The organism is Hymenobacter sp. H14-R3, from assembly GCF_030063445.1.
Classification (GTDB): Bacteria; Bacteroidota; Bacteroidia; order Cytophagales; family Hymenobacteraceae; genus Hymenobacter.
Window position 1 is genome coordinate 1 of sequence record NZ_JASITD010000006.1, and the last position, 89738, is coordinate 89738.

At 58.8% G+C, this 89738-nt stretch carries 69 protein-coding genes, 1 tRNA gene and 1 pseudogene; 44 read left to right on the forward strand and 27 right to left on the reverse strand.

Annotation, left to right across the window (positions count from 1 at the left end):
- Nucleotides 1–357: 357 nt before the first annotated feature.
- The 3 genes from QMK33_RS07485 to QMK33_RS07495 form a co-directional block, all read right to left on the reverse strand.
- Nucleotides 358–960: a class I SAM-dependent DNA methyltransferase gene (locus QMK33_RS07485; RefSeq protein ID WP_283563952.1), complete on the reverse strand. Its 603-nt coding sequence runs from the start codon at nucleotides 958–960 to the stop codon at nucleotides 358–360.
- Between the two features lie 10 nt (nucleotides 961–970).
- Nucleotides 971–1693, reverse strand: coding sequence for a PIG-L deacetylase family protein (locus tag QMK33_RS07490; protein ID WP_283563953.1), 723 nt, complete (start codon nucleotides 1691–1693; stop codon nucleotides 971–973).
- A 320-nt stretch (nucleotides 1694–2013) separates the two neighbouring features.
- Entirely contained in the window at nucleotides 2014–3234 is a 1221-nt protein-coding gene (locus tag QMK33_RS07495; RefSeq protein ID WP_283563954.1) for an acyl-CoA dehydrogenase family protein, read from the reverse strand.
- A 231-nt stretch (nucleotides 3235–3465) separates the two neighbouring features.
- On the opposite strand from QMK33_RS07495, the gene purH reads away from it, so the two are divergent.
- From purH to QMK33_RS07530, 7 genes are all read left to right on the forward strand, one after another.
- Complete coding sequence (purH, locus tag QMK33_RS07500) at nucleotides 3466–5010, forward strand: bifunctional phosphoribosylaminoimidazolecarboxamide formyltransferase/IMP cyclohydrolase (RefSeq protein WP_283563955.1); 1545 nt, start codon at nucleotides 3466–3468, stop codon at nucleotides 5008–5010.
- A gap of 97 nt (nucleotides 5011–5107) precedes the next feature.
- Nucleotides 5108–6700, forward strand: a complete 1593-nt coding sequence (locus QMK33_RS07505) for a Na+/H+ antiporter (RefSeq protein WP_283563956.1) — start codon at nucleotides 5108–5110, stop codon at nucleotides 6698–6700.
- A 135-nt stretch (nucleotides 6701–6835) separates the two neighbouring features.
- On the forward strand, nucleotides 6836–7861 hold the full coding sequence (locus tag QMK33_RS07510) for a rod shape-determining protein (protein ID WP_283563957.1): 1026 nt from the start codon (nucleotides 6836–6838) through the stop codon (nucleotides 7859–7861).
- A gap of 169 nt (nucleotides 7862–8030) precedes the next feature.
- Nucleotides 8031–9071, forward strand: coding sequence for a rod shape-determining protein MreC (gene mreC / locus QMK33_RS07515; protein WP_283563958.1), 1041 nt, complete (start codon nucleotides 8031–8033; stop codon nucleotides 9069–9071).
- Between the two features lie 11 nt (nucleotides 9072–9082).
- Entirely contained in the window at nucleotides 9083–9595 is a 513-nt protein-coding gene (locus QMK33_RS07520) for a hypothetical protein (RefSeq protein ID WP_283564109.1), read from the forward strand.
- 263 nt (nucleotides 9596–9858) lie between these two features.
- Nucleotides 9859–16029, forward strand: coding sequence for an alpha-2-macroglobulin family protein (locus QMK33_RS07525; RefSeq protein ID WP_283563959.1), 6171 nt, complete (start codon nucleotides 9859–9861; stop codon nucleotides 16027–16029).
- Nucleotides 16030–16168: 139 nt separating this feature from the next.
- Nucleotides 16169–16822 (forward strand): hypothetical protein, encoded by a 654-nt coding sequence (locus QMK33_RS07530; RefSeq protein WP_283563960.1) that lies wholly within the window; start codon nucleotides 16169–16171, stop codon nucleotides 16820–16822.
- Nucleotides 16823–17187: 365 nt separating this feature from the next.
- Here the strand turns inward: QMK33_RS07530 and QMK33_RS07535 are convergent, their stop codons facing one another.
- The 3 genes from QMK33_RS07535 to QMK33_RS07545 form a co-directional block, all read right to left on the reverse strand.
- Entirely contained in the window at nucleotides 17188–17901 is a 714-nt protein-coding gene (locus tag QMK33_RS07535; protein WP_283563961.1) for a glycosyl hydrolase family 28 protein, read from the reverse strand.
- Between the two features lie 422 nt (nucleotides 17902–18323).
- A complete protein-coding gene (locus QMK33_RS07540) occupies nucleotides 18324–18647 on the reverse strand; it encodes a 2Fe-2S iron-sulfur cluster-binding protein (protein ID WP_283563962.1) in 324 nt (107 codons plus the stop codon).
- A gap of 80 nt (nucleotides 18648–18727) precedes the next feature.
- Nucleotides 18728–19744, reverse strand: a complete 1017-nt coding sequence (locus QMK33_RS07545; RefSeq protein WP_283563963.1) for an NAD(P)/FAD-dependent oxidoreductase — start codon at nucleotides 19742–19744, stop codon at nucleotides 18728–18730.
- 210 nt (nucleotides 19745–19954) lie between these two features.
- On the opposite strand from QMK33_RS07545, the gene QMK33_RS07550 reads away from it, so the two are divergent.
- On the forward strand, nucleotides 19955–20818 hold the full coding sequence (locus tag QMK33_RS07550; RefSeq protein ID WP_283563964.1) for a DNA/RNA non-specific endonuclease: 864 nt from the start codon (nucleotides 19955–19957) through the stop codon (nucleotides 20816–20818).
- Between the two features lie 140 nt (nucleotides 20819–20958).
- Here the strand turns inward: QMK33_RS07550 and QMK33_RS07555 are convergent, their stop codons facing one another.
- From QMK33_RS07555 to QMK33_RS07575, 5 genes are all read right to left on the reverse strand, one after another.
- Nucleotides 20959–21501, reverse strand: a complete 543-nt coding sequence (locus QMK33_RS07555; RefSeq protein WP_283563965.1) for an RNA polymerase sigma factor — start codon at nucleotides 21499–21501, stop codon at nucleotides 20959–20961.
- A gap of 574 nt (nucleotides 21502–22075) precedes the next feature.
- A complete protein-coding gene (locus tag QMK33_RS07560) occupies nucleotides 22076–22729 on the reverse strand; it encodes a porin family protein (RefSeq protein WP_283563966.1) in 654 nt (217 codons plus the stop codon).
- 291 nt (nucleotides 22730–23020) lie between these two features.
- Nucleotides 23021–23097: transfer RNA gene (locus QMK33_RS07565), tRNA-Arg, on the reverse strand.
- A 123-nt stretch (nucleotides 23098–23220) separates the two neighbouring features.
- Complete coding sequence (locus tag QMK33_RS07570; protein ID WP_283563967.1) at nucleotides 23221–23931, reverse strand: TVP38/TMEM64 family protein; 711 nt, start codon at nucleotides 23929–23931, stop codon at nucleotides 23221–23223.
- A gap of 85 nt (nucleotides 23932–24016) precedes the next feature.
- Complete coding sequence (locus QMK33_RS07575) at nucleotides 24017–24922, reverse strand: DUF2167 domain-containing protein (RefSeq protein WP_283563968.1); 906 nt, start codon at nucleotides 24920–24922, stop codon at nucleotides 24017–24019.
- Between the two features lie 182 nt (nucleotides 24923–25104).
- Here QMK33_RS07575 and QMK33_RS07580 point away from each other — a divergent pair, with 182 nt between their 5' ends.
- The 6 genes from QMK33_RS07580 to QMK33_RS07605 all read left to right on the forward strand — a co-directional run bounded on the left by QMK33_RS07580 (nucleotide 25105) and on the right by QMK33_RS07605 (nucleotide 34835).
- Complete coding sequence (locus QMK33_RS07580) at nucleotides 25105–26244, forward strand: cystathionine gamma-synthase (protein WP_283563969.1); 1140 nt, start codon at nucleotides 25105–25107, stop codon at nucleotides 26242–26244.
- A gap of 124 nt (nucleotides 26245–26368) precedes the next feature.
- The gene (locus tag QMK33_RS07585; protein ID WP_283563970.1) at nucleotides 26369–26542 is read left to right on the forward strand and encodes a hypothetical protein; all 174 of its coding nucleotides are present in this window, start codon (nucleotides 26369–26371) and stop codon (nucleotides 26540–26542) included.
- A gap of 163 nt (nucleotides 26543–26705) precedes the next feature.
- On the forward strand, nucleotides 26706–27329 hold the full coding sequence (locus QMK33_RS07590) for an SGNH/GDSL hydrolase family protein (RefSeq protein WP_283563971.1): 624 nt from the start codon (nucleotides 26706–26708) through the stop codon (nucleotides 27327–27329).
- Between the two features lie 42 nt (nucleotides 27330–27371).
- Nucleotides 27372–28361 (forward strand): MBL fold metallo-hydrolase, encoded by a 990-nt coding sequence (locus QMK33_RS07595; RefSeq protein ID WP_283563972.1) that lies wholly within the window; start codon nucleotides 27372–27374, stop codon nucleotides 28359–28361.
- Nucleotides 28362–28741: 380 nt separating this feature from the next.
- Nucleotides 28742–31546 carry a TonB-dependent receptor gene (locus QMK33_RS07600; protein ID WP_283563973.1) on the forward strand — a complete coding sequence of 935 codons (2805 nt, stop codon included), beginning with the start codon at nucleotides 28742–28744 and terminating at the stop codon, nucleotides 31544–31546.
- A 385-nt stretch (nucleotides 31547–31931) separates the two neighbouring features.
- Nucleotides 31932–34835 (forward strand): TonB-dependent receptor, encoded by a 2904-nt coding sequence (locus tag QMK33_RS07605; protein WP_283563974.1) that lies wholly within the window; start codon nucleotides 31932–31934, stop codon nucleotides 34833–34835.
- Between the two features lie 126 nt (nucleotides 34836–34961).
- Here QMK33_RS07605 and QMK33_RS07610 read toward each other — a convergent pair whose 3' ends face one another.
- Nucleotides 34962–35882 carry a hypothetical protein gene (locus tag QMK33_RS07610; RefSeq protein WP_283563975.1) on the reverse strand — a complete coding sequence of 307 codons (921 nt, stop codon included), beginning with the start codon at nucleotides 35880–35882 and terminating at the stop codon, nucleotides 34962–34964.
- A 601-nt stretch (nucleotides 35883–36483) separates the two neighbouring features.
- Nucleotides 36484–37482 carry an OmpA family protein gene (locus QMK33_RS07615; RefSeq protein ID WP_283563976.1) on the reverse strand — a complete coding sequence of 333 codons (999 nt, stop codon included), beginning with the start codon at nucleotides 37480–37482 and terminating at the stop codon, nucleotides 36484–36486.
- Nucleotides 37483–37729: 247 nt separating this feature from the next.
- Here QMK33_RS07615 and accD point away from each other — a divergent pair, with 247 nt between their 5' ends.
- The 7 genes from accD (at nucleotide 37730) to QMK33_RS07650 (ending at nucleotide 43463) form a co-directional block, all read left to right on the forward strand.
- Nucleotides 37730–38575, forward strand: coding sequence for an acetyl-CoA carboxylase, carboxyltransferase subunit beta (gene accD, locus QMK33_RS07620; RefSeq protein WP_283563977.1), 846 nt, complete (start codon nucleotides 37730–37732; stop codon nucleotides 38573–38575).
- A 209-nt stretch (nucleotides 38576–38784) separates the two neighbouring features.
- Nucleotides 38785–39531 (forward strand): YiaD family glycine zipper/OmpA-like lipoprotein, encoded by a 747-nt coding sequence (locus tag QMK33_RS07625; RefSeq protein WP_283563978.1) that lies wholly within the window; start codon nucleotides 38785–38787, stop codon nucleotides 39529–39531.
- A 159-nt stretch (nucleotides 39532–39690) separates the two neighbouring features.
- Nucleotides 39691–39966, forward strand: coding sequence for a YMGG-like glycine zipper-containing protein (locus QMK33_RS07630; RefSeq protein WP_283563979.1), 276 nt, complete (start codon nucleotides 39691–39693; stop codon nucleotides 39964–39966).
- Nucleotides 39967–40153: 187 nt separating this feature from the next.
- On the forward strand, nucleotides 40154–40870 hold the full coding sequence (locus tag QMK33_RS07635; protein ID WP_283563980.1) for a YiaD family glycine zipper/OmpA-like lipoprotein: 717 nt from the start codon (nucleotides 40154–40156) through the stop codon (nucleotides 40868–40870).
- Between the two features lie 214 nt (nucleotides 40871–41084).
- Nucleotides 41085–41849, forward strand: coding sequence for an endonuclease III domain-containing protein (locus tag QMK33_RS07640; RefSeq protein WP_283563981.1), 765 nt, complete (start codon nucleotides 41085–41087; stop codon nucleotides 41847–41849).
- A gap of 90 nt (nucleotides 41850–41939) precedes the next feature.
- The gene (locus tag QMK33_RS07645; RefSeq protein WP_283563982.1) at nucleotides 41940–42929 is read left to right on the forward strand and encodes a radical SAM protein; all 990 of its coding nucleotides are present in this window, start codon (nucleotides 41940–41942) and stop codon (nucleotides 42927–42929) included.
- 18 nt (nucleotides 42930–42947) lie between these two features.
- On the forward strand, nucleotides 42948–43463 hold the full coding sequence (locus QMK33_RS07650) for a gamma carbonic anhydrase family protein (RefSeq protein ID WP_283563983.1): 516 nt from the start codon (nucleotides 42948–42950) through the stop codon (nucleotides 43461–43463).
- A gap of 889 nt (nucleotides 43464–44352) precedes the next feature.
- Here QMK33_RS07650 and QMK33_RS07655 read toward each other — a convergent pair.
- A complete protein-coding gene (locus QMK33_RS07655) occupies nucleotides 44353–44724 on the reverse strand; it encodes an RDD family protein (protein ID WP_283563984.1) in 372 nt (123 codons plus the stop codon).
- A 103-nt stretch (nucleotides 44725–44827) separates the two neighbouring features.
- Nucleotides 44828–46153, reverse strand: a complete 1326-nt coding sequence (locus tag QMK33_RS07660; protein WP_283564110.1) for a hemolysin family protein — start codon at nucleotides 46151–46153, stop codon at nucleotides 44828–44830.
- Between the two features lie 640 nt (nucleotides 46154–46793).
- Between QMK33_RS07660 and QMK33_RS07665 the strand changes: the two genes are divergently transcribed.
- Nucleotides 46794–47288: an Lrp/AsnC family transcriptional regulator gene (locus tag QMK33_RS07665; RefSeq protein WP_283563985.1), complete on the forward strand. Its 495-nt coding sequence runs from the start codon at nucleotides 46794–46796 to the stop codon at nucleotides 47286–47288.
- 84 nt (nucleotides 47289–47372) lie between these two features.
- Here QMK33_RS07665 and QMK33_RS07670 read toward each other — a convergent pair whose 3' ends face one another.
- Nucleotides 47373–47726 (reverse strand): hypothetical protein, encoded by a 354-nt coding sequence (locus QMK33_RS07670; protein ID WP_283563986.1) that lies wholly within the window; start codon nucleotides 47724–47726, stop codon nucleotides 47373–47375.
- Nucleotides 47727–48286: 560 nt separating this feature from the next.
- Here QMK33_RS07670 and QMK33_RS07675 point away from each other — a divergent pair.
- On the forward strand, nucleotides 48287–48487 hold the full coding sequence (locus QMK33_RS07675; RefSeq protein ID WP_283563987.1) for a hypothetical protein: 201 nt from the start codon (nucleotides 48287–48289) through the stop codon (nucleotides 48485–48487).
- A 105-nt stretch (nucleotides 48488–48592) separates the two neighbouring features.
- On the opposite strand, the gene trxA is transcribed toward QMK33_RS07675, so the two are convergent.
- From trxA to dnaE, 3 genes are all read right to left on the reverse strand, one after another.
- Entirely contained in the window at nucleotides 48593–48922 is a 330-nt protein-coding gene (gene trxA / locus QMK33_RS07680; protein WP_283563988.1) for a thioredoxin, read from the reverse strand.
- 113 nt (nucleotides 48923–49035) lie between these two features.
- Nucleotides 49036–49668 carry a hypothetical protein gene (locus QMK33_RS07685; protein WP_283563989.1) on the reverse strand — a complete coding sequence of 211 codons (633 nt, stop codon included), beginning with the start codon at nucleotides 49666–49668 and terminating at the stop codon, nucleotides 49036–49038.
- A 94-nt stretch (nucleotides 49669–49762) separates the two neighbouring features.
- Entirely contained in the window at nucleotides 49763–53479 is a 3717-nt protein-coding gene (gene dnaE / locus QMK33_RS07690) for a DNA polymerase III subunit alpha (protein WP_283563990.1), read from the reverse strand.
- 360 nt (nucleotides 53480–53839) lie between these two features.
- Between dnaE and QMK33_RS07695 the strand changes: the two genes are divergently transcribed.
- On the forward strand, nucleotides 53840–54910 hold the full coding sequence (locus QMK33_RS07695; RefSeq protein ID WP_283563991.1) for a fatty acid desaturase family protein: 1071 nt from the start codon (nucleotides 53840–53842) through the stop codon (nucleotides 54908–54910).
- Nucleotides 54911–55077: 167 nt separating this feature from the next.
- On the opposite strand, the gene QMK33_RS07700 is transcribed toward QMK33_RS07695, so the two are convergent.
- Nucleotides 55078–55755, reverse strand: a complete 678-nt coding sequence (locus tag QMK33_RS07700; protein ID WP_283563992.1) for a phosphatase PAP2 family protein — start codon at nucleotides 55753–55755, stop codon at nucleotides 55078–55080.
- Nucleotides 55756–55920: 165 nt separating this feature from the next.
- On the opposite strand from QMK33_RS07700, the gene QMK33_RS07705 reads away from it, so the two are divergent.
- Nucleotides 55921–57210, forward strand: coding sequence for an aminopeptidase P N-terminal domain-containing protein (locus tag QMK33_RS07705; RefSeq protein WP_283563993.1), 1290 nt, complete (start codon nucleotides 55921–55923; stop codon nucleotides 57208–57210).
- Nucleotides 57211–57341: 131 nt separating this feature from the next.
- On the opposite strand, the gene QMK33_RS07710 is transcribed toward QMK33_RS07705, so the two are convergent.
- A complete protein-coding gene (locus QMK33_RS07710; protein WP_283563994.1) occupies nucleotides 57342–58127 on the reverse strand; it encodes a class I SAM-dependent methyltransferase in 786 nt (261 codons plus the stop codon).
- A 208-nt stretch (nucleotides 58128–58335) separates the two neighbouring features.
- On the opposite strand from QMK33_RS07710, the gene QMK33_RS07715 reads away from it, so the two are divergent.
- Nucleotides 58336–58941, forward strand: coding sequence for a hypothetical protein (locus QMK33_RS07715; RefSeq protein ID WP_283563995.1), 606 nt, complete (start codon nucleotides 58336–58338; stop codon nucleotides 58939–58941).
- 116 nt (nucleotides 58942–59057) lie between these two features.
- Here QMK33_RS07715 and priA read toward each other — a convergent pair whose 3' ends face one another.
- The 6 genes and pseudogenes from priA to rpsF all read right to left on the reverse strand — a co-directional run bounded on the left by priA (nucleotide 59058) and on the right by rpsF (nucleotide 67242).
- Nucleotides 59058–61604 (reverse strand): replication restart helicase PriA, encoded by a 2547-nt coding sequence (gene priA, locus QMK33_RS07720; protein ID WP_283563996.1) that lies wholly within the window; start codon nucleotides 61602–61604, stop codon nucleotides 59058–59060.
- A gap of 71 nt (nucleotides 61605–61675) precedes the next feature.
- Nucleotides 61676–63899 (reverse strand): annotated as a pseudogene (locus QMK33_RS07725) (thioredoxin domain-containing protein).
- The gene (locus QMK33_RS07730; protein WP_283563997.1) at nucleotides 63784–66039 is read right to left on the reverse strand and encodes a GSCFA domain-containing protein; all 2256 of its coding nucleotides are present in this window, start codon (nucleotides 66037–66039) and stop codon (nucleotides 63784–63786) included. The pseudogene QMK33_RS07725 and the gene QMK33_RS07730 overlap by 116 nt, the downstream one beginning before the upstream one ends.
- 77 nt (nucleotides 66040–66116) lie before the next feature.
- The gene (gene rplI / locus QMK33_RS07735; RefSeq protein WP_283563998.1) at nucleotides 66117–66560 is read right to left on the reverse strand and encodes a 50S ribosomal protein L9; all 444 of its coding nucleotides are present in this window, start codon (nucleotides 66558–66560) and stop codon (nucleotides 66117–66119) included.
- A 9-nt stretch (nucleotides 66561–66569) separates the two neighbouring features.
- Nucleotides 66570–66839: a 30S ribosomal protein S18 gene (rpsR, locus tag QMK33_RS07740; RefSeq protein WP_283563999.1), complete on the reverse strand. Its 270-nt coding sequence runs from the start codon at nucleotides 66837–66839 to the stop codon at nucleotides 66570–66572.
- A 19-nt stretch (nucleotides 66840–66858) separates the two neighbouring features.
- Nucleotides 66859–67242 carry a 30S ribosomal protein S6 gene (rpsF, locus tag QMK33_RS07745; RefSeq protein ID WP_283564000.1) on the reverse strand — a complete coding sequence of 128 codons (384 nt, stop codon included), beginning with the start codon at nucleotides 67240–67242 and terminating at the stop codon, nucleotides 66859–66861.
- 394 nt (nucleotides 67243–67636) lie between these two features.
- Between rpsF and QMK33_RS07750 the strand changes: the two genes are divergently transcribed.
- The 18 genes from QMK33_RS07750 (at nucleotide 67637) to QMK33_RS07835 (ending at nucleotide 89684) form a co-directional block, all read left to right on the forward strand.
- Nucleotides 67637–68977: a c-type cytochrome gene (locus tag QMK33_RS07750; protein WP_283564001.1), complete on the forward strand. Its 1341-nt coding sequence runs from the start codon at nucleotides 67637–67639 to the stop codon at nucleotides 68975–68977.
- Nucleotides 68978–69088: 111 nt separating this feature from the next.
- Nucleotides 69089–72154: a TAT-variant-translocated molybdopterin oxidoreductase gene (locus tag QMK33_RS07755; RefSeq protein ID WP_283564002.1), complete on the forward strand. Its 3066-nt coding sequence runs from the start codon at nucleotides 69089–69091 to the stop codon at nucleotides 72152–72154.
- A 49-nt stretch (nucleotides 72155–72203) separates the two neighbouring features.
- Nucleotides 72204–73682, forward strand: coding sequence for an NrfD/PsrC family molybdoenzyme membrane anchor subunit (gene nrfD / locus QMK33_RS07760; RefSeq protein ID WP_283564003.1), 1479 nt, complete (start codon nucleotides 72204–72206; stop codon nucleotides 73680–73682).
- On the forward strand, nucleotides 73675–74259 hold the full coding sequence (locus tag QMK33_RS07765; RefSeq protein ID WP_283564004.1) for a DUF3341 domain-containing protein: 585 nt from the start codon (nucleotides 73675–73677) through the stop codon (nucleotides 74257–74259). Before nrfD ends, QMK33_RS07765 begins: the two co-directional genes overlap by 8 nt.
- Nucleotides 74260–74261: 2 nt before the next feature.
- Nucleotides 74262–75014 carry a c-type cytochrome gene (locus QMK33_RS07770; RefSeq protein ID WP_283564005.1) on the forward strand — a complete coding sequence of 251 codons (753 nt, stop codon included), beginning with the start codon at nucleotides 74262–74264 and terminating at the stop codon, nucleotides 75012–75014.
- A 7-nt stretch (nucleotides 75015–75021) separates the two neighbouring features.
- On the forward strand, nucleotides 75022–76344 hold the full coding sequence (locus QMK33_RS07775) for a quinol:cytochrome C oxidoreductase (protein ID WP_283564006.1): 1323 nt from the start codon (nucleotides 75022–75024) through the stop codon (nucleotides 76342–76344).
- 90 nt (nucleotides 76345–76434) lie between these two features.
- Nucleotides 76435–77532 (forward strand): cytochrome c oxidase subunit II, encoded by a 1098-nt coding sequence (locus QMK33_RS07780; RefSeq protein WP_283564007.1) that lies wholly within the window; start codon nucleotides 76435–76437, stop codon nucleotides 77530–77532.
- A 31-nt stretch (nucleotides 77533–77563) separates the two neighbouring features.
- Nucleotides 77564–79432 carry a cytochrome c oxidase subunit I gene (locus tag QMK33_RS07785; RefSeq protein ID WP_283564008.1) on the forward strand — a complete coding sequence of 623 codons (1869 nt, stop codon included), beginning with the start codon at nucleotides 77564–77566 and terminating at the stop codon, nucleotides 79430–79432.
- A 164-nt stretch (nucleotides 79433–79596) separates the two neighbouring features.
- Nucleotides 79597–80691, forward strand: coding sequence for a COX15/CtaA family protein (locus tag QMK33_RS07790; RefSeq protein WP_283564009.1), 1095 nt, complete (start codon nucleotides 79597–79599; stop codon nucleotides 80689–80691).
- Between the two features lie 91 nt (nucleotides 80692–80782).
- Entirely contained in the window at nucleotides 80783–81634 is an 852-nt protein-coding gene (gene cyoE / locus QMK33_RS07795; protein WP_283564010.1) for a heme o synthase, read from the forward strand.
- 93 nt (nucleotides 81635–81727) lie between these two features.
- On the forward strand, nucleotides 81728–82318 hold the full coding sequence (locus tag QMK33_RS07800) for a cytochrome c oxidase subunit 3 (protein ID WP_283564011.1): 591 nt from the start codon (nucleotides 81728–81730) through the stop codon (nucleotides 82316–82318).
- Nucleotides 82319–82362: 44 nt separating this feature from the next.
- Nucleotides 82363–83139, forward strand: coding sequence for a cytochrome c oxidase subunit 3 (locus QMK33_RS07805; protein ID WP_502867053.1), 777 nt, complete (start codon nucleotides 82363–82365; stop codon nucleotides 83137–83139).
- A gap of 90 nt (nucleotides 83140–83229) precedes the next feature.
- A complete protein-coding gene (locus tag QMK33_RS07810) occupies nucleotides 83230–83583 on the forward strand; it encodes a cytochrome C oxidase subunit IV family protein (RefSeq protein WP_283564012.1) in 354 nt (117 codons plus the stop codon).
- Nucleotides 83584–83950: 367 nt separating this feature from the next.
- Nucleotides 83951–84286 (forward strand): hypothetical protein, encoded by a 336-nt coding sequence (locus QMK33_RS07815; protein WP_283564013.1) that lies wholly within the window; start codon nucleotides 83951–83953, stop codon nucleotides 84284–84286.
- Nucleotides 84270–84851: a DUF420 domain-containing protein gene (locus QMK33_RS07820; RefSeq protein WP_283564014.1), complete on the forward strand. Its 582-nt coding sequence runs from the start codon at nucleotides 84270–84272 to the stop codon at nucleotides 84849–84851. The genes QMK33_RS07815 and QMK33_RS07820 overlap by 17 nt, the downstream gene beginning before the upstream one ends.
- A gap of 35 nt (nucleotides 84852–84886) precedes the next feature.
- Entirely contained in the window at nucleotides 84887–85132 is a 246-nt protein-coding gene (locus QMK33_RS07825; RefSeq protein WP_283564015.1) for a CAMCR motif-containing small membrane protein, read from the forward strand.
- A gap of 231 nt (nucleotides 85133–85363) precedes the next feature.
- Nucleotides 85364–89071, forward strand: coding sequence for a sensor histidine kinase (locus tag QMK33_RS07830; RefSeq protein ID WP_283564016.1), 3708 nt, complete (start codon nucleotides 85364–85366; stop codon nucleotides 89069–89071).
- 157 nt (nucleotides 89072–89228) lie between these two features.
- Nucleotides 89229–89684, forward strand: a complete 456-nt coding sequence (locus tag QMK33_RS07835) for a hypothetical protein (protein WP_283564017.1) — start codon at nucleotides 89229–89231, stop codon at nucleotides 89682–89684.
- Nucleotides 89685–89738: the final 54 nt, after the last annotated feature.

An 89738-nucleotide genomic window follows, 5' to 3' on the forward strand; every position in this document is an offset into this window, starting at 1 on the left:
TCCGAACTGGTTTGCAGGGCCCGCCGGATGGCCGGCGTGGTGCGGGCGCTTGCGTGAAGTACTTGTTCCATAATTTTGCCTGACAGTCGCGGGTTAAAGGTACGCCATGACTCTCTGGGACCATACATGTAAGGAATAAGCCGGGCCCGGCCGGCTTTGTGCGGCTACTGGCAGCGCAAGCAACCCAGCGCAAACACCTAACAGTAGAGAATGACCTAGCATAGTGCAGAACTGATAGGAGTGAAGTAGAAACCGCTGGCAGACCGTAAGCTATGGCAAATTTCCAATTGGCGCGTGGGGTAATCCGAGCTTGTGCCCGCCAGCAAACGGTATCAAGCAAGAATCCTTCGCTTAGCGTCACAAAGCCGGAGCCTCGAATAAATCGAGGCGGTACTTGTCGGCGCGGTGGCCGTGCAGGTGTTTTATAACGCCTTCTTCGCGAGCTTTTTGCAGGAAAAACTCGTGCACCTCGTCGCCCGTCTGCGGGTAGTCGGGCACTACCGGCGTCCAGTGCACCAGCAGCAGCTGGGCGCCGGGGGCCATTGCTCCTAGCAGTAGGTCGGCGGCACGGGCCAGGTCGGCGGGCGACCAGTAGTAGCCCACCTCCGAAAGCAGGATGAGGTCAAATTGCCCTTCGGGGAACTCATCGGGTACCTGGAGCTTACGTAGCTCAACCTGGGGCAGGCTGGCGCAGCGCTGCCGGGCCTGGGCCAGGGCGGCCTCGCTCACATCTACGCTCAGCAGGTGACCGCAGCGGAGTGCCAACTGCGCTGTGAGCACCCCAATGGAACTGCCGATTTCGAAGGCCCGCTCGTAGTGCGGCCGGGTGAGGGCGGCCAGGGTATCGGTGTATTTCTGGCGCTCGTAGGGGCTGCTGGCGAAGGCCCAGGGGTCGGTATTGGCCCGGTACACATCGTCGAAGTAATTGGGGCCTAGGGTATTGGGTTGGTCGGTGTTCATGGGCGTTGGCTCAGGCTTCAATAAAGACCTCGGTGGGCTGGGCAAAGTGGGCCAGCATGGTTTCGGACAGCAAAAAGCCGCTGGGGTCGTCGGTGATGGTGCCGGGCGCTAGCTGCGAGCGGTGGGCCGCAATGGCGCGCTGCTTCTGGGGCAGCACCGCGGTAATGTCCAGCCGGAAGCCCGTGCCCTCGCCGGGCTGGGGCAGGTCGGCGGGGGCAGCGCGCTCCCAGGCCCACACCACGTACTCAAGGCGGCGCGGGGGCTGGAGCAGCTGGGCCAGGGCCGCGGCCGTGAGCTGGCTGCTGGCTCGGTGGTCGGGGTGAGGGTCGCGCCGCCAGGGCGTAAGCACGGTAGTGGCTTGCTGCTCAGTGATAAAGCTGGCTAGCTGCGCGGCGGCATCCTCAAAGGCCAGGCCAGCGCTGGGCACCTGGCTATCGGGCAATCCTAGGTACAGTACCTGGGTTTCATCAGCCCCCAGCACGGCCAGGGCGTGGCGCAGCTCGGCGTAGCGCAGTTCGCGGCGGGCCGGGGCCGAAAAGTCCTGCGAGTGCGGGTGCGACATAGTGCCATCGCTCACCAGCACCGCGGCTACCGGCTGGCCCGCCTGCCGCAGCAGCGCCAGCAGCCCGCCGCAGCCCAGGGCCTCATCATCGGGGTGCGGAATGACGATAACGGTGCGGCCCAGCGTGGCCGCGTAGCTGGCGGGACGCAGCGGGTAAGAATCAAAAGGCAAAGCAGTCATTATCAAGGTGTAGTGCTCGCGCAGAAGTCTGTTTTTTAGCCCCAGCGGGGTCGTGCCCGTCAGGGCCATATGTTACTAATACCCACCTGCTTAAGAGGACAACCCAGCCCCAGCGGGGTCGTACCCGGCAGGGCTACACCCTGATGCATCGGGCCCGCATGTCGCCCCGCTGGGGCTTTAGCTCTGCTTAACAGGGTTTTACTAGTAATATGTATGTTGCCCTGCTGGGTACGACCCCGCTGGGGCTAAAAAAATATTTACGTAAGTATTAATGTAAATAACTGTAAATGAACCAGTTATTCTAAAATTGCTTAATTAAAAAGCTGATAGGCAGGTAGGTCCGAATCCAGGGCAAAGCGCCCGACATCGGCCAAGGCACCGTCGGGGGCAGGCTGGCGCAGGTAGTGCGTGAGGTCGCGGTGCAGGCGCTCAAACGGCTCGGGCTGGAGCAGGCCGCGCGCGCCCACGCAGCGCTCGGCCAGGCGCAGGGTTTGCAGGCAAATGTCCTCCGTGGTGCCGCGGAAGGCGTTGACGTACGCCGTAAGGGCGGCCAGCCGGGCCGGGGGCAGCGGGTCGGCGGCGGTGGTGGGCAGGGCGGCGTGCTCGGCCGCGCCGCGCAGCCAGCGCTGGCCGGTTTCGTGCAGGGCGAGCAGCTCGCCCAGGCGCTGGCGCTGGTAGGGGTCGTCGGTGCGGCCGAGGCGGCGCAGGAAGCGGCGGGTTTCGTCGAGCACGGCGGCGGCCCCGCCCAGCTGCACGGCCGCAAAGCGCGCCGCCCCGCCCCCAAACCACGGGGCGCGGTAGTAGTCGTTGGGCTGGCCCACCAGGTTATCGGGGCCAATTTCGAGGCCCGTAAAATCGGCGCGGAAGCTGGCCGTGGCCCGCATGCCCAGGGGCCGCCAAAAGCTGCGGTCGAGCTGGGGGGGCTGCTGGTCGGCGCGCAGCAGCACCAGCTGCCAGCCTTGGTTATCGGGCAGCGCGCCCGTGAGCACGGGCCGGGTAATGTGGCCCGAGCCCGACGCAAACGTTTTGGCCCCGCGCAGGCGGTAGTGGCCCGGCACCATGGGCCGCATTTCCAGGTGCACGCCCTCGGCGGGGTTCTCGGTGTTCCACACGCCAAACACATGGCCCGCGCGGGCATCGGCGGCGGCGCGGGCCAGCTGCGCGGTGCTGCCAAAGCAACGTATTAGTAATAAGGCGTTTACGTGGCCTTCCCAGAGGCGGCCCACCGCCAGGTTGCCCCGCCCCACGTGGTAGAGGGCTTGCAGCAGGGGCAGCGCCGTACTGGGCTCACCGAGGCTCACGCCGCCCAGCGTACTGGGCAGGGCCGCCGTAAGCAGGCCGGCCTCATGCAGCCAAGTCATTTCCTGGGCGGGGAAGCCGCCGATTTTGTCGGTGCTGGCGGCCTGGGCCAGCAGGCGTGGGGCCAGGCTGGCCGCCGCCGCCACCATAGCCGCGGGCGTGTTGGGAGGGAGCGGAGTGGCCTTGGGAGGCGAGAAAGCGGTAGGTGGGCTGGCGGTAGGAATATCGAGCATTGGGGGGCGCGTGCGTGAGCAGACGGTTAGGTTATTCCTAACTCCAAACAGGGGCCGGGAGTTGCCAGCGGGCCCAGCAGCAGGTTTTCGACTTTTTCTGAAAAAGCCCGACAGCCCCCAGATGGCCGGGCCTACCTTTGCAGCGCTAAACCCTTACCGCGGTTGGCCGGGTAGGGGGGAGGCAGTTTTTGCGCTCCGCACAGCATTTTACCCCCCAAACTTTCCCTGCCAATGTCCGCCGCTCGCCCCATTCGCGCCGCCCTGCTTTCCGTGTACCACAAGGACCGGCTGGCCCCGCTCGTTGCCACCTTGCGCCGCCTCGGCGTTACGCTCTACTCCACGGGCGGCACCCAGAAATTTCTCGAAGAGCAAGGTGCTGAAGTAGTTGCCGTAGAAGACCTGACCGGCTTCCCGGAGGTATTTGGCGGCCGCGTGAAAACGCTGCACCCCAAGGTGTTCGGGGGCATCCTGCACCGCCGCCACGAAGCCGGCGACCTGGCCCAGGCCGCGCAGCACGGCATTCCGCCCATCGACCTGGTAGTGGTCGATTTGTATCCTTTCGAGGAAACCGTAGCCAGCAGCGCGCCCGAGGCCGACGTGATTGAGAAAATCGACATCGGCGGCATTGCCCTGCTGCGCGCCGCCGCCAAAAACTACCGCGACGTGTTGGTTGTCAGCTCGCGCGACCAGTACGAGGCCGTGGCCCAGCTGCTGGAAGCCACCAACGGTAGCCCCAGCCTCGACGACCGCCGCCACTACGCCGCCGCCGCCTTTGCCGCCACCAGCCACTACGATACCGAGATTTTTAAGTACGTGAGCCAGGGCACCAGCTTAGCAGCGGGCGCTGAGCAAGCAACTGATAACCAGCCGACTATCACCCCCCTGCGCTACGGCGAAAACCCGCACCAGGCCGGCGCTTTCCACGGTGACCTCGCGGCGCTGTTTGACCAGCTGCACGGCAAGCAGCTGAGCTACAACAACCTGGTGGATGTGGATGCCGCCGTGCAGCTCATGCGCGAGTTTGCGGGCGGGCCGCCCGCCGTGGCCATCCTCAAGCATACCAACGCCTGCGGCGTGGCCCAGGCCGAAAACCTGCACGCCGCCTACGTCAACGCGCTGGCCTGCGACCCGGTATCGGCCTTCGGGGGCGTTATCATTGTGAACCAGGAAGTAGACCTGGCCACCGCCCAGGAGCTTAACAAACTGTTCTTCGAGGTGCTCATCGCGCCTTCGTTTGCGGCTGAGGCGCTGCCCGTGCTGCAAAGCAAAAAGAACCGCATCCTGCTGTTGCAGAAGCCGGTAGAGTTTCCAAAGAAGCAGATTAAAACCTTGCTCAACGGCATTATCGAGCAGGATGCCGACCTGCAAATAGAGACGGCCCCCGACTTCCGCACCGTCACGACCTCCGCACCCTCGGCCGACGAGGTGGCCGCCCTGGAGTTTGCCAACAAAATTTGCAAGCACACCAAGAGCAACACCATTGTGCTGGCCCGCCCCGGCCAGCTGCTGGCCTCGGGCGTGGGCCAGACCTCGCGCGTCGATGCCCTGCGCCAGGCCATTGAGAAGGCCGCCAGCTTCGGCTTTGACCTGAAGGGTGCCGTGATGGCCTCCGACGCGTTTTTCCCTTTCCCCGACTGCGTGGAAATCGCCGCCGCCGCCGGCGTGCGCGCCGTGGTGCAGCCCGGCGGCTCCATCAAAGACCAGGACAGTATTGACGCCTGCAACCGCCTTGGTATGGCCATGGTGCTGACGGGCGTACGCCACTTCAAGCACTAAGCACGTATAAGAGCCTTCCGTCTGTCCTTGCGAGCGCAACGCAGTGGAGCGCGGCAAGGACAGACGATTTTGATAATTCCGTCCTCCCTCCTAGCTTATGCATGAAGTTGAACTCCTGGTAATCTTACTGGCCGTAACTACGGCGCTGGCCGAGGTGGCCAATCGGATGAATATTCCCTACCCGGTGGTGCTGGTGCTGGCGGGGCTGGGGCTGAGCCTGCTACCGGGCCTGCCGCCGGTATCGCTGGCCCCTAACCTGGTATTCTTTGTGTTTCTGCCGCCGCTGCTGTTTGCGTCGGCCTGGCAGCTGTCGTGGTCGGCTTTTCGGGCCGAGCTGCGGCCTATTTCCATGCTGGCTATCGGCTGCGTGCTGTTTTCGCTGGTGTTTATAGCCGCCGTAACGCACTACTTGTTGCCGGGCTTTGGCTGGGGGTCAGCTTTCGTGCTGGCGGCCATCATTTCGCCCACCGATGCCGTGTCGGCGGCCGTGGCTACCAAGGGGCTGCCCATTTCGCGGCGCATCATCTCCATTCTGGAAGGCGAAAGCCTGGTGAACGATGCCACCGGCCTCATTGCTTACCGCTACGCGGTGGCGGCGGTGGTTACGGGGCAGTTTGCGCTGGGGGCGGCGGCGGGGCAGCTGGTGCTGGTGGCAGGCGTGGGCATAGTGGTGGGGCTGGTGGTGGGCTTCGTGTTTTACGTAGTGCACCGCCTCTCGCGCACCAGCGTTACCGTCGATACCAGCCTGAGCCTGCTCACGCCCTACGCCGCCTACCTGGTAGCCGAAACGGCTCATGGCTCGGGGGTACTGGCCGTAGTGGTGTCGGCGCTGTTTGTGAGCCAGTACACGGCGCGCATTTTCAACCACGAAGGCCGGTTGCAGGTGCTGGCCGTGTGGGATTCGCTTACGTTTTTGCTTAATGGCCTGGTATTCATATTGATAGGCTTGCAGCTACCGGCTGTTCTGGATGGTGTGGCCCCCGACCTGCGCTGGCCGATGCTGGGCTACGGCCTGCTGGTGAGCGTGGCCATCATTGGGGCCCGCATGCTGTGGGCATATCCGACCACCTACCTGACGCGCCTGCTGGGGCGGTTCAGCGATTCCATTCAGCCGGGCCTGTCGGTGAAGGAGGTGACGCTCGTGAGTTGGGGCGGTATGCGCGGGGTGCTTTCGTTGGCCGCCGCGCTGGCCCTGCCGCTCACGCTGCCCTCGGGCGCAGCCTTTCCGCAGCGCAACCCTATTCTGCTGCTCACTTTTATCGTCATTCTGGTGTCGCTGCTGGTGCAGGGGCTCACGCTGCGGCCCCTCATCGGCTGGCTGGGCCTAGAGCCCGACACCCAGGCCGAGCGCGAGGAGCAGGAGGTGCGCATCAGCATGGCCCACCGCACCGTGGAGTACTTGAGCAGCCCCGAAGCTGCTGGCCAGGCCCCACCCGAAATTATGGCCCGTATGCAGCACCGCTACGCCCAGCGCCTAGAGCGCCTGCGCCTGCGCACCAACAGCCCCGAAGACGTGCAGCCCGCTACCCTCACCCCCTTTCAGCAGCTGCAAGAAGTGCTCATTCACTTCGAACGCGGCGTGCTCGACAACATGCGCAAGGAACGGCACATCAGCGAAGAAGTACTACGCAAGCTCGAAAACGAGTTAGACTTGGAAGAAGGCCGGCTGGCCCTTGATAAGGCGCAGTGAGTTGGTGAATGGGCAAATCACTCCTTCACCAACTCACTCCTTCACCACTTCACCAACCGCCCCGTTACTGCCACGGCGTTCTATTGTACCTTTGTTTATTACTACCAGCCTTCTATTACGCGCTGAGCTATCTAAATGGGTTTCTTCAATTTTCTAACCAGCGACATTGCCATTGACCTGGGCACTGCCAATACGCTAATCATTCACAATGACAAGATTGTGGTGGACGAGCCCAGCATTATTGCCAAGGACCGCACCACCAATAAAGTCATCGCGGTGGGCACCAAGGCCCAGCAGATGCACGAGAAAACGCACGATAATATCAAGACTATCCGCCCGCTCAAGGACGGCGTTATCGCCGACTTCCACGCGGCCGAGGAAATGATAAAGGGCCTCATCCGGCTCATTGATACCCGCAACCGGCTGTTTCAGCCCTCGCACCGCATGGTTATCTGCATTCCGAGCGGCATTACGGAGGTGGAGAAACGCGCCGTGCGCGACTCGGCCGAGCACGCCGGGGCCAAGGAAGTCTGGATGATTCAGGAGCCCATGGCCGCTGCCATCGGCATCGGCATTGACGTGGAGCAGCCCGTGGGCTCAATGATTATCGACATTGGGGGCGGCACCACCGAAATCGCGGTTATCGCGCTTTCGGGCATCGTGTGCGACCAGTCGATTAAAACGGCCGGCGACGTGTTTAATCAGGACATTCTGGACTACATGCGCCGGCAGCACAACCTGCTCATCGGCGAGCGCTCGGCCGAGCGCATCAAAATAGAAGTGGGTGCCGCCCTCACCGAGCTCGACGTAACGCCCCCCGACTACGAGGTGCGCGGCCGCGACCTGATGACGGGCATCCCGAAGGTGATTAAGGTCACGTCCTCCGAAATTGCCATTGCCCTCGATAAGTCGGTGGCCAAGATTGAGGAAGCCGTGCTGAAGGCGCTGGAAATCAGCCCGCCCGAGCTGTCGGCCGACATCTACGAAAATGGCATTCATCTCACCGGCGGCGGCGCGCTTCTGCGCGGCCTCGACAAGCGCCTGGCCGCCAAAACCAAGCTGCCCATCCACATTGCCGAAGACCCCCTGCGCGCCGTGGTGCGCGGCACCGGCAAGGCCATCAAAGACATTCAGGCCTACCGGGGCGTGCTGCTAACTTAATTAGCCAGGTAGTTCAACGGCCAATTCGTTTGTCATTGCGAGGAGGAGCGACGAAGCAATCTTTCCTTAACGTTTGCACTACCCAAGCGGCGCAAACAGAAGGAAAGATTGCTTCGTCGCTCCTCCTCGCAATGACAAACGAGTTTAAGACTTTCACGCTTAGTTTCTTATGCGTAACCTCGTTGCTTTTTTGCTGCGCTTCCAGGGGGTGATGCTCTTTGTGCTGCTGGAAGTGGCGAGTTTGTTTTTGTTCGTGACCAATAGCTCGTACCAGCGGGCGGCGTTTTTCAACTCGGCCAACGCCTACGCGGGCGTAGTACTGGAACGCCGCACGCAAGTGGCTGATTACTTTAGACTTGACGAGCTAAACCACCAGCTGCTGGTGGATAACTCGCGGCTGCGCCAGCAGCTGTACCCGCCCGATTTTACCCACCGCGAGGCCGACTCGCTGCCCGTGGGCCGCGATACGCTGGGCCACGTCATCTACCGCCACCTGCGGCCCGACCCCAGCCAGGCCCTGCCTACCACCGGCCTGCCCCAGCCGCTGCCTAAAACCAAGCTGCCCAAGGTGTTGGCCCGCCCCGATACGCTGCTGCTGGCCGGCGTGCGGGTAGCCACCCGCGATGCGGCCTACCCGCTCATTCCGGCCCGGGTAATCAACAATTCGCTGCGGGCCGTGGATAACTACCTGACCCTGAACGTAGGCGCGGCCGACGGCGTGCAGCCCGGCCTGGGCGTGATGAGCGCCGGCGGCGTAGTGGGGCAGGTAAAATCGGTGAGCGCGCACTACGCTACGGTATTCTCCATCCTGCATTCCAAAATGGCGATAGCGGCCAAAATAAAGCGCGACGGTACCTTTGGCAGCGTGAAATGGCCCGGTGAAGATTATAGCCACGCGCTGCTCGACTACATTCCGCGCCAGAACCGCCTGGCGGTGGGCGACTCGGTGGTGACGTCGGGCTACAATGCCGTGTTTCCGGAGGGCGTGTTTGTGGGCACCGTGGAGTCGTTTGTGAAGGAGCCGGACAAAAATTTCTGGACCGTGCGCCTGAAGCTGGGCGCCGATTTTAGCCGCCTCACCTACGTGTACGTGGTGCACAACCGGCCCCGTAGCGAGCGCGACTCGCTCGAAACCGCCGCCACAGCCCCCGAGCCCCTGCCCGCCAAGCCGGTGAAGCCGCTCGTTAAACCCACCCACGTTCCGCGATGAGTGTGCTGGCAATGCTTGTGCGGCAGTTGCTGCGGTTTGGTATCTACGCCGGGGTGCAGGTATTCATTGTGGGGCAGCTCTCGCTGTTTGGGCTGGGCTGGTGCTTTCTGTACCTGGGCTTTATCCTGTTTTTACCGTTGAGCACGCCCATTGCCTTGCAGCTGCTGCTGGGCTTTGCCATGGGTCTTTCGATGGATATTAGCTACGACACGGGCGGGCTGCACGCCGCCGCCGCCGTGCTACTGGCCTACCTGCGCCCCTGGGTGCTGCGCCTGCTCACCCCGCGCGACGGCTACGACACCCAGGACACCGTGAACGTGCACCAGATGGGCTGGCAGTGGTTTTCGGTGTACCTGCTGCTGCTGGTGAGCGTGCACCACGTGGTGTATTTTTTCCTGGAGCTGGGCTCCTTTCAGTACCCGCTGCGCACGCTGGGCCGGGTGGGCGTCAGCATCCTGTTTACCAGCGTGGCCCTGCTGATAGTGCAGTTGCTGTTTTACCCGGTGCGCCGCGGGCGGAGCTAGGTACCGGGCAGCCCCACCCCCGGCCCCTCCCCTGCGGGGGAGGGGAGCCAGACGTAATTAATAATGAGTACGGGACAGTGAGCAATCGTTCATTGATAAATGCTCATTTAATAATCGAATTTTGGCTCCCCTCCCCCGCAGGGGAGGGGCCGGGGGTGGGGCTGCAAAATGTGCAATTGGCACAGTTCCGGCATCTTTGGGGCATCAACCTTGGCCGACCGGCCTGCCCCATGCGCTACTTACTGCTTTGCTGCTGCCTGCTGATGACTGCTTTACTTGCCGACTCGGCCGCCCCTGGCCCCCACACGCCCTTTGCGGCTCAGTGGAAAAAGATTGACGCGCTGCTTCAGCAGGAGCAGACGGCCACTGCTGCCCCGCTGGTAGAGAAAATCTATCAGCAGGCCCGCCGCGAAAACAACGCCCCGGACTACGTGCGGGCGCTGCTCTACAAGATTCGCCTGCTTGATAACAAGGAGAACGATGCCGACGAAAAAGGTATTACCTTGTTGGAGAGCGACTTGAATACGGCGCAGTTTCCGGCGCGGCCCATTTTGCACTCGTTGCTAGGGGGCTTATACACCGCTTATTACAACCAGCACCGCTACCAGCTGTACCAGCGCACCAGCGGGGCCGCCCCCACCACCGACGCGGCCACGCCCGGCGCGGCCGACGGCGGCACCAGCCTCGCCACCTGGGATGCGGGCCGGCTCGGCGTGGCCATCGTGCGCCACTACTACCAGTCGGTCGAAGACGAGCCGCAGCGCCAGCTCAAAACCACCCTGGCCGACCTCGGCGACCTGGCCACCGGCGGCGATGCCGAGGGCCGCGCCCTGCGCCCCACCCTCTACGACCTGCTGGCCCAGCGCGCCATTGCCGGCCTCCAAAACCAGGAGCTCTACATTACCCGGCCCGAGCAGCAGTGGCAACCCACTGAGCCGCAGCTTTTTGGGAGTGCCCAGGAATTTGCTGCGCTGCGCCTGCTGGCCCCGGATGCCGACTCGCTCAATGGCCAGCTGCACGTGCTGCACCTGTTGCAGCGCCTCACGGCCTCACGCCAGCAGCTGGCTCCGCAAAACCTGGCGGCCCTGGCCAATGTGGATTTGCAACGCATTGACTACCTGCGCGGTATTACCCAAGATACTGACCTGGCCGACCAGTACGACTCCGCCCTGGCTCGCCTGGCCGCCACGTACCAGGCCTTGCCCATCAGCGCCGAGTTTGTGGCCCGCCGCGCCGAGGCCCGGCGCGCCGCCGACCCCGTGGCTGCCGTGGCCCTGACGCGGGAGGCCGAAGCCCGGTTTCCAAAGTCGCGCGGGGCGGCGCGGGCCCGGCAGCTGCGCGCCGAGATTGAGCGGCCCGAGCTGGCGTTTTCGGCCGCCGCCATCGTGGTGCCCGGCCAGCCCTGGCGCCTCAGCCTCACGGCCCGCAACGTAACCGCGCTGCACGCCTCGGCCTACCGCATCACGCTGAAGGAGTGGGAACAGGGCTCCGGCTACGACCCGCAAGGCCGGCCCTTTGCCAAGCGCTACGCCCGCGCCCTGCGCGCCGCGCCGGCCGCCAGCTGGCCGGTAGTGGTGCCCACCCAGCCTCTCAACTACCTGGAGCAGAAGCTAGTGGCCGCCGGCGCGGCGCTGCCCGTGGGCTACTACGTGGTGGTTATCAGCAGCCAGGCCACCGACCCCACCGCGCCCCAGGCCGGGGCCGTAACGAGCTACGCCCTGCTGGGAGCCAGCGGGCTGAGCGTGGTGCACCGCCCCAAGGCCACCACCGGGGCCACCGCCCTGCTGCTGCTGGACCGCCAAAGCGGCGCGCCGCTGGCCGGGGTGAACAACCAGGCCGCGTTCAACGTGTACAACCGCGAAAAATCGCGCGATGATAAGCGCCTGAGTGCCGTGCTGCCCACCAACACGATGGGCGAAGCCGAACTGCCGGCCCCCCTCAGCAACAGCGCGTCGTTTGGGCGCGAGCAGCTGCAAAGCGTGCGCTCGTGGCGGGGCCGCGACACGCTGCTGACCCTGCTCAACGGCTCCTACTACCCCAGCTACGAAGAGGTGGACCGGCCGCAGCAACGCACCTTCCTGTTCACCGACCGCGCCATCTACCGGCCGGGGCAAACGGTTTATTTTAAGGGAATTACGACCGAAAGCCGGGCGGCCAAAAGCCAGCTGCTCACCGGCCAGCTGGTGAGCGTGCGCCTGATTGATGTGAACGGCCAAACCGTGCAAACGCTGCCCTTCACCACCTCCGATTTCGGGAGTTTCCACGGCTCGCTGGTGCTGCCCACCGGCCTGCTCAATGGCCAGATGCGGCTGCAAACCGACCACGGCAGCCTCAGCTTCGCGGTGGAGGATTACAAGCGGCCCACCTTCCTGGTGGCGCTCGACTCGGTGCCCGGCCGGCCGCAGCTGGGCCAGCCGCTGACCCTGAGCGGCCACGCCCGCGCCTATGCCGGCCAGGCCACCGATGGGGCCAAGGTGAGCTACCGCATCACGCGCCGCGAGCTGTGGGCGCTGTTTGACTACGACCTGGGCGGCCGAAGCCGCATTTCGCGGCCCGGCCCGCGTGGGGGCAACCAGGAAATCGCCCACGGCACCACCACCACCGACGCCGAGGGCCGCTTCGCTATCACCTTCACGCCGCCGCTGGCCCCCCGGCAGCCGGGCCGCCGCGGCTGGGAGCCGGGCTACCTCTTTGAAATAACCGCCGACGTGACCGACGCGGCCGGCGAAACCCGCACTGGCACCCGCAACGTGGCCATCGGCCACAACCCGCTCAGCCTGCGCCTCACCGGCCCCGATAAGGTTGATAAGGCCGCCCTGCCTGCTTTCACGCTGCTGAGCACCAACGCGACCGGCGAGCCCTTGCCGGCTGCCGGAGTATTACGCTTATTAGCAGTTAGTTATAAAAAAGGTCCGGTTGGTATACCCGGCCCCGCGCCCGAAACCGCCGACAACGAAGCGCCCGCCGAACTGGTCAAAACCCTGGCTTTCGACACCAAAGCCGGCCCCGCGCTCGCCCTGAGCGCCGCCCTGGCCGCGCTGCCCACCGGCCGCTACCGCCTCGAAGCCCAGGCCACCGGCCGCGATTCGGCGCGGGCCAGCCTCGACTTCACGCTCTACGACGCGCGGGCGGCCACCGTGCCCTACGCCACGCCCGACTGGTTTGTGGCCCTCACCGACTCGGTGGCCCCCGGCCAGCCCGCCAGCATTTTGCTGGGCAGCAGCGAGGCCGATGCCCGCATTCTGCTCGAAGTGGAGCGCGGCGGCCAGCTGCTGCGCCACGAGTGGCTCACGCTGAAAGCCGGCGAGCAGCGCCGCCTGGCCCTGGAAAGTGGCCCCGCCGCGGCCCGCGGCCCGCTCTACGTGCACACCACGCAGGTGCGTGCTAATCAGCTGTATCGCCACGATGCCACTGTGCAGGTAGTCGAAAAGCCCCAGCCGCTCGCGCTGGCCATCAGCACCTTCCGCGATAAGCTGGCCCCCGGCCAACAGGAAACCTGGCGCGTCACTATCCGCCAGGCCAACGGCAAGCCTGCCGCGGCCGAGCTGCTGGCTACGCTCTACGACCAGAGCCTGGACGTATTCCGGCCCCACAGCTTTACGGGACTGGATTTCGGCGGTAATTACTACCCGGCCCGGTTTGGCTGGCAGGGCGAGTTTGGGGAGTTGAATTCGGAAGTGCTGGGTCAGCTTGCTGGTTCAGAGAATGAATTGAGTGTAGAATATCCCCAATTAAAAAACTGGTACACAGAATATAAAGCTCAGCGAGGCGGCGGTTTGGATGGGGTGCGAATGAGAGGCATGGCCATTGGCGGTAGCCCAAAAGTAATGATTCGCGGAGTGGCTGCTCCGGCCCCCATGGCCGCAGCAACCAAGTTTAAAATGCAGGAAAGCGTAGCCGCAGATGGGCGCGCAGACACTGCCAGCGCGCCGGCGCAGCCGGGTAGTGCCCCCGACCTCACCGCGGTGCCCACCCGCACCGACTTCCGCGAAACCGCTTTCTGGCAGCCCGCCCTGCGCACCGACGCAACCGGCGATATTGTGCTCGAATTTCAGATGCCCGAGGCCGTAACACGCTGGCAGCTGCTGGCCCTGGCCCACGACCAAAACCTGCGCACCGGCCAGCTCGCCCGCCAGCTCGTGACGCAGAAGGAAATCCAGATAACGCCCAACGCCCCGCGCTTCCTGCGGCCCGGCGACACGTTCACGTTCCCCGCCAAGTTCTCCAACCTCACCGACTACGCCGTCAGCGGCACCACGCAGCTCTTTTTGCTCGATGCCGCTACCGGCCAGGATATTACGAGCCAGCTGCTGCGCGGCCCCGCCGAGCAGCCTGTAAGCGCCGCCGCCCACCAAAGCGCCGCCCTGGGCTGGGAGCTGCGCCTACCCACCGACTTCGCGCCCGTCGCCGTTACCTACCGCGTAGTGGCCCAGAGTCAGTCATCAGGTAGCAATCATCAGGTATCGGATAAAAAATCGCGCAGAAAAAGTAATAATCCGGCCCCCCTTACCCACAGGGGAGGGGCTGGGGGTGGGGCTACCACTTTCTCCGACGGTGAGGAAAACACGCTGCCGGTGCTGCCCAATCGCATCCTTATTACCGAGAGCCTGCCGCTGCCCATCGTGGGGCCCGGCACCCGCGCGTTTGAGCTGAAAAAGCTGACCAGCACCAGCTCGCTCACCCGGCGCAACTACGCGCTGACGCTCGAAATGACGGCCAACCCCGCCTGGTACGCCGTGCAGAGCCTGCCCTACCTCATGGAGTACCCCTACGAGTGCTCCGAGCAGGTGTTTAGCCGCCTCTACGCCAACCTGTTGGCCGCCCAGATTCTCAAGGCCAACCCGCGCTTCAAAGCCGTGCTGGCCGAGTGGACGCGCCAGGCCCAGAGCGGTACCGCCGCCCAGCGCAACGCCCTCGAAAGCAAACTAGCTCAAAACCAGGAGCTTAAAAACCTACTCTTGCAGGAAACGCCGTGGGTGCGCGACGCCCAGGGCGAAAATGAGCGCCTGGCCCGCCTCAGCACCCTGTTTGACGAAACCCGCCTGCGCGGCGAAACCGCCCGCGCCCTGGCCAAGCTGCAAGCCATGCAGCAGCCCGGCGGGGCCTTCCCGTGGTTTGCGCAAATGCCCGCCGACCGCTACATCACCCAGCTCATCGTGGTGGGCTTCGGCAAGCTCAAAAAGCTCGGGGCCTTCGACGCCAGCCAGGACGACGCGGCCCGCGATATCCTCCAAAATGCCCTGCGCTACCTCGACGCCGCCCTGGCCAGAGAGTACGCCGACCTGCGCCGGCAAAAGGCCGTGAAGCTGGCCGATAGCCACCTCAGCGACAACGCCATTCAGGCGCTGTACGCCCGTAGCTTCTGGCCCCAGCCGGCCGTAGCGGCCGCCGACCAGCCGGCCGCCGCCTACTACCGCGGCCAGGCCGCCACCTACTGGCCCGGCCAAACGCGCTACCTGCAAGCGCAGCTGGCGCTGGCCCTGTTCCGGGCCGATGCCACGGCCCCGGCCGCCACGGCCATCCTGCGTGCCCTCAGCGAAAATGCCCTCCACAGCCCCGAGTTGGGCATGTATTGGAAGGAAGTGCGCGGCGGCTACTACTGGCGCGAGGCCCGCACCGAAACCCAGGCTACCCTCATCGAAGCCTTCGACGAAGTTAAAAACGACCAGCAAGCGGTGGATGAGATGAAGCTGTGGCTGCTCACCCAGAAGCAAACCCATAACTGGGAAAGCACCCGCGCCACCGCCGATGCCTGCTACGCCCTGCTGCTGCGCGGCACCGACTGGCTGGCCACGCCCGCGCCGCTGCAAGTAACCGTGGGCGGCCAGCCCGTGCAGCCCGAGGCCACCCAGGCCGGTACCGGCTACTACAAAACCAGTTGGCCCGCCGCCGCCATGCAGCCCGCCCAGGGCCGGGTAACCGTCACCAAAACCGATGCCGGCGTGGCCTGGGGCGCGCTCTACTGGCAGTATTTTGAGGATATCGACCAGGTGACGCCCGCCGCCACGCCCCTCAGCCTGGAGCGCCAGCTTTACCGCGAAACCCGCACCGCCGCCGGCCCGCAGCTCGAAAAGATTGATGCCGCCACGCCGCTGCGCGTGGGCGACGCTCTGGTGGTGCGCCTCGTGTTGCGCACCGACCGCGCCCTGGAGTACGTGCACCTCAAAGACCAGCGCGCCGCTGGCCTGGAGCCTATTAGCCCACTCAGCGGCTACCGCTACCAGAACGGGCTGGGCTACTATGAGAGCCCGCGCGACGCGGCCACCAACTTTTTTCTGAGCGCCGTGCCGCGTGGCACCCACGTGTTTGAATACCGGCTGCGGGCCAGCCAGGCCGGCAATTTTTCGGGGGGGCTCAGCCAGGCCCAATGCTTGTATGCGCCCGAGTTTGGGGCCAATTCGGCTGGTTTGCGCCTCACCATTGCCCCGCAGTAGGCGGCCCGCACGGGGCGGGGCAGGAGCTGTTCTTTGGTGTTGCGGGCTGCCCGGCGGGCACGTTTTGCGGGCTGACCGCCTTGTGTAGTCGGGCCGGGCGAGCTATTTTTGTTTTTCTAAATTATCCAGTAAGTTATTGATGAGGAAGCTAATTGTTGTACTAGCCCTGTCGCTGAGTTCGTCGGCGGCCTGGGCCCAAGCCGAGAAAGCCCCAGTCGTTACCAAGCTGCCCGGCGAAGAAAGCCTGAGTAACCGCGAGCGCGCCGAGCGCGATTTCCTGATGCCGGTGCGCCGCAAAAAGGCCGCCGAAACGCCCAAGCCCACCGCCTCGGCCGAGCAGCTATCCAGTGCCTCGCCCGAAACCGACGCCACCGCCCACTACAACGTAGCTGCCCCCGAGCCCCGCGCCGAAGAAGTAGCCGCCCACGAAGCCACCGCCGCCCGCTCGCGCGCCACCCGCCACGCCGCCTGGCTGGCCGCCCGCCGCGAAGAGCGCGCCGACGAAGCTCGCGCTGAGCGCCGCGCCGCCGCCCGCCGCGCCGCCCGCCACACCAGCAACGCCGCCAAGTCGAGCCACAGCAGCAAATCGACCAAAGCCAGCCGCGCCAAGGAAGCCCGCGAAGCCAAGCACCACACCGCCGCCAAAGCCACCACGCACCACAGCAGCAAGAAAGCCGCCACGCACACGGCCAAAAAGACTGCCACCAAAAAAGCCGTCAGCCACACCGCTGCTAAAAAGGTGAAAACCAAGGTAAAAGCGAAAGCCACTACCACCAAGCACAAGCGCCGCTAGCCCCAGGCGCGCCCAACGCAAGAGGCCCGGCAGCAATGCCGGGCCTCTTGCGTTTAGTAAGTTTCCCAAATATCCTCTGTCAGGTGCAACCTCGCTGGGGATGGGCACCAACTTACCCAACTCCTGTTTGGATAGCCCCTATCGGGGTACGTGCGCCGGTCCGCCGGTTGACGGGCGCGCCGCTTGGCCAGTCGGGCCGGCATCGTTCACGCGTCAACCGGTCGGCCAGCTAGCGCCGGCGGACCGGACGCATACTGCTAGCTTAAGAAGCTTACTTGCAGTGCTTTAATGTTTTTGGTGTTGGCCGCCGGAATAGCGGGCTGCGCCGTGGTAGTCACGTTGTCGAAATGCAGGTCGTGCACGGGTCACTCGGGTAGGCCTTGGAAATAGATGGCCGTTTCGGCGCTTTTGTAGGTGATGTTCTTCCGGTAGAACTGCTGGAAACCGGGCACCTTGGTGGCGGTTACGGGCAGGCCGCTGCCGTTCTCCTTACCAGTCGGCACGTCTTCATACGACGCGTTAAAAAGTATAGCTTCATGTAAAGTATTGGCCATTATTACGTTATCGACGTAGATGCCGCGCACCCGGCCGCCGCGGCCGGCGTTGCTTTTCACGCGCCCGCCAATGTCGGTGCCGATGAAGCGGCAGTCGGTGGCCCAGACGTTGCGCATGCTGCCGTCGGCGTTGCCGCCGCTCGATTTTATGCAGCTGCCGCTCACCATGCAGGGGTAAATCACCACGTTATGGCTGGCGCCAATGTTGATGGCGTTGCCATTATGGTCCCAGAAGTCGTTGTGCAACTGCACGTTGCGAATAATGAGGTTGGTGATGCCCTTGGGGTTGATGACGAACAGGGGCGAGTTGCGAGACGTGGGCCCGTCGAGCAGCAGGTTTTGGCTGTTGGTGATAACCACCATTTTGAGGCGCAGGTAGTCGCGGGCCGGCCGGCAGTTAGTCTCGGTGGTATTAGTATTGGCCTTCAGCTTTTTAACCAGCGTCTCGCGGCTGGGCCACCATATTTTGCCGTCGGCGCTCAGCACGCCGCCCGGCCGCCGCGCCGGCCGCAATAGCGATGGCAAAGGCCGTCGTAACCAGCATTTTGCCATCGCCTAGGGCTCTAAAATCCTTGATGGAAACGGTGCGCGCCGGAATCACCGGGTTGGGCACGCTGGGCATGGCGAAGGGCGCGTGCTGGGTATATCAGGCTACATCGTGAGCCGGCGCGGTAGGGCCGGTTCGGGCAAGCGCGGGCGTGGCGGCCAGCAGCAGCAAAAGGGATTTCATGAAAGCCGGTATAAGCAGTTCTGTCAGAAGTACTTGAATCAGTAGTAGGCGGGCCGGCCTGCTGGCGATAACTGCGAAACGCCCGGCGCGGTATTTCGGCGGCCAGCCCCGGGGAAGATGGCCGCCGAAATACCGCGCCGGGCGCGGATAGCGTGGACTCGGCGAGTCCATACGTGGGTTGTTCTACGTGCGGACTCGCCGAGTCCACGTTACCTCATTAAGCCGGGTCGGCCACGCGAATCACCAGCCCATCCAAATTGGGCTGGAGGCGAATCTGGCAGCTGAGGCGGCTGGTTTCGTGCAGCACGGGCAGCGTGTCGAGCATGGCCCACTCGTCGTCGCTGGGCTCAATGAGCGGGGGGCCGGCCAAAATCTCGACGTGGCAGGTGGCGCACAGCGCCATGCCGCCGCACGTAGCCTGAATAGGGTAGTCGTTAGCCTTGAGCAACTCCATGAGGCTCAGGCCCATATCGGTGGGGGCTTCCAGTTCGCGCCGCTGGCCGGGCGCGTCCTCCACGTAAATTCTGATATCGTTTTCCATTTGGTGATTAAGTAAATGGGTAAGTGAGTAGATGAGTAAAGGGCCCGTTTGGCCCTTTACTCATCTACTCACTTACCCATTTACAGCGAAGGTGCCCCGTTTACGGTGGTGTATTTGAGGGTGTATTTTTTGTCGGGGTAGATGTACTTGAACGCGCCCTGGCACATGAGGGCCGCCTCGTGGAAGCCACAAAGAATGAGCTTGAGCTTGCCGGGATACGTGTTGATGTCGCCGATGGCGTACACGCCGGGCAGCGACGTGCTGTAGTCCTCGGTGTTAACCAGCACAGCGTCGTTTTCGAGGCCCAGGCCCCACTCGCCAATGGGCCCCAGCTTGGGCGTGAGGCCAAACAAGGGCACGAAGGCATCGAGCGGCACGGTTTCGGCCTGCCCGTTATTACCCGTGATGGTGACCTCCTGCAAGTGGCCGTTGCCGTGCAGGTGCGTGACGTTGGAGCTGAGCACGAGCTTGATTTTGCCGGCTTCGTGCAGCTTCTGCACTTTCTCGGCCGAGTCGGCCGCACCGCGGAACGTGGTGCCGCGGTGCACGAGCGTTACTTCTGAGGCCACGTTGGCCAGAAAATTGGTCCAATCAAGGGCCGAGTCGCCGCCGCCGGCAATCACGATTTTCTTGCCGCGGAAGTGCTCGGGGTCACGCACCATGTAGTGCACGCCTTTGCCGCCTTCAAAGCGCTCTAAGTTCTCTACGGCCGGCTTGCGGGGCTCAAACGAGCCCAGGCCGCCCGCAATGGCTACTGCTTTGCACTGCACCTCGGTGCCGTCGGTGGTGGTGAGCCGAAACGAGCCATCGTCGAGCTTGGCGAAGCTTTCGACCCGTTCGCCCAGCGTGAAGGTGGGGTGGAAGGGGGCAATCTGCTTCATCAGATTGTCAATCAGGTCGCCGGCCAAAATCTCGGGGTAGCCGGGAATATCGTAAATCGGCTTTTTGGGATAAATCTCGGATAGCTGCCCGCCCGGCTGGGGCAGGGCGTCTACCACGTGGCAGCGCAGCTTCAACAAACCAGCTTCAAAAACGGCGAACAAACCAACCGGGCCAGCCCCGATAATGCAGATATCAGTGGAAATTACAGCAGACATGCAGGCGAAATTGCGTTAGTATTTAGAATGAGTACAAAGGTACGGCCGGCCCGGCGCGGTCGCCAAGGCCGGCTCCCGCAGCGGCTGCGAGCCGCTCAAGAGCCATCAGTATTTAACAAGTACCTGCCCGATAAGATTCTGAAACAAAAGAACTTTGCTGGTTCTTCGTTTACTCCCTTTGCTCCCCTTTCTTTATTGCGTCTTCCCTTGATGAAATTTTTGACTATCCGCTTGGCTGGCAGCGCGTTGCTGCTGGCTTTCATTACCGCCTGCTCTACCACCCAAGACCCCGCCCCCGCCCCCGACGGCAGCACCCGCGATGATAACCTGGCCCTCGGCAACCCCAGCGGGGCCGTGGCCGATGCCACCGGCTCGCCCACTAACTACCTGCTAACCAAGGCTCAATACGCGCTCTCGTATAACCGCGACCAGGGCAAGCCCAACTGGGTGAGCTGGCACCTCAGCAATGCCTGGCTGGGCGCGGCCCCCCGGCAAGACAATTTTGCCGCCGATGACGAGCTGCCCGGCAGCTGGTACCAAGTGAGTAGCAGCAGCTACACCAGCTCGGGCTTCGACCGGGGCCACAACTGCCCCAGCGCCGACCGCACCGGCTCGGCGGCCGACAACACGGCTACCTTCCTCATGACCAACATGATGCCCCAGGCCCCGCAAAATAACCAGCGAACCTGGGCCGGCCTCGAAAACTACTGCCGCAGCCTCGTGGGCGATGGCAATGAGCTCTACCTCATTGCGGGCAGCTACGGCCGGGGCGGCACCGGCAGCAACGGCTACGCCGGCACCCTCGACGGCGGCCGCGTAACCGTGCCCAGCCGCTGCTGGAAAGTGGTAGTGGTGCTGCCCATCGGCACCAACGACGTGGGCCGCATCACGGCCAGCACCCGCGTTATCGCCATCGACACGCCCAACAACGACTCGGTAGACCCCGACTGGGGCGGCTACCGCACCACCGTCAACGCCATCGAAACGGCCACCGGCTACGACTTGCTTTCGGCCGTGTCCACCACTATTCAGCGCAGCATAGAGGCCAGGAAAGATACCGGCCCCACTAATTGAGAGGATAAGCCAAGGGGCTGTTCGTCATGGCGAGCGAAACGCAGTGAAGCGCGCCATGACAAACGACTATTTCTGGTACGACTGCCGCGCTCCGCTGCGTTGCGCTCGCCATGACAAACGGCTTTTGCATAATTGCTGAATCACTTATTCATCAACTGGGATAGGGTGCGGATAATGCGCCGCCCGCGTGATTTTACCGTGCCCAGGGGCAGTTGCAGCTCGTCGGCTACCTCGGCCTGGGTGTAGCCGCGCATATAAAGCAGTTCCAGCAGCTGCTGGTCGCTGGGGGCTAGTAGCACCAGCCAGTCGCGCACGCCAATGTGCTCGGGCCGAAACGTGGGCGGGGCGGCCATCTGGTGCGCATTGCTGTCGCTGAGGGGCTGGGTGCGCTGGGCCGTGCGGCGCTGTTCGCGTAGGCGGTCGATGGCCAGGTTGCGGCTGATGTTGAGGGCCCACGTAAAGAGCCGGCCCTTGCTGGCATCGTAGGTAGGGAAGGCCAGCCAAAACTTCAACATGCTTTCCTGCAGCACATCTTCGGCCAGCTGCTCTTGGTGCACAATGCGCAGAATTACCTGGTACAGTGCCTTCTTGTAGTTCTTGTAAAAGAATGACATGGCCTTTTCATCTTTTGCGTGCAAGCGTTGGATGAGCTGGTCTTCAGCCTCTTGTTCAAGGATTTTCATTAGCGGAAAAGGATAGAGCGAACCCCACCTACGCCGCTACCAAATGCCTTGGATTTAGCTGCTACCGATAATAAATAGTGGAGCTTTTCGGAACTTTTCCGATGAAATCGGCCCTCTTCCGAAGGTCCTACTAAGGTTCCCCAGCTGGGTTCCAAACCACTCACCGCTAGCTAAAAGAATCTATCTAGCTAAGTAACTACCTGCATCTTAGGTCGCGAGGCTACCAAGCTCCTATCCAAATAGGGGCTGGGCGAGTGGGCGCCGCTGGGCGGGCTGCCGGGGTTGAGGCGACTATCCGCTCATTGTTGGCACCAATTGCCTCCCAGTGGCGAGCGGACAGCCGGCTCAATGCCGGCCGCCCGCCCAACGACTCTTCTGGATAGCCTCTAAGCCCCAGGCATAGCTAAGCAATGCTACCAAGAGTGATAAAAATCTGACAGATAATAGTTTATCACAGACTGTTAGCTTTGATGCGCGTCCCTGCCAAAGTTTTGGGAGTGCCTACATGCTAGCACAGCAAAAACCCTCTCAGTAATTTGCAGAGAGGGCACGGTCGCAAGGAAATGCCGCCTTATTAGCGCGTGGGCAGCTGGTAGGTGAGCGACGCTTGCAGGCTTTGGCGCTGGTGTTCGCCATCGAAGTTGCTACGCTCTTGGTTGAGGGTTACCAAGCCCCGGTAAGCACGCAGGCTCACCCCCAGGCCGGCCGCCAGCTTCACGCCCATGCCTACGCAGGCGCCAGCGTCGAAGCGCCGGTTACCCTCGGTCGCGGGCTGGTCAAACGTGCGTGTAGAAGCACTTATTCCCCACCCAGTATACGTGACGGTGCCAGTTTGGCGGCCCCCCAGCAGCAGGCTGGCCTGGGGGCCGGCCTCTACGTACACGGGGCCAAATGTGGCGCGCATCAGCACGGGCACGTTGAGGTAACGCAGGCTCAGGCGCGAATCGGCGCTTAAAGCGACATCCTGGCGGGCATAGCTGGCTTGCGATAGCCTGCTGCGCTCATCGCTGTACTGTATTTCGGGCACCACGGCCAGCCAGGTTGTAAGCGGCAGCTGATACGTGACACCAATTTGGTAGCCAAGCCGTGCGCCGGAGCTGCTGTAAAGGTTTGCGCTAGTAGCAGTATGCAGCTTGGACAGGCTGCCCCCTACGCGCAGCCCAAACTGGGCGTGCGCAGTACTGGCCACAAGCAGCCCGCTGCTAAGCAGAAAAAGAACGCGTTTCATGGAGAAAAGGAAAAGTGGAGCATAGTTGAAGGCAGGAGCCCTCAACCAGCCAAATGGTTGCAGCTGCTGGCCGCTGCGCCACCCAGCGCCAAGCTGCCTGGCACACGAATATCTTTTCAGCAGTCGCCGCCATGCCTGCGTGCAGTTGGAGCAGAGCAGCACCTTGGTAGCGGAGTAACAACTGCGCAACCTGGCCGCCACCCGCAAGCCGGGCTGCATTTGGTAAAGACTGCCACAGAAACTGCCACAGTTAAACAAAAAAAGGCCCTCACATTGCTGTGAGGGCCTTTTTGGTGGTCGTATAAGGAGTCGAACCTTAAACCTTCTGATTCGTAGTCAGATGCTCTATCCAATTGAGCTATACAACCGTTGTCCCGGGTTGGGAGTGCAAAGGTAGCAAGAAAATTTTCGGCTGTGCAAATACGACGGTAAGTTTTTTGGATAAAACGCGGTTTGCGTCGGGCAAACCGGTAATAATCAGGTACAAAATCTTAGTTGGCTGGGGTGCCGTTGCGCAATACCCGTTGCAAAGCCCGGTTGAATACCACGAACAGACCGAAGAGCGAGGCTGCCACCAAGCCAATGAGCACCAGCTTGCTGGCCAGGCCCTGCTCGGGGTCGTGGAGGAGGGCCAGTACGTCCTGGGCCTTGGTGCCAAGCCAGTAGAAAAACAGGCTGCGCGGCAGCATCCCAATGACGGAGGCCGCCAGAAAGCGCCGGCGCGGCACCCCCACAATGGCCAGCACAAACGTCATGAGCGCAAACGGCAGCACCGGCGACAGCCGCGTGAGCAGGATGAGCGACCAGCTCTGGTTTTGCAGTTCAGCCAGCACGGCATCGGCCTTGGGGAAGTGGTGGAGCACGGTGCGGAGCTTGCCGTGGTCGAGGCGGCGCGCCAGCTCGTAGCCGATGGCCGAGGCCAGCGCGTAGGCCGCCACCATGCCCGGCAGCCCCACCCAGCCAAAGTAAAACCCCGTGATAATGGCCACGAACGTGGTGGGCGTGAGGGCCGTAGCCATCAGCAGGCCCGCCACGGCGAAGTACAGAAAACTCTGCCCCAGGGTGAGGTTACGCAGCAAATCGGGCTGCTCATAGAGTAGGCCCAGCACCGCCGCCGAGCCGAGGAGGGGCACCGCCAGCAGCAGCCCCATGGTGAGCAAGGTGGAAAAATTCTTCTGGAAAAGCTCGCGCAAAAAGGCCATGGAGAGGGAAAAGCCGGGGGCCGGCCGATGAGGAGGCGAAAGTACCTACGCAAAAGCCGACCCCGCCGGCGCGCCCGGGCCGGGGCTACTCCTCCTTGGCTTCGAAGCCGAAGAAGCGCCGCAGGCCCGCCCAGGCCCCGCCCAACGCTAGCAGCCCCAGCTTCCAGAACTTGACGACGATGGCAAACAGGCCCACCTTGGCCAGCACCTTGCCGGCCACCAGGCCCCCAATGCCGTACACGGCCACCTCGTCGATACCGGAGCTGAAGTCGTTGTATTGCTGGCCCTTAACGAACGTCACATTGGCGAGCAAAGCGGGGATGCTGGCCTTGATTTCGGGCAGCTGCTGGGGCTCGGCAATGGCGTTGAACACGAGTACGCCCTTGCGGCCCAGAATGCGCACATTGTAGTTGAGGGTTTCGTCGAGGCCATCGCCAAAGCGTAAGAGCTTAGCCCAGTGTAGGGTATGCTGTTTTTTGTCGTAGTAGGGCGGCGCGCCCCAGCCGATGAGGTGCACGGCCCGGTAGCCGTCTTTGGTGCGGTCCTGGTTTTCCTCCTCCACGTCCTTTTGCATTTCCTCCAGCAGCTCGTCGTACTTGATGTCGTCGGCATCGTCATCCTGCACGTGGCCCATCGGGTCAAAATTGATAAGGTAGCCCCAGGTGTTGTCGCTCATGGGGCCGCGGTCCTCAGGAAAAAGCATACCCAGGCTTTCCTGCGGCGGGTTGCGCCAGAGCTTGTGCATAACGTAGGCCGCCTGCCCCGAGTCGAGGTACAGAAAGCCGGGCGGCACTGTGAGCTTGCCCACCCCGCCGGGCAGGTTGATGAGGCCCCCTTGGTACACAAACGTGCCGTTGATGGAATCGACCTGCGCCTGGTGCACGGCGGCCGAGTCCACGAGCACCGGCTTGGGTTTGGGCCTGGGTAGGGCAGCCTGAGTGCTGAACGACAGCGCGATGCAGCTACCAAGCACGAGTAAAAGTTTCTTCATTTGTCAGAAAAAAGGTGAAACAGAATATCGCTGCTAATATAAGCTCAGTTGCTGGGCCCGCTGCCCGCCCCCAACCGTTTCCTATTACCCAGCCCGTATTTTTACCCCGTGTTCCCACCCCGCGTAGCCAGCCCGCGCAGCGGGCGTATCTGCGAAATCCGTTTAATCCGTTTGAATCTGCGATGAAATTTGCCACCAAAGCCATCCACGCCGGCGTGCACCCGGACCCCACCACGGGGGCCATCATGACGCCCATTTACCAGACCTCGACCTACGCCCAGCGCTCGCCCGGCGACAACAAAGGCTACGAGTACTCGCGCACCCACAACCCCACCCGCACCCAGCTGCAAGACGCCCTGGCCGCCCTCGACAACGGCCAGCACGGCCTGGCATTTGCCTCGGGCATGGCGGCCATCGACTGCGTGATGCACTTGCTGAAGCCCGGCGACGAGGTGATTTCGACCGACGACCTCTACGGCGGCAGCTACCGCATCATGACCAAGGTGTACGAGCCGCTGGGCATCAAATTTCACTTTGTGCCGATGGGGGACATGGAGGCCGTGCGCGCCAAAGTGACCCCCAAAACCAAGCTCATCTGGGTCGAAACGCCCACCAACCCGCTGCTCAACATCATCGACATTGCGGCCGCCTCGGTGGTGGCCAAGGAGGCGGGCGCGCTGCTGGCGGTAGACAACACGTTTTCAACGCCTTACCTGCAAACGCCGCTCGACCTGGGCGCCGATATTTCGGTGTATTCGCTCACCAAGTACATGGCCGGCCACTCCGATACGGTGATGGGCGCGCTGGTTTTCAACGATGCCACGCTGCTGGAGCGGCTCAGCTTTTACCAGAATGCCTGCGGCGGCACGCCCGGTCCGCAAGACTGCTTTTTGGTGCTGCGCGGCCTCAAAACCCTGCACCTGCGCATGCAGCGCCACTGCGAAAACGGCCGCGCCGTGGCCGAGTACCTGCGCCAGCACCCCAAGGTGGAGAAAGTGTATTGGCCCGGCTTCGAGAGCCACCCCAACCACGCCGTGGCCGCCAAGCAAATGCGCGACTTCGGGGGCATGATTTCGTTCGTGCTCAAGGGCGATAAGCAGGAGGACGCCATTGCGGTGCTCGAAAAATTCGAGCTCTTCACCCTGGCCGAAAGCCTGGGCGGCGTGGAAAGCCTGAGCGGCCACCCCGCCACCATGACGCACGCCAGCATTCCGGCCGAGCAGCGCCGCAAGTCGGGCCTTTCGGACTCGCTCATTCGCCTGAGCGTGGGCATCGAGGATGCCGAGGATTTGATTGACGACCTGGCCCAAGCCATTGGGTAGTAAGCAGTAGGCTACAGTTGAAAGCGCTGGGTTGGCCGTTAGGCTGGCCCGGCGCTTTTGCGTAAGCACTAAATAAATTATTATTGCCTTTGCTGCTGGTAGCCAGCTCAGTAGCACTGTGGCGATGGTAGAAGTTTTGCCCGAAGGCAACTACTCGGAAGAGATGTTGCGCGACAAGAAGTTGGCCAGCACCCTGTACCAGGCCCGGGAGGTGCACGCCACGGAAATGGCCCCGCCTAGCCTGCGCAAAATAAAGGTGCAAGTGACTTACGATGTGGTGTTTGAGATAAAGCCCTGACCTGCTCGGCAAGCTGGCCTGGCGGCGGCGGGCGTAGGTGCGCACCATGCGTTTCAATCATTTTTTGCTAAGCTGCCTCGTCGTGCTGGCTACTTTTGCCAGCTGGTTCTTCGCTAGCTCCGCCGCTGGTGGCCCGCGCCCGGGCGCACCGGCCCCGTCTGTTATGATGCCTACGCCTTCCATTGCCTACCTCGCCCTGGGCGACTCCTACACCATTGGCGAGGGGGCCGGCTACGCCGACCGCTGGCCAGTACAGCTGGCCGCTCTGGCCCGTGCCTACGGCCTGCAACTGGCTGACCCCGAAGTAATTGCCAAGACCGGCTGGACCACCGCCGAGCTGCAGGAAGCTATTGCCGCCAGCGGCAACCACCGCCACGACTACGGCCTGGTTTCGCTGCTCGTGGGCGTCAACAACCAGTACCGCGGCCAAAGCCAGGCGCTGTATCGCGCCGAGTTTCGGCAGCTGCTGGCCACGGCCCAGGCCTACGCGGGCGGCCAGGCGGGCCGGGTAGTCGTGCTCAGCATCCCCGACTGGGGCCAGACGCCCTTCGCCGCCACCCAGGACCGCCCGCCCGCGCTGCTGGGCCACGAAATCGACCAGTTTAACGCCGTGGCCCAGGCCGAGTGCCAGGCCGCCGGCGTGGCCTTCGTGGACATCACCGACCTCACCCGTGCCGCCGCGGGCGATGCCCACCAGTTTACCACCGATGGCCTGCACTACACGAGCCCGCACATGCGGCAGTGGGCGGCGCGGGCGCTGCCCGTGGTGCAGGGGTTGCTGCAATAAAAAGCGTGGGGCTGCGTCTGCGGGGCTTTCCAGCTACTTGCTATGTCACTTCAGCCCCGCCGCGTCGGCAACAAATACTACAACGTGCTGCCTACCAGCATAAGCCCGCCCTCGGGCTACGGGGCGCTGCTGCGGCGCTACCTTTTTGAGAAGGCTGAGCGCGAGCCCGCGCAGCCGCTGGGCCCGTTTCGGGCCGATGCGGCCGCGCTGGCGGCTGCCGTGCCGGCCACTGCCCTGCGCGCTACCTGGCTGGGCCACAGCACGGTACTGCTGGAACTGGATGGCCGCCGCTTCCTCACCGACCCGGTGTGGGCGGCGCGGGCCTCGCCCACGCAGCTGGTAGGGCCGAAGCGGTTTTTCGCGCCCCCGCTCGCCCTGGCCGATTTGCCGCCCCTCGACGGCGTTATCCTCTCGCACGACCACTACGACCACCTCGATGCGGCCACCATTCGGGTGCTGGCCCGGCGGGGCGAGCGGTTCTTTTGCCCGCTGGGCGTGGGCGCGCACCTGCGCCGCTGGGGCGTGGCGGCCCACCAGATTACGGAAGCCACGTGGGGTGATAAAATAGCATTAGCGCCTGATTTTGAATTAATTGCTACGCCCGCTCGCCATTATACCGGCCGGGGCCTGCTGGGCCGCGACCGCACGCTGTGGGCGTCGTGGGTACTGCGGGGGCCGCAGCACCGGGTGTTTTTCAGCGGCGACTCTGGGCCGTTCGACGAAGCCTTCCGGCAGATTGGGGCGGCGCACGGGCCGTTTGACCTGGTGCTAATGGAAATTGGCGAGGCCGACCCCGAATGGGCTGACATTCACTTGGGCCCCGATAATGCGCTGGCGGCGCACCGCCTGCTGGGGGGTGGCCCGCTGCTGCCCATCCACTGGGGCACGTTTAACCTGGCGCTGCACGCCTGGCGGCAGCCAGTAGAGCGCCTGCTGGAAGCCGCCGGCCCCGAGGTGCCGCTGCTGCTGCCCGCCCCCGGCCAGCGCGTGGACGTGGCCGCTGGGGCACTCAACTCGGGGTGGTGGAGATAAATATTTTAGCTAATTTTTAAGCTGATTGATAGTGGGTTTAAGTGTTTGCCAGGTGAGGTAACCAACCCATTGTTCTGAACAAAATTCGGGCATCGCAGTTGGGGGTTCGTTGCGTTCGGCCACCAGTTTGGGGCTTGAGCCGGCCTTGTTTATGCGCCACCTTGTTGCCTGCTGTTTGTGTTGTTGCCGCCCGGCAGGCGGGGGTTGCTGTTGCGCCTAGGCTTTTAGGCCCGCCGCGGCGGGCCACTTTTCATCCTCTTTTTGCGGGTATTGCTCTAAAGCCAGTCGTGGGCTTTTCTGCCTCCTTATTGGCTTCGGCTAGTGGAAACTAACGTAATAATAGTTAAGTAGTTAAGATATACTGGGTGCGATTTTATTTTATGAAGAAGACCTTATTTACGCCCTTGTTTGTGGTAGCGGCCCTGGCGGCCCACGCGCAAACCATCACCGTAACGGGCCGCGTGCTGAGCGCCAGCGGCGAGGCGCAGCCCGGCGCCACGGTGCTGCAAAACGGCACCACCAACGGCACGGCGGCCAACGCCAACGGCGAGTTTTCGCTGGCCGTGCCCACGGGCGCCACGCTCACTATCTCGGCTATTGGCTACGCCACGCAGCAGGTGCCCCTGAATGGCCGCACGCGCCTCGACGTGCGCCTGGTGGCCTCGGCCACCGACCTCGGCGACGTGGTGGTAACCGGCTCGCGCGCCACTGAGGGCCGCTCGCGCATCCTCACCACGGCCCCCGTCGACGTGATTTCGGCCCGCGACATCAAGGCCTTTGCCCAAACCGACGTGAGCCAGGTGCTGAGCTTTCAGGCCCCCTCGTTTCAGTCGGCGCGCCAGACCATGGCCGATGGTACCGACCACATTGACCCGGCCAGCCTGCGCGGCCTGGGCCCCGACCAAGTGCTGGTGCTCGTGAACGGCAAGCGCCGCCACCAGCAGTCGCTGGTGAACATCAACGGCACGGTGGGCCGGGGCTCGGTGGGCACCGACCTGAACGTGATACCCACGGCCAGCATCAAGCGTATTGAGGTGCTGCGCGATGGCGCGGCGGCCCTCTACGGCTCCGACGCCATTGCGGGCGTCATCAACATTCAGCTCAAAGACGACTCTACTGGCGTGAGCAGCAGCGCCTTGTATGGCCAAACGGTGGAAAGCGACGGCAAAACCGAGCAGGTCGATTTCAACGTCGGCATCGGCCTCCACGAGCGCGGCTTTCTCGATTTGAGCGGGCAGCTGCTCAACCGCGGCTATACCAACCGGGGCTTCGCCGACCGCGCGCCACTCATTTACCTGGGTAACAACAGCGGCAACTTCCCCAACGGCCTCGACGAGGCCGGCCGCCGCGACCTCAAGGCCCAGGACGATGCCCTGGTAGCTAAGAATGGCTTCGACCGCAACGACTTGCGCGTGGGCCAGTCGGCGTCGCGCAACTTCGGGGGCTTCGTGAATGGGGGCTACCGGCTCGGGGCCGGCTACGAGGCCTACGTATCGGGCGGGGCCACCTACCGCACGGGCCAGGGCTCGGGCTTCAACCGCCTGCCCAACCAGGCTACGTCGAGCGACCTCACCATTTACCCCAACGGCTACCTGCCGTTCATCAACACTACCATTTACGACCAGTCGGCCATCGTGGGCCTGCGCAAAACCTACGGCGGCTTTGCCGTTGATTTGAGTAACACATTCGGCCGCAACGAGTTGCGCTACGATGTGAGCAACTCCATCAACGCCTCCATTCCGCAGCGCGTGGGTAGCCGCAACCCCACCGAGTTCTACTCCGGCCGGCTGGCGTTTGCCCAAAACACCGTGAACCTCGGGGCCACGCGCCGCTTCACGGAGGTGGGGCCGCTGGCCACGCTCAACGTGGCATTTGGCGGCGAGTTTCGCTACGATAATTTCCTCATTGGCCGGGGCGAATATTCGTCGTACGCCTACCAAGGCCGCGTTATCGGCACCACGCCGGCCAACCCGGGGGCGCAGGTGTTTCCGGGCTACCAGCCGCAGGATGAGGTGAATAAATCGCGCACCAACGTGGCGGGCTACCTCGATTTGGAAAGCGACATCACCGAAAAGCTGCTGGTGCACGCTGCCGGCCGCGCCGAGCGCTACAGCGACTTTGGCGGCAACGTGAGCGGCCAGGCCGGCGCGCGCTACAGCATTACCGAGGGCGTGGCGCTACGCGGCTCCATCGGCAACGGTTTCCGGGCGCCCTCGCTGCAACAGCGCTACTTCACCAGCACGGCCACGCAGGTGGTGAGCGGCAGCGACCCGCGTCAGGTGCTCACCGCCAACAACGATAACGCGCTGGTACGCAACGCTATCGACAACGCCACGCAGCCCGGCTTCGGGGTTGGGGCGCTGAAGCAGGAGAAATCGACCAACTACAGCCTGGGCCTCACGGCGCGCTTCCTGCGCACGTTTACCCTTACGGCCGACCTCTACCAGGTGGATATCCGCGACCGCATTGTGCTTTCATCGCAGTTCACGACCAGCAACCCCACGGTAGCCACCATCCTGCGCAACACGCCGGTGAGCGCCATCCAGTTCTTCGCCAATGCCGTGAACACCCGCACCCGGGGCATCGACATTGTGCTCAATGAGCGCCAGCGCCTGACCAACAAAAGCACCATCGGCTTCACGGCGGCCGCCAACTTCAACCAGACCACGGTGCGCAGCTTCAACAGCTCGTCGAGCACCATTAATAACGACCCGACCCCCGGCACGGCCAGCCTGCAAAACACGCTCTTCAACCGCCAGCAGCGCGTGCGCCTCGAAAGCGGCAACCCACGCAGCAAAATCGTGCTCTCGGCCAATTATACCTACGGCATCTTCGGCATTGAGGCCCGCAGCGTGCGCTTTGGCGAAATACAAACGGCCGACGCCGACCCCGCCCGCGCCGCCCTCGACCAGACCTACTCGGCCAAGTGGATTAGCGACCTCACCGTTAATGCGCAGCTAACCAAGCAGATAAACCTGGCCATCGGGGCCAGCAACATCTTCAACGTGTACCCCGACAAGGTGGCCATCAGCCCCCGCAACGACCCCAACAACTTCTCGGCCGACCCCAACCTGAGCTACGCCTCCAACCAGGACAACTCCAACCGCGGCCGCTACCTCTACAACGCCAACCAGTTTGGCTTCAACGGAGCCTACTACTTCGCCCGCTTCAACGTAAACTTTTAGCAGGCAATAAGTTGTGATAAGTAAAAAGCCCGTTCTGGATTAGCAGAGCGGGCTTTTTTGGGCTCGTAACTGTGCGCTGCCGACTTAGCTGTTACGCGGATGGCACGGGGCCGCGCCATCCGCGTAACAGCACCTTTTATAAGGCGTGGGTAAAAGTTAGTCTCATACTCCGAAGGGGGTATTTTTTTGGCCCTGCTCAGCAGTTTGCTGGCGTGTTTCCTGCCAAATGCCCTTTGCTTTCCTTGCATGATGCTGAATTAACTACCTGAAAAGTATAAAATGGGGTTGACGTGAAAAGAATTGCCTAAAAGCTTGTGGCTATGAAGTTGCGGTGTAATTTGCTCGTGTCAACAGGCAAGCAATTACTTTTTAATCAGCTTTTTACATGAAAAAATATTTACTTACGCCCCTGTTCGTAGTGGCCGCGCTGGCGGCCCACGCCCAGACCATCACCGTAACTGGCCGCGTGCTGAGCGCCAGCGGCGAGGCGCAGCCCGGGGCCACGGTGCTGCAAAGCGGCACCACCAACGGCACCACGGCCGATGCCGCCGGCCGGTTTTCGCTGGCGGTGCCTGGCACGGCCACGCTCACCTTTTCGGCCATTGGCTACACCACCCAGCAGGTACCAGTGAACGGCCGCAAAACCCTCGACGTGCGCCTGGTGGCCTCGGCCACCGACCTGGGCGATGTAGTAGTAACGGGCTCGCGCGCCACCGTGGGCCGCTCCAACGTGCTCACCACCGCGCCGGTCGATGTGATTTCGGCGCGCGAAATCAAGGCTTTCGCGCAAACCGATGTGAGCCAGGTGCTTACCTACGCCGCGCCGTCGTTTCAGTCGTCGCGCCAGTCTATCTCGGATGGTACCGACTTCCTGGACCCGGCCAGCTTGCGCGGCCTGGGCCCCGACCAGGTGCTGGTGCTCGTGAACGGCAAGCGCCGCTACAGCCAATCGCTGGTGAACATCAACGGCACCATTGGGCGCGGCTCAGTGGGCACCGACCTCAACACGATTCCGACGGCCAGTATCAAGCGCATTGAGGTGCTGCGCGATGGCGCGGCGGCCCTCTACGGCTCCGACGCCATTGCGGGCGTTATCAACATTCAGCTCAAGGACGACACCACCCACACCAGCATCAGCAGCCTGTATGGCCAAACCACCCAGAGCGACGGCAAAACCGAGCAGGTCGATTTCAGCACCGGCATCAACCTCAACAAGCGCGGCTTCCTCGATTTGAGCGGCCAGTTTTTGAACCGCAGCTACACCAACCGCTCATTTGAGGATACCGCTCCGCTCATTTACTCGGGCAACAATGGCGGCAACTACCCCACCAAAGCCAACCCGGCTTTTAACCCAGCCCTGCCGGTTTCGACCAGCAACCCGACCGGCTTGCCATCGACTGAGGCCGAGCGCCGCGACCTGAAAGCGCAGGACGATGCGCAAGTGGCCAAAAACGGCTTCGACCGCCGCGATATTCGGGTGGGCCAGTCCGACTCGCGCAACTTCGGGGCGATGTTCAACGGGGCCTACCGCGTGGGTATGGGCTACGAAGTGTACTTCTTCGGCGGGGCCTCGTACCGCACGGGCCGCGGGCCAGGCTTCAACCGCCTACCCAACCAGCCTACCCAGAGCGACGTCAGCTTGTTCCCAAACGGCTTTTTGCCGTTCATCAACACCGTTATCAACGACCACTCGGGCACCTTGGGCGTGCGCAAGGAGCTAGGGGGCTTTGCCCTGGACCTGAGCAATACCTTTGGGCGTAACAACCTGGCTTTCACCGTTGATGGCTCCATAAACGCCTCCCTACTGCAAGGGGCGGGTATTGTAAATCCCACTAGCTTCTATGCTGGCCGCTTGGCCTTTATGCAGAATACGACCAACCTGGGCGTGTCGCGGCGCTACACTGAGGTGGGGCCGCTGGCTACGCTTAACGTGGCCGCTGGGGGCGAATTCAGGGTCGATAACTACCTTATTGGGGCGGGCGAGTACGCTTCCTACGTAACGGGCAGCCGCCTGCCTATCGTAGTCGATGGCTTCGACAAAAATGGCAAACCGGCAACTGCCTTGCCCGTGGCCGGCGCGCAGGTGTTTCCGGGCTATTTGCCTCAGAATGAGGTCAATAAATCGCGCACCAACGTGGCGGGCTACCTCGACTTGGAAAGCGACATCACCGAAAAGCTGCTCGTGCACTTGGCGGGCCGCGCCGAAAACTACAGCGACTTTGGTGGCAACGTAAGCGGCCAGGCGGGCGGGCGCTACAGCATTATCGAGGGGCTGGCGCTGCGCGGCTCCATTGGTAGCGGCTTCCGGGCGCCCTCGCTGCAACAGCGCTATTTCAATAACAACAGCACGCAGTTCGCCAGCGGCGCCCTCCAGCAGGTGCTTACCGTAAATAACGACAACCCGATAGTGCGTAATGGCTATACTGCAGGGGCCGCCGGCCAGCAGGGTTTTGGCGTAGAGCCGCTCAAGCAGGAGAAGTCGCGCAACTATGGGGTGGGCCTCACGGCTACCGTGGCCCGCCAGCTTACACTCACGGTCGATGCGTACCAAATTGACATCCGCGACCGCATCGTGCTCTCGTCGGCCTTCACGCGGGGCAACCCCATCGTAAGTGAAATTCTGGGTGCGCGCCAGGTGAGCCAGGTGCAGTTCTTCGCCAACGCTGTGAACACCACCACCAAAGGCCTCGACGTGGTAGCCAACGAGCGCATTGCGCTGGGTGCCAACAGCCGCCTGCTGCTAACCGCCGCCGCCAACTTCAACAGCACGGAGGTAACGAGCTTCAACTCCTCGTCTTCGACCATTAACAACGACAAAACGCCCGGCGTAGACAACCTGCAAAACCGTCTCTTCGACCGCTCGCAGCGCACCCGCCTGGAGCGCGGCAACCCACGCAGCAAAATCAACTTGGCCGCCGCCTACAACGTGGGCAAGTTTGGCATTGAGGCCCGCTCGGTGCGCTTTGGGGAGATTCAGACCGCCGACGCCCTACCCACCCGCGCCAACCTCGACCAGACGTTCTCGGCCAAGTGGATTACCGACCTCACTGTAAACGTGCAGATTGTTAAGCAGTTGAATGTAGTGCTGGGTGTTAACAACCTGTTCAATGTGTACCCCGACAAAATCTACGTGGACCCGCGCAACAACGCAAACAACTTCTCGGCTGACCCTGCCACGAGCTACAACTCCTCGCTGGACAACTCCAACCGCGGCCGCTTCCTGTACAGCGCCAACCAGTTTGGCTTCAACGGAGCCTACTACTTCGGCCGACTGAATATCACGCTGTAAGTAGTTGTCGGGTAGTATGTTATAAGTAAGGATTACGCTCGCAATAACAAACGTTTTGAGTAAGCCGCACATAAAAAAGACCCGCGCTGCTAGCAGTGTGGGTCTCTTTTATGCACAAAAGCGGCCTCACTCGGCGGCGCGCAGCAGGCGGGCTAGCAGCTTGCCGCGGGCCACGTAGAAGCCAGCGGGCAGCGTGCTGGCGGGCTGCCACACCACGCGGCCATCAGGCCCGGCGTGCAGCTGCGCCACGGTGCGCCCAAGCGCATCAGCAATGAGTATCAGTTGGTTGCCGCTCGCCGCCTTAAACTGAACCTGGTTGCGGAAAGGCATGGGGAAGGCGGTGGTTTCGGCGTCGGTGGCCGGGTGGGTGCCCAGCACCTGGTTGGTTACCCGGAAGTAGAGCGTCTGCTCGACCGCGCTATTCGGGCAGCCATCATCAAAGGCCGCGATAGTAGCGGTGTAGAAGCCCACCGGCAGGCTAGCCGGCACTTGCCAAGTGAGGCGCGCCTGCGTAGCGCTGAGCGTGGTCAGGCTCAAACCCGGAATAATGCTGGTGGCCTCACTACTAAAGCGCAGCTGCTGGCCCGCGTCGGGGTCGGCGGCCGTGAGGGTGAGGCTCAGCGTTTGGTCGGGGCGCACGGCAATGGTTTGGCTGGGCGGCTGGGCCGCACCGATGCCCACGGTCAGGCTCGTAAAGATGGGCGGCTGGTTGGCTACGTTTTGGGCTAAGTACACGATGTCGCGCGTGACGGCCCCAATGAGCTGCCAGGTGCCGGCTAGCTGCCGGTATTCGCGCACGCGCACCGCCATCGCATACAGGCCCTGCTGCACGGCCCCCGCCGGCGCAAGTAGGGCCCCAGTAGCCGGGTTGAGCTGAAAATGCGGTGACACGGCCCCGGCAATGGCTGTGCCGCACGGTACCAGTGGGTTCAGCGTTTCCTGCGACTCTACCACGCTGTAAGCTACCGAGTCGCGGTCCGTATCGTACGTGCTGAAGCTGTAAGCCTGGGCCAGGTTGCCTTGCAGGGCAGGCACCGCAGTTGACAAAAACGTGGGCGACGTATCCTGGATAATGGATGTATGGATGTATTATCTAGGTAGGCAGCCAGATAAGATGTACGATTTAGCGAGTTGTCAATGTTGCGAATGCCACTAGCCCGGTAATCCGTCCTAAAGCTTAGCGTCCATTGACCCCGTGGCAGGTCCACCTCGCCTGCGTATAGGAAAACATCATAAATGAAAGTGGAAACGCCACCCGCGCAGGCCACCGGAGTTAGCCGCGTGCTCTGCAACTTTGTGATGTCCACCGTAAAATTCCGGGGGTCGGTTGAGTTGCAGCTGCCTTGGGTGCCGGTTAGCCGCACCATTGGCTGGTCAACCCCCACAACATCCCGAAACAAGCGCAGCGTGACGCGGTAGCGCGGCACCCCCGGCGTGGTAGACGCCACCGAAGCGTAGGCAATGTCGCCTCCTGTGAGGTGCGAAGCGTACGAGGCTGGCTACAAGCTCAGCCATAGAAGCCCAGCCAGCAGCCAGCGCCAGCGAAAAAGTTGATTCATATAAATACCCCAGCGAGGCGAATAGGTTGTTGGCTTAAATATAGCCACAAACCGTTCGCCCCGCTGGGGTAAGGTTGACTATGAAGGCGTTACTTAGCCGCCCCGCTGCTACTGTCCAAAATCTGAAACAGCTCGTCGAGCTTGGGCGTGAGAATAATCTCGGTGCGGCGGTTGAGGGCCTTGTCCTGGGGCGAGTCGTTGGCGGCCACGGGCACGTACTGCGAGCGGCCGGCGGCCGTGATGCGGCTGGGCTCTACACCGGCCGTGGTGAGCAGGCGGGCAATGTCGGTGGCGCGTAACGCGCTCAGGTCCCAGTTGTCCTGGATGCCGCCGCTGGGGCGCATGGGCACGTTGTCGGTGTGGCCTTCCACCACCACGTTCACGTCTTTTTGCTCTTGCAGCACGGTGGCCAGCGTTTTGAGGGCTTCCTGGCCCTTAGGGTCCACCTTGCTGGAGCCCGACTTGAAGAGCAATTGCTCAGATAGCGACACGTACACTTTGCCATCCTTCAGCTTGACTTGCAGGTCTTTGGAGTTGAAGCTGAGCAAGGCGTTGCTCACACGGGTTTTGAGGTCGTTCACGGCCTTGTCTTTATCGGCCAGGGCCTGGGTCAGCTCGGTGAGCTTGGCTTCGCGGGCGGTAAGGTCGGCTTTGGTTTTTTGCAGGCTTTGGTCGAGGGCGCCCAGCTGGCCTTCGCGGGTGGCCAGGTCTTTGGCCAGCTTGCCGTAGTCGGCGTTGCGGTCGGCCAGGGCGCGGTCGCTGTTCTTGAGCAGCTTATCGTAGCTGTCGGTAAGCTGGGTGTAGAGGGTACGGGTGCGGCGCAGGGCGTTGCCGGTCTGGGCCGAGTCGGCGGCCAGGCGCTTCTGGTTGAGGTGCGCTTCGGCCAGGGCGTCGGTGGTTTTTTGGAGGTCGGCCTTGGTTTGGCGCAGTTGGCTCTCGGCGGTGGTGCGGGCCTGCGCCTCGCTTTGCTGGCGGGCTTGCAGGTCTTCGTAGCGCTTGGCCGTGACGCAACTGGTGAGGCTGGTGGCCCCGGCGGCCAGCAGCGCCAGCCCGAGCAGGGGAGAAGTAACGGAAAAAGACTTTTTCAACGCAGAGAAATGCCGCCGGTGGCGGGCTAAGTGGTGGTTGGGGCAAGTTACGGCCACCCCGGGCTTGCCCGCGGGGCCACCCGGCCTCCCACCCGCCGCCACCCCGGCCACCAACTCTCGGCTCCGATGGTAACTGTGGCGTAATTTTGCCAACCAGAAGATTGCCTAAAATTGCCAAAGCCAACCCGCTGACTCGCGCCGTCTTCTTGGCTTCTCAAATTCGTCATCCCACCAGTACCTCCCCACTATGGCTTGGTTCAAGCGCCAGGAAAAGGGCATTATCACCCCCACCGAGCAGAAAAAAGAAACGCCCGACGGCCTGTGGTATAAGTGCCCCGAGTGCAAAACCGTGGCCAATATGGCCGAGCACAAGCGCCTCCATTACGTGTGCGGCAACTGCGGCTACCACGACCGCATCGACGCCAGCGCCTACTTCGAGTTGCTCTTCGACGACGGCGAGTTCACAGAGCTGGATGCCAACCTCACCTCCGGCGACCCCCTGCACTTCGTGGATACCAAGGCCTACCCGCAGCGCGTGCAGGCCACCGAAAAGAACACCGGCCTCAAGGATGCCGTGCGCACGGCCCACGGCCAAAGTGCTGGCCAGCCGCTCGTTATCGCGGCCATGGACTTCCGCTTCATCGGCGGCTCGATGGGCTCGGTGGTGGGCGAAAAAATTGCCCGCGCCATCGACTACGCCCGCCAGCACCGCGTACCCTTCCTCATGATTTCGCGCTCGGGCGGCGCCCGCATGATGGAAGCTGGCTACTCGCTCATGCAAATGGCCAAAACCTCGGCCAAGCTGGCGCTGCTTGCAGAGGCTAAGGTTCCGTACATCAGTCTGTTGACCGACCCCACCACGGGTGGCGTCACGGCCTCTTTCGCCATGCTCGGCGACTTCAACATTGCCGAGCCGGGCGCGCTCATCGGCTTCGCCGGCCCCCGCGTCATCAAAGAAACCATTGGCAAAGACCTGCCCAAAGGCTTCCAAAGCGCTGAGTTTGTGCTGGAGCACGGTTTCCTGGATTTTATTGTGGACCGCCGCGAGCTCAAGCAGCGCCTCGCCGACTTGCTATCAATGGTGAACGGGTGAGGGGTGAATGGATGAGGGGTGAATGGATGAAGGAGCTAACTAATTGTTAATAAGATAATTAACTATTTGTTCCTTTGCTCCTTCACAACTCATTCCTTCATACTTCACCCTTGGCACGACTTTGGAAAAGCCCGCTTTGGTAACCAGAGCGGGCTTTTGCGTATAAGGCTTATCTGGACTACCATTCTACTCACCAAAATCACTTTGAAATGATGACTTCTTCTAAGTCTTTCGCGGCTGTTCTCATGGCCTTCGTCCTGCTGCTGGGCTCGTGCGCCTCTACGCGCCAAACCTCTACCCAACCCGACCTGTCGAACAACAACGGTACAGGCGTGCGCAAGGACGGCATGAACAAAACCACCAAAGGCGGCCTCATTGGGGCGGGCGGCGGGGCGGCGGCCGGTGCTTTGCTGGGCGGCCTGCTGGGCGGCGGCAAGGGCACGGCCATCGGGGCTATTTTGGGCGCGGCAGCTGGTGGTACCACGGGCGCACTCATTGGCCGCAAAATGGATAAGCAAGCGGCTGAGCTGCAACGCAATATGGCCGGTGCTAAAGTAGAGCGCGTGGGCGAGGGCATCAAAATCACTTTCGACTCGGGCATCCTATTTGACACCAACTCGGCCGCCTTGCGTGCTGCCTCGCAAACTGATATCGGCAAGCTGTCTACCACCCTGAAAGAATACCCCGACACCAACATCCTGGTAGAAGGCCACACCGACAACACGGGTAGCGACGCCATCAACCAGCCCCTGAGCGAAAACCGCGCGCAGTCGGTAGCCTCCAGCATCACGGCGCAGGGCGTAGCCGGCAGCCGCATCAGCACCAAGGGCTATGGCTCGTCGCAGCCCGTGGCCGACAACTCGACCGAGGCTGGCAAGCAAGCCAACCGTCGGGTAGAAATTGCCATCTTCGCCAACGAGAAAATGAAGAAGGCTGCCGAAAATGGTTCGCTCTAATTACTAGCATAATTGCTTGACTTACAAAGCCCGAAACAAGTTGTTTCGGGCTTTTTTTCGTTTTTATTGGTAACTCCCAGCAGAAGGGCCTCGTTAAATACCCGCGCTTCGGGCGCATTGCTGCTCACGTTGTTTTGCTAACTTTATTTCCGTTATTTTATGAAATCCTTTTCGAGGCTTTTTGCATTTCTGCTGTTGGTTTTCGTGCTCGTAAGCACGGCTGCCCAGGCCCAGGACAAGCCTAAGGGCTGGAGCCGCAAGGCCAAAGGTGCCGCTATTGGTGGCGGTGGCGGTGCCGTAGTAGGTGGCCTGCTGGGTGGTGGCAAAGGTGCCCTCATTGGCGCTGGTGTCGGCGTAGTAGGCGGTGGCCTGGTAGGCCGCAACCAAGACAAGAAAAAAGACCCGGCCCGCTACAAACACTACCGCAACAAGTAGCGACAGCGAGTGCCCCGATACTATGGAAGCCCGGCCTTGGCCGGGCTTTTTTGTGCCCCGCCCGTGCCAAGCCGGGAGGGGTGGACCGCCGCCGGCTACTTGACTAAGTTTGGCAAGGTGGTTGCAATTGCCGAACTTGCCGCCGCGTTATCCTCGCGTGGTCGTTTCGACTTTTTATTTTCATCCCATGAAAACCCTGAAACTCTCTTTTTCTTACTTCCTGGCCGTTTTGCTGCTGCTGGGGCACTTTGCCCAGGCACAGAGCACTACTATTACCACCGAAAAGCCCAAGGGTATGTCCAAAACGCTGAAGGGCGGCCTTATTGGAGGCCTGGGCGGCGCAGCTGGCGGGGCTATTTTGGGCCGCGTAATCGGCGGTAAGTCGGGCACGGCGAAGGGTGCCATCTTGGGTGCTGCCGTGGGCGGCGCGGGGGGCGCACTTATTGGCCGCCGCATGGATAAGCAGGCTGCTGAGCTGCGCCGCGACCTCGACGGGGCCACCGTAGAGCGCGTGGGCGAAGGCATCAAAATCACGTTTGCCTCGGGCATTCTGTTTGGTACCAACTCCTCGACCCTGACCTCTTCTGCCGCTGGCAATATCGATGAGCTGGCCACCACGCTCCAGAAATACGCCGATACCAACATCACAATTGATGGCCACACCGACGCGTCGGGCTCCGATGCCATCAACAAGCCCTTGAGCCAGCGCCGCGCCCAGGCCGTTTCCAACGAGTTGATTACCAAAGGGGTAGAAACCAGCCGCATCACTGCCACCGGCTACGGCTCGACCCAGCCCGTAGGCGACAATACCACAGTAGCCGGCAAAGCCGCCAACCGCCGCGTAGAAGTAGCCATCTTCGCCAACGAGAAAATGCAGAAAGCCGCCAAGCGTGGCCAGCTGTAACCGCAGATTCAAACGGATTCAACGGATTTTGCAGATACGGGGCTGCGCCCCTGGCTATGCGGGATGCCGTTAGGGAAATGCGGCAAGTAAAAAGCTATTTTTCACCTAAAAAGGCCACCTTCGGGTGGCCTTTTTACGTTGTACAGCCAGCTACCCAGCGCCAAGCACTACTGCAAAAAAGCCAGGGGCGTCAGCCTCGTATCTGCGAAATCCGTTGAATCCGTTTGAATCTGCGGCCGACAAGGCCCTGGCTGACCACACTATTCTGGATGAGTTTTATGGGCGGGTGCCGACGGCCCCGCGCCGTACGCCCATGCGTGAGCTCATTTCGACCCTGCTCTCGCACCGCACCACCCACGCCGACGAAGAGCTGGCCTACGACCGCATGCTCGAAGCCTTTGGCGACTGGGAGGGCGTGCTGCACGCGCCGCTCGATGACCTTATTCACGCCATTCGCACCACGCGCTGGCCGGCCACGCAGGCCCCGCGCATTCACGATATCCTGGCGCGCATCAAGACCGAAACGGGCGGCAGCTTTTCGCTTGATTTCCTGGCCGACTGGTCTACCGAGCGCGCGATGGAGTGGCTCACCGACATGCCCGGCATTGGCCTGAAAACGGCCTCGTTGGTGCTGCTCTTCAACTTTCGCAAGCCCGTGTTGCCCGTCGACGCCCACGTGCACCGCGTGATGCAGCGCCTGGGTGTGCTGGGCCCCAAGGTGACGGTGGAGAAGGCCCATGGCCTGCTACTCGACCTGCTCAAGCCGCACTTGGATTCCGAAGGGCTCTTCAACTTTCACAAGCACAACTACTGGCACGGCCAGCAAATCTGCTTCTTTCAGCGGCCCAACTGCCCGCGCTGCCCCCTCAAAGGGTTTTGCAACTACTACAAAGAGCAGTTTGGCGAAGCCACGCCGGAGGCGCTGGCCGCCACCCCCACGCACTGGGATGCCGCCGCCTGGGGCAAGCTGCCGCATTAGCAAGTAGGGTAAGCTTTAGCTTGCCGCCGTTTGAACGACCTGTCGGCGGCAAGCTGAAGCTTACCCTACACTCCAGCATTACCTTTATCCATGCGCCTCGTTAAGCACCCCGTTCTCTGCAACTACTACGTCACGTACCGGTGCAACGCGAAGTGCTCATTTTGTGATATTTGGGAGAAGCCTTCGCCCTACATCACGCTGGCCGATGTGGAGGCCAACCTGCGCGACCTTAAGCGGCTGGGCGTCAAGGTAATCGACTTTACGGGTGGCGAGCCGCTGCTGCACCGGCAGCTACCCGAGTTTCTGGCGTTGGCCCGGCAGCTGGGCTTCATCACCACCGTGACCACTAACGGCCTGCTCTACCCCAAAAACGCCGAAAAGCTGCGCGGGCTGGTCGATATGCTGCATTTCTCGCTCGACAGCATCGACCGCGATACCCACGACCGCGGCCGCGGCGTAGCCTGCCACGATTTCGTAATGGAAAGTATTCGCGTAGCCAAGGCGCTGGGCGAGCGCCCCGACATCATCTTCACCGTTTTTCGCCACAACCTGGGCGAGCTGGAACGCGTGTACCGCGAAATAACCCAGCCCAACGGCCTCATACTCTTACTCAACCCCGCCTTCGAGTATGGCGACGTTGCCACCGGCGAGCAGCTAACTGAGGAGGAGTTGGATTTTCTCTCCGCCTTCGGCAAGCGCAAGGGCGTGTACCTCAACGAGGGCTTCATTGCGTTGCGCCGCGACGGCGGCAACCACGTGGCCGCGCCCGTGTGCCGGGCCGCCAGCACCACGCTCGTCATCTCGCCCAGCAATGAGCTGGTGCTGCCCTGCTACCACCTGGGCCAGCAAAAATTCCCTATTGCCGGCCAGTTGTTCAACCTCTACCACGCGCCCGAAACCCAGCGCCTCGCCGCCCTCGAAGGCCGCCTGCCCCAGTGCGAAGGCTGCACCATCAACTGCTACATGCAGCCCAGCTTCGCGGTCGAAACCAGCAAGTATTTCTGGCAAGCCCTGCCAAGCACGCTGAAGTACAACTGGGAAAAAGGTACCTGGAAGCGGCTGTTGCCCCTATCCATTTAGAGAAAAAAACCACTACCTATGCCGGCCCTCATCCTTCCCGTTCACGGTATTTCGCCCACCATTGGCCCCGATTGCTTTCTGGCCGATAACGCTACCATCATTGGTGATGTGGTATTGGGCCGCGGCTGCACCGTGTGGTTTACGGCCGTGATTCGGGGCGACGTCAACAGTATCCGCATCGGCGACGAAACCAACGTGCAGGATGGCGCGGTGCTGCACTGCACGTTTGAGCAGGCAGCGCTCACTATCGGCGCGCGCGTGAGCATCGGGCACCGGGCGTTGGTGCACGGCTGCACCGTGGCCGACGATGTGCTCATCGGCATGGGCGCCATCGTGATGGACCACGCCGTGGTAGGCGCGGGCTGCATCATCGCGGCCGGGGCCGTGGTGCTCGAAAATACCATCTGCGAGCCGGGCTACCTCTACGCAGGTGTGCCCGCCCGCAAAATCAAGCCCGTGAGCGAAGCCCAGGCCGCCGGCCTGCGCCGCACGGCGGCCAACTACCAGCGCTACGCCAGTTGGCTTTCGGAGTAAAGCTGCCAGCTGGAATACCGGGCTCCCGATACGCGAAACTCACATAAAAAGAATGGGTAGCTTAGGCGCTAAGCAGGCTTTTTATGTCTTCAAAGGCTTACGCAAAAATGGTTGTCATTGTAAACGCAACGAAGCGAAGCGTAGCAACCGTTTTGCGTAAGGCCGGTCTTTATTTCACCGTGGGCTCAATTGCCGGCGTGGTTGGTATTACCGCCGTGCCAGACGGTATGCGCGGGTGAGGCTTATAGATAGCCCCCGTAGCAAAGTCAACACCTACCCCTAGCAAGCCAACCAAAAACACATCAATTATCAGGGCAGCTACCCGAACTTCCCGTTGCGGCTGTCCAGGCAGGGGCCTTGTGCGCTGGTACTCAGTAATATGCCCTCCAAATACCGTGGCACAACTGGAGAGCGTAGTAGCGATAAGCCCAAAGGCTAGTAACTGTCGAAGTTTAAACATGCAGAAAGTAGAAAAGGTGGGGAGCGTAGGGCAGCGACGCTACCTGACTAAGAAGCCGTGACTTTACCATCAGTAGTGGAAAGTCACGGCTTCTTAGTCAGGTAGCGTCGCGCTACTTATTTGCCCGCAGGCTGCGGTTTGTAGATTGCGCCCGTTGCGAAATCTACGATGGTGCCAGGCCAGAATAAGATGATGTCGGCAATGAGCGCGCCAACCCGTACGTCTCGCTGGGGCTGGCCAGCAACAGGCTTGGTTTTTTGGTAGCTGGATACAGAACCACCGAAAACGGTAGCGCAACTGCTTAGCGAAGAAAGGCTGGCAGCCAGCAAGCCAAAAGTTACTGCTTGTCTAAATCGAGTCATAGTATTTGGGTAAGGTGATTGTATAATGATTTATACAAATCATGCGCAAGCTATAGCTATAACTTTGCTAATCCAAATAAATAACCTTTGTTGACGAAAACTTGTCGTGCCAAGCCATCTTGCGGCGGCTGAATAATAGGCTTATGGGCTCCAATGGCAGGAAACGACAGATGGTGCGGATAAACAACTGCCCGCTGGTAGGGTCGGTATCGTCTTGCGTTACTAAATGAGTGCCGGTCAATAATTTGCCTATCGTGCGCTTAAAAGCAATTTCTGCAATTGCGTAGTACATAAACATTACTCCAAATACGGCAAAACGGTAATATTCAGTCTTTATCAAGCCAACGGGCAGAATACGCAACAGCGCCAAGAACAAGAATAAGACACAGCCAATGTCAACTGCCCAGTTGACAAAACGGCGCACTTTAGAAGCTTCCATAAAAAAAATAAACCGTACTGAGCTAGGTAAGCGGCAAGCAAAGCTACGTGTTTGCTGGCGCCTACTTGGTTCAGTACGGAAATAAATATTCTATCGCAGCTTACTATGCAGGTAGCGGGTCGGTTTCATCCACTGTTGCCGGGCTGATAACGCGCAGCTGCACCATTTCTACCACGCGGCCGGTGCGGCTGAGCACCCGAAACTCGTAGGGCTCCAGCACGGCCACATCGCCAATTTCGGGAATGTTGCCATAGAGCACGTTGAGCAGGCCGCCCACGCTCTCGTAATCATCGCCCTCGGGCAGGGCAAAGGGCAGGTACTCGTTAGCGTCGGGAATGGCCGTGGAGGTATTCACGCGGTATTCGTTTTCCGAAATCTTCTCCACCACCGGTACCTCGTTGTCGTACTCGTCCTGGATTTCGCCCACCAGCTCCTCCATAATATCTTCGATGGTAACGATGCCCGACACGCCGCCAAACTCATCGCTCACCACGGCCATCACAATGTGCTTGCGCTGAAACTGGCGCAGCAGCCGGTTTATTTTCTTAGTTTCGGGCACAAAGTAGGCTGGGCGCATAATGCGCGCCAGCTCCAGCGGCTCGCCGCGCCGAATAATGGGCAGCAAGTCCTTGACGTTGAGCACGCCCACAATATTGTCGATGTTGCCCTCAAAAACCGGCATGCGCGAGTAGCCCTCGCTGAAGATGGTTTCGAGCAGCTTTTCCTCTGAGGCATTCACGTCGAGGGCGGCCAGCTTGGTGCGGGGCACCATTATCTGCTTCACCATGCGGTCGTTGAACTGAAATACGTTCTCAATCAGCTCGTGCTCAGAGTCTTGTATCTCGCCGGTTTCCTTGCCCTGGTCAATGAGCAGGCGCAGCTCTTCGGCCGTGTGTACCTCGGTGCCGTGGGTCGATTTTACCCCAAATAGCCCCAGTAACAGGTTGGAAAGCTTGTTGAGCAGCCAGATAGCCGGGAACGTAACTATGTAGAAAAACCGCAGTGGAGCCGTGATAAACAGCGTGGTAGCCTCCGGCTTCTGAATGGCCAGCACCTTGGGAGCCTGCTCACCAATAACGATGTGCAGGATGGTGATGGTGGCAAACGAGAACACCAGCGCTACACTGTGCACCGTTTCGGGTGATAGCGTGAGGCCCAGGCTGTGAATAATGGCCAGTAGCACCTCGGCCACCACGCTCTCCCCAATCCAACCCAAGGCCAGCGAGGCCAGCGTAATGCCCAACTGGGTAGCCGAGAGGTAGGCATCCAGGTTGTGTAGCATCGTCTGCGTGAGCTTGGCCAGCCGGTTGCCCTCTTGAGCCCGCAAATCAATCTGTGAAGCACGCACTTTGACGAGCGCAAACTCGGCGGCGACGAAAAACCCGTTGACCAAGACCAGTAACAGGGTAAGCAGTATTTTTAAGCCCATGTAGTCGGTTCCCCTCAGACGCTGACGGTCGGGCAACCTTTATAATAACAAAAGTACGGACTTTGACGGGGCAAGTTCATGTTCAGCTAAATAACCCGGCTTAGAAAGCCCCGGCAAGCTGCCTTATTGGGCGCGGCTACGGCAATGGGCGGGTAGGTGGTTTTGCTGGCGCATACCAATGTATATAGTATTGATAAAAAGATACTTGCGGTTTGTTGCGGGCCTGCGTAAGCTGCCCCAGTGGCTTTGCAGCAAAGTCTGATTACCAGCTAATTGAGGAAATTGCTACGCAAAAAAGGCGCGCTTCCCTTCGGGAGCGCACCTTTTTAAGTGCTGTAGCGGAAGGACTTGAACCTCCATGAAGTAGTTAGGCAGTTGCTCCGAAAAGCGGCCGCTTTGTCCAGTTGCCTTCACCCCCGAGATAGGAGGGTGTGTCTGCCAGTTTCACCACACTACAAGGGTTGGTATCGCCGCGCCGTTTGCGTTTTGATAGGTCAAAGGTAAGGCAATAATTTCTTTTTATGCAAATTTTATTTAAAAAAGGTTAAAAAATTAATTAATTTTCAATTTAAAGGCTGCTTGGATGCATAATCTTCAGTATTGTGCCTAACTTCGCTTTTTATTCTAAATTCCACCCCGAATGTCCCGCCCTTACGAATTAGATGATACCGACCGACGTATCTTAAACTTACTGGTGCAAGATGCCAAGCTGCCCTACTCCGAAATAGCTCGGCAGCTGCACGTGTCGGGCGGCACCATCCACAGCCGCATGACGCGGCTGGAGGAGCTGGGCATTGTGCGCGGGGCTACCCTCGACCTGGATATGACGAAAGTGGGCTTCGGGATTCAGGCCTTCCTAGGAATATTTCTGCTAAAAAGCTCTTATTGCGACAGCGTAATTGCGCAGCTGCGTGAAGTGCCGGAGGTTATCAGCCTGCACTTCACCACGGGTAGCTACAACTTATTTGCCCGGCTGGCTTGCCGCGATACCCAGCACCTGCGCAATGTGCTGCACGACATGGTGCAGCAGATAGAAGGTGTGGAGCGTACCGAAACCCTCATTTCGCTCGAAGAAGTGTTCAGCCGCGTTGTGCAGTTAGAGGCCGCCGCCCCGCTCGTGGCCGGAGCCGCCTAAGCTCTTGGCGACAGCGCCAGCAAGCCCACAGAAAAGGCCTTCCCGAGCAACTCGGGAAGGCCTTTTCTGTGTAGCGAGCTACACCTACATTTTGACCTTAGTGGTGGTTTTGTTGGTTTTGTAGCGCATGTCGGCGGTGCCGTCGGCCTTTACGGGGCCGGTTTGGGTGGCCGTGGATTTTGTTGTCTTGTTGGACTTGTAGCGCATATCGGGCGTGCCGTCGGCTTTCACCTTGGCCGTCGGCCTGGTGGCGGCTGGTGCCATCATGCCGGTTTTGGCGGTCATGGTAGTGGTGTGCAACGTAGTGGCCGGGGCCATTTTGGTCGTCGTTGTTTTGGCCGAACTGCTCATAGTGCTGGCGGCCGGGGCAGTTTGGGCTGAAGCCGAGAGGCTGCCAGCTACCAGCAAGGCGGTGAAGAAACCGAGAAGGCGTTTCATAAAACAGAAAAAAAAGGGGGAAGAGAACGCACTGCCTTGCCCGGCAGCAATTGGGCCGAAATATAGGCCATTTCCTGTTATAACTGGCGAGCCGTTGGCGCTGATTTACTAGCCGTTAGCCTTTATGTTGACTAGAAATTAGTTGTGGAAGCAATGTTAATCTGCGTTTGCCCAGCTACCCATTGTCTATCCGAACAGGCGCTGGGTGGGCTGCCAGGGTTGAGGCGGTAGCCCGCTCAGCGGTGCCAAAAATACGCTGGCAAGCGCGCTGAAAGAATTGCTACTCTTAGTTAGCATCTTCTGCCAGGCAATGGGGTGATAGCGAACAGTTTTTACGCTGATTAGTAGAATATTGCAGGTAAGCTAATGTTAATTTAACTTAGATTAATTGCTTAGTAACAGTAGTGTCATTTTTGCATAAAATACTGAAATTCAGTATTTTATAAAATAAGTTTACACATTGCTTGCAATGTCGCCTCAGATAGGTGTGCTAAGCATGAAACTTTGCTAGGATATTTGAGTAGGTACAGCTTCATTTGCGCACCCAACTATTCACACCCATGAAAAATCTGTTACTCCTGGGCCTTGTGCTCACCGGCTTGCGCTTTGCCGGAGCCGCAATGGCTGCCCCCACCATGACCACCACCCTCACTACCACCGCCACCAACCAAAAAGCATCGCCCGACCGGCACCGCCGCAACATGCAGCGCCTGCACCGCCAATCACAGGTTCGCGTGCGCCAAAACAAGCGGGCGCGCTAAATACCAAGCCCATTTAAGCCAACAAAAGCCCCTCGCTATTGCTAGCGAGGGGCTTTTTAGTAAGAGTAATATTAATAACTATATTACCAGTGGTTTAGGCAAGAGCTAGGCCGAAACCTGAGCTTCTAGCTTCTGAGCCAGCACGTGCTTGGGCACAGCACCTACTTGCTTGTCTACAATCTGACCGTTCTTGAATACCAGCAGCGTCGGAATGCTGCGGATACCGAACTTCATGGAAGTCTGGGGGTTAGCATCAACGTCAACCTTGCCTACGATGACTTTGCCTTCGTATTCGCCAGCCAACTCTTCTACTACAGGGCCTACCATGCGGCAGGGGCCGCACCACTCGGCCCAGAAGTCCACGAGTACCGGCTTGTCCGAGTTGATAATCTCCTCGAAGTTGGCATCGGTTATTTCAATTGCTTTATGCGCCATGACGCTAAGGTTTAGTTAAGTGAAAAAACGTCCGGCGTGTACGGCCAACGCGGCTGCAAGGTAGCGGAATGGGAGTAAAACAACACGGAGTGGAGAAAGTTCAGCAGCCACTTTTAGGGTAGCTGGTAGCTCAGGCCCAGCGCGGCCAGGTTGCGAAAGCGCCGGTAGCGCGCATCGGGGCCTACTTCCTCATAGCCTGTCACGATATGGCTGTAGCCCACGCGCACACTCAGGTCCGCCGGCAGGGCCAGGCTGGCGTACAGCTCCGAGTTGAGCGAGCCCCGGTCTTTGGAGCCGCCCAGCAGCAGGTTTCCGCTGGTGGGTTGGGCTGCCCCTATGTTGTTGGTGCGCTCGAAGGTGACAGCGCGGGTCGGCCCGAAGCTAACGCCGCCCACATCGAGGTTGAAGCCCAGCCGCAACGGGCCGGCCACCCGGGCCCGCACGTGAAACGCCACGTTTACGGCCCCCGTGCGCGGGGAGGGCACAAATAGCTGCTGCGTGGCCCCGCCTTGCGGGTCCAGGGCCAGGGCATCGGCAAAGTAGTAGCTGCCGCGCACGCCCACGCCCGCCTGAAACCGTCCGGCCGCATCCAGCCCCCATAGCCGCCAGCCCGCTATTGAGGTGTAATTGAGGGTTGGCCCTGCGGCCCCGGTTAAGTCCAGCATGGTGGCGTGGCGGCCGGGCGCGGTTTGGGCCGGGGCCAGCAGCGGCAAGCCGAGCAGCAGCGGTAGGAAATAGCGGCACATGGTCAGTTATTTTTGAAAGGGAGATGAAACACTGATGAAGACCACTTGCTAGACGTGACTGTTGCATAACCCTTACAAAGTGCTTGCTGCCCGCCTAAATCAGCGAGCACACGTCGAGTTCAAATTCGTGCATCTTGTCGATAAAGGTCTTAGGCTCAATTTGAAAGCGGCGCGAAAACATGTCAACTGCCAGCCGCTCGTGGGGCTCTACAAACTGAATTTCGAGCCGCTTCGAACCTTTCGAATGTTCGATGGCTTCCTGCAAGCGGTCAATCATGGGGCCGGTTACGGTGCGTAAATCCAGCTTCACGCGCACTCCTTTGCTGAGCTTGTCAGCCACCTGGGCCAGGGGCTCCATGGTTTTTATCTTCATTTCCCACTGGTCCTGGGTGCCGTAGCGCAGCTCCATTTTGCCGCGGATGTACATGGGTGGCACCTGCTCCTGGGGGTAATTTTTGGGGTTGATGAGCGCACTGAAGCGCGTGTAGTCGTCGCGAAACAGCGCCAGGTTAATGCTGGAGTCGTAGTCCTCGATGTTGAATGAGGCCATGGGCTGGCCGCTTTTGGTGGTGCGGAACACCACGCCCGTGAGCAGACCGGCCACGTTCACATCCTTGCCTTTTTGCAGCTCCAGCTTGTCGAGCGGGCAGGTGCAGTAGGCGTCGATTTCCATGCGGTAGGCGTCGAGCGGGTGGCCCGAGAGGTAAAAGCCCACCACTTCCTTTTCGCGGCGCAGCTTCTCGCTGGGGCTCCAATCGTCGAGGTCCTGCACCTTGGGCAGCGGGGCGGCCACCGCGCCAAACGCGCCGGCCCCGAAGAGGCTGTGCTGCGCCGACTCTTTAGCGGCCTGGTGCTGCTGGCCCAGCTTCATGGCCTTTTCGATGAGGTTCTGGTCGCCGGCCGGGGCGTCCATAAACTGGCGGCGGTTGTATTTCTCGAAGCCATCGAACGCCCCGGCCTGCGCCAGGCTTTCCCAGGTTTTCTTGTTCACCGAGCGCAGGTTCACGCGCTTGGCAAAGTCGAACACGTCGGAGAAGTGGCCGCCTTTCTGGCGCTCTTCCACTAGCTCTAGTACAGCGGCTTCACCCGCGCCCTTCACGGCGGCCAGGCCAAAGCGAATCTGGTTTTCGCGAGGCACGTTGAATTTCTGCTCCGATTCGTTCACGTCGGGGCCCAGCACGGCCACACCCTGCTTGCGGGCTTCCTCAATAAAGAAGGTCACCTTCTTGATGTCACCCATGTTGTTGGTGAGCACGGCGGCCATGTACTCGGCCGGGTAGTTAGCCTTCAGATAGCCAGTCTGATACGCCACTACCGAGTAGGCGGCCGAGTGCGAGCGGTTAAATCCATACTCGGCAAACTTCTCCATTACGTCGAAGACTTCATTGGCCTTCTTCGTCGGAATTTTATGCAGCTCGGCCGCGCCCTTGATAAACTTCTCGCGCTCCAGGGCCATCTTTTTCATGTCCTTCTTACCCATGGCGCGGCGCAGCAAGTCGGCCCCGCCGAGCGAGTAGCCGGCCAGAATCTGGGCCGTTTGCATAATCTGCTCCTGATACACCATGATGCCCTGGCTGTATTCCAGAATGGGTTTCAATAGCTCGTGCGGGTACTCCACGGGCTCGCGGCCGTGCTTGCGGTTGATGAAGTCGGGGATGAACTGCATCGGGCCGGGCCGGTACAGGGCGTTCATGGCAATCAGGTCCTCGATGTTGGTGGGCTTCAAGTCCTTGAGGTACATGCGCATACCCTCCGACTCGAACTGGAACGTGCCGATGGTGTCGCCGCGCTGGTAGAGCGCGTAGGTCTTTTCATCGTCGAGCGGAATGTTGTCGATGTCGATTTTAACGCCGTGGTTGCGCTCAATCAAGTTCATGGCATCCACGATGATGGTCAGGGTTTTGAGGCCCAGAAAGTCCATTTTGAGCATGCCGGCGCTCTCAATCACCTTGCCGTCGAACTGCGTCACGAGCAGGTCCGAGTCTTTGGAGGTCGAAACGGGGATGTACTTCGTGATGTCGTCGGGCGCGATAATTACGCCCGCCGCGTGAATGCCGGTGTTGCGTACCGAGCCTTCGAGCAGCTCGGCCAGCGCCAGAATCTGGCCCTTGAGGTCGGTTTTGTCGGCGCGCAGGGCTTGCAGCTCGGGCACGTCGCGGAAGGCGCCGGCCAGGGTGGTGCCGGGCTTCTCGGGCACGAGCTTGGCCATCTCGTTGGCGGCGGGCAGCGGCAGCTCCATCGCCCGCGCCACGTCCTTAATACTTGACTTGGCGGCCATGGTGCCGAAGGTGATAATCTGGGCCACCTGGGTTTTGCCGTACTTACCCACCACGTAGTCAATGACTTTCTGGCGGTTCACGTCGTCAAAGTCAATGTCGATATCGGGCATCGACACGCGCTCGGGGTTCAAAAAGCGCTCAAACAGCAGCGAGTACTTGATGGGGTCGATGTTGGTGATGCCCACGCAGTAGGCCACCGCTGAGCCCGCCGCCGAGCCCCGGCCCGGCCCCACAGCCACGCCCACCGAGCGCCCGTGGTTGATAAAATCCTGGGTAATAAGGAAATAGCCCGCAAAGCCCATCGTCTCAATAATGCGCAGCTCATAATCCAGACGCTCCTCAATCTCGGGCGTGCGCTCGGAGTAGCGGGGCGGCTTGGTCATCGTCACGGTGCCGTTGCCGGCCCCGGCGCCGAAGGCCCCCACGTAGGTCAGTTCGCGCAAAAACGCGTCGGCGGTGGCAAACTGGGGCGGCAGCGGAAAGTTGGGGAGCAGAATGTCGCGCGCCAGCTTGGGCGGCGTCACCTTATCCACAATTTCGTTGGTGTTATCCACACTTTCGGGCACGTCGATGAACAAGGCGTTCATCTGCTCCTGGGTCTTGAAAAAGAACTGGTCGTTGGCGAAGCCGAAGCGGCGCTTGCGCTGCTTGGGCGGCTTTTGCAGCTCCTCATCAATGCGCGAGAGCATGCGGCGGGCGTGCTCGTCGTTGCCGTGGTCGGCGCGCAGCTTGTCGAGCGTGTTGTAGTGCACGCGCTGGTCGGCGGTGAGAATAGTGTAGTAGTTCGTCTCGAAATCGCCGACCGGGATGCTGCGCTCCTCGGCCGTGTTTACGCACAGTAGCAGGTCGTGAGGCGCGTAGTCGTCCTGGTTTACGTAGTGCGAGTCGTTGGTGCAGATAACCTTGACGTTGTGCTTCTTAGCCAGGCCCAGCAGCACCTGGTTCACGTCTTCCTGGCTTTTGCCGGTGCCGTCGAAGTTCATGAGCCCGTGGCGCTGAATCTCGATGTAGTAGTCGTCGCCAAACACGTCGAGCCACCACTTCAGCAGCTCCTCGGCCCGGTGCTCGCTCTCGAACAGGATGGCCTGCGGAATCTCGGCCCCGATGCAGCAGCTGGTAGCAATAAGACCCTCGTGGTACTTGAGAATCAGTTCTTTATCGATGCGTGGAAACTTGGAGTACACGCCCTCGATAAAGCTCATGGAGCTGAGCTTGCTCAGGTTGTGGTAGCCGGCCTGGTCCTTGGCCAGCAGCAGCTGGTGGTAGCGGTTGTCCTTCTCGCCCTTCTCGCGCAGAAACGTCTTCTTATGGCGGTCGGCCACCATGTAAAACTCGGAGCCGATGATGGGCTTCACGTTGTACTTATTGGCCTCGGCCACGAAGTTGAACGCCCCAAACATATTGCCATGGTCGGTGAGGGCCACGGCGGGCATACCGTCGGCCTGCGCCTTTTTCATGAGCCCCGAGATGCTGGACTGGCCGTCGAGCAGCGAGTACTGGGTGTGCGAGTGGAGGTGCGAGAACGTAGGCATAGCAGAAGTAGTTTAGAGGCGCGAGCAAGTGCTGAATACCAGGGAGTAAGTATTTTTCATCGAAAGCTCACGCTTTTCCCTGACCCTAAAGTTACCGACTGGCGGGGGTTAGCGGTGCGTTTTGGTTGAGGTGAATGAGTTTTTTAACTGAAAGTGAGGTCGGTATTTTCAACCACCGTCGAACCGTGAAGTAACGCCTGAGGTTACCTTGCCACAATGGGCCACATAGGCCCGCCGCCAGGGCTGCGTACAGTTCCTTTTTGCTGCCTGCTGCGCCTGCTTTTGCCGGGGCTCCCAGTTGTTGGGAGCCAGGGCGGGCTGCCCGCCGGGGGTAGCGCTTCTCCCGCCGAAGCTCACTCTATGAAATTATTGGCCGTTTCCACTGACCCGGTTTATACCCGGTCGGCCACCCCTTCCAAGCTGGATGCTTGGTTCAGCCGCTACCTGCAAGACGAGCGCGACCTGCCCTTCGTGTACCTCATGCTGAAGATAACGGCTACCATGCTGCCGCTGGCGGCGCTGCTGTTTGCACCCGCCCTGCGCGGCGACGCGTGGTGGTGGGCCATCTTCGGCCTGTTTTTTTACTTCAGCAATGCCCGCTTCAAGGGTCCGTTTGGGCTGATGCTGCACTGCACCAGCCACCGGGTGCTTTTCAAGAAGAAATACGGCTGGATGAATAACTACATTCCGTGGGTGCTGGGGCCGCTGTTTGGGCAAACGCCCGAGTCGTACTTCACCCACCACATGGGTATGCACCACCCCGAGAACAACCTGCCGGACGATGAAAGCTCGACCATGTTCTACCAGCGCGACTCAGTGCGCGGGTTTTTGCGTTACCTCGGCGATTTTCTGGCGGTGGGCGTGCCGCGCCTAGTGGTTTACTTGTCGCGCCGCAATAAAGCCACCCTGCGCTATCGCTTGCTGCGTGGTGAGGTGGTGTACTTCGTGGTGACGGTGGCCCTGTGCTTCGTGAACCTGCCGGCCGCGCTGGCCGTGTTCGTGGTGCCGTTTGTGCTCTCGCGCGTTATTATGATGCTGGGCAACTGGGCGCAGCACGCTTTTATTGATGCCAATAGCCCCGAAAATTGCTACCGCAACAGCGTAACCTGCATCAACACCCCCTACAACCACAAGTGCTGGAACGATGGCTACCACATCAGCCACCACCTCAAGCCTGCCCTGCACTGGAGCGACCACCCGGCACACTTCCGTAATAACTTAACGCAATATGCTGATAATGAGGCAATTGTGTTTGATGGTATTCACTTCCTGCACATCTTCTTCTTCCTCATGGCCAAGCGCTACGACCTGCTGGCCCGCCACTTCGTGCTACTCGACGGCACGGCGCGTACGGAGCTGGAAGTGACCGACTTACTGCGCAGTCGCACCCGGCGCATCAGCCGCGAGGCGCTACTGCCGCAGCTGGCGTAAAGCATGTAGCGTGGACTATGTGAGTCCGCGCGTGGGAGCGTTGAACAACGACCCTACGTGCGGACGCGCTGAGTCCATGCTACTTGGCATGCTGTCCAACCTGGTGCCGAAGTGCCTGAGAGTAATGTTCAACGACCCCACGCGCGGACTCACAGAGCCCGCGCTACCTACTTATCGTGGCGCTTGCCTGGGCGGCGCAGGCGCCAGCTGTGCCAGGGCTGGGGGTGCTGGTCGAGGTAGGGCAGGAGCCAGTGGAGCACAGCCAGCGTGACCAGCGTACCCAGCACGGAACCGGCAAACACGTCTTCCACGAAGTGCTGGGCCAGGTACACGCGCGAGTAGGCAGTGAGCACGGCCAGCGCCAGGAAGGCGTAGCCCCAGCGCTTGTCTTTCACCAGCAGTGTGAGCAGTAAGAACACCGAAAACGCCGACGTGGAGTGGCCCGAGGGAAAGCTCTTGAGCGTGCCCATTACTACGCCCTCCACCACGTGCAGGGGCGGAAAGCCGTGATGCTCCTTAAAGTAGGGAAACGGCCGCGGGTGGCCCGTGAAAATCAGCTGCTTCCCGATTTGGGCGGCCAGCGAGGTGGCGGCGAAGCACGCGAAGCTCACTAGTGCCCAGCGGAAGCGCACAAACAGCAGCCCCAGCGTAACGAGCACGTAGAACAGGCCGTCGCCCACGTTGGTGAAGGGCCGGAAAAACTGGTCGAAAAACGGCGTGTGGTGACCATTCACGAAGAAGAAGGCCTCGTGCTTGGGCGTGGCCAGTAGCACGGTGCCCACCAAAAGCAGCAACACGGTGAAAGGAAGCAAAAACGTGCGGGTTTGCCGGAGCAGATGCAGCATAAAGGAATGTGCGGTAAGCTTCAGCTTGCCGTTGGTAGAAAACAGGACAAGCCGCCGCGCTGTCAAACGGCAAGCTAAAGCCTGCCGCGCTGCAAAACTACCGCCGGGCGCGGGGTAAAGCAGGCCGTAACTTGCGCCTCTAACCCGTTTTCCCCGTCTCTTCGTATGCGCTACGGTCCCATTGCCCCCGAGCTGTTTGTTGAAAACCGCCGCCGCTTTTGCGAGCTGCTGCCGCCGCAGTCGCTGGCTATTTTCAACGCCAACGATATTTTGCCCACCAACGCCGACGGCACGCTGGCCCTCAAGCAAAATACCGACATCTTTTACCTGAGCGGCGTCGACCAGGAGGAAAGCATCCTGGTCATCTGCCCCGACGCGGCCCTGCCCAAGCACCGCGAAATCCTGTTTTTGAAGGAAACCTCCGACCATATTCTGGTGTGGGAAGGCTACAAGCTGACAAAGGATGAGGCCAAAGCCGTGTCGGGCGTGCCCACCATTATGTGGCTCGATGCGTTTCCGGCCGTACTGGCGGCCCTTATGAACGAGGCCGAGTATGTGTACCTCAACTCGAACGAGCACATTCGCTCGGTGGTGGAGGTGCAAACCCGCGACGCCCGCTTCATCCAGGACTTGCAGCGCCGCTACCCGCTGCACCAGTACCGCCGCGCCGCCAAGCTCACGCACCAGCTGCGCGCCATCAAGAGCCCCGAGGAAATCCGGCTGATGCGCCGCGCCGCCGAAATTACGGGCAACGCCCTGCGGCGGGTGCTGGGCTTTGTGCAGCCCGGTGTGTGGGAGTTTGAGATTGAGGCCGAGATTTTGCACGAGTTTGTGCGCGCGGGCTCGCGCGGGCCGGCCTACACCAGCATCATCGGCAGCGGCGAAAGCGCCACCATTCTGCACTACATCAGCAACGACCGTCAGTGCCAGGCCGGCGACGTGCTGCTCATGGACTTCGGCGCCGAGTACGCCAACTACGCCGCCGACCTCTCGCGCAGCATCCCGGTATCGGGCACCTACAGCCCGCGTCAGCGACAGGTGTACGAGGCCGTGCTGCGGGTGTTCAAGTACGCCCAAACCCAGTTGGTAGTCGGCAACAACATTGAAGCCTACCACAAAGCCGTGGGCGTGGCCATGGAGCAGGAGCTCATCCAGCTCGACCTACTCAGCGCCAGCGACGTCAAAAACCAGGACCCCGACGCGCCGCTCTATAAAAAGTACTTCCCCCACGGCACCAGCCACTACCTGGGCCTCGACGTACACGACGTGGGCAACAAGTACCGCAAGTTCGAGGCTGGTATGGTATATACCATTGAGCCAGGCATTTACATCCGCGAGGAGAAGCTGGGTATCCGCCTCGAAAACGACTTCCTGCTCACCGCCACTGGCAACGAGGACCTCATGGCAGATATCCCGCTGGAACTGGCTGATATTGAGCGCTTAATGAAGAAGTAATTCCTGGTCGAAAGCAAAAAGAACGTCCTGTTGAACGCAGTGAAGCAGCTCTACCGCATCGTTTTGATAATGCGGTAGAGCTGCTTCACTGCGTTCAGCAGGACGTTCTTTATTTGGGCCTTATGCGGCCGCTACTTAGGCCGGCGAAACAGCAGCAAATGCTGCTGCGGCAGCGTCTCCTTCACCTCCACAAACTCCAGCCCGATGGCCTTCATCTCCTTTTTGGCTTGCGCAACGGTCATTTTGTGAATCTCCTTGATGGGCACGTTGGGGTCTTCGGCGCGGTACTCTACCAGCGCCAGCCGCCCGGTGCCCGGCCGCAGCGCCTGCCGGATGGCCAGGCCCATCTCGCGCGGGTGGTCAAACTCGTGGTAGGCGTCCACGATGAGCACTACATCTACCTGGCCGGCGGGCAGGTGCGGGTCGGCGGTGGTGCCCAGCACGGGCTGCACGTTGCGCAGGCCGTTGCGGGCCTGGCGCTGCTTGAGCTCGGCTATCATTTCGGGCTGAATATCAACGGCCAGCACGCGGCCCTTGGGTACCAGCGGGGCCAGCCGAAACGAGAAAAAGCCCGTGCCCGCACCAATGTCAGCCACGGTGTCGGTGGGCTTGAGGTGCAGTTCTTTCAGCAGGGTCTCGGTACCCTCTTCCTGGCTGCGGTCGTCGCGCTCCAGCCAGCTAGCGCCCTCGTGGCCCATTACGTGGGCTATCTGGCGGCCCTGGTAGTAGCGGGCAATGCCGTTGGGGTCGCGCGGAGGCCGGCTCTGGTAGCCCACCGAGTCAGGCGGGCCCGGGGCGATGGTGGCTGCCCGCAGCCCCGCCCGGTTGGCTATGCTCGACTCCATGGGTAGCTGGGTGCAGGCGGCGCTTACTGCTACCGTGCCTATGCTCAGCCACAACACAACGATATTCTTCATAAACGGCAAAATCAGTCCTACTTGAAACCAGCTTTTTCTACCCAGAACAACAACTCAGTAGGGGCGGGCGTTCAGCAAAATAGGGGTGAAGCTACGAACCCAGGCTACTTGTCATAACCAAAAAAAGCACTTTAGCAAGTAGCTAAAATTTTCTTCCTAACGTAACCGGACCACAATTCTTTCATTAACCCCCTCCGTTTTTCGCCTTATGCAAAACCTGACCTCTACTCTGGGCCGCCTCACGGTAGTCCTCGCCGGTGCCCTCGCCCTGGGCTCGTGCAGCCGCGCTGAGTATGCCTTCTTACCCAAGTCTGCCTCGTACCTAGGCACCACCACGGCAGCTCCCAAAGCCCGCCGCGTAGCCGCCGCGCCGGCCGTAGCCGTAGCCCCCACTGCCGAGGTAGTAGCTACTACGCCCGAAGCCCCTTTTGCCACCGCGCCAGTCGCCGTAGCCGCTCCAATAGCTATTGCCCCAGTTGCTGCTAAGCCAGCGGCTACCAAGCCCCGGGCCGCGGTAGCAGGTGCTACCATTGCCACTGCTTCGGCCCCCGCCGCTGCCCCGCAAAAGCCTACCTTGGTGCAGCGCATGGCCTTGGCCAAGGTCACCAAGAAAATGGATAAGCTGATGGCCAAGTCGCAGTTCAAAAAGGGCGATAACACGGCCAGTACGTCGCGCATTGATGGCAACCTGCGCACTGGTATCATCTTGCTGCTCATTGGCTTGCTTGTGGGCCTGCTCAACGGCCTGATTGGTACCATCATCGCCATCATCGGCGTGGTATTCATCGTGCTCTGGCTGCTCGATGCGCTATAAGCCGCTGCATCTAACCTAGTTAAAAAGAAAAATCCCCCACTGCGCCAGCGCGGTGGGGGATTTTTCTTTTTATTAAAGCGCCTGCTGGTTAGCGGCAGTCCAGCAGCCCTGGGCAGCTACATGGGGTCCACGTCCACCACTAGGCGCGCCTGACGGTATTCCTTCTGGTCGCGCACCACGTCCAGCGCAGCGCAAATGGCCATTTTAGCCGCCTTCAATACCGTGTGCTCGCGGCTGAGCTTGATAACGATTTCCTGCAAAAAGAAATTGCGAATGCGGAAAATGTAGGGCGCTTCCGGCCCCAGTACCGGCCCGCGCCCCAGGCGGTCGGCCAGTTCCTGAGTGAGCAGGATGGCGGCGCGCTGGGCCAGTTCCTGGTCCACATGCTTCACCGTGAGCTTGATAATGCGGGCGAAGGGCGGGTACTCGTGCTCGCGCCGCTGCGTTATCTCGTACTCGTAAAACTCCAGGTAGTCGTTGCGGATAACCTTATCGAAAATAACCTGCGTGGGGTCGCCGGTCTGAATCAACACCTTGCCTTTCTTGCCCTTACGGCCCGCCCGGCCGCTCACCTGCACAAACATCTGGTAGGCCCGCTCGTGCGCCCGGTAGTCGGGGTAGTGAATGATGGCATCGGCGTTGACGATGCCCACCAGGCTCACGTTCTCAAAGTCGAGGCCCTTGGTTACCATCTGGGTACCCACGAGCACGTTGGTTTTCTGCTGCTCAAAGTCGCCGATAATCTGCTGGTAGGCGTTTTTGGCGCGGGTCGTGTCTAGGTCCATGCGCTGCACGTTGGCCTGGGGCAACATTATTTTGAGGTCGTCTTCCAGCTTCTCGGTACCGAAGCCCTGGGTGCGCAGCGCACGCGAGCCGCAGGCCGGGCACTGGCTGGGCATGCCCTCGTGGTAGCCGCAGTAGTGGCAGCGCAGCTCGTGGGCATGCTTGTGGTAGCTCAGGCTCACGGCGCAGCTCTGGCACTTGGGAATGTACCCGCAGTCGTTGCACTCCGTGACCGGGGCGTAGCCGCGCCGGTTCTGGAACAGGATAATCTGCTCGTTCTGGGCCAGCTTGCTTTCCATCGCGGTCAGCAGGTCGGATGAGAAGTGGTTGTGCATCTTCTTCTCAGCGCGCAGCTTGCGGGTATCAATCAGCTCAATCTCCGGCATGCCCGCCTCGCCAAAACGCTTGCTGAGCGTAACCAAGCCATAGCGGCCCATGCGGGCCTGGTAGTAGGTTTCCACGGCCGGCGTGGCCGAGCCTAGCAGTACCTTGGCTCCCTGAAAGTTACCCATCATCAGGGCCACTTCGCGGGCATTGTAGCGCGGGGCGGGGTCGTACTGCTTGTAGGAGCTTTCGTGCTCCTCATCCACAATAATCAGGCTCAGGTTATCGTAGGGCAGAAACACCGCCGAGCGCACGCCCACCACCACCTGGAAGCGACCCGAGAGCACGCCGTTCCACACCTCCACCCGCTCGTTGTCCGAAAACTTGGAGTGGTAAACCCCTAGCCGCGAGCCAAATACGCGCATGAGGCGGGTCACAATCTGGGCCGTGAGCGCAATTTCGGGCAGCAGGTACAGCACCTGCCCGCCGCCATCTAACGCATTGCGAATGAGGTCGATATAAATCTCCGTTTTACCCGAGCCCGTCACGCCGTGCAGCAGCACAATGTCTTTCTGCCCGAACAGACTCATCACCTCATCGCGGGCCACTACCTGAGCCTCGTTGAGCTGAAAAGGCATCTGGGCCACCGGGTTCTCATCGAGCGGAAAGCGCGACACAATCTGGTCGAACTGCTCCAGTATCCCGTTCTTTATCAACGTGTTCACCGCCGAGGCCGAGAGGTGGGGCGAGCTAGTGAGGTACGCCTTCTCAATGCCCAGGTGGTTGAGGTGCTCGTCGTGGTGCACCGGCACGCGCTGCAAGTACTTCAGCAGCACATCTACCTGTTTGGGCTTGCTGGCCAAGTCCTCAAACAGCTTCTCGACCGAGCCGGCGGTGAGGTGGTGGTGCGCCAGGCGCACCTTTTTAAGCACCTTGGGCGAGTATTTATCGGAAAGCTGCTCAAACAGAAAAATAATGTCCTTCTGCATCAAGGACTTCAGCACTTTGTGAAACGAGGCCACGCCCAACAGGTCACCTACCTCAGTAAAGGTCAGGGCTTTGCCTTCTTCACTGCGTAGGTTGTCCACAATGCGCGTTTCCCTCTCATCGAGAGGGTATGGGCTGCCATCGGCCACAAAAGCTGGGTGCAGCTGAATGCGCGACTCGGAGCTGAGCTTGAGCGCGGCCGGCAGCGCGGCGTTAATGACCTCGCCCAGCGTGCAGAGGTAATACTCACTTATCCAGCGAAATAGCTTGAGCTGGGGCTGCGTCACCACGGGTGCATCGTCGATAAATTCGAGGATGTACTTGGCTTGGTAGTCCTTGGGCGGCATTTCGTGCACGGCGGCCACAATGCAGCTCAGCGTGCGCTTGGCCCCAAACTGCACGATGACCCGGCCCCCGACTACCACGTTGTCGTTCAGCTCAAACGGCACCCGGTAGGTGTAGAGCTTGGGCAGGGGCAGGGGCAAAATCACGTCCACGAACAGCGTCACGCGGTCGGGCGTGGCCGCTGGCGCGGGGGTAGGGGAGGCAAATTCGAACGTAAGCGACACGGGCAAAAACTAGCGGCAGGCGAATAGTAAAGATAACCCCGGCAGGGGCCCAGTGATTCCCGCCCGGCCGCCTAACGCTCGGCCAGCGCCAACTGCGCCAGCGCCTCGGCCACCGAGTGCACGGGCAGCTGGCACGCCTGATTGCGGCACACGTAGAACGTGGTTTTGTCGGTAGCACTGCGCCCTTGCAGTAATGGCAAGTCGCTGGTAGTCAAGCTGCCCGCCATAATATCATTGGGTAAGAATTGCCGGCTCAACTCGGCCCGAAACTCCTCAGCCTGCGGCCCGGTAATGGCCACCTCGGCCCCCGGCCGTAGCAGCGCCACGTAGAGGCTGGCCCAGTTGGTGAGGTGCTGCGGCTCCTTGGCGGCCAGTGCCTGCACTTGGCCCAGCATGGCGGTGGCCAGGGCCTGGTAGTCAGCGTTTTCGAGGTGGCGGCCCAGGCGCAGCAGGTTATTGGCCATCACCGAGTTGGAGCCGGGAATCACGTTGTCAAACAGCTCTTTCTTGCGGGCGATGAGCGGCTCGGCGCTGGCATCGGTATAAAAGAACTGCTGCTCGGTGGGGTCAAAGAAATTGGCGAGCACGTAGGTAGTCAGCGCTTCGGCCTCGCGCAGCCAGCTTTCCGCAAAGGTGGCTTCGTAGAGGGCGAGGTAGGCCTCAATCACCAGCGCGTAGTCTTCCAGAAAGCCGTTGATGGTGGCGCGGCCGTTCTTCCAAGTGCGAAACAGACGCGGCCCGTTGCGCAAGTTTTGCTGCAAGAACTCAGCATTACGCAGAGCCAACTCCAGAAACTCGGCTTCGCCAAAAGCCCGGTAGGCGGCCACCAGTCCGCTGAGCATGAGGGCGTTCCAGCCGGTCAGCACCTTGTCGTCGAGGCCGGGCCGCACGCGCTGGATGCGGGCAGCCAGCAAAGCCTTTTGCCAGCCGTGGATGAGCTTGGCCAGCACGGGAGGCTCCAGGTCGTGAGCTTCGGCAAAGGCGGCATCCGTCTGGCGGCGGTGCAGAATGTTGTTGCCGTGCTCCCAGTTGCCCACGCCCGTGCAGCTATAGTAGGCAGCGGCCAGCGGTTCCTCATCGCCCAGAATAGCCTGCAATTCTTCGCGGGTCCAGACGTAAAACTTGCCTTCCTCGCCCTCGCTATCCGCATCCAGCGACGAGTAGAAGCCGCCCTCCGGGTTGGTGAGTTCGCGCCGTATCCAGGCCACCGTCTGGTACACCACCTCGCGGTACAGCGGGTCCTGCGTCACCTGAAATGCCTCGCTGTAGAGGCTGAGCAGCTGGCCGTTATCATACAGCATTTTCTCGAAGTGCGGCACCAGCCACTCGGCATCGACCGAGTAGCGGGCGAAGCCGCCGCCCACCTGGTCGTAAATGCCGCCCAACGCCATCTCACGTAGCGTTAGGTTCACTTGGCTCAGCACCTGCTGGCTGTCCGAAATGTGGTGCGCCCGCAGCAAAAACCGCCAGATGCTGGGCATCGGAAACTTAGGTGCCCGGTTGGTGCCGCCCCGCTCCCGGTCGTAGCACGTTGCTATGTTATAGGCTAATAGCTTGAATTCCTGTTCGTTGACTTTTGCGCTCGCTGGCTCGTCCAGCGCGCCGTATTTCGCCAGCTCGCTGGTTTGCAGCACCTGCACAAAGCGCTCGGCCGAACCATCCAGCTCGGCGCGGTGCTCGCCGGCGTAGGCCTGGGCAATGTTTTCGAGCAGCTTCACCCAGTTGGTGGGCGCGAAGTAGGTGCCGCCATAAAACGGCTTTGCCTCGGGCGTGAGCATTACGTTGAGCGGCCAACCGCCTTGCACGCCCATTGCCTGCACCGCCTCCATATACACCTGGTCCACGTCGGGCCGCTCCTCGCGGTCTACCTTAATGCACACGAAGTACTCGTTCATCACCCGCGCTATCTGCTCGTTCTCAAACGATTCGCGCTCCATTACGTGGCACCAGTGGCAGGCCGCGTAGCCAATGCTCACAATAATGGGCTTCTGCTCGGCCTGGGCCCGCGCCAAGGCATCCGGCCCACGGGTACCAGTCCACGGGGTTGTGGGCGTGTTGCAGCAGGTAGGGGCTGGTTTCGTGGGCCAAGCGGTTGGCGGGTGAAGAGGAAGCGGGCATAGGAGCTGAATAAACCGGGTAAAACAAAACCCAGCCGACTGGGCTGGGTTTTGAGGAAAAATCAGGTAGCGGGCGAATCACCAGCTGGCGGCGTATCGGTGCCTGGTGGCTTGGCTCGCCGGGAAGTGGCAGCCTTGGCAACAGCCTTCCTAGCGGCTGGCTTTTTGGCTGCGGCATCTTTCCCGGTTGTTGGCTTCGAGCTGACATGCTTCTTGGTCGCCAGCTTCTTACCTGCCGGCCTAGCCGTGCGGGCGGTGGGCTTTTCTATCGTGGGCATCGGCTCATTGGCTGCCTCTACTATGGCGGGGCTAACCTCGGGCGTAGCGGCTACATCGGGAAGCGTCACCTCCGTTGGCGCAGCCGCTGCTTTTGGGCGGCCCCGGCGTGGCTTAGGTGGCGTGGCTGGCTCAACATTGGCCAGCGTGGTGGTGATGAGCTCCTCAACAGGGGTTGCTAGCATGGCCTCCGATACTGCCGGCCGCTCCAGTAGCGCTATCGGAATGATAGGCGGCGAAATGATAGGAGCCATAGCAGGCACATCCTGTACGGAACCAGTAATAGGCTCAGAAACAGCGGCTTCCTGCTCAGCAGGTGCAGGAGCCCGATACAGGTCGGTGCGCTTGCCGCGCTTTACCAATACTGACTTCGTAATAACCGTCGATTTCTTAGGTGTTGGGCCCGTACCGCGCTTGCGCACAGGGGACATCGACAGTAGCGGCTGGTCCATGGGGTCGGTAGCCGGGCTGTCGCCCACGAAGGTGCGGCTGGGCTTAGCTGGTACATCCAGCAGAACAGTTATTGCCTCCACCTCGGCGGTCATATGAACGCCGGTTGCTTCTTGAGCTAGCTCTTCCAGCAATTCTTCCGTAGCTAAGCCGATCGGTTCCGTGCCTTCTGGCTGTTCGGTGACTAGGCGGGCAGCGTTTTTGCGGGCTGTCCGTTTGGCTCCTCCGCGCGAGCGACGCTTTTTCTTTTTGGCTGGGTAAGCGGCACCTTCTTCTGGTAGCAGCAAGTCGGGCTCGCCACCGGCTAGTACCGCCTCCACAGCAGCTATTGCCGTTTCTTCGGCAGGCTCGGGCAGGTTACTATCGGCCGGACCTACCTCCAATTCGGTCGGTAAGCCATCGGCTACTGAGGCGTGGCCATTGCGGCGGTCCTGGCCGTTGCGCTCGTTGCGTCGCCCATTACGGCGGTTCTCGTTGCGCCGATTGGGTTGCGTCAGACTGTCGGCGTGCGGCTCGCTAGGAGTAGCCGGCGTAATCATGTCCTCGCCAATATCGATGCGCTCCTCACCGTCATCCGGAATAGAATCCGCTACGCGCGTGGGCTTGGGCGGGGGCAACGCTACCAGTTGGCGCTGCACATCACGTATTTCCTGGCGAACGTCCACACCCTGGCTGTTCAGTCGTTCCAAGCGCTCCGCAGTTTGGTCCAGGAAAGCGCGGTGCTCGGGGGCACCCAGATGCAGCGGCCGGTGGCCCAGCGACTGCCGCACTGCCGCCCACTCCTTGCGGAAGCGCCCAAAGTCTGCGTCGAAATACGCCCGCGCAAACTTGTCCCAGATATAATCTTCTGCCACTTCCGACGGGTGCAGCATATCACTCGCATAAAAGCGGTAATCGCGCAACTCATCGGTCAGCAACTCATACGCTGGGAAGTAGCTTACTCCCGGCAGTAACTCGCTCAGGTAGTGGCACGCCACCCGCAGCACTGATTTGCTCACCGCATTCAGCGGCAGCGTATCCTTGATGTGGCGCACGGGGCTAACTGTCAGCACGATGCGAACTTCCGGGTTAATGCGACGTAGTAGCGCGTGCACTTCTGCCAAGCTATTCACAATCTCATCGGCGGTTAGCAGCTCCTTCTCAAACAGGCTGGCAGGCAGCTTGTGCAGGTTGCTCACCAACTCGCCGGTCTCGCGCAGGCGATAGGCCCAGGCCGTTCCCAACGTAAGCACCACCATATCGGCGGTACGCGCGAAGTCGCCCACGCGCTGCACCGTTTCCTGAATGGTTTGCAGCAGTTCGACCGGCGACTCAGCCCCGATAGTGCTGTGCAAGTCGTAGCTCTGCCAGCGGCCACGCGCTTCTACCACGTGCTGCTGCCAGTCCTGCTCCTCGCCAACTGCGGCTCGCAGCAGCTGCGCAAGCGCCAGCGGCTGAAACACCGTCCCGAAGGGGTTGACCAGCGCATTCACCTTATTTAGGCGCAGCCGGGCCCCGAGGCTCTCCGCAAAGCATGAGCCTACCGTGAGTACCCGCGCCGTGCGCGCCAATTGCCGCTCCTGCGGCGCAATAGTTAATTCAGTCCGAAACATGAATCGCAAAGGTAGGCCCAAAAAAAGACGCCCCACCTTACGGCAGGGCGTCCAATCAATTTGCTAATAACCAGCAATTAAGCAGCTACCACACGGAAGTTAATCGTGTGTTTCACTTCTTTGTGCAGGTTCAAAGTAGCAGTATAGTCACCAGCCGTAGCGGGCTCCTGGTCAAAGCTCAGGCGCTTACGGTCGATATCAATACCCTTGTTCTTCAAGGCCTCAGCCAATTGCAACGTAGTTACGCGGCCGAATATTTTACCGGTTTCACCAACCTTAGCGGGCAGGTCAAATACCTGGCTGCCAACCTGGTCAGCTACTGCTTGCGCATCAGCCTTCACTTTCTCAGCTTTGTGAGCGGCCTGACGGACGTTCTCAGCTACGATTTTCTTAGCCGATTTGTCAGCCAGCATGGCCAAGCCTTGGGGCAACAAATAGTTGCGGCCGTAGCCCGACTTCACCGTTACGAGGTCGTTTTTGTAACCCAGACCCTTAACGTCGTCTTTCAGAATGATTTCCATGTCTTAGGTCTATTTTAGGGCGTCAGCTACGTAAGGCATCAGGGCTAGGTGACGGGCTTTTGCCACGGCCTGGGCCACTTTGCGCTGAAATTTCAGGCTGGTGCCAGTGATGCGGCGGGGCAGCAAGCGGCCCTGCTCGTTCACGAACTTCAGCAAGAAGTTCGGGTCTTTGTAATCCACGTACTTGATACCGTTCTTCTTGAAGCGGCAGTACTTGTTACGGGTGTCAACGGGCTTGTTGCCGTTGTTGCGGTCATTATTGCGTTTCTGCGTAGCCATCGTATTGCTTGCTAGAGGGTTACTGAGCTACGGCTTCGGCCGCCTGGGGCGCCTTCTGCTGGTTCATCTCACCATTGCGGCGGCGCTCGTTATACGTAACCGAGTGCTTATCAAGCACCGTGGTTAGAAAACGAATAACGCGCTCGTCACGGCGGAAAGCCAGTTCGAGTACGTCTACGATGTTACCTTCTGCGCTGTGATTGTAAGTCAGCGTGAAATAATAACCAGTGGATTTCTTTTGAATTGGGTAAGCCAGCTTGCGCAGGCCCCAGGCTTCAGTAGAAATGAGGTCGGCGCTATTTTCCTTAAGCACCTGCGAGAACTTCTCGACCGTCTCTTGCACCTGGCCCTCGTTTAGCACGGGGGTGAGGATGAAGACCGTCTCGTAATTTCTTACGTCCATTGACGGGGTTGATTTATGAAAGTGAAAAAAATTAATTTGGGTGCAAAGGTACTGGTTTTGTAGCGTATTAGCAACTCCTTGACCTAATTGCTTTTATGATGCTAGTAAAAAGCTGAGCCGTAGGGTGCTGCATCGTGCAAAACGGCTGCCTCAGCCAACTGTTATTCTGGCAAAAAGGAAAACCAAAACTATTCGGAGTGGGTTGGTTAAACAGGTAACGATTCACCTTAAAGTGAGCCGCAAAAGAAGCCCAGTTTGGTTATTTAGGATGTTTCCAAATAAGTTGGAGTACCTCTGAAATGGCTTTCCTGCTTTTGCCGCCCGCAATTCGTAGCCTACATTTGTACTCCGGAAAGGGTACGCCCGCAATCCGTTTTACCGGTTCGTTTGGATGATGAATAGCTTTCTATCACGCACCAGCTCATGGGTGCTCGCATTATTTCTGGCCGTGGCGGCTCCGGCCCTGGCCCTGGCCCAAACTGCTACCGTCACTAGAGAGGGCGTAGCTCCTGGTGGGGCAGCAGGTGCCACCACGGCTGCGGCCGTTACCCCCACTGGTACCCAGGGTGCTGGTGGGGGCGACGCCGCCGCTATCGCCGCTGGTGATGCCTTGTTCAAAAACAACTGCGCCCAGTGCCATGCTGTTAATGACAAGGTAGTTGGTCCCGCACTGGCTGGCATCAGCAAGCGCCGTCCAATCACATGGATTATTCCTTGGATTCACAACTCGGCTAAAGTTATTGCCAGTGGCGACGACTATGCTGTAAAGTTGTATAACGACTACGGAAAGCAGCAGATGCCCGCTTTTCCGCAGTTGTCGGACAATGAGATTAAGAGTATCGTCGCTTGGGTAACTTCTCAGGAAGGTGGCGCCAACGCAACTACTGGTGGTGTAACTGCCGGAAATGCTGGCGCTGTTGATGGCACCGCCGCTGCTGGCGCTACTGCTAGTGCTGGTGGTTATACCGACATCCTTCTCATTGTACTTGTAGTGGTAATGATTGTGCTGGTCGTAACGCTAGCCATCATTGCTAACCTGATGAAAGACGTGCTGCAAGGTCGCAAAGACCTTGATGGTCGCGATGTTGAAATCCTCGACCAGCGTTTCGATTGGAACAAGCTTTACCAGTCATCAGCTCTTCGCGGTATTGTAGGTGTTGTGTTTGGTCTAGTGCTACTCTATGCTGGCGTACAAAGCGTAATGGCAGTGGGTCTTACCCAAGGCTATCAGCCTACCCAGCCCATCGCATTCTCGCACAAGATTCACGCTGGCGAAAACCAGATTAACTGCGCCTACTGCCACACTTCGGTGTATAAAGGCAAGTCAGCTAACATCCCTTCGGCCAACATTTGCATGAATTGCCACTCGCAGATTAAGACGGAGTCGCCCGAAATCAAGAAGATTTACCGTGCCATTGAGCGTAAGCAGCCAATTCAATGGGTGCGTATTCACAACCTGCCCGATTTGGCATACTTCAACCACTCGCAGCACACGCAAGTTGGTGGTATTCAGTGCCAGACCTGCCACGGCCCTATCCAGAATATGGAAGTTGTATACCAGTATTCAGCCCTCACCATGGGCTGGTGCATCAACTGCCACCGCGAAACGCCCCTCAATACGAAGGGCAACGCCTACTACGATAACCTCGTGAAATTGCACGATAAGTCGAACAGTGCCGTGCCATTCACTGTGTCATCCAATGGCGGCACTGAGTGCTCGAAGTGCCACTACTAAGTTTTTTTAGCTAAGATTTTATAAAAGACATGAAACGAGACTGGGAGTGGCCAACTATAGGTTGTTGCTACTTCAGCCTTGGTTCACTGAAAATGTCTCATTACTGATAAGATGAAATACTGGAAGGGAATTGAAGAGCTGGACAACTCGCCAGAGTTTGCAAGGAATGCCTTTGCTGAGTTTCCCGACTTTTTGCCGGTCAAGGAAGGTCGTGCAGGTAGCCCCGACGATTCGTCGGTTGCCCCGCGTCGTGACTTTCTGAAGCTAATGGGCTTTGGTGTAGCAGCAGCTACGTTGGCTGCCTGCGAAACGCCGGTTCACAAAGCAATCCCTTATCTCAACAAGCCGGAGGAGGTTGACCCGACCATCTCCAACTTCTACGCTTCTACTTATTTCACTGGCTCGGACTACAATGCCGTGCTGGTTAAAAACCGCGATGGCCGGCCAATTAAGCTGGAGGGCAACCCGGAGTCGCCCGTAACGCGCGGCGGCCTCTCCGCTCGTGCACAGGCTGCCGTACTCAACTTGTACGACGGCGCCCGCTTGCAGCAGTTCATGATTAAGGGCAAGCCAGCCGATTATGCTGAGCTTGATAAAGCCGTGCGGGCCGGCTTGGCTGGTACCACGGGTAAAACGGTTTTGGTTTCGCCCACTATCATTAGCCCAAGCACTAAGCGCGCTATTGCTGCACTAGCTGGCAATTCCCGCAACTTTGAGCACATCATGTATGATGTGAACTCAGCCTCAGGACTGTTGCAGGCAAACGGTGGTGTGTTACCCGGCTACGATTTCAGCAAGGCCAACGTAATCGTAAGCCTTGGTGCTGACTTTTTGGGCACTTGGATTTCGCCTGTTGAGTATTCGCGTCAGTATGTGGCTAACCGCAAGGTGAGCACTGACAAGCGCACCATGTCGCGACACTTCCAGTTTGAAACGGCTCTTTCACTTACTGGTTCCAATGCTGACGTGCGGGTGCCCGTTAAGCCTTCTGAAATTGGTAAAGTAGCACTGGCGCTTTACAACGGCGTAGCCGGTGGTAGCGCAGTTGCTGGGCTATCCGCAAGCGCGCAGAAGCAGGTTGCCCAAGCCGTAAAAGAGTTGCAGGCTAATCGGGGTGCTGGCCTAGTGGTATCGGGTTCTAACGACCCAGCCGTACAAACGGTGGTAGCAGCCATCAACCAATCGTTGGGTAACGTAGGTACTACGTTGAGTCTCACAGAGCCATCGTTTGTTCGTCAGGGTGAGGATGGCCGTATGGCGCAGTTTGTCAGCGACTTGAAGAATGGGGCAATAGGTACGGTGATTTTTTACCATGCTAACCCCGTTTTCAACCACCCCCGTGGTAAAGAAATAGAAGAAGCGCTAAGAGCAAACAAGGCAGCTATGAGCATTTCGCTCAATGACCGCCTTGACGAAACCGGTTCGCTCTGCCAATACCAGGCACCCGACCATCATTGGCTGGAGTCGTGGAATGACTATGAGCCTAAGCGTGGGTCGCTTAGCCTTTCTCAGCCAGCAATCACGCCAATCTTCAAAACCCGTCAGGCTCAGGAGACTTTCCTGCGTTGGGCTGGCTCAGAAGAAACCTACTATAACTTCCTAAAAGACGGCTGGCGCACCGTACTCGGTACTAATGTTGGTTTTCAGACTGCCTGGGATAAAGCAGTTCACGACGGCGTAGCTACTGGTTCAGCCTTGACTGTTACGGCTTTTACAACGCAGCCAATGAGCCTTGCGGCCGCAACCAGCAGTCTGAGTGGTGGTAGCAAAGCGGGTATCGAAGCCGTACTCTACGAAAAAGTAGGTATCGGTGAGGGTGGGGTAGAAGCGAATAATCCCTTTCTGCACGAGTTACCTGACCCTATTTCGAAGGCAACTTGGGGCAACTACGTGGCCGTGCCGCGTAAGATGGCTGAGGATAATAAGTGGAAGCAGGGTGATGTAATTAAAGTCACCAGCGCAACTGGCGCAAGTATTGAAGTACCCGTGCTCGTGCAGCCTGGGCAGGCTGATGGTACCGTTAGCATTGCCGTTGGCTATGGCCGCACTAAGGTGGGCAAAGTAGGCAACACGGTAGGCGCCAATGCTTTTGTCCTGGCTCAATCGACTCCCACTGCTGTTCTGTATCATAACGTGGTAACGCTGCAAGCAACGGGTGCTACCAATCCCATTGCTCAAACGCAAACGCATCATACCATCATGGACCGCCGTGAGGTAGTGCAGGAGAATACCCTAGCCAAGTACCGCGAAAATCCTAAAGAAGTAACTGAATACGAGTTGATTGCCACCCCTGACGGCTTGGAGAAACCAAATAAGGTTTCCCTGTGGCAGGACTATCAGTACAATGACCATCACTGGGGTATGGCTATTGACCTTAATTCATGCATTGGCTGTGGCTCATGCGTAATTGGGTGTCAGACCGAGAATAACATCGCTGTAGTAGGTAAGCAGCAGGTTATCAACCGCCGAGAAATGCACTGGATGCGTATTGACCGCTACTATAGCTCGAATCATCACGAGGACGAGTTTGAGAAAGAAGGCAAACTGAGCACGTATGCTGCAATGGAAGACCCTGCGGATAACCCGCAGGTAATTTTTCAGCCTATGATGTGCCAGCATTGCAACCACGCGCCTTGCGAAACGGTGTGCCCTGTGCTAGCCACCACGCATAGTTCGGAAGGATTGAACCAGATGACTTACAACCGTTGCGTAGGTACGCGCTATTGCGCTAACAACTGCCCATATAAGGTCCGTCGCTTTAACTGGTTCTCATATTACTCCAACGAGAAGTTCGAAGACGTAAACGGTCACATGTTTACCGACTTGGGCCGCATGGTGCTGAACCCGGACGTAACGGTACGTGCTCGTGGCGTTATGGAGAAGTGTTCGCTTTGCGTGCAGCGTATTCAATTGGGCAAACTCGAGGCTAAGAAACAAAAGCGACGTCCTAAAGATGGTGAGATTGTAACAGCTTGCGCTCAGTCATGCCCCACGGAAGCTATTGTTTTCGGTGATATGCGTGACCCTACTACCCGCTTGAGCCAACTCCTGCGCCGCGAGGATGGTGAGCGTGCTTTCCACGTATTGGATTCCATCAACGTGCAGCCCAACATCACGTACCTAACTAAAATTCGTAACGGTGTTGTCGAGTTTTTCCCCAAAGAAGAAAACGCCTAAGTTGCCAACTGCTTGAACAAAAAGAGTTAAGTCCTTAATATTCATCACTATGCAGTACGTATCCCCAGTACGCGAGCCACTCATAACGAGTGGTAAGACGTATCACGACGTCACTCAGGACATCTGCTACCAAGTAGAGGCTGCTCCCAATATCCGCTGGATGGGCGCCTTGGGCGTAGCATTGGTCCTGCTAGGTGTTTTCTTCTACTCCGTTTACCGTACTCTATGGTTCGGCATCGGCGAATGGGGTCTCAATAAGACCGTTGGTTGGGCATGGGATATTACCAACTTCGTTTGGTGGGTAGGTATCGGTCATGCTGGTACGTTGATTTCAGCAGTGTTGCTGTTGTTCCGTCAGAAGTGGCGGTCATCCATCAACCGGGCCGCAGAGGCCATGACGATTTTTGCAGTAATCTGCGCCGCCATGTTCCCGGTGTTACACATGGGTCGCCCTTGGTTAGCTTTCTACGTGTTCCCATTGCAGAATACGCTCGGTTCGCTTTGGGCTAACTTTAACTCCCCTTTGCTGTGGGACGTATTTGCCATCTCGACCTACTTCACGGTATCGTTGGTGTTCTGGTACACTGGTTTGGTACCCGATTTCGCTACTATCCGTGACCGTGCTAAGGGCAAGATTGCCAAGTTCAGTTATTCTATGCTAAGCATGGGTTGGACTGGATCTGCCAAGCATTGGTCACGATATGAAACAGTATCGCTGATTCTGGCTGGTGTTTCAACGCCTCTAGTACTCTCTGTGCACACCATTGTATCGATGGACTTTGCAACCTCAGTTGTACCTGGCTGGCACACCACAATATTTCCTCCCTATTTCGTAGCTGGTGCTATATTCTCCGGCTTTGCAATGGTATTGACCCTGATGCTTATCACGCGTGTCGTATTCAAGCTGGAAGACTACATCACGCTGGAGCACATTGCCTTGATGAATAAAATCATGATGGTAACGGGTTCGATTGTGGGTGTAGCTTACATCACCGAGTTCTTTATCGCTTGGTACTCGCAAGTTGAATACGAGCAATATGCATTCATCAACCGAGCCACTGGCCCCTACTGGTGGGCCTACCTGGGTATGATGAGTTGCAACGTGCTCTCCCCGCAGTTTGTATGGATACGTCGTATCCGGTACAGCATTACGATGACGTTCATCCTGTCTATCATCGTAAACATCGGTATGTGGTTCGAGCGTTTCGTAATTATCGTAACCTCTCTGCACCGCGACTATTTGCCTTCTTCATGGGCTATGTTTTCGCCAACCAGAATTGACGTAGGTGTATATGTAGGTACTATCGGCCTGTTTTTTACCTTGTTTTTATTGTTTGCCAAGTTTTTCCCAGTAATTAACATGGCGGAGGTGAAGACTATTCTGAAATATACGGTTAACGATGGCCCCACTTATGGTGGCGCCAACGACGGTAGCCGTACGCCTAGCCGCAATACTTCCCCTGTTCCACATGCTACGCCCGGTGTACCAGCTTCGGCACCTGTAAACTACGACAAGCAAAATGACTAGCCCAGCACTCACCGCCGCGCCAGTTTCAACTGCCCCGGCCGCAAGCAGTTCCACCAAACGCTTCGCACTCGGTATATTCGATGATGAAGATACCTTGCTCCACGCAGTAGATAATGTGCGCGCAGCAGGTGTCAAAATCTACGATGTCTTCTCCCCGTATCCTGTCCACGGCATCGATGACGCACTAGGTATTGAGCGTTCCCGCCTGCCTATTGCCGCTTTCTTTTATGGCATGTGTGGATTGGCATTCGCTCTCTGGATGCAGATTTATATGTTGGGTTTTGACTGGCCGATGATAATTGGTGGTAAGCCCAACATTGCCTTACCAGCTTTTATTCCAGTAAGTTTCGAGTTGACAGTGTTTTTTACCTGCCATGGCATGGTAATAACATTCTACACGATTTCTAAACTCTACCCACGTTTTAAAACGCCGGTTCTAGATGTGCGTTCTACGGATGACAAATTCGTAATGGCCATCTTGTTGGATGAGCAGAGCTCACAAATGCCACAGTTGACACAACTGCTCCGTGAAAATGGGGCCAGTGAAGTCAATCAAAAGGAAATGACTAAATTTTAACGATGGCGCCTTCTCTCAAATACGGGCTGTCCGCGGCCTCTCTAGCTCTGAGTCTTGGCGTAGCTTCCTGCTCTCCTGACCCCAACAACCCTGGTGTTGAATACGCACCAGAGATGTATGAGTCAATTCCTTACGAGCCACTGCGTCAGATTGCCTTCAATACTGTCAACTCGTTTGGTATCAACCAACGGACGCCAGCTGGAGGAACGGTACCCCGTGGTAAGCTTGCCTATTTCGACCATATTCCTAAAGATAGCGTTGGTATTGCCGAGCGCACGCTCCGTAACCCTTACCCTTATACAAAGGCTAACATCGAAGAAGGACAGGTGCTATACTCGCGTTATTGCCTGCACTGCCATGGAGAGCAAGGCAATGGGCAAGGACCAGTGGGCATGAAGTTTAAGGGTGTGCCTAACTATTCCGCTGGTACATACAAGACGATGAATGATGGCCACATTTATCACGTCATTGAATGGGGCCGGAACCGTATGATGCCTCATGGCTCACAAGTTAACCCGGAAGAACGCTGGAAAATCGCTATGTATGTTCACGTTTTACAGCTGAACAATGACCCAGCTGACTTGCCTAAAATCGTGAAGGTTACTGCTCCTTTAGAGATAAACAGCGCTACCATTGGCAATGCCTCGGCAATGACTAGCAGTACTAATCAAAAAGCCGAGGGAAAAGCAAATGCTAGCACTGGCTCCGAAACGCCCGGCCAGGGCACTAAAGGCCGTAATGGCTCGATGAACTAATTGACCTATGGCAACTCTGACTCATCATCACGAACCCGCAGCCATTGAGCATTTGGCCCCTAGCGCCAAGGCGCAGCGAACGTTCATGACCATTATTGGGGCTGGTATAGTTCTCCTTATAATTGGTGTTATTGCTTCCCTGATGCATTGGGGTGAAAGCCACGAAGGTGTTGGCGAAGCTGCTAATCACCTTACTGCTGGTAACCACGCCGAGGCTCATAGTGATGAGCATTCAGTTTTGTGGCGCCGCATAGTTGTTAGTCTTTGGCATAGCAACATCTTCTTTATTGGCATTTCGGTTGTAGGTACCGTTTTCATGGCTATCCAGTACGTTGCTTATGCGGGCTGGTCAGTAATTGTTAAGAGAATTAACGAAGCGCTGGGCGCTTGGTTGATTCCAGGAGGAGTACTACTAATCGTCTTATTCGTTATTGGCCGCCATGACCTTTTTCACTGGACTCATGAGGGTATAATGACTAAAGGGTCAGCTAACTACGATAAAATTGTCGCTGGTAAAGCTGGCTTCTTGACTTTCGGTTTCTACTTGGTTCGAATGGTGTCTTACCTCACGATATGGGCAGTATTTACTTGGAGACTTCGTCAGCTTTCGTTACTAGAGGACCTCAATGGTGGCACAAGCTATTTCCACCTCAGCATCAAAACAGCGGCGCTTTTCCTAGTGCTGTTTGCCGTGACTTCATCCATGTCAGCATGGGACTGGATTATGTCAGTCGATGTGCATTGGTTTAGCACAATGTTTGGTTGGTATGTGTTTGCTTCTTGGTGGGTATCGGGTATTGCTGCTACTACCCTGATTGCCATTTTCCTGAAGCAGGCAGGTTACTTACGCTTCATGAATGCCAACCACTTCCATGACTTGGGTAAGCTGATGTTCGGATTCAGCATTTTTTGGACATACATATGGTTTTCGCAGTTCATGCTTATCTGGTATGCTAACCTTCCTGAGGAAGCTGTTTACTTCAATCAGCGCCTTGGCGGGTTTGAAGGTCGCTATACTTGGATTTTTTACTTCAACTTGGTAATAAACTTCGGCTTCCCATTTCTTGCTCTCATGACCCGGGATGCGAAACGCCAAATGATTATCATGAAAATCGTTTGTATTGCTATTCTAGTAGGTCACTGGTCAGACTTTTATTTAATGCTGATGCCGGGCACTATGAAGGGCGATAATGGGTTTATTATTGAGATTGGTATCGCCTTAATTTTCCTAGGGGCCTTCCTAATTTTAGTTACCCGTCGCTTAGCTGAAGCCTCTCTGGTTCCAGTTAACCATCCCTTCATAGAGGAGAGTGTTCACCACGCAACCTAAATCAAAAGCCTAGATTTTTAGAACTTAGGGCTCGTTGGCGAGTTGTTCACAAGCAATAAGCTCTGAGCTTGGAATCATACTTTTTATCCAATGACAACTTTAACTATTCTGCTGGTTCTGGCGCTGCTGCTGGTCGTATTTGGCCTGTTGTTTCGTATTCAGATACTGACAGCTATTTTCTCTGGCTCCTACGTGAAGCAGATTGGTACAAGCAACCGAATAAATGCTTTGCTAATGCTAGTATTTATGGTAGTTGGCGGTATAGCGTTCTTTTGGTCTTTTGCCGATAACTTCAGCAAGATGAATCCACCCATTGCATCAGTTCATGGCCATGCCATGGAGCGCATGTTCTGGACAACGATGATAGTTATTGGGATTGCATTTGTTATCACTCAGGCACTGTTATTTATTTATTCTTATAAATATCAGCACCAAGAAGGTCGTCGCGCTTACTTCTTTTCGCACAACAACAAAATCGAAGTTATCTGGACAATTATTCCCGCAATCGTAATGGCTGCGTTGATTTTTGCTGGTTGGAAAGCTTGGACGCGGATTACTGGTCCGGCTCCTAAAGATGCTATCGTATTGGAAGTAATGGGTAAGCAATTTAACTGGCTTGTCCGTTATCCGGGTCGTGACATGAAGCTCGGTGTAGTTAACTACCGCCTGATTGATGCTGCAAACGATTTTGGCTTCGACCTAAGCGATAAAGCAGCTGGTGATGACTTTGTGGCATCGGAGATTCACGTGCCAAAAGGACATCCAGTGCTCATAAAAATTCGCTCACGCGATGTATTGCACGCAGTTTATATGCCTCAGTTTCGCGTGCAGATGTATGCGGTACCAGGTATGCCCACGCGGTTCTGGTTTACCCCTACTACCACCACTGACGAGATGCGTGCGAAGCTAGGTAATCCAAATTTCAAATATGAGTTGGCCTGTAATCAGATTTGTGGTAAAGGCCATTTCGCCATGAAGCTTAACATCGTGGTGGATGAGCCAGACGATTACGTAGCTTGGTTTGCTGCCCAGACTCCCATCTCGAAAAACGCTGACCTAATGGCTTCTTTTAAGCAAATGAGCAAGCAAACGGGTCTGGGCAAAGGCGGTAGCCAAGATGCAAAAGAGGCAGCCACTGGGGAAGCTGGTGAAACAGTTGCTCCGCTTGCTGCTCAAGCTTCGCTTTAAGATTTAATTTTCAGCAGTTTTACCTTTTCTTATGGCCACTAGTATCCCGGTTTCTTCACAGTCGCAAGGCGGAGTAGGTACCGCGCCGGTGCCTCACACTGAGCACGACGACCATTTGCATGAACACGATGACCACCACGACCAACATTGGATGTGGAAGTACGTGTTCAGCCAAGACCACAAGATGATTGCTCGCCAGTTTTTGATAACTGGTATGATATGGGCGATTATTGGCGGTGCCCTTTCAAGCCTTTTCCGTTTACAACTCGGATGGCCGGAAGCTACTCTTGACTGGCTAAAGCCGGTTTTGGGTAAATGGATTGAAGGTGGTAAACTCGACCCTGAGTTTTACTTGGCATTAGTTACTATGCACGGCACCATTATGGTGTTCTTCGTGCTGACAGCTGGCCTTTCAGGTACTTTCTCGAATTTCCTGATTCCCTTGCAAGTAGGAGCTCGTGACATGGCTTCAGGCTTCATGAATATGCTCTCGTACTGGTTCTTCTTTGTATCGAGCATTATCATGTTTGCTTCGCTCTTCTTGGAGACTGGCCCTGCTGCTTCAGGTTGGACTATCTACCCGCCACTTAGCGCACTACCCCAAGCCATCTCTGGCTCTGGCATGGGTATGACAATGTGGCTGGTGAGCATGGTTTTCTTCATTGTGTCGCAGTTGCTGGGTGGTGTCAACTATGTTACTACCGTAATTAACATGCGTACTCGTGGAATGAGCATGAGTAAGCTACCGCTCACTATATGGGCGTTTTTTTTGACTGCTATTCTCGGTATTCTTTCGTTCCCGGTACTTTTCGCAGCAGCACTGTTGCTGGTTTTTGACCGCTCGTTTGGTACATCTTTCTTCTTGTCTGATATCTACATCGCTGGTCAGGCGCTGCACAACCAAGGTGGTTCACCAGTATTGTTTCAGCACTTGTTCTGGTTCCTTGGTCACCCTGAGGTATACATCGTAATCATGCCAGCAATGGGCATGGTATCTGAAATATTAGCGACCAATGCTCGTAAGCCAATCTTTGGTTACCGCGCAATGATTGGCTCACTGATTGGTATATCGCTGCTCTCGTTTGTAGTATGGGCTCACCATATGTTTGTAACGGGTATGAACCCTTTCCTAGGCTCAGTATTCATGTTCCTGACACTGATTATTGCCGTTCCTTCTGGTGTAAAGGTGTTTAACTGGTTAGCAACGCTTTGGCGCGGTAACATTCGCTTTACAGCAGCTATGTTGTTCTCAATTGGTTTCGTTTCTCTGTTCATCTCAGGTGGTTTGACCGGTATTATCCTTGGTAATGCTACTTTGGATATCCAGATGCACAACACTTACTTCGTGGTGGCTCACTTTCACTTGGTAATGGGTTCTTCGGCCTTCTTTGGTCTCTTTGCTGGTGTTTATCACTGGTTTCCGAAAATGTTTGGTCGTATGATGGACGAGAAGCTGGGCTACATTCACTTCTGGTTAACTTTCGCGGGTGTGTACTTAGTGTTCATGCCAATGCACTACGTAGGTATCGCGGGCTTCCCCCGTCGTTATTATTCTTGGACTGGCTTTGATGCCTTCTCGCAATTTGCTGACCTGAACAAGTTTATATCAGCTGCTGCCATTCTAGCATTCTTTGCTCAGTTCGTATTCATCTTCAACTTTTTCTACAGCATTTTCCGTGGTCGTCGGGCTACCGAAAATCCTTGGAACTCGACTACGCTAGAGTGGACTACTCCAATTGTACCAGGTCACGGTAACTGGCCTGGTGAGATTCCGGCTGTTTATCGTTGGCCTTACGATTACAGTAAGCCAGGTGCTGAGGAGGATTTTATCCCGCAGAACGTGCCTTATTCGCAAACGCCATCTTCTAACCTGCCTTACGAGCGGGAATTGGCTGAGTAGCTTGCCCTAGAGAATCTGCCTAGACGGGCCGCCGCATTGCGGCGGCCCGTTTTTTTATTTAGGCCCTTAATTAGAAGGATAAGCAGAAGCAATTTCCTGCCTTCAACTGTTTAGTAAGTACTATGGGGAAAGATGGGTTTGCAAGGCATTTTCGCTTCTGGAGTGTGCTTACCGTTGGTAGCATTTACTTATTAATACTTGTTGGTGGTGTAGTGCGGGCTACTGGCTCTGGAATGGGCTGCCCTGACTGGCCCAGATGCTTTGGCCAATGGATACCTCCTACGGAAGCTAGTCAATTACCAGTAGGTTACAAGCAGATTTACCTGGCACAGCGCGTTGCTAAAAACCAGAAATTGGCGCGTACACTGGCGGGCTTAGGTTTTAAGCAGGTAGCCGGAGATATTTTTGCTCACCCTACCCAATACATCGAGACTGAATTCAATGCTACTAAGACTTGGATTGAGTATTTGAATCGCTTACTTGGTGCCCTTATTGGCATTTTTGTCTTTATAACAGCCATAGTTGCTTGGCCCTACTGGAAACGCGACCGGCCGGTATTCTGGTTAGCGGTAGCTAGTTGGCTACTTACGGGTTTTCAGGGGTGGCTTGGGTCGCTGGTAGTGTCTACCAATCTGCTGCCCATAATGGTCACGATCCACATGGGGCTGGCGTTGCTTATTGTGGCGTTGCTACTCTATGCGGCGCATAGGGCGCGCTGGTCTAATGAGGAAGTAGTTTTGAGTACTCAAGTAGCTCTTGAGACTTTGGGTGAGCAAGATGAGGAGGTAGCCACTGCTACTGGCTTGCGTTGGCTCCTGTGGGGAATTCTGCTTCTCACTTTTGTGCAAATTATTATTGGCACGCAGGTGCGCGAGGAAATTGACCACATCGCTTCGGCTGCTGGTTATGGTAATCGACCCGCGTGGATTGACATGTTAGGGAGTATTTTCGAAACGCACAGAACTTTGTCAGCCATTGTGGTGCTAGCCAACGTTTTTGTAGGCTACCAGTTATGGCAATTGGCGGTACCATCCTTGAGGCAGTTGGTTGTAGGCATTTGGGTAATGCTGGGTCTGGAAATGGTAGCGGGGATTACCCTAGCTTATTTTGCTCTACCTGCTTTTATGCAGCCCGTACACCTGACATTGGCGACGCTGCTTTTCGGCGTTCAATTCCTGGCAGTGCTAGCGATGCGGCGGCTGTCGAGGGTGAGGGAAAAGCCAATCAGGACTTCGATGGTAGCACAAGCCACGTTATAGGTTACTAGCGTTCTGCTATCCAATATACCCATCGGTTAAAGCTTATCGTACGTGCTGAGCGTACCTTTGCATTAGCAATTTTATCTGGTTAATGAATAAGGCCCGCGCCTACTTTCAGTTACTCAAATTCCGGCTTTCATTCACGGTAGCCTTCTCTAGCGCGCTGGGCTATTTGTTGGGCTTAGCCACGCCAAACTGGGGGCGCGCCTTGTTGGTGTTGCTCGGTGGCCTGCTTGTAACGGGAGCAGCTAACATTATCAATCAAGTCTTCGAGAAAGACCTTGATAAACTGATGAAGCGCACCGAGAACCGCCCGTTGCCAACAGGGCGGATTTCACCTGCCGAAGCTTGGGTATTTTGCGTGGTGCTGGCAGTGGCTGGGCTTGGGCTGCTAGCCTACTACTTTAATCCCCTCACGGCGGCGCTGTCGCTGCTGTCGCTCATTCTGTACGGATTCATCTACACGCCACTCAAAACGGTGTCGCCGATATGTGTAGCGGTGGGGGCCATTCCTGGGGGGCTGCCCCCGCTCATTGGGTGGGTAGCAGCCACCGGCTTTGTTGGGGAGGCGGCCTGGGTGCTATTTGGCATCCAGTTTATGTGGCAGTTTCCCCACTTCTGGGCCATTGCCTGGGTAGCTGATGAAGATTACAAGCGGGCGGGGTTCAAGATGCTGCCTACGCCCGGTAATCGTGATCTACGCACGGCTTTCCAAATTATGACTTATACCGTGCTACTCATTCCGGTGTCGTTGTTGCCGCTGGTGTTGGGCATATCGGGGCGCGTCTCGGCGGGGGTAGCACTGGTGTGCGGAGTGCTGTTTGTGCTGCTTACCGTGCGCCTTATGCGCACGCAGGACCGCAAGTCAGCTCTAAGTATCATGTTCGCCTCTTTTCTCTATTTGCCCATCGTACAAATCGCGCTGCTTTTAGACAAAGTTTGATTTTTAGTTGTTAATCTTTTGTTGCTAGTAAGTGGAGCGTAAGGCTGTGACTGACCGCGAAACGGATAACTACTAATTGCTAATTACCTACCCATGAACACTTCCGAAGCACTATTGCCCGAAAAGGAAATAGGACTAGGTTGGCACCCTAAGCGTGTGCTGCTTATTCTGTTGATTTTCAGCATCGTAATGATGTTTGCTGCTTTTACCAGCGGCTACATTGTGCGGCGCGACGAAGGTAACTGGCGCGAGTTTGACTTGCCCGCCAGCCTGCTCTTCAACTCCATTATCATTGCCCTGAGCAGTGCTACCATGCAATGGGCCTATTACTCGGCCAAGCATGACGAAGTAAAGCGTGTTAACATCGGCTTGCTTTTGACAATTGCGCTGGGAATAGTATTCCTTTTCGGGCAACTGCACTCGTGGGGTGACTTGGTATCGGGCCGCACGTTTTTCGGCGGGGCTGATGCTAACCCTTCTGGCTCTTTTGTATACGTGCTGATGGGTGTGCACGCTTTCCACTTAGTTACGGGACTCATTTTTGTGGCCGTGGTTCTGAAGCGAAGCCTTAACTATCAGGTGCATTCGCGCGCTACGCTCTCGATTGGTAACGCTACCTTATACTGGCACTTCTTGGGTGGGCTTTGGCTGTACCTTTATTTGTTCCTACTTTTGAACCACTAAACGGGAATTTGGCGTAAAGCCCGCCTGTCCATCTGTTGTCCGTTATGGCCCACTCCACTACTTTGCAGCCCAATGCTGCCCCCGCCTCCTACGTCGATGCCCCTCGCACCGGCACCTGGGATGGCGGCAACGAACCCTTTAAGGCAAGCTATGGCAAGCTGATGATGTGGTTCTTTCTGCTGTCCGATACATTTACTTTCGGGGCGTTTTTGACTGCTTACGGCCTCATTCGCCACAAGCACGGAGTGTTCGCAGGGCAGGCCAAAGATTTCTTCTTTAGCACGGCGCATTGGCCTATTCCGGAGAAGGTGTTCAACTCGTTCCCTGGCTTGCACGGTATGGACCTACCGCTTGCCTTCGTGGCTCTGATGACGATGATTCTCATCTTCAGTTCGGTAACGATGGTGCTGGCAGTAGAAGCTGGCCATCGCATGGATAAAGCTGACGTACAGAAATGGTTGCTCTGGACTATCCTGTTCGGTTCGATGTTTTTGTCCAGCCAAGCAATCGAATGGACCCACTTCATCAGTGGCGAAGGCGAAGGCACGCTCATGGCCGACGGTACTGTAATGCACGGCGCTAACCTGACCATGAATCAGTACGGCCCGCCCCTTTTTGCTGATTTGTTTTTCTTTATTACGGGTTTCCACGGTACACACGTGCTCTCGGGCGTTTGCTTGCTGGTGTGGTGCTTTATCGCCACAACTAACGGCACCTTTGAGAAGCGGGGCCACTACGAGATGATTGAGAAGATTGGTCTCTACTGGCACTTTGTAGACCTAGTTTGGGTATTTGTTTTCACGTTCTTCTACTTGGTTTAAGTATTAAGTGAGCAGCAGGCAAGTGAGTAATCTACTTGTTTACCTACGCTAAAAACTTGCTTATCTACTCAACTATTCACTTACCTGTTTATGTCTAATCACGCGGAAGAACTCGCTTTGCATCCTGGCGAAATCGCCAAGCCCAACACTGCTTGGATTTGGAAGACTTTCTGGATTTTAGTTATTATCACGGCTGCTGAGTTTGCGATTGCCTTCACCATGACCTCGCCAGGTCTGCGTACGTTACGCAACAGCATCTTTATCGTGATGACGGTTTTGAAAGCCTTCTTCATCGTGGGCGAATTCATGCACTTGAAGCATGAGGCTAAGAGCCTCATCTGGACCATTCTGATTCCTACGGCTTTGCTGATTTGGCTGGTGGTAGCCCTCGTAACGGAAGGCTCTTACGTAGGCGAAGTATTGTCCCACATGTTCAGTAGCTAAACAATACAGGATGCGACCGCGCCAGACTATTTTACTGGGCCTGCTACTGCTGGTGCCAGTACTGGCGTTTCTCTTCCTCTACGGCTTCGGCCGCAATCATTACGCGCTGCCAACCTACTTGCCCGAACGGGCGGACTCCGTCCGCACTTCGGCGGGAGGGTGGCAGCGCGATACTGTTTTTCATAGGGTCCGGCCGTTTCGGGTGCGCACAGCTACGGGGCAAACCCTGACGAGCGCGGAGCTTGGTAGGGGGATGTACGTAGTACAGTTTTATGCCCCAGGGGCGGTTGGTGAACCAGGGGCTCGGGTGATGGCCCGCTTACAGGAGCACTTTCGACCCGAGCCACGAGTGCGCCTACTAACGTTGGTGCCAACCACGGAAAGCCCAGCTACAACCAGCGCACAGCTTACCAAACTTAATGAGCAGTACGGGACGATTAATGGCAAATGGTTCTTAGGGGCCGCACCCGCCGATACACTGCGCCAACTGGCAAAAGAGGAATTTGGGCAAACGACGCTGAGGCCCGAGCGCCTGCCGTTTCGGCCGGCTACTGAGCCGGGGAACCTGTTGCCCGGCCGGCTGTTATTGATTGACGGTGCGCAACATGTGCGTGGCTACTACGACGCGGCTAACAAGCACGAGGTCGAGCGGCTCATCACCGAAATTAACGTTTTGCTCTATACTTATGACGACCGCGACTGAGCAGCTGCATCCGCCCGTGCTGGAGCCGGGTGATTATACTAAGTACAAAATAATATTGGGGACGCTGGGGGCGGTGGTGCCCTTGCTGGTGGCCGTTATTTTCTACTACAAGAACATTTTCCGGATTGAAGGTGCTGCCGTGTATTTGCATGCGTTGCCTGCCGTGAATGCCGCGTTGAACTCGGCCACCGCCGTGGCGCTGCTGGTGGGCTTCTACTTTATCAAGCAAAAAAACGTGCTGGCGCACCGCGCTGCCATGGGTACGGCGTTCGCTTTTGGTGGGCTGTTTTTGATTTCCTACGTAGCCTACCACTCGCAAGTAGAGAGCACGCATTTTGGGGGAGTGGGAGCCGCTCGGATGGCTTATTTCCTCCTATTGCTTACACACATCAGCTTGGCCGTTGTAACGGTGGGGTTGGTGCTGTTTACGCTCTACTTTGCCCTTACGGGGCAGTATACCAAGCACCGGCGCATTGCGCGCTGGACCTTTCCTATCTGGCTTTACGTCTCGGTAACGGGCGTTATCGTCTACTTCATGATTGCGCCGTATTACCCGGCGGGTTAAGGTAAACATTCTGACTTACTGACCGTTCTACTAGTATGAAAAAGCTGATTTTTGGATTATTACTTAGCTTCTTAACCCTATCAACGCTGTTGCCCGTCCAGGCTCAGTGCGTGATGTGTAAAAGCCAGGTGGAAGCTGCTCGCCAAGAGCGCGACGACTATGATGTAGATGGCCTCAACAAAGGCATCGTTTACATGATGACTGTGCCCTATATTTTGATGGGTGCCGTGGGTTTCTTCTGGTACCGTCGCACACATCCTAAGCGTCCTACCAAGTTCTAAGGTTTTTGGAACAGGTAGTTTTTGGTATAGACTGAGCCGCCGGCTCCGCGCAATGCGGATAGCCAGCGGCTCTTGTTTTTGGATGGCCTTACTGCTTGCTGTAATGTGAGGAGGGGAAGCGCGGTCGGCTTGGTTTTTGTCTGGCCTGGTTTTCTATTTCAACCCGTCCTCTTGTCTGCTCGGCCCCCTACTCATTTTTCCTTAGCCCGCGTTTGGCCCATTGCGTTACTCGTGCTGGCATTGCTAAGCTTTGGGGCGAGTTGGCTGGCTAACACTTACTGGCAGCTACCCGGCACTAACCCGCTGTACCCGAGTGCGGCGCGTTTGCAGCGGCTCGTGAACCAGGCGGCTACCACGGCCGGGGCCGAGGCCGAGCAGGTAGCTCAGCAATGCCAGCCCCCGGCCGCGCCCGATTTCCGACAGCTATTAGCCGAGTGCTCATATCCCACTTTTGTGGCGGTGAATGGGGCGCTGGTTGGCTGGTCGGCCTCCGGCCCAGCTCCCATTGAGGCTGAGTTGGCCGACTCAAGCGCCGAGCGGCTATCGCAAACGGCACTGGGTGAGTTTTTGGTGGTGCGGCGCGCGCGCGGGGCGGTGGTGGTGCTGGTGTACGTGCCACTGGCGCGCCGCTATGGCATCAGCAACCGCTACTTGCGTGAGGGTGCTGAGCCGGCACTCCTGCAAGGCATGGAAGTGCAGGTGCGCCGCACCCCGGTGCGCGCCCGCGAAACGCACGGGCTAGTAGCCGCTTTGGTCGATACCCAGGGGCACTACCTCTTCTCGGTGGTGCAACTGCCAGGCGATGCGCTAACGGGCCGGATATTGCCGCTGCTGCTGCTGCTGCTGGGCATATCGTTTTACACCGCTGGGTGGCTTGGCGTAGCGCGCCGGTGCTGGCAGCGCGGCCACGTAGCTGCGGCCCTCGCGGTGCTGGCGGTTACGCCAGTGGCCCTGCGACTAGTCTTGCTCTACCTGGGGCTGCCCTACGCCTGGCTGGAAATCCCGTTGTTTGACCCCCGTATCTATGCGGTGTCGGGCCTGGCCCCTTCGCTGGGCGACTTGCTGCTCAATGGGTTGCTGGCCGTGCTGCTGGCCGTGCTGGCAGTGTTGGTGAGCCGCCAGTATCAGTTGCCGGCCCAGGCCCTGCGGGCCCGCCCAGGCCGGTGGGGCACGGCGGCGCTGCTGGTACTGGGCCTCCTTGTTTTTGGCCTGCACAACTACTACTCAAGCGCGTTCAGCAACAACCAGCTCAGCTTGGATATCACGCAGAGCATCCAGATGAGTAGCTTTCGGCTGGTGCTACTGCTGGCAGTGGTGCTGCACACGGCGGCTTTTGTGGTGGGCATTTACTTGTGCACCGAGCTGGTAGTGCCCGACCTGCGCCGCCTGCCCGGCCGGCTGCTGCTGCTGGGTACGGTGCTGGCGGTGCTGCTGCTAAGTGCGGGGGCCTTGCTGCACCAGGTGCTGCTGCTGCTGCCGGGCGTTACGCTGCTGTACCTGGTGCTGGTGCAGGCCGGCAAGCTGGCGGGCCGTGTGGGGCCGCGCTACCTGCTGCTGCTGTTGCTGCTGGGTTTGGCATCGGCCGTTGGGGCGATGGCCTTGTATGGACAGTTTGAGCGGCAGTTGCTGCTTGATAAGCAGCGGTTAGCAAGTAACTTACTGGTAGATAACGATTTGCAGGGAGAATTTTTGCTGGGCCAACGGCTGCGCCAACTCGCGGCCGACCCAGTTATTACCCACTTGCTCACTACCGTGCCGGTGCGCACCGAGGCGCTGCGCCGCCGTATCGAGCGGCAGTACCTGCGCACTTATTTTGATAAGTACGAAGAGTCGGTGGACCTCTTTGACCCCCGTGGCCAGCCCGTGGGGGGAGAGGCCGATGACACCCTAACCTTCGACCAAACGCGCGAGCGGCTCGCGCGCACGGCCACGCCCACCGACCAGGCCGGCGTGTATTTGTTGAAATCAGACAACTCGTTTAGCTCGCGGCGCTACGTGGCGGTGGTGCCCATTACGCAGCCGGCCCCGGGGGGCGTTGGGCCGCCCGCGCCGGCGGGTACTATCTTGCTTATGCTGAGCCTTAAGCAATTGGCCAGCTACAGTGTGCTGCCCGAACTACTGGTAGACCAAAAGTTTTTTCAGCCGGGTCTGGCCACCGACCTCAGCTACGCGGGCTATGCGCAGGGCCAGCTCGTGTACAGTGAGGGCGATTTTGATTACGCCAATAATTTTCCGGTAGAACTGCTCGATGACCCGCGCATGAAGCAAGAGGGCCTGATAATCGGCAACTTCCACCACTTGGCCCTGCCCGACGCCAGCGGCCGGCGCGTGGTAGTGGTTACCACCAGCACCTACTCGCTGGCCGACTGGTTTTCCAATTTCTCCTTTCAGCTGCTGCTCAATGTATTAGTGTGGCTACTGGCGGGGGGTAGCTATCTGCTGGCGCGGCGTGGCGGGCTGGGGTTGCGGTTCAATTTTAGCGCCCGCATTCAGCTGCTGCTCAACCTGGGTATCCTTATTCCCTTGCTGGTAGTGAGCGTGGCCACGGCCAGCCAGGTTATTTCGGGTTACCGCCGCGACCTGCTCCGCACCTACGAGCGCCGGGGCCACATTGCCCTCGAAAGCCTGCTGCGCCGCCGCGACCAGCTCACCGATACCACGGCGCTGCCCGTGCTCACGGCGCTGGCCCGCAACGTGGCCGCTCTTACCGAAACCGACCTCAACCTCTACGATGCCCGCGGGCAGCTGCTGGTGAGCTCGCAGCCGCTCATTTTTGAGGCGGGCTTGCTGGGGCCGCTGCTCAACCCCCAGGCGCTAGTAGACCTGCGCACGCGGGGCCTTAGCCGCACGCTGCTCACTGAGCGGGCCGGCACGCTCTCCTTTAGCTCGCTCTACCTGCCGGTGCGGGCCGCCAGCACCGACGGCCCGGCCGGGCCCGTGCTGGGCTACGTAGGCATCCCATTTTTCGACTCGCAAAAAGAACTGGATAGCAAGCTCACCGAGCTGTTTACCACGATTCTCAACATCTTTACCCTCATGTTTGTGGTGTTTCTGGGGCTGGCCTTTGTGGCTACGCGCCAGCTCACGGCCCCGCTCAAGCTGCTAACCCAGCGCCTGATGCGCACCACGCTCACCGGCCAAAACGAAGTGCTCGACTACCGCAGCAGCGACGACGAAATTGGCCTGCTGGTGACCGAGTACAACACCATGCTGCGGAAGCTGGAAGCCAGCAAGCGCGAGCTGGCCGCCCAGGAAAAAGAAGCCGCCTGGCGCGAAATGGCCCGCCAGGTAGCCCACGAAATCAAAAATCCGCTCACACCTATGAAGCTGAGCCTTCAATACTTACAAAAAGCCATTGCCGAGCGCCGGCCCAACGCCGAGGAGCTGATTGGTCGCATTTCCCAAACGCTGATTACCCAGATTGACGTACTCTCCGACATTGCTACCTCGTTCAGCACCTTCACCAACCTGCCCACCATGCGGCCCGCCCGCCTGGATGTGACGGCCGTGCTGCGCCACTGCGCCGACCTGTTTCGCCAAAGCGATGGCGACGAGCACGGCGCGCTGCACCTGCACCTGCCCGCCGACGGCACCTTCACCGTTTTTGCCGATGAAAGCCTGCTGGTGCGCACCTTCAACAACTTGCTGCTCAATGCCAAGCAGGCCGTGCCGCCCGGCCGGCCGCCCCGCCAGCAAATCAGCCTGCGCGCTAGTGGCGCAGGCCAGGTGCTCATCACCATTGCCGACAATGGCGCGGGCATTGCAGAGGAGGTGCGCGATAGTATTTTTCGGCCCAACTTCACCACCAAAGCTACTGGCTCGGGTATTGGGCTGGCGGTGGCCAAGCGGGGTATCGAGAGTGCGGGCGGCCGCATTTGGTTTGAAACGGAAGTAGGCGTGGGCACCACGTTTTTTATTGAGCTACCGCTGGCGGGGTAAAGCAGTTGGGCGAGAAATCAGGATGGTTCACCGCGTGAAAAGAGGCGTTCGGCTATTGAACCAGTACGTTGGGTAAGCGGGTTAGGCAAGCGGACCCGGGATAGTATAGTTTCACCTCAGAATAAGTACACCCGCTCTCCGCTTCTAATTATTAGCTATGTCAAAACGCCTACAAATTCTTGGTCTTGGCCTGGGGTTGCTGCTGTGCAGCCTCGGCGCCTCGGCCCAGGATGCCCCGTTACCCCAACTGTCTACCCCTTCCGTGCCGGAGTTGTTAGCCGCCGTTGGGGCCCAGTCTGAGCCCACTACGGTAGCGGTGCCCCAGCGGACCAGGCAGCAGGTTGACTACCTGGCCGATGCCTTGCAACTGAAGGCGCGGCAGGTGGCTATTTTGCGGGCCGCCTTGCAAACCCGCCTCGATGCCTCCGAAGTACTGAGCCACTTGCTATTTGCCTCGCCGCCAGCCGCCACGGCCGCGTTCGAGGCCATTGACTTTCGGTATTACGCTGCTATGGGTAAAGTGCTTACGCCAAATCAGTTCCACAAGTTATTGCAACTCGATGAGCAGGTTGTGACGGAGGCTGAAGCACCAATGGTACTACGTAGGCACTAACCGGCCAGCTATAGCCGACAAGCCCCCAAACGAAGAGGCGGGGCGACCCAACGG

Coding starts and splice junctions, on each gene's coding strand:
- QMK33_RS07775 (WP_283564006.1), top strand. CDS start 75,022: ATGGCAACTCTGACTCATCATCACGAACCCGCAGCCATTGAGCATTTG.
- QMK33_RS07570 (WP_283563967.1), bottom strand. CDS start 23,931: ATGGCCTTTTTGCGCGAGCTTTTCCAGAAGAATTTTTCCACCTTGCTC.
- QMK33_RS07520 (WP_283564109.1), top strand. CDS start 9,083: ATGCTTGTGCGGCAGTTGCTGCGGTTTGGTATCTACGCCGGGGTGCAG.
- QMK33_RS07800 (WP_283564011.1), top strand. CDS start 81,728: ATGAACACTTCCGAAGCACTATTGCCCGAAAAGGAAATAGGACTAGGT.
- QMK33_RS07785 (WP_283564008.1), top strand. CDS start 77,564: ATGGCCACTAGTATCCCGGTTTCTTCACAGTCGCAAGGCGGAGTAGGT.
- rpsR (WP_283563999.1), bottom strand. CDS start 66,839: ATGGCTACGCAGAAACGCAATAATGACCGCAACAACGGCAACAAGCCC.
- QMK33_RS07770 (WP_283564005.1), top strand. CDS start 74,262: ATGGCGCCTTCTCTCAAATACGGGCTGTCCGCGGCCTCTCTAGCTCTG.
- QMK33_RS07560 (WP_283563966.1), bottom strand. CDS start 22,729: ATGAAACGCGTTCTTTTTCTGCTTAGCAGCGGGCTGCTTGTGGCCAGT.
- QMK33_RS07605 (WP_283563974.1), top strand. CDS start 31,932: ATGAAAAAATATTTACTTACGCCCCTGTTCGTAGTGGCCGCGCTGGCG.
- QMK33_RS07665 (WP_283563985.1), top strand. CDS start 46,794: ATGTCCCGCCCTTACGAATTAGATGATACCGACCGACGTATCTTAAAC.
- QMK33_RS07645 (WP_283563982.1), top strand. CDS start 41,940: ATGCGCCTCGTTAAGCACCCCGTTCTCTGCAACTACTACGTCACGTAC.
- dnaE (WP_283563990.1), bottom strand. CDS start 53,479: ATGCCTACGTTCTCGCACCTCCACTCGCACACCCAGTACTCGCTGCTC.
- QMK33_RS07545 (WP_283563963.1), bottom strand. CDS start 19,744: ATGTCTGCTGTAATTTCCACTGATATCTGCATTATCGGGGCTGGCCCG.
- nrfD (WP_283564003.1), top strand. CDS start 72,204: ATGCAGTACGTATCCCCAGTACGCGAGCCACTCATAACGAGTGGTAAG.
- QMK33_RS07525 (WP_283563959.1), top strand. CDS start 9,859: ATGACTGCTTTACTTGCCGACTCGGCCGCCCCTGGCCCCCACACGCCC.
- QMK33_RS07685 (WP_283563989.1), bottom strand. CDS start 49,668: ATGTGCCGCTATTTCCTACCGCTGCTGCTCGGCTTGCCGCTGCTGGCC.
- QMK33_RS07835 (WP_283564017.1), top strand. CDS start 89,229: ATGTCAAAACGCCTACAAATTCTTGGTCTTGGCCTGGGGTTGCTGCTG.
- QMK33_RS07805 (WP_502867053.1), top strand. CDS start 82,363: ATGGCCCACTCCACTACTTTGCAGCCCAATGCTGCCCCCGCCTCCTAC.
- QMK33_RS07530 (WP_283563960.1), top strand. CDS start 16,169: ATGAGGAAGCTAATTGTTGTACTAGCCCTGTCGCTGAGTTCGTCGGCG.
- cyoE (WP_283564010.1), top strand. CDS start 80,783: ATGAATAAGGCCCGCGCCTACTTTCAGTTACTCAAATTCCGGCTTTCA.
- accD (WP_283563977.1), top strand. CDS start 37,730: ATGGCTTGGTTCAAGCGCCAGGAAAAGGGCATTATCACCCCCACCGAG.
- QMK33_RS07590 (WP_283563971.1), top strand. CDS start 26,706: ATGATGCCTACGCCTTCCATTGCCTACCTCGCCCTGGGCGACTCCTAC.
- QMK33_RS07700 (WP_283563992.1), bottom strand. CDS start 55,755: ATGCTGCATCTGCTCCGGCAAACCCGCACGTTTTTGCTTCCTTTCACC.
- QMK33_RS07505 (WP_283563956.1), top strand. CDS start 5,108: ATGCATGAAGTTGAACTCCTGGTAATCTTACTGGCCGTAACTACGGCG.
- QMK33_RS07510 (WP_283563957.1), top strand. CDS start 6,836: ATGGGTTTCTTCAATTTTCTAACCAGCGACATTGCCATTGACCTGGGC.
- QMK33_RS07495 (WP_283563954.1), bottom strand. CDS start 3,234: ATGCTCGATATTCCTACCGCCAGCCCACCTACCGCTTTCTCGCCTCCC.
- QMK33_RS07710 (WP_283563994.1), bottom strand. CDS start 58,127: ATGAAGAATATCGTTGTGTTGTGGCTGAGCATAGGCACGGTAGCAGTA.
- QMK33_RS07730 (WP_283563997.1), bottom strand. CDS start 66,039: ATGTTTCGGACTGAATTAACTATTGCGCCGCAGGAGCGGCAATTGGCG.
- QMK33_RS07650 (WP_283563983.1), top strand. CDS start 42,948: ATGCCGGCCCTCATCCTTCCCGTTCACGGTATTTCGCCCACCATTGGC.
- QMK33_RS07660 (WP_283564110.1), bottom strand. CDS start 46,153: ATGGGCTTAAAAATACTGCTTACCCTGTTACTGGTCTTGGTCAACGGG.
- rpsF (WP_283564000.1), bottom strand. CDS start 67,242: ATGGACGTAAGAAATTACGAGACGGTCTTCATCCTCACCCCCGTGCTA.
- QMK33_RS07705 (WP_283563993.1), top strand. CDS start 55,921: ATGCGCTACGGTCCCATTGCCCCCGAGCTGTTTGTTGAAAACCGCCGC.
- QMK33_RS07575 (WP_283563968.1), bottom strand. CDS start 24,922: ATGAAGAAACTTTTACTCGTGCTTGGTAGCTGCATCGCGCTGTCGTTC.
- QMK33_RS07585 (WP_283563970.1), top strand. CDS start 26,369: ATGGTAGAAGTTTTGCCCGAAGGCAACTACTCGGAAGAGATGTTGCGC.
- QMK33_RS07625 (WP_283563978.1), top strand. CDS start 38,785: ATGATGACTTCTTCTAAGTCTTTCGCGGCTGTTCTCATGGCCTTCGTC.
- QMK33_RS07550 (WP_283563964.1), top strand. CDS start 19,955: ATGAAATTTTTGACTATCCGCTTGGCTGGCAGCGCGTTGCTGCTGGCT.
- QMK33_RS07540 (WP_283563962.1), bottom strand. CDS start 18,647: ATGGAAAACGATATCAGAATTTACGTGGAGGACGCGCCCGGCCAGCGG.
- QMK33_RS07630 (WP_283563979.1), top strand. CDS start 39,691: ATGAAATCCTTTTCGAGGCTTTTTGCATTTCTGCTGTTGGTTTTCGTG.
- QMK33_RS07750 (WP_283564001.1), top strand. CDS start 67,637: ATGAATAGCTTTCTATCACGCACCAGCTCATGGGTGCTCGCATTATTT.
- QMK33_RS07755 (WP_283564002.1), top strand. CDS start 69,089: ATGAAATACTGGAAGGGAATTGAAGAGCTGGACAACTCGCCAGAGTTT.
- QMK33_RS07485 (WP_283563952.1), bottom strand. CDS start 960: ATGAACACCGACCAACCCAATACCCTAGGCCCCAATTACTTCGACGAT.
- QMK33_RS07555 (WP_283563965.1), bottom strand. CDS start 21,501: ATGAAAATCCTTGAACAAGAGGCTGAAGACCAGCTCATCCAACGCTTG.
- QMK33_RS07580 (WP_283563969.1), top strand. CDS start 25,105: ATGAAATTTGCCACCAAAGCCATCCACGCCGGCGTGCACCCGGACCCC.
- mreC (WP_283563958.1), top strand. CDS start 8,031: ATGCGTAACCTCGTTGCTTTTTTGCTGCGCTTCCAGGGGGTGATGCTC.
- QMK33_RS07595 (WP_283563972.1), top strand. CDS start 27,372: ATGTCACTTCAGCCCCGCCGCGTCGGCAACAAATACTACAACGTGCTG.
- QMK33_RS07635 (WP_283563980.1), top strand. CDS start 40,154: ATGAAAACCCTGAAACTCTCTTTTTCTTACTTCCTGGCCGTTTTGCTG.
- QMK33_RS07670 (WP_283563986.1), bottom strand. CDS start 47,726: ATGAAACGCCTTCTCGGTTTCTTCACCGCCTTGCTGGTAGCTGGCAGC.
- QMK33_RS07675 (WP_283563987.1), top strand. CDS start 48,287: ATGAAAAATCTGTTACTCCTGGGCCTTGTGCTCACCGGCTTGCGCTTT.
- QMK33_RS07600 (WP_283563973.1), top strand. CDS start 28,742: ATGAAGAAGACCTTATTTACGCCCTTGTTTGTGGTAGCGGCCCTGGCG.
- QMK33_RS07655 (WP_283563984.1), bottom strand. CDS start 44,724: ATGGAAGCTTCTAAAGTGCGCCGTTTTGTCAACTGGGCAGTTGACATT.
- QMK33_RS07765 (WP_283564004.1), top strand. CDS start 73,675: ATGACTAGCCCAGCACTCACCGCCGCGCCAGTTTCAACTGCCCCGGCC.
- rplI (WP_283563998.1), bottom strand. CDS start 66,560: ATGGAAATCATTCTGAAAGACGACGTTAAGGGTCTGGGTTACAAAAAC.
- QMK33_RS07695 (WP_283563991.1), top strand. CDS start 53,840: ATGAAATTATTGGCCGTTTCCACTGACCCGGTTTATACCCGGTCGGCC.
- QMK33_RS07715 (WP_283563995.1), top strand. CDS start 58,336: ATGCAAAACCTGACCTCTACTCTGGGCCGCCTCACGGTAGTCCTCGCC.
- QMK33_RS07810 (WP_283564012.1), top strand. CDS start 83,230: ATGTCTAATCACGCGGAAGAACTCGCTTTGCATCCTGGCGAAATCGCC.
- QMK33_RS07820 (WP_283564014.1), top strand. CDS start 84,270: ATGACGACCGCGACTGAGCAGCTGCATCCGCCCGTGCTGGAGCCGGGT.
- QMK33_RS07825 (WP_283564015.1), top strand. CDS start 84,887: ATGAAAAAGCTGATTTTTGGATTATTACTTAGCTTCTTAACCCTATCA.
- trxA (WP_283563988.1), bottom strand. CDS start 48,922: ATGGCGCATAAAGCAATTGAAATAACCGATGCCAACTTCGAGGAGATT.
- QMK33_RS07780 (WP_283564007.1), top strand. CDS start 76,435: ATGACAACTTTAACTATTCTGCTGGTTCTGGCGCTGCTGCTGGTCGTA.
- purH (WP_283563955.1), top strand. CDS start 3,466: ATGTCCGCCGCTCGCCCCATTCGCGCCGCCCTGCTTTCCGTGTACCAC.